The sequence below is a fragment of the Streptomyces sp. NPDC048191 genome (genome assembly GCF_040652655.1).
Classification (GTDB): Bacteria; Actinomycetota; Actinomycetes; order Streptomycetales; family Streptomycetaceae; genus Streptomyces.
Genome location: NZ_JBEZMO010000028.1, coordinates 1 through 103757 on the forward strand (window position 1 = coordinate 1; position 103757 = coordinate 103757).

Annotated in this window: 82 protein-coding genes and 27 pseudogenes; 54 read left to right on the top strand and 55 right to left on the bottom strand. The window is 67.2% G+C overall.

Going from position 1 to position 103757, the window contains the following annotated elements:
* From AB0D93_RS32360 to AB0D93_RS32375, 4 genes and pseudogenes are all read right to left on the bottom strand, one after another.
* Window positions 1-392 (bottom strand): annotated as a pseudogene (locus tag AB0D93_RS32360) (hypothetical protein); the annotation flags it as partial.
* Window positions 364-1179: an ATP-binding protein gene (locus AB0D93_RS32365; RefSeq protein WP_362127155.1), complete on the bottom strand. Its 816-nt coding sequence runs from the start codon at window positions 1177-1179 to the stop codon at window positions 364-366. The pseudogene AB0D93_RS32360 and the gene AB0D93_RS32365, both read right to left, overlap by 29 nt.
* Window positions 1179-1394, bottom strand: a pseudogene (locus AB0D93_RS32370) (IS21 family transposase); the annotation flags it as partial. The pseudogene AB0D93_RS32370 and the gene AB0D93_RS32365, both read right to left, overlap by 1 nt.
* Before the next feature lie 86 nt (window positions 1395-1480).
* Window positions 1481-2350 (bottom strand): hypothetical protein, encoded by an 870-nt coding sequence (locus AB0D93_RS32375; protein ID WP_362127158.1) that lies wholly within the window; start codon window positions 2348-2350, stop codon window positions 1481-1483.
* A 443-nt stretch (window positions 2351-2793) separates the two neighbouring features.
* Here AB0D93_RS32375 and AB0D93_RS32380 point away from each other — a divergent pair.
* Window positions 2794-2936: pseudogene (locus tag AB0D93_RS32380) on the top strand (IS5/IS1182 family transposase); the annotation flags it as partial.
* Window positions 2937-3036: 100 nt separating this feature from the next.
* Here AB0D93_RS32380 and AB0D93_RS32385 read toward each other — a convergent pair.
* From AB0D93_RS32385 to AB0D93_RS32405, 5 genes are all read right to left on the bottom strand, one after another.
* Entirely contained in the window at window positions 3037-4074 is a 1038-nt protein-coding gene (locus AB0D93_RS32385; RefSeq protein WP_362127161.1) for a YncE family protein, read from the bottom strand.
* 739 nt (window positions 4075-4813) lie between these two features.
* A complete protein-coding gene (locus tag AB0D93_RS32390; RefSeq protein WP_362127164.1) occupies window positions 4814-6754 on the bottom strand; it encodes an AAA family ATPase in 1941 nt (646 codons plus the stop codon).
* Window position 6755: 1 nt separating this feature from the next.
* Window positions 6756-7328, bottom strand: coding sequence for a hypothetical protein (locus AB0D93_RS32395; protein WP_362127167.1), 573 nt, complete (start codon window positions 7326-7328; stop codon window positions 6756-6758).
* Window positions 7325-8704, bottom strand: coding sequence for a dsDNA nuclease domain-containing protein (locus AB0D93_RS32400; protein ID WP_362127170.1), 1380 nt, complete (start codon window positions 8702-8704; stop codon window positions 7325-7327). Before AB0D93_RS32400 ends, AB0D93_RS32395 begins: the two co-directional genes overlap by 4 nt.
* 413 nt (window positions 8705-9117) lie before the next feature.
* Window positions 9118-9798, bottom strand: coding sequence for a hypothetical protein (locus AB0D93_RS32405; protein ID WP_362127173.1), 681 nt, complete (start codon window positions 9796-9798; stop codon window positions 9118-9120).
* A 611-nt stretch (window positions 9799-10409) separates the two neighbouring features.
* Between AB0D93_RS32405 and AB0D93_RS32410 the strand changes: the two genes are divergently transcribed.
* Window positions 10410-11300, top strand: a complete 891-nt coding sequence (locus AB0D93_RS32410; RefSeq protein WP_362127176.1) for a YncE family protein — start codon at window positions 10410-10412, stop codon at window positions 11298-11300.
* 15 nt (window positions 11301-11315) lie between these two features.
* Here AB0D93_RS32410 and AB0D93_RS32415 read toward each other — a convergent pair.
* Window positions 11316-11611: pseudogene (locus AB0D93_RS32415) on the bottom strand (transposase); the annotation flags it as partial.
* Window positions 11612-11790: 179 nt separating this feature from the next.
* Here AB0D93_RS32415 and AB0D93_RS32420 point away from each other — a divergent pair.
* Window positions 11791-12448, top strand: a pseudogene (locus tag AB0D93_RS32420) (transposase); the annotation flags it as partial.
* On the opposite strand, the gene AB0D93_RS32425 reads toward AB0D93_RS32420, so the two are convergent.
* Window positions 12436-12603, bottom strand: a complete 168-nt coding sequence (locus tag AB0D93_RS32425) for a hypothetical protein (protein WP_362127386.1) — start codon at window positions 12601-12603, stop codon at window positions 12436-12438. The pseudogene AB0D93_RS32420 and the gene AB0D93_RS32425 overlap by 13 nt on opposite strands.
* Before the next feature lie 249 nt (window positions 12604-12852).
* Here AB0D93_RS32425 and AB0D93_RS32430 point away from each other — a divergent pair, with 249 nt between their 5' ends.
* The gene (locus AB0D93_RS32430; RefSeq protein WP_362127178.1) at window positions 12853-13077 is read left to right on the top strand and encodes a hypothetical protein; all 225 of its coding nucleotides are present in this window, start codon (window positions 12853-12855) and stop codon (window positions 13075-13077) included.
* Window positions 13078-13087: 10 nt separating this feature from the next.
* Here the strand turns inward: AB0D93_RS32430 and AB0D93_RS32435 are convergent, their stop codons facing one another.
* From AB0D93_RS32435 to AB0D93_RS32445, 3 genes are all read right to left on the bottom strand, one after another.
* Complete coding sequence (locus AB0D93_RS32435; protein WP_362127181.1) at window positions 13088-13327, bottom strand: hypothetical protein; 240 nt, start codon at window positions 13325-13327, stop codon at window positions 13088-13090.
* An 85-nt stretch (window positions 13328-13412) separates the two neighbouring features.
* The gene (locus AB0D93_RS32440; RefSeq protein WP_362127184.1) at window positions 13413-14231 is read right to left on the bottom strand and encodes a tyrosinase family protein; all 819 of its coding nucleotides are present in this window, start codon (window positions 14229-14231) and stop codon (window positions 13413-13415) included.
* Window positions 14232-14265: 34 nt separating this feature from the next.
* Entirely contained in the window at window positions 14266-14730 is a 465-nt protein-coding gene (locus AB0D93_RS32445) for a tyrosinase family oxidase copper chaperone (RefSeq protein WP_362127187.1), read from the bottom strand.
* A 1073-nt stretch (window positions 14731-15803) separates the two neighbouring features.
* On the opposite strand from AB0D93_RS32445, the gene pqqA reads away from it, so the two are divergent.
* The 9 genes and pseudogenes from pqqA (at window position 15804) to AB0D93_RS32490 (ending at window position 23892) form a co-directional block, all read left to right on the top strand.
* Window positions 15804-15944, top strand: coding sequence for a pyrroloquinoline quinone precursor peptide PqqA (gene pqqA / locus AB0D93_RS32450; RefSeq protein WP_362127190.1), 141 nt, complete (start codon window positions 15804-15806; stop codon window positions 15942-15944).
* Window positions 15945-15952: 8 nt separating this feature from the next.
* Window positions 15953-16867 (top strand): pyrroloquinoline quinone biosynthesis protein PqqB, encoded by a 915-nt coding sequence (gene pqqB, locus AB0D93_RS32455; protein WP_362127193.1) that lies wholly within the window; start codon window positions 15953-15955, stop codon window positions 16865-16867.
* Entirely contained in the window at window positions 16864-17619 is a 756-nt protein-coding gene (pqqC, locus tag AB0D93_RS32460) for a pyrroloquinoline-quinone synthase PqqC (protein ID WP_362127196.1), read from the top strand. Before pqqB ends, pqqC begins: the two co-directional genes overlap by 4 nt.
* A complete protein-coding gene (gene pqqD, locus AB0D93_RS32465; RefSeq protein WP_362127199.1) occupies window positions 17616-17888 on the top strand; it encodes a pyrroloquinoline quinone biosynthesis peptide chaperone PqqD in 273 nt (90 codons plus the stop codon). The genes pqqC and pqqD overlap by 4 nt, the downstream gene beginning before the upstream one ends.
* Entirely contained in the window at window positions 17885-19036 is a 1152-nt protein-coding gene (gene pqqE, locus AB0D93_RS32470) for a pyrroloquinoline quinone biosynthesis protein PqqE (RefSeq protein ID WP_362127201.1), read from the top strand. The genes pqqD and pqqE overlap by 4 nt, the downstream gene beginning before the upstream one ends.
* A gap of 18 nt (window positions 19037-19054) precedes the next feature.
* Window positions 19055-19521 (top strand): annotated as a pseudogene (locus AB0D93_RS32475) (hypothetical protein).
* Between the two features lie 193 nt (window positions 19522-19714).
* A complete protein-coding gene (locus AB0D93_RS32480; protein WP_362127204.1) occupies window positions 19715-20377 on the top strand; it encodes a hypothetical protein in 663 nt (220 codons plus the stop codon).
* Between the two features lie 786 nt (window positions 20378-21163).
* Window positions 21164-22708: an MFS transporter gene (locus tag AB0D93_RS32485; protein ID WP_362127375.1), complete on the top strand. Its 1545-nt coding sequence runs from the start codon at window positions 21164-21166 to the stop codon at window positions 22706-22708.
* 107 nt (window positions 22709-22815) lie between these two features.
* Complete coding sequence (locus AB0D93_RS32490; RefSeq protein WP_362127377.1) at window positions 22816-23892, top strand: acyl-CoA desaturase; 1077 nt, start codon at window positions 22816-22818, stop codon at window positions 23890-23892.
* A gap of 232 nt (window positions 23893-24124) precedes the next feature.
* Here the strand turns inward: AB0D93_RS32490 and tnpA (AB0D93_RS32495) are convergent.
* Window positions 24125-24399, bottom strand: a pseudogene (gene tnpA, locus AB0D93_RS32495) (IS200/IS605 family transposase); the annotation flags it as partial.
* Window positions 24400-25098: 699 nt separating this feature from the next.
* Between tnpA (AB0D93_RS32495) and AB0D93_RS32500 the strand changes: the two are divergent.
* Window positions 25099-26508: a YncE family protein gene (locus AB0D93_RS32500; RefSeq protein WP_362127207.1), complete on the top strand. Its 1410-nt coding sequence runs from the start codon at window positions 25099-25101 to the stop codon at window positions 26506-26508.
* Window positions 26509-26818: 310 nt separating this feature from the next.
* On the opposite strand, the pseudogene AB0D93_RS32505 reads toward AB0D93_RS32500, so the two are convergent.
* Window positions 26819-27143, bottom strand: a pseudogene (locus AB0D93_RS32505) (ISAzo13 family transposase); the annotation flags it as partial.
* A gap of 1259 nt (window positions 27144-28402) precedes the next feature.
* Window positions 28403-28743, bottom strand: a pseudogene (locus AB0D93_RS32510) (ISL3 family transposase); the annotation flags it as partial.
* Window positions 28744-29211: 468 nt separating this feature from the next.
* On the opposite strand from AB0D93_RS32510, the gene AB0D93_RS32515 reads away from it, so the two are divergent.
* The 3 genes from AB0D93_RS32515 to AB0D93_RS32525 all read left to right on the top strand — a co-directional run bounded on the left by AB0D93_RS32515 (window position 29212) and on the right by AB0D93_RS32525 (window position 31656).
* Entirely contained in the window at window positions 29212-29490 is a 279-nt protein-coding gene (locus AB0D93_RS32515; RefSeq protein WP_362127210.1) for a hypothetical protein, read from the top strand.
* Window positions 29457-29693 carry a hypothetical protein gene (locus AB0D93_RS32520; RefSeq protein ID WP_362127213.1) on the top strand — a complete coding sequence of 79 codons (237 nt, stop codon included), beginning with the start codon at window positions 29457-29459 and terminating at the stop codon, window positions 29691-29693. The genes AB0D93_RS32515 and AB0D93_RS32520 overlap by 34 nt, the downstream gene beginning before the upstream one ends.
* A 322-nt stretch (window positions 29694-30015) precedes the next feature.
* Window positions 30016-31656 carry a M4 family metallopeptidase gene (locus AB0D93_RS32525; RefSeq protein ID WP_362127215.1) on the top strand — a complete coding sequence of 547 codons (1641 nt, stop codon included), beginning with the start codon at window positions 30016-30018 and terminating at the stop codon, window positions 31654-31656.
* Window positions 31657-32374: 718 nt separating this feature from the next.
* Here AB0D93_RS32525 and AB0D93_RS32530 read toward each other — a convergent pair.
* The 6 genes and pseudogenes from AB0D93_RS32530 to AB0D93_RS32555 form a co-directional block, all read right to left on the bottom strand.
* Window positions 32375-33535, bottom strand: a complete 1161-nt coding sequence (locus AB0D93_RS32530; protein WP_362127218.1) for a hypothetical protein — start codon at window positions 33533-33535, stop codon at window positions 32375-32377.
* 693 nt (window positions 33536-34228) lie between these two features.
* A complete protein-coding gene (locus AB0D93_RS32535; RefSeq protein WP_362127221.1) occupies window positions 34229-34672 on the bottom strand; it encodes a transposase family protein in 444 nt (147 codons plus the stop codon).
* 274 nt (window positions 34673-34946) lie between these two features.
* Window positions 34947-35363, bottom strand: coding sequence for a hypothetical protein (locus tag AB0D93_RS32540; RefSeq protein WP_362127224.1), 417 nt, complete (start codon window positions 35361-35363; stop codon window positions 34947-34949).
* Between the two features lie 801 nt (window positions 35364-36164).
* Window positions 36165-36470, bottom strand: coding sequence for a hypothetical protein (locus AB0D93_RS32545; protein WP_362127227.1), 306 nt, complete (start codon window positions 36468-36470; stop codon window positions 36165-36167).
* Window positions 36471-36499: 29 nt separating this feature from the next.
* A complete protein-coding gene (locus AB0D93_RS32550) occupies window positions 36500-36766 on the bottom strand; it encodes a DUF917 family protein (RefSeq protein WP_362127230.1) in 267 nt (88 codons plus the stop codon).
* Between the two features lie 296 nt (window positions 36767-37062).
* Window positions 37063-38146, bottom strand: a pseudogene (locus AB0D93_RS32555) (IS701 family transposase); the annotation flags it as partial.
* Between the two features lies 1 nt (window position 38147).
* Here AB0D93_RS32555 and AB0D93_RS32560 point away from each other — a divergent pair.
* Both AB0D93_RS32560 and AB0D93_RS32565 read left to right on the top strand, forming a co-directional pair.
* Window positions 38148-38222: pseudogene (locus AB0D93_RS32560) on the top strand (ATP-binding protein); the annotation flags it as partial.
* 445 nt (window positions 38223-38667) lie between these two features.
* Entirely contained in the window at window positions 38668-39420 is a 753-nt protein-coding gene (locus tag AB0D93_RS32565; RefSeq protein ID WP_362127233.1) for a glycine-rich protein, read from the top strand.
* Here the strand turns inward: AB0D93_RS32565 and AB0D93_RS32570 are convergent.
* A pseudogene (locus tag AB0D93_RS32570) lies at window positions 39384-39848 on the bottom strand (IS3 family transposase); the annotation flags it as partial. The gene AB0D93_RS32565 and the pseudogene AB0D93_RS32570 overlap by 37 nt on opposite strands.
* Window positions 39849-39995: 147 nt before the next feature.
* Window positions 39996-40280, bottom strand: a complete 285-nt coding sequence (locus AB0D93_RS32575; protein ID WP_362127236.1) for a transposase — start codon at window positions 40278-40280, stop codon at window positions 39996-39998.
* Window positions 40281-40319: 39 nt separating this feature from the next.
* Between AB0D93_RS32575 and AB0D93_RS32580 the strand changes: the two genes are divergently transcribed.
* Both AB0D93_RS32580 and AB0D93_RS32585 read left to right on the top strand, forming a co-directional pair.
* A complete protein-coding gene (locus AB0D93_RS32580) occupies window positions 40320-40973 on the top strand; it encodes a transposase (RefSeq protein WP_362127240.1) in 654 nt (217 codons plus the stop codon).
* 216 nt (window positions 40974-41189) lie between these two features.
* Entirely contained in the window at window positions 41190-41468 is a 279-nt protein-coding gene (locus tag AB0D93_RS32585) for a hypothetical protein (RefSeq protein ID WP_362127243.1), read from the top strand.
* A 144-nt stretch (window positions 41469-41612) separates the two neighbouring features.
* Here AB0D93_RS32585 and AB0D93_RS32590 read toward each other — a convergent pair.
* A pseudogene (locus AB0D93_RS32590) lies at window positions 41613-42053 on the bottom strand (transposase); the annotation flags it as partial.
* An 82-nt stretch (window positions 42054-42135) separates the two neighbouring features.
* Here AB0D93_RS32590 and AB0D93_RS32595 point away from each other — a divergent pair.
* The 9 genes and pseudogenes from AB0D93_RS32595 to AB0D93_RS32635 form a co-directional block, all read left to right on the top strand.
* Window positions 42136-42367: pseudogene (locus AB0D93_RS32595) on the top strand (IS256 family transposase); the annotation flags it as partial.
* Window positions 42368-44196: 1829 nt separating this feature from the next.
* Window positions 44197-44676, top strand: coding sequence for a hypothetical protein (locus AB0D93_RS32600; RefSeq protein WP_362127246.1), 480 nt, complete (start codon window positions 44197-44199; stop codon window positions 44674-44676).
* Window positions 44677-44905: 229 nt separating this feature from the next.
* Window positions 44906-45376 (top strand): annotated as a pseudogene (locus tag AB0D93_RS32605) (transposase family protein); the annotation flags it as partial.
* A gap of 441 nt (window positions 45377-45817) precedes the next feature.
* Window positions 45818-46660, top strand: coding sequence for a 2,3,4,5-tetrahydropyridine-2,6-dicarboxylate N-succinyltransferase (locus AB0D93_RS32610; RefSeq protein WP_362127249.1), 843 nt, complete (start codon window positions 45818-45820; stop codon window positions 46658-46660).
* A gap of 53 nt (window positions 46661-46713) precedes the next feature.
* Window positions 46714-47910 carry an acyl-CoA dehydrogenase gene (locus AB0D93_RS32615; RefSeq protein WP_362127252.1) on the top strand — a complete coding sequence of 399 codons (1197 nt, stop codon included), beginning with the start codon at window positions 46714-46716 and terminating at the stop codon, window positions 47908-47910.
* Window positions 47911-47925: 15 nt separating this feature from the next.
* Window positions 47926-49464, top strand: coding sequence for an AMP-binding protein (locus AB0D93_RS32620; protein ID WP_362127255.1), 1539 nt, complete (start codon window positions 47926-47928; stop codon window positions 49462-49464).
* 314 nt (window positions 49465-49778) lie between these two features.
* Window positions 49779-50090, top strand: coding sequence for a helix-turn-helix transcriptional regulator (locus AB0D93_RS32625; protein ID WP_362127257.1), 312 nt, complete (start codon window positions 49779-49781; stop codon window positions 50088-50090).
* Window positions 50087-51622: a helix-turn-helix domain-containing protein gene (locus AB0D93_RS32630; protein WP_362127260.1), complete on the top strand. Its 1536-nt coding sequence runs from the start codon at window positions 50087-50089 to the stop codon at window positions 51620-51622. Before AB0D93_RS32625 ends, AB0D93_RS32630 begins: the two co-directional genes overlap by 4 nt.
* An 882-nt stretch (window positions 51623-52504) precedes the next feature.
* Window positions 52505-53080, top strand: a complete 576-nt coding sequence (locus AB0D93_RS32635; RefSeq protein WP_362127380.1) for a transcriptional regulator — start codon at window positions 52505-52507, stop codon at window positions 53078-53080.
* A gap of 729 nt (window positions 53081-53809) precedes the next feature.
* Here the strand turns inward: AB0D93_RS32635 and AB0D93_RS32640 are convergent.
* A complete protein-coding gene (locus AB0D93_RS32640; protein ID WP_362127262.1) occupies window positions 53810-54472 on the bottom strand; it encodes a hypothetical protein in 663 nt (220 codons plus the stop codon).
* Between the two features lie 287 nt (window positions 54473-54759).
* Between AB0D93_RS32640 and AB0D93_RS32645 the strand changes: the two are divergent.
* A pseudogene (locus tag AB0D93_RS32645) lies at window positions 54760-55375 on the top strand (transposase family protein); the annotation flags it as partial.
* 174 nt (window positions 55376-55549) lie between these two features.
* Here the strand turns inward: AB0D93_RS32645 and AB0D93_RS32650 are convergent.
* A complete protein-coding gene (locus tag AB0D93_RS32650; protein WP_362127265.1) occupies window positions 55550-55681 on the bottom strand; it encodes a hypothetical protein in 132 nt (43 codons plus the stop codon).
* 458 nt (window positions 55682-56139) lie between these two features.
* On the opposite strand from AB0D93_RS32650, the pseudogene AB0D93_RS32655 reads away from it, so the two are divergent.
* Window positions 56140-56584 (top strand): annotated as a pseudogene (locus tag AB0D93_RS32655) (transposase); the annotation flags it as partial.
* 66 nt (window positions 56585-56650) lie between these two features.
* On the opposite strand, the gene AB0D93_RS32660 reads toward AB0D93_RS32655, so the two are convergent.
* The gene (locus tag AB0D93_RS32660) at window positions 56651-57139 is read right to left on the bottom strand and encodes an adenylyltransferase/cytidyltransferase family protein (protein ID WP_362127268.1); all 489 of its coding nucleotides are present in this window, start codon (window positions 57137-57139) and stop codon (window positions 56651-56653) included.
* Window positions 57140-57288: 149 nt separating this feature from the next.
* On the bottom strand, window positions 57289-58527 hold the full coding sequence (locus AB0D93_RS32665) for a fibronectin type III domain-containing protein (RefSeq protein WP_362127271.1): 1239 nt from the start codon (window positions 58525-58527) through the stop codon (window positions 57289-57291).
* 450 nt (window positions 58528-58977) lie between these two features.
* Here AB0D93_RS32665 and AB0D93_RS32670 point away from each other — a divergent pair, with 450 nt between their 5' ends.
* Window positions 58978-60447, top strand: a complete 1470-nt coding sequence (locus tag AB0D93_RS32670; protein WP_362127273.1) for a sugar transferase — start codon at window positions 58978-58980, stop codon at window positions 60445-60447.
* Window positions 60448-60478: 31 nt separating this feature from the next.
* On the opposite strand, the gene AB0D93_RS32675 is transcribed toward AB0D93_RS32670, so the two are convergent.
* Entirely contained in the window at window positions 60479-61450 is a 972-nt protein-coding gene (locus AB0D93_RS32675; RefSeq protein ID WP_362127276.1) for a GDP-L-fucose synthase, read from the bottom strand.
* Window positions 61451-61558: 108 nt separating this feature from the next.
* On the opposite strand from AB0D93_RS32675, the gene AB0D93_RS32680 reads away from it, so the two are divergent.
* The 4 genes and pseudogenes from AB0D93_RS32680 to AB0D93_RS32695 all read left to right on the top strand — a co-directional run.
* Window positions 61559-62080 carry a putative colanic acid biosynthesis acetyltransferase gene (locus tag AB0D93_RS32680; protein WP_362127279.1) on the top strand — a complete coding sequence of 174 codons (522 nt, stop codon included), beginning with the start codon at window positions 61559-61561 and terminating at the stop codon, window positions 62078-62080.
* Window positions 62077-63192 (top strand): glycosyltransferase, encoded by a 1116-nt coding sequence (locus tag AB0D93_RS32685; RefSeq protein ID WP_362127282.1) that lies wholly within the window; start codon window positions 62077-62079, stop codon window positions 63190-63192. Before AB0D93_RS32680 ends, AB0D93_RS32685 begins: the two co-directional genes overlap by 4 nt.
* 43 nt (window positions 63193-63235) lie before the next feature.
* Complete coding sequence (gene gmd / locus AB0D93_RS32690; RefSeq protein ID WP_362127285.1) at window positions 63236-64276, top strand: GDP-mannose 4,6-dehydratase; 1041 nt, start codon at window positions 63236-63238, stop codon at window positions 64274-64276.
* A gap of 110 nt (window positions 64277-64386) precedes the next feature.
* A pseudogene (locus tag AB0D93_RS32695) lies at window positions 64387-64683 on the top strand (zinc ribbon domain-containing protein); the annotation flags it as partial.
* Window positions 64684-64700: 17 nt separating this feature from the next.
* On the opposite strand, the gene AB0D93_RS32700 reads toward AB0D93_RS32695, so the two are convergent.
* Complete coding sequence (locus AB0D93_RS32700) at window positions 64701-65975, bottom strand: glycosyltransferase (RefSeq protein WP_362127288.1); 1275 nt, start codon at window positions 65973-65975, stop codon at window positions 64701-64703.
* 173 nt (window positions 65976-66148) lie between these two features.
* On the opposite strand from AB0D93_RS32700, the gene AB0D93_RS32705 reads away from it, so the two are divergent.
* The 4 genes from AB0D93_RS32705 to AB0D93_RS32720 all read left to right on the top strand — a co-directional run bounded on the left by AB0D93_RS32705 (window position 66149) and on the right by AB0D93_RS32720 (window position 72409).
* Window positions 66149-67603, top strand: a complete 1455-nt coding sequence (locus AB0D93_RS32705) for a hypothetical protein (protein ID WP_362127291.1) — start codon at window positions 66149-66151, stop codon at window positions 67601-67603.
* The gene (locus tag AB0D93_RS32710) at window positions 67578-69164 is read left to right on the top strand and encodes a hypothetical protein (RefSeq protein ID WP_362127294.1); all 1587 of its coding nucleotides are present in this window, start codon (window positions 67578-67580) and stop codon (window positions 69162-69164) included. Before AB0D93_RS32705 ends, AB0D93_RS32710 begins: the two co-directional genes overlap by 26 nt.
* Before the next feature lie 104 nt (window positions 69165-69268).
* Window positions 69269-70813, top strand: coding sequence for an oligosaccharide flippase family protein (locus AB0D93_RS32715; protein ID WP_362127296.1), 1545 nt, complete (start codon window positions 69269-69271; stop codon window positions 70811-70813).
* 75 nt (window positions 70814-70888) lie between these two features.
* Complete coding sequence (locus AB0D93_RS32720) at window positions 70889-72409, top strand: fibronectin type III domain-containing protein (RefSeq protein WP_362127298.1); 1521 nt, start codon at window positions 70889-70891, stop codon at window positions 72407-72409.
* Here the strand turns inward: AB0D93_RS32720 and AB0D93_RS32725 are convergent.
* Entirely contained in the window at window positions 72391-73086 is a 696-nt protein-coding gene (locus tag AB0D93_RS32725) for a CDP-alcohol phosphatidyltransferase family protein (protein ID WP_362127301.1), read from the bottom strand. The genes AB0D93_RS32720 and AB0D93_RS32725 overlap by 19 nt on opposite strands.
* Before the next feature lie 52 nt (window positions 73087-73138).
* On the opposite strand from AB0D93_RS32725, the gene AB0D93_RS32730 reads away from it, so the two are divergent.
* Window positions 73139-74518 carry a glycosyl hydrolase family 28-related protein gene (locus tag AB0D93_RS32730; RefSeq protein WP_362127304.1) on the top strand — a complete coding sequence of 460 codons (1380 nt, stop codon included), beginning with the start codon at window positions 73139-73141 and terminating at the stop codon, window positions 74516-74518.
* A gap of 441 nt (window positions 74519-74959) precedes the next feature.
* Here the strand turns inward: AB0D93_RS32730 and AB0D93_RS32735 are convergent, their stop codons facing one another.
* On the bottom strand, window positions 74960-75829 hold the full coding sequence (locus tag AB0D93_RS32735) for a hypothetical protein (RefSeq protein ID WP_362127307.1): 870 nt from the start codon (window positions 75827-75829) through the stop codon (window positions 74960-74962).
* Between the two features lie 265 nt (window positions 75830-76094).
* Window positions 76095-76364, bottom strand: a pseudogene (locus AB0D93_RS32740) (IS701 family transposase); the annotation flags it as partial.
* 38 nt (window positions 76365-76402) lie between these two features.
* Here AB0D93_RS32740 and AB0D93_RS32745 point away from each other — a divergent pair.
* Window positions 76403-76705, top strand: a pseudogene (locus AB0D93_RS32745) (IS3 family transposase); the annotation flags it as partial.
* Window positions 76706-77576: 871 nt separating this feature from the next.
* Here AB0D93_RS32745 and AB0D93_RS32750 read toward each other — a convergent pair.
* Complete coding sequence (locus AB0D93_RS32750; RefSeq protein ID WP_362127310.1) at window positions 77577-78317, bottom strand: hypothetical protein; 741 nt, start codon at window positions 78315-78317, stop codon at window positions 77577-77579.
* A gap of 112 nt (window positions 78318-78429) precedes the next feature.
* On the opposite strand from AB0D93_RS32750, the gene AB0D93_RS32755 reads away from it, so the two are divergent.
* Complete coding sequence (locus tag AB0D93_RS32755) at window positions 78430-78885, top strand: hypothetical protein (RefSeq protein WP_362127312.1); 456 nt, start codon at window positions 78430-78432, stop codon at window positions 78883-78885.
* 469 nt (window positions 78886-79354) lie between these two features.
* Here AB0D93_RS32755 and AB0D93_RS32760 read toward each other — a convergent pair.
* Window positions 79355-80125: pseudogene (locus AB0D93_RS32760) on the bottom strand (transposase); the annotation flags it as partial.
* A complete protein-coding gene (locus AB0D93_RS32765; protein WP_362127315.1) occupies window positions 80032-80292 on the bottom strand; it encodes a carboxylesterase family protein in 261 nt (86 codons plus the stop codon). The pseudogene AB0D93_RS32760 and the gene AB0D93_RS32765, both read right to left, overlap by 94 nt.
* A 932-nt stretch (window positions 80293-81224) precedes the next feature.
* On the opposite strand from AB0D93_RS32765, the gene AB0D93_RS32770 reads away from it, so the two are divergent.
* On the top strand, window positions 81225-81806 hold the full coding sequence (locus AB0D93_RS32770; protein ID WP_362127318.1) for a hypothetical protein: 582 nt from the start codon (window positions 81225-81227) through the stop codon (window positions 81804-81806).
* Between the two features lie 176 nt (window positions 81807-81982).
* Here AB0D93_RS32770 and tnpA (AB0D93_RS32775) read toward each other — a convergent pair whose 3' ends face one another.
* Window positions 81983-82414 carry an IS200/IS605 family transposase gene (gene tnpA / locus AB0D93_RS32775; RefSeq protein WP_362127321.1) on the bottom strand — a complete coding sequence of 144 codons (432 nt, stop codon included), beginning with the start codon at window positions 82412-82414 and terminating at the stop codon, window positions 81983-81985.
* A 25-nt stretch (window positions 82415-82439) separates the two neighbouring features.
* On the opposite strand from tnpA (AB0D93_RS32775), the gene AB0D93_RS32780 reads away from it, so the two are divergent.
* Together AB0D93_RS32780 and AB0D93_RS32785 are read left to right on the top strand one after the other, a co-directional pair.
* The gene (locus AB0D93_RS32780; RefSeq protein ID WP_362127324.1) at window positions 82440-83783 is read left to right on the top strand and encodes a transposase; all 1344 of its coding nucleotides are present in this window, start codon (window positions 82440-82442) and stop codon (window positions 83781-83783) included.
* 563 nt (window positions 83784-84346) lie between these two features.
* Window positions 84347-84475: a hypothetical protein gene (locus tag AB0D93_RS32785; RefSeq protein WP_362127327.1), complete on the top strand. Its 129-nt coding sequence runs from the start codon at window positions 84347-84349 to the stop codon at window positions 84473-84475.
* 71 nt (window positions 84476-84546) lie between these two features.
* On the opposite strand, the gene AB0D93_RS32790 is transcribed toward AB0D93_RS32785, so the two are convergent.
* The 3 genes from AB0D93_RS32790 to AB0D93_RS32800 form a co-directional block, all read right to left on the bottom strand.
* The gene (locus AB0D93_RS32790) at window positions 84547-84672 is read right to left on the bottom strand and encodes a hypothetical protein (RefSeq protein ID WP_362127330.1); all 126 of its coding nucleotides are present in this window, start codon (window positions 84670-84672) and stop codon (window positions 84547-84549) included.
* A gap of 351 nt (window positions 84673-85023) precedes the next feature.
* A complete protein-coding gene (locus AB0D93_RS32795) occupies window positions 85024-86442 on the bottom strand; it encodes an FAD-dependent oxidoreductase (protein WP_362127332.1) in 1419 nt (472 codons plus the stop codon).
* 591 nt (window positions 86443-87033) lie between these two features.
* The gene (locus tag AB0D93_RS32800; protein WP_362127335.1) at window positions 87034-87654 is read right to left on the bottom strand and encodes a transposase domain-containing protein; all 621 of its coding nucleotides are present in this window, start codon (window positions 87652-87654) and stop codon (window positions 87034-87036) included.
* Between the two features lie 382 nt (window positions 87655-88036).
* Between AB0D93_RS32800 and AB0D93_RS32805 the strand changes: the two genes are divergently transcribed.
* From AB0D93_RS32805 to AB0D93_RS32815, 3 genes and pseudogenes are all read left to right on the top strand, one after another.
* Window positions 88037-90193: a prolyl oligopeptidase family serine peptidase gene (locus AB0D93_RS32805; protein WP_362127338.1), complete on the top strand. Its 2157-nt coding sequence runs from the start codon at window positions 88037-88039 to the stop codon at window positions 90191-90193.
* A gap of 124 nt (window positions 90194-90317) precedes the next feature.
* Window positions 90318-90470 (top strand): annotated as a pseudogene (locus AB0D93_RS32810) (RNA-guided endonuclease TnpB family protein); the annotation flags it as partial.
* Window positions 90471-90591: 121 nt separating this feature from the next.
* Window positions 90592-90973: pseudogene (locus AB0D93_RS32815) on the top strand (IS5/IS1182 family transposase); the annotation flags it as partial.
* 46 nt (window positions 90974-91019) lie between these two features.
* On the opposite strand, the gene AB0D93_RS32820 reads toward AB0D93_RS32815, so the two are convergent.
* Both AB0D93_RS32820 and AB0D93_RS32825 read right to left on the bottom strand, forming a co-directional pair.
* Window positions 91020-92477: an MFS transporter gene (locus AB0D93_RS32820; protein ID WP_362127341.1), complete on the bottom strand. Its 1458-nt coding sequence runs from the start codon at window positions 92475-92477 to the stop codon at window positions 91020-91022.
* A 110-nt stretch (window positions 92478-92587) separates the two neighbouring features.
* Window positions 92588-92788 (bottom strand): annotated as a pseudogene (locus tag AB0D93_RS32825) (IS5/IS1182 family transposase); the annotation flags it as partial.
* A gap of 181 nt (window positions 92789-92969) precedes the next feature.
* On the opposite strand from AB0D93_RS32825, the pseudogene AB0D93_RS32830 reads away from it, so the two are divergent.
* Both AB0D93_RS32830 and AB0D93_RS32835 read left to right on the top strand, forming a co-directional pair.
* Window positions 92970-93455, top strand: a pseudogene (locus AB0D93_RS32830) (RNA-guided endonuclease TnpB family protein); the annotation flags it as partial.
* 178 nt (window positions 93456-93633) lie between these two features.
* Window positions 93634-93924, top strand: coding sequence for a transposase (locus AB0D93_RS32835; RefSeq protein WP_362127383.1), 291 nt, complete (start codon window positions 93634-93636; stop codon window positions 93922-93924).
* 254 nt (window positions 93925-94178) lie between these two features.
* Here the strand turns inward: AB0D93_RS32835 and AB0D93_RS32840 are convergent, their stop codons facing one another.
* Window positions 94179-94652 carry a hypothetical protein gene (locus tag AB0D93_RS32840; RefSeq protein WP_362127344.1) on the bottom strand — a complete coding sequence of 158 codons (474 nt, stop codon included), beginning with the start codon at window positions 94650-94652 and terminating at the stop codon, window positions 94179-94181.
* 291 nt (window positions 94653-94943) lie between these two features.
* On the opposite strand from AB0D93_RS32840, the pseudogene AB0D93_RS32845 reads away from it, so the two are divergent.
* Window positions 94944-95878, top strand: a pseudogene (locus AB0D93_RS32845) (IS256 family transposase); the annotation flags it as partial.
* Window positions 95879-95925: 47 nt separating this feature from the next.
* Here the strand turns inward: AB0D93_RS32845 and AB0D93_RS32850 are convergent.
* Genes AB0D93_RS32850 through AB0D93_RS32895 form a run of 10 tightly spaced genes read right to left on the bottom strand, consistent with a single transcriptional unit; the run spans window position 95926 to window position 102681 of the window.
* On the bottom strand, window positions 95926-96702 hold the full coding sequence (locus AB0D93_RS32850) for a tyrosine-protein phosphatase (protein ID WP_362127347.1): 777 nt from the start codon (window positions 96700-96702) through the stop codon (window positions 95926-95928).
* On the bottom strand, window positions 96699-97550 hold the full coding sequence (gene thiD, locus AB0D93_RS32855) for a bifunctional hydroxymethylpyrimidine kinase/phosphomethylpyrimidine kinase (protein ID WP_362127349.1): 852 nt from the start codon (window positions 97548-97550) through the stop codon (window positions 96699-96701). The genes AB0D93_RS32850 and thiD overlap by 4 nt, the downstream gene beginning before the upstream one ends.
* On the bottom strand, window positions 97547-98323 hold the full coding sequence (locus AB0D93_RS32860; protein WP_362127352.1) for a thiazole synthase: 777 nt from the start codon (window positions 98321-98323) through the stop codon (window positions 97547-97549). The genes thiD and AB0D93_RS32860 overlap by 4 nt, the downstream gene beginning before the upstream one ends.
* The gene (gene thiS / locus AB0D93_RS32865; RefSeq protein ID WP_362127355.1) at window positions 98316-98513 is read right to left on the bottom strand and encodes a sulfur carrier protein ThiS; all 198 of its coding nucleotides are present in this window, start codon (window positions 98511-98513) and stop codon (window positions 98316-98318) included. The genes AB0D93_RS32860 and thiS overlap by 8 nt, the downstream gene beginning before the upstream one ends.
* On the bottom strand, window positions 98510-99565 hold the full coding sequence (gene thiO / locus AB0D93_RS32870) for a glycine oxidase ThiO (RefSeq protein WP_362127358.1): 1056 nt from the start codon (window positions 99563-99565) through the stop codon (window positions 98510-98512). Before thiO ends, thiS begins: the two co-directional genes overlap by 4 nt.
* The gene (locus AB0D93_RS32875; protein ID WP_362127361.1) at window positions 99562-100041 is read right to left on the bottom strand and encodes a nucleoside 2-deoxyribosyltransferase; all 480 of its coding nucleotides are present in this window, start codon (window positions 100039-100041) and stop codon (window positions 99562-99564) included. The genes thiO and AB0D93_RS32875 overlap by 4 nt, the downstream gene beginning before the upstream one ends.
* The gene (locus AB0D93_RS32880) at window positions 100041-100784 is read right to left on the bottom strand and encodes a class I SAM-dependent methyltransferase (RefSeq protein WP_362127363.1); all 744 of its coding nucleotides are present in this window, start codon (window positions 100782-100784) and stop codon (window positions 100041-100043) included. Before AB0D93_RS32880 ends, AB0D93_RS32875 begins: the two co-directional genes overlap by 1 nt.
* 11 nt (window positions 100785-100795) lie before the next feature.
* Window positions 100796-101788, bottom strand: a complete 993-nt coding sequence (locus tag AB0D93_RS32885; protein WP_362127366.1) for a thymidylate synthase — start codon at window positions 101786-101788, stop codon at window positions 100796-100798.
* A 7-nt stretch (window positions 101789-101795) separates the two neighbouring features.
* Window positions 101796-102491, bottom strand: a complete 696-nt coding sequence (thiE, locus tag AB0D93_RS32890; RefSeq protein ID WP_362127369.1) for a thiamine phosphate synthase — start codon at window positions 102489-102491, stop codon at window positions 101796-101798.
* A gap of 4 nt (window positions 102492-102495) precedes the next feature.
* Window positions 102496-102681 carry a hypothetical protein gene (locus AB0D93_RS32895; RefSeq protein ID WP_362127372.1) on the bottom strand — a complete coding sequence of 62 codons (186 nt, stop codon included), beginning with the start codon at window positions 102679-102681 and terminating at the stop codon, window positions 102496-102498.
* Window positions 102682-103093: 412 nt separating this feature from the next.
* Here AB0D93_RS32895 and AB0D93_RS32900 point away from each other — a divergent pair.
* Window positions 103094-103420 (top strand): annotated as a pseudogene (locus AB0D93_RS32900) (transposase); the annotation flags it as partial.
* Window positions 103421-103757 lie beyond the last annotated feature (337 nt).

The window sequence follows — 103757 nt, forward strand, 5'->3', positions numbered from 1 at the left end:
TGGGTTCGCCACTTTCCCGTGTAGGCAGCCATCAATTGGGCGCGTTCAACCCAGCCAAAATAGCCGGGCGGCACGTCATAATTGTAGTTCTCGCTATATGATGCTTGCTGCAGCCACGAGTGTTCGTACTTTGTCTCGATCGCGACCTTGATGTCGCCGAACCCAACCTCTGTTGTGAACGAGACGCCGAAGGTGTCAGTTACGCCTGTGGTTTGGGTCCAGGCCACCTGCCCCCTCTGAGCACTTGTGGTGCAGTTGGGCATCACCTTTGAGACTGGCTTCCTCTCACCGAGGTAGGTCGTTTCTGTGAGGTCGCCGCCCGGGCTCTCGCCCATGACGGGACTTCCGTCTCCGAAGGTGCACTTAGCCAGGCCCGAATTGCAGTCGGCCATGATTTCGGCTGTGGTGGGCGACGTCTCCGCCGATGACGATGTCGCCAGCCCTACCACCATCGCGAACGAGGCAGTGAGCAGGGGCAGTGTGTGTCCGGCCCGCTTCCACGCCCGATTTTTTGACATGTGCGGTCCCTCCCATTCGACGGTGGACGTGGGCGAGTGACGTTTCGCCGGTGCGACTTGAAGGTGCCAGTCGCCCTGAGATGGGCATGAGGCTGACATAAACGACGGCTAAAATCGGAAGCAGATCTGCTGTGTAAAAACTTTTGACAGCTGCGCCATAGGCATTCAGCCTGGATCCGCGTGAATTCTGGTCATGGACATGATGTGGATGTCTTCGGGTGCAATGCCCGTGATCATCGCCGGGTTTGCCGGGGCGACTATGGCACAAAAGGCGGGCTCTGCCCGGAAAAGGTCGCGGACGGGCTGGCTGAGATTCACCATGAGCAGGTAATGGGCACCGAAGAGGATGACGGACTCGCCGGCGTGCAGCCAGCGCAGGGCGCCCAGGTCGCGGATCTGGGCGGCGGGCAGTTTCGAGGAGGCGGTGAAGTCGAACCCCTTCGAGGGTGGCCTGCTGCTCGAACTTCGCTCGTTTCAGACGTCGTTGGAAGGCGACGGTCTCGCGGCGGGTGATCTCGTTTTGGCAGAGGACCTGCAGGAAGTCCAGGTGCCCGAGTTCGCCGCCGTGGGCTTGCAGGAGGCGGGCGTCGAGGGTCTCGAGCATCCCGGACAGTCGCAGGGCCTTGAGTGATTCGCGCAGGGCGGTGTCCATCACGCTCATCACGCAACACTGCCCTGGCCCTGGTCAGCGTGGTCGCCGTCCGCCGTGCCGGGGGTCTCGACGGTGGCGAACAGCCCCTGAGGCCCGTGCAGGAAGGCCGCGGCGCCGGCGTCGCCGATCTCCGGCTCGGAGTCGGTCTCGGTGCCGGCGATCAGGATGCCCCTGATGGTGCGGTAGGAGGGGTCGCCGACCGCGAGGGCCTTGGCGCAGGCGGCACGACGAACTGGCCCAGCAGGTGGGTGTGGATCTTCTTGGCGGATGCCGGGCGGGGGCCGATCGCGCCGCGCCCGACAGCGGCGCTTCAGCCGGGGTCGCAGCCCGGCAGGGGCGTGGTCGAGGTGCAGTTGTTCGGCATGTTGCCGGTGACCGAGTTACCCAAGAGCACCAGGAGGTTGCTGGAGTTGTAGATCCCGCCGCCCGTCGAGTTCGCGATGTTCCCTGTGATCGTCGAGTTCAGCACCTGCGCGTTCCCGGCGACATACATGCCGCCGCCCCGGACGAATGCGCGGTTGCCGCGCACGGTGCTCGCGTTCACCGTCAGCAGGCCGCGGCCGACGTGGGACATACCCCCGCCGTCCCCGCCCGCTGAGTTGTTGAGCACCATGGAGCTGTTCAGCCTGGTGATGCCGCCGCTAGCGATACCCCCGCCGTCCCCGCCCGCGGAGTTGTTGACCACCGTGGAGCTGTGCAGGGTGGTGATGCCGCTGCTGGCGATGCCCCCGCCATCGCCACCGCCCGCGGAGTTGTTGTGCACGGTGGTGAAGCTGAGCGTCACCGTGGCGCCGTTGTTCAACAGACCGCCGCCGTTGCCGTCACCTGCTAGACCGCCGGTGAGGGTCAGGGAGGTGAGCGCCACTCTCACCGATGCCGGTCCGTTGACCGTCAGGGTCCGGCCCGCGCTGTTGCCGTTCAGGGTCGCGCCGGAGGAGCCGACGAGGCTGAGGCTCTTGCCGATCGTGAAAGTGCCGACGCAGGTTCCCCTGACCAGGAGGGTGGCCCCCGCCGACGCGCTGTTGATTGCGCTCTGCAGGTTCTGGGTCGCGCAGTTCACGGTGGTCAGGGCCGAGGCGGGGGATGCTGCCGTCAGGCCGGCGGCGGCAGCCGTGATGGCCACCGTCACGGCCGACGCCGGCCGGCGCCACCCGGCTCGGTGCGCTCGTCGTCGGGGCATGGCTAGTCTCCTGTCTGTCGGTGGGCAGTGGGCCAAACCCGCCGGACCGCTTTCGGCCGTTTGGCGTGAGGGATCGGTGCCCGAGGGACCCCATCGGGCAACCGGGGCACCGCGCCCCCACCACGAACGCACCCCGACGACCACCGGTGTGGGCTAATCCAGGGCTAATACTCATCGTCCGGGCCGAGCCCGACGGGGTGCTCGTCGGCGACGGCTGGATGGCCCACCGCCGGGATCGCCAGTCACTAGTACTCCAGCAATATTTCTCCATTTCCGCTGGTCAAGGGTCTGGGAGTGGGGAGTGTAGGCGTGTGCGGGTGGAGGTGGACGGTCTTTTCCGGGATGCCCCGGGCGCCGGGCATGGCGCCCCCGCACAGACCGATCCAGTCGCCGAACTTGTCGTGGGCCACGTCCTCGTTCCGTGGGCCCCGAAGGGGGGGGGGGGGGACATGACAGGTGCGAATCCTGTCGACCGGGGCAAGAAGGGCTCGAAGATCCACTTGATCACCGAGCGGACGGGTTCACCCTCCCGATCGGGATCTCTGAGGTGAACCTGCAGGACAGCCAGGCACTCGAGCCGCTCGTGTCGCCTGCCCTGGGACAAGGATCGTGCGAATTACTACGACCGCACCTGGGGCCACGGCGGCAGTGAGACCCGCGTCGTGCTGCCCGCCAGGTCGCCCGCATCACTGGGCACCGCACCGACAAGGCGACGGGCCAGGCAGCTGCTGCGGGATGATGCCGGTCGCCACGCCGACGGGCTCTGTGAAGCCGGGGACGTCGTTGACGAGGGCGGGCGAAGTGGGGTTGTTGGTGATCACCGACACGGTGTTCGAGCCGGTGTTGGCGACGTAGATGTGGCGGTTGGCCGGGCTGACCGCCACTCCTTGAGGATGGTGGCCCACGCGGAAGACGGCAGGGGGACTGACGGGGCCAAAGGCTGGGAACTCCGAAACGGTGCCATCGGCGAAATTGGTCACATAGATAAGAGAGTTGTCCGGGCTGACCGCCAGATCATGGGGCTGGCTGCCGACGTTGATGGTGGTGATGGTTTGTCCTTGCGCGGGGTCGATCACCGACACGTTGTTCGAGCCCGAGTTGGTGACGTAGAGGAGGGTGTCGCCGAATTGGTCGGTCACGGTTGCCACGTCCCAGGGGTTGCGGCCGACCTTGATGGGGCTGAGGACGGTGGTGTTGGTGTTGATCACTGACACGGTGTCCGAGCCGGAGTTGGCAACGTAGACACGGGAGTTGTCCGGACTGACCACCAGGTTCTTGGGGGATGGGCCGACGGGGATGGGTGTGCCGGTCACGGTGTTGGTGGCGGTATTGATCACCGACACATTGTTCGAGTCGGAGTTGGCCACATAGACACGGGAGTTGTCCGGACTGACCGCCACACCGGCCGGGGAACTGCCGACGGGCACGGTGGCGATCACGGTGTTGGTGGCGGTGTTGATCACTGACACGTTGTTCGAGCGGGAGTTGGCGACGTAGACACGCGTGCCGTTGGGGCTGACCGCCACACCGACGGGCGCGTCACCCACGCGGATCGGTTGGCCAATGACTTTGTCGGTGGCGGTGTCGACCACCGAGACGGTGTCCGCGCCGAAGTTGGTCACGTAGGCGCGGGATCGCTCCGCCTGCGCAGCAGCGGGCATGGAGCTGAACAGCGGCACCACCACTCCGGACAGGACCAGCAGCCCCGCCACCCAGCCGCGCAACAACCTCCACCATGCGCCCCCGCCCCCGCGACTTCGCCCCGCGCATCCTTGCCTGGGCTCCCTCGCCACCGTGCTCGACATCACAACCTCCTGCCACGCACCGCGAAGTGCGTCCGTGCTCCGGGTGAAGGCGGCATCCTGCCAGGGACGTCCGAGATCACGCAGAGCTGATCATCATTACTGGTGGACGTTATTCCGAGACCTGCCCATTCCTGCAGAAAAGCGAATGAGATAGGTCCGTACGGGCGGGCCGCATACCCCGAACGGCCTGCCGTCGCGGAAGCCTTCGGGCGTGTCAAACGAACGGTCTGTTCCGTAATCGCCGGTAACGCTGTGTCTTCGCATGCGATCGTGATGGATGACGTCCACGCCCTCGTAGATGTCGTAACGGGTACGCAGGCGCTGATTGCCACGGCAGCTGCCCGATCGCCATGTGCCGAGGCAGGCTTTACCTGCCGACCACCGCTTCCCCACCACAATAGGGGTAGCAAGACCCATCGACACTCGCGAAGGTGATGCCGAATCGGCTCAATGTCAGTTGGGCGCGCGAGGTCTCATCCGTCGCCGACCGCAGGCGTACGGCACGCTGCGCGCCCAACTCGCCGGAGCTCGTCACCTCCACGGGCTCGCCGGCGACCGCCAGGTCGACCAAGCCCTCCGAAGTACCATCCGCAACGCCTAAGGTGCTGGGCGCCCTGTGAGGCGGGGGAGCGTTGTGCAACCAGGACCCAGCGGGAGGTCAACTTTCCGCCTGGTTTTCGATGCGGGTGACGTGTTCGGGGCCCGGGTGGGCGACGCCGGGCACCATCGGGTGCTCGTAGTCGAACTCCACCTTGCCGAAAGACTCACTGGTGATCGGCGGAGGATCGTTATCGGCGATGATCAGTTGGAGGCGTTCGCCGTAAGCGTCCGCGAGCGTCCTGAACCGGCTGTAGATCTCGGTCGCGCGTTGGCGGTCGGAGGCGTTGTTCCCGAAGGCCTTGCGCGGCGAGTCGATCACGAGGAGGGATGGGACGAGCACGTCGGCGTGATCGAGTCCGAAGGTGAGAAGGGTGAGGCTGTAGGCAAGGTTGATGGAGGTGGCAATGCCTCCGCCGGAGGCCTGCAGGCTCTCGAAGGGCTGCCCGTCGACCACGGGCAGGTAGGTGTCGCTGTCGATGACGGCCGTGTTGACCCAGGGAAGGTTCCAGCTGGTGAGCAGTTGTCCGAATTCGGTGCTGAGGTCTGCCAGCAGTGTCTGGCGGGCTGCGAGCTGCCGGGATTTTTCCTTGATGTCCTTGTTGACCTGCCGGCGCTCGGCCTTGATGTCGCGGATGTCCTTGTCGATGGCGCGCACTCGGGCCCAGGATTCCCGCAGCTGGGTGATGGCATCGATGCTGGCTTTGAGCGCGGCGACGCGGGAGCTGGCATCGGCGATGGCGTCGAAGCGCGGCGCGACCACGTCGCGGGTCTGGGCGTCGAGCTGACGGCGCAGGCTGGTGACGGCGAAGCTGAGTTGCTGCGCTCGCTGCTGAGTGGTCTGGAAGTGTGTCTCGTCTGACTGCTGGATGCGCTGTGCGTCCTCGAGCTGCTGTTGGAGGGCTGTGCGTGTCGCTTCGATGGCGGCCGGGTCGATGTCTGCCTCGACGGGGTCAAGCTGGAGGCAGACGAGGCAGTGGCCATCTTCGACGGGGCGGGCGGTCAGGGACTGCATGCAGCGCGGGCAGACGACGAATTCGAAGGGGGAAAGCTGATCGATGGCCGTGGCTGACCTGTCGAGGCGGGAGAGGTCGAGCTGGACCTGAGCGACTACGGCTCGTCGCGCCTCCACGAGGTCAGCGGCCGCTGAGACTTCTTCCTCGGCCTGCCGAGCGGCCCGGATGGCGGTCTGCAGCTCGTCACGCAATGCTGTGTCGGCAGCGGTCTGTTCCTCGAGTTCGGTGCGGAGACTGGCCAGAGCGGCCTGGGCCCGTTCGAGGGTGTCACGAAGCTGAGTGAGTTCGGCCCGCAGTTCGTCGTCACTGCGGGGGTCGGAGGCCGCCAGGAACTGGCTGACGTTATCGTGCTCAGCGGTTCTGGCCTTGAGCCTGTCGGTGAGCTCGTTCGCAGTGCGCTTGAGCTCCAACAGCGCGCTGTCGGTGAGCGCGAACATCAACCGGAAGAGCTCTTTGCGCTTGGGCTCGAACCAGGAGTCCAAGTGGCCGACGACCTGGCGGTCGATCTCGCGCGCCTGCAGGTAGATGTAGGCGTATAGGTCGTTGAAGGTGAGGTTCTGAGGCCGCGCTGCTCCATCGCGCCGTGCGGCGACCTGTTCGCGGGGGAAGCCGAGAGCGTCGAGCAGATAGTCCGAGAGCGTTGAGCCACCTTCCTCGGTCGCCCGCAGGGGCAAGGTGCGCTCCAACGCGAGGGAGTGAGGGTCGAGGAGATCTACGGTGTCGGCGGTGTCTCCCTCGATGGTTCGTCTGAGGACGACGCGTTCGTCGCCGGCCACAACCTCGGCCTGGACGGACAGTACGTTGTCGCGGACCGCTGGAGTGAGCATGGCCTTGCCGCCGAGGGCGTGCTTGAAGAGCATCAGCAGACTGGACTTGCCGGTGCCGATGGGGCCGGTGATCACGGTGGCCGGCCGGTCGAAGCGGTAGGTCTGTTCCGTCTCGGCTGTCATGACCGTCAGTGAGACGATGCGCAGGTGGACGGCCATGTCAGATCTCCGTCCGCCAGGGCCGGTCGACCGCGTCGGGCAGACGGTCGTAGATGAGGTTCTTCAAGGCCGATCCTGATTTGTTGAAATGCCTCTTGAGCAGCTTGATCCGGCTGGCGACGACGGCCCATTCCGGTGTGGCGGCGAGGGAGGCCGCCGCGGCGGCGCCCTGTTCGGTGACGCGGAATTCGGCTCTGGCGCTGTCGCCGTAGGTGATCAGGGCGCGGGCGGCGAGGGAGCTGAGGATGCTGTAGTACCGCTGGTCCCAGGGCCCGTACTTGTAGCGAGTCATGCGGCTTTCCACGGCGAGGCGCTCCGGCGGCGTCGGGGCGGTTCCTGCCGGCCACGACGCCTGCCCGGCGGGTAGCAGGCGTTCCAGCATGGCCGGGTACCGCAGCAGGAAGTCGAGTTTGGCGACCTTGGTGAGCCCGGTAAGGCCGCCCTTGGCGGTGGTGAACTGAGAGATGAGCAAGAGGATCCGCGCCTCGTGGTAGTGGACCTCGCGCTGTTCGGCCTGCCGCCGCTGTGTCCGCATCCGGGTGGCGGCCGCTTCGAAGTCGGCGCCGGGGGTCATGACGCTTCCTCGTCCGCGTCGAAGGGCTCGGAGAAGTAGAAGTGGCACTCGTCGCACAGCTGGTAGGCCAGTCCCCGCACGTGCATGTTGTTGAGCAGGAACGGGGGCGGCGTGGACAGCGTATCGACCGTGAGCCGCTCGGCGAGCAGGTCGTTCATCTTGGCGCCGAACGTGCTGCCGTCAGCGACGGCTGCCCGCGCATGGCGACGGCACTCAAAGGCGGTCTCCAGGACGTCCATGGACAGGTTCAGCAGGTCAGTGTCGTCCCCTGCCAGACCGGAGCGCCGCTCAGACCAGGTCGTGTACCACGCGGAGCGGAGCCTTTCAGCGAACGCCGCCTCGTCCGAGGGCACCAGGCCCCGGCGAAGCTTGCGGTTGAGCTTGACGCCTCCTGGCGCCACCACGGGCGCCCGACCGCGTGGGAACGTTGGCAGCTGGACCGACGTGAACACGAATTCGCGGCGGACGATCTCACGGGTGAGTCTGCGCCGGCTGATGCGCTGCTGCATCTGCGTGCTGTAGCGGACACGGCTCGGGTCGGCTATGTAGGCGGCGAGCTGGCCGCGGTCGCTCTCGTCGCGGTTGGCCTGTTCAATCCGGTTCACGATGGCCCGGTAGGTCGCCTCAAGGTCGACGTGCACCAGCTGAAGTTGCTCGACAGCTCGTCCCAGAAGACTCTGGATGTTGACGTCGGTGATGTGCTCGCGCTGAGGAGGGTCACAGGAAATCTCCAGGACCGCGAGGAAACGAATGATCTTCTCCACGAACCCCGCCGGCACTTGGATGTCGGCAAGTTTGCGCACCTCAGGAGTGACCGGGACGTTGGGGTAAGGCTGCTTCCAGCGGACCTTGAGCATCTGCCGGGCGATCGTGTCCGCCATGTCGTTCAGCCCGTCCGTGACCTCCGGCTCCGGGCCGCACATCCGAGCCAGCGTACCGGCGTTGCCCTTGGCGGGGTTCAAGGCCGCGTTCGTCGCCAGGCGGAGACGGACATTTGTGGCGCACTCACAAGCACACCAGCGGTCGAATAGGTGCGTTAGGCCGCCGTCCTTGCACAACTGCGGAAGCGACCAGGTGCCCTGGTTCTCTTCCCGGTGCTTGACCGAGACCAGCTCGACCGCCCCGTCGGTGAATGCCACGACGAAGTCCTCGTGCCACTCGCAGACGACGAACTCGATTGCGTTCTCCGTGAGCATGGCCAGACAGTCTCGTGTAGCCACTTCCGCCTGATACCGGTAGCGGGCCAACGTGTCCGAGCCACTGTCTTCGCCTGGGGATAGACCGAAGATCGGATGCCCCGAACCGTTCGGACCTCTCAGGTCCGTGGCAGTCTCGACGCGCTCCGCCCCTGCACCCATGCCCTCCGCATCGACCATCGACGTCCCCCGCTCCGGCCCTGCATGACAGCGCTCCGCCAGTTCCGCCACGGCAGCGGATCGCCAAAGATCTCTACCCGTATCACACTGCAGCACCAACACGTAACGGTCCGTCGCGAAACGATTTCTGATCAGCGCCTAGTCCGTCCCCGCACCGCGAGACCACGAGGGCGAGGAAGGCGGGTCGGAGGAGGCGTCAGGCCATCTCGATGCAGGTACCCGCAGCCGTCAGGTCTTGTCCGCTGGAGAGGAGCACCCTTCCGCCTCACAATCTGCGCGCCATGGCCAACCACGCCCGGGCGGTGGCGGTGCTGCTCGCCAGAAAGTCCGGTGCAGGTGGCGACAAGCAGATCGTGCCCCAGCGGCAGGCGCCGTCCGCCGGGGCACATCGGTCGCTTCCAGCTACCTGCCCCTCAGCGCTTGATGCGCCCGCGCACGGCGAGGACCGCAAGGGCCAGGAGAGCGGGTTCGAGAAGGCGCGAGGTCATCTCGATGTAGGTGCCGGCCGTGGTGAGGTCTTGGCCGCTGGAACGGAAGATCACGCTGTTGAGGGTTACGTTGAGTGCTTTCTCGAAGCGCTTGCCGGTGAACCGGTCATGCGTGGGGTTTGGCGGGTCGTCCTTGTCCATGGTGAAGGTGACGCGGCCGCCATGCGCGGGCACGACCCCGGTCGCCTGCTGCCTGGGGGAGTTCTGGGGGAGGCCGAGTCCCATGAGCAGCAGAACGGTGGTGATCATGGCGGCGATGAGCCATCCCGCGGCACGGGAGGCGCGCAGGCCATAGCCGGACAAGAACCAGTAGGCATGCAGCAGGCCACGTTCGCCGGGTGGGGTGGCGTGACGGCTGTGGCGACGCATCTCCATTTCGCCGTAGTAGAAGTCGGCTGCTCCCGGCTCGTTCTTGGCGTCTTCGAAAGCCTTGCGTAGTTGTCGGTAGACGGCGCTGACATCTTCTGGGGCGGGTGCACGTGCCGGATCGCTGTGGTAGGGGCTGATCTGCCAGCGCGAGGCCCCTGAGGGCTGGGCGGGCAGGCCGGCGACACGGGCTCGCCAATGGTGCTCCTCGGCGATGGTGCGTCGCTTGGACCACTTCACTGGCCAGAGAGGTCCTCGCAGATGGAATCCCTCATTCATCCGGACAGTCCAACGAGGCGTCTCATCACCGGAAACGGGCTCCGAACTGGCGGGTTACGTGTTCCCTGGTGTCCGGGCTAGGACTCCGAGGCCGGACATGAGAGCGTCTGCGAATGTCTTGACCATCGCGCGCAGCAGATCGGAACTCGCCGCGGCGAGGTTGTCTTCCGCGAGAGCGTGCAGGGACACACTGTCGGGTGCGGTCATCGTGCTTATCTCCTTCGAGCCTTCGACAACTCGAAGATCAGCCGGTGGCCGTTCCTTTTGGCGGGTGCCACTGGGCCCGGCATACATCCCTTCGGGGATTCTCCAGACGGTTGATGCGTGCCGCGCGGCGGGCGCCGGTTTCCGGCGACCTAGGTTCAAATGCGGTGGCCCTGGTGCCGCCCTTCTCAGCTCGCCCACCTGTAGGGGAGGCATGCATGCCCGTTCTCGGACTGCCCACGGCGCTGATGTCGGCGCTTTTGGCGGGACTGGTGCCGCCCGTGCTGCCGGTGGGGACAGGCAAGCCGTCCGCGGCGGCCGCCGCGCTGATGGTTCCCGGCAGACCGCGCCCCCACGCCCTCGCCTACGTGGCCGAACTCCATTCCGACACCGTCTCGGTGCTAGACACCGGCACGGACCGCGTAATCGATTCGATTCCCGTGGGTGACGGACCGAGCAGCACCGCAGTCACACCAGACGGCTCACGGGTCTATGTCACCGACTCCGGTGCGGACACGCTCTCCGTGATCGACACCCGCCGCGGCGAGGTCGTGGCCACTGTGCCCGTCGGTGACGAACCGAGCAGAGTGACCGTCTCGCCCGACGGCCGGCGTGTTTACGTCGCCAACGTCGCCTCCGACGACGTGACGGTGATCGATGCCTGCCGTAACCGGGTCGTCGACACCATCAAGGTCGGTCACGCCCCGCTGGGCCTCGCGGTCCTACCGGAAGGCTCCCTCTACGTCGCCAACGCCGGCTCGAACGAGGTGTGGGTCGTCGACACCCGGCGCAACAGAGTCGTCGCCACCGTGCCCGTCGGGGCTGGACCGACCGCTTTGGCGGTCACACCGAGCGGCGCCCGGGTGTACGTCACCAACCTCGTCTCCGGCGATGTATCGGTCATCGACACGCGACGAACCGCGGTCGTCGACACCATCAAGGTCGGCGACGGGCCCGCAGGAGTGACAGTGTTGCCCGACGGCCGCCGTGTCTACGTCGCCAACACCGTCAGTGACGACGTATCGGTGATCGAGACCCGCCGCGGCGAGCTCGTAGACACCGTGCCCGTCGGCAAGGAGCCGAACGGTATCGCCGCCACCTCCGACGGTGCACGCGTGTACGTCACCGACTTTGCCGACGACCATGTGTCGGTCATCGCCACCCGCCGCAACAGGGTCATGGACACCATCGAGGCCGGCGACGGCCCGACCGGTGTGGCGATCGGCCCCCGGCGAGGGTCGGTCAAACGAGCCGTGTAGTTGGGGTAGTTGGGGTTACTGGCGGGCTGCGGAGAGGCGGCCGTCGAAGGTGATCTCGAAGGCGTTCAGTGCGGTCTTCCAGCGCATGGTCCAGCGGGCCTGTCCCTTGCCGGTGGGGTCGAGGGACATGATCGCCATGTAGACGCACTTCAGTGCGGCTTGCTCGTTGCGGAAGTGTCCGCGGGCCTTGCCCGGCGGATGCGGGCGTTCACCGACTCGATCGCGTTGGTGGTGCAGACGATGCGGCGGATCTCGGTGTCGAACCACAGGAAGGGCGTGAACCCCTCCCAGGCGTTCTCCCACAGCTTCACCGGGTTCCTCCGGGGATGCCCCGGCCTTCAGGCCGGGGAGGAATCGGATTCCTGCGGAGCAGGGCAGGGACAGCCGGATCGCCGTCAGGGCGATCCGGCCTCCATCCCGCACGGCGGTGATGCCGCCCACAATGATCAAGGACTCTCAACTGCCAGTCCCCTCGGGTAGGTTCGGATGCATGACGACAGAGGCGACCACGAGGGACATCGGGTATGCCCGGTACACCTTCCGTGTGCGTCTGTCGGTTACCGCGCGCCGGTCGCTTGAAGCGGAGTGGGCGTGCTGTAGGTGGGTCTGGAATGAGTGCGTCGCGAAGTCCAGGCAGGTGCATGCGCAGAGCCGGGCGCCGGTGAGAAGGTGACCTGTGGTCCGGGGCAGTTGGACAGGATGCTGACCGAGGCACGCGGGGTGACGCCGTGGCTGGCTGAGGGCGCGTCGGTGCCGCAGCAGCAGGTGATTCGGGACTTCGCGAAGTCCCGAGCGAAGGCGCTGAAGGACATCAAGGACCGATTACCGATGCACCGCCGGGCCGGGATGCCCCGCTGGAAGAAGAGGCGCCAGGCGCGGCCCAGTCTGAACTACACCAAGCGCGGTTTTTGGCCTCAAGGACGGCCGCCTGCACCTTGCGGGCCAGATCGTGCTGACGGTGGTGTGGTCGCGGGACCTTCCTGCCGACCCGTCGAGTGAGCGGGTGTACCAGGGCACGCCCCGGTTGGTATGTGTCCTTCGTCGTCCGCGCGCAGAGCGAACCTCTCGGCCCCATGGGGTGCGTGCTCGGGGTTGACTGGGGTGTGAAGCAGGCCGCGACCACCACCGACGACGCCTACGATCTGCCGGTGACGGCCAGGGCCACATAGATGGGCCGGTTGACCACCGCATCGTCGCGGATCTTGGTTCCGTCGACGATCTTGTGATCCGGATGGTTGAGCGGGCTGTTGTTTCCGTACCTGTCCGCGCTGCTGATCGAGGAGGTCGAGCGACGGCCGGACAAGGTGGTACTGCGGGCACGAGTGCGGTCTACCACGGGGGCCTGCCGCTGCGGTCATAGCTCGTCGCGGGTGCACGGCGGGTATGTACGCTGCGTGATGCCGCTGTGGGCGGTCTCGGTGTCGTGATCGAGTTACACATACGTCGCTTTCGCTGTGAGAATCCTGCCTGCACGGCAGTGACGTGAGCCGAGCAGATCGCGGGGCTGACGACTCCGCACGGCCGCTATGCCCCTTTTCTGTGCAGGCTGTTGGTGCAGGTCGGATTGGCGCTGGCCGGCCGGGCCGGGGCCCGCCTGGCGGCCGCTGTCGGCATCACCGTGGGCAGGGACACCCTGGTGCGGATGGTCCGGGCGCTGCCCGAGCCGGAGACCGGCGAGGTTGAGGTGCTTGGTGTCGACGACTTTGCCTTCCGCAAGGGCCGCCACTACGGCACGGTGCTGATCGACATGGCCACCCACCGGCCGCTGCATCTCTAGGAACGACCCATCAGTCACGGCAAGCACCGTTGCAGTAGTAGGGCCAGGCCGCTTCGGCGGGGATGTAGGTGATCTCGCCGCACCATCGGGTGCCGGCTGTGGGCGGGCTGGGCCGGAAGCCGCGCAGGTTGAGGTCGGGGCGGGTGGCCGCATGCAGCGTGTGTGTCGACAACGCCGCCGCCGAGCCGGTCAACTCACTGTCCGAGATGGAGTGCATCCACGCGTCGGAGAGGGGTTTCTTGTGTGTCATGCGGCGACGCTCGGTGTTGCCCGCCGGTAGGCCACATGCTCTCATACGCCTCACCTGACGTGGAAGGCGTGGGTACTGCGGAAAGTCACACGTATGTATAGAACTTGGTGGAGTCGAGCATGTCTTGCGGGGTGACGTCATTCCACGGCTTCATCGTGTCGTGCAGGCCGACAACGCCTGGTGGGGCCGTGACCGGCTCGTATCCCGAGGAAGGGTGCTTGACTTGCCAGTCGGCCCATAGTTTGTCGATGAAGCAATGGTGGAGCCAGAAGACCGGGTCGTTTGGTGAGGCTCCGGAGAGCATCTGGCCTCCGACCCAGACGTGGACCCGGTTGTGAAGGTTCGGGCCCTGCCAGCCCTCGATGTAGTTGCGGAAGCTCTCGGAGCCGCTGTTCCAGGGAGGCGCGTCGTAGGTTGACATCGCCAGCACGGTATCCACCTCGTCGCGGCTGGGTAGATCGGAGACGTCGGTGCCCAGGCTACGCCGCAGGAAGGTTCTTCCGTCGACCCGCACGTTCATGGGCCAGCGACCGTCCGCGAAGGCGAAGGGCCCGGAGGTGACCTGCCCGTCCTCGGTGCGCCCGTCGCCGCCGAGAAAGTCATCGGCCCACAGTGAACTGGCCGGCGTCTGGTCGGCCGTCCAGTCCCAGTACGGCAGGGTGACGGAGGAGTTGATGCTTTGCAGCGCCTGCTCGAACTGCAGCAGGAACCGGCGGTGCCAGGGTAGGAACGACGGACAGCGGTGCGCCGTCCTGTCTGCGTCATCGGTGTCACTCGTGATGAAGGCGTTGTGGGTCGTGACGAACTCGTCGTATCGCCCCTGCTGCTTCAGTTCGAGGATGGCGTCGACGAAGTCGCGCTTCTCGGCGGACGACAGGTCGGCCTGGTTTTTGCGTTCTGCCATGGTGATCGTCCTTGCGTGTGGTCGTGGCGTGGCCTCAGGCCATGAGGGGTACGAGCGAGGCGCCCTTCAGATCGCGTACGGCAGCGCGAGCGGTTTCACGTGGGGTGCGTTGACGTGTGTAGTGGTTGACGACGCTGACCCACGTACCGTCTGCGCCCTGCATGACATGGAGATCGGCGTCGTCGATGCGGACGATGAACTCCGCGGGCTCTGGCGAACCTGCCGTGCGGTGGTTCGACTGAGCCCTGGCGTCGCGGCCGGAGGGGCCTCCGGTTGCCGGCCAGCCCTTGATGTGGCGCCCCAGATAGATTTCATCAAAGGCCTCGGGCGTTGCAGCAGCGGGACCAGTGAGGTCAGTGGTCCGGCTCATGTCGCGATCCTTGCCGGTTTCTTGCGTGTGAGAGCTTGCCGTCGCTATGGCCGCCGGGGTGGCGAAAGCCGCACCAGCGAGTGCCAGTGTGGATCCGCGCAGCATGTCGCGGCGAGTGAGACGCTGCACTGCCAACTCCTGTCGTCGGGCCGCTGCAGGCAACAGCAACCTGTGGAAGAACATTTCTGAGGACGGGACGCGGCGTTTGGTGCGCCATGCTGGCAGTTGTGTACATGTCATCGGAAGAGACCACGGAGACACCTGCCTGTGAACGAGACAACCCTGGCCCAGAGGTGCGTTTTTCAACGACGGAGATCTTCCTTTGTGCTCTGCTGGAGCGGCTGCATGCGTGAAAAAAATGGCGTCCTGACGGGTCCATGACTGAAAGAGTCCCGCGTGGTGCGCCCAACAACTGGACGTACCCATTCCGCCAACTCGGCTTGAATGCAGCGCATCCTTCAGGCAGGCGGGGTAGGCGCTCCAGCTTTGGTTCACGCCCTCTTACGCCGTGTCCTACATGGTCAGTTTGAGGATGCGTTTGTAGCAGCAAGGGGCTGCAGCAAGGCCGGTGCCGGAACTGATCTGGTAGCCGTGGCGGGCAAGTTCCTCCGCCATCCACGCGCCGTGGATCTACCCCTCGGCTGCGTGGTGCAGGATGTGCAGCCGCACTGCGCCGCGCCGGGCCGGTGACGCCACCGAGGCTTGGCACAGCTGGAAACATCGCGGCGGTGCCGGCCGCACGCTGCCCGAGGTCCACCGTCTGATCGTCCGATCATCCGACACACACCGGCCGGGGCAGGCGACAGACTTAGCAGCAACAAAGAAAGAGCCCAGCCCCAGAAGCGGCGGTCCGCGACCCTCACTCCGGAACGGGTCCACGGCCCGACACTTGCGCCGGCCGAACGCCGGACCACCCGGCATCTGAGCGAGGGGCGCTGGGCAAGCCGTCCGAACGATGGTCTACGGCCATGGTCCGGCAGGACATCGATTGCCGCCGTCGATGCGGAGCACGGCGAACCATGCCGTCGCGACGCACCTCGAAGGAGACAACGATGCCGAGTGCCGTGCTGTCGAAGACCCCTCAACAGAAGCCGGGGCGACATGGCCGGTCCGGGGGATCTCCTCGAAGTGACCATCAAGTGAAGCTGCCCTCCTGGATTAGGAGGGGTGAACTCGCCCTTGCCGAAAGGAACAGACACGCCATGAACGAAACCGTCAAGCACGTCGAGCAGCAGGCCGCGACCGCCGGGCAGGAGAGTCGCGAGATCGCCTGGGAGACTCCCGGGTACGTGGTCGTCGAGACCGCGCTCGAAGTGACTGCCTACGCCCGCGCCGCCCGCTAGCCGCTGCCATGCTGGTGCAGGTGCTCGGCACCGCGGCCGGCGGCGGCATCCCCCAGTGGAACTGCGCGTGCCCCGGATGCTCCGGGGCACGCGCCCACCCCAGCCGGCGCCGCAAGCACGCCTCGCTCGCCGTCCATACCGACGACGGCCACTGCTACCTCGTCAACGCCACTCCCGACGTCGGCGATCAGATCGAGGCCCACCCGGCCCTCCACCCGGGGCCCGGCCCGCGGCAGACGCCGATCGCCGGAGTCGTCCTCACGGACGCCGAACTCGACCACACCCTCGGCCTGTGGCGGTTGCGTGAGGCAGACGCACTGGAGATCCTCGCCACCGTCCCGGTCCGCCAGGCCCTCGAGGACCACTTGCGCCTGAGCGAGGCGCTCGGCCCCTACACCGCCCTGACCTGGCGGGAGCTGGGCCGGCGTGGCGGCCAGGCGCTGCGCGACGCGCCGGACCGTCCACTTGGTCCCGGCGTGCACATCAGCGCCATCCCCGTCTCGGACAAGCGCCCGCGCTACGCCGCCGGCGCCGCCGCCCACGACTGCTGGGTCGTCGCGCTACGCCTGTACGACCGGGCCACCGGCCAAACCGTTCTGTACGCCCCGGCCGTGGCGGCCTGGTCCGACGCGCTGCACCAGGCCGCGGCCGACGCCGACTGCGTCATCGTGGACGGCACCTTCTGGGACGAGGACGAACCCCGCCGCACCGGCCTTTCTGCGCGCACCGCCACCGCCATGGGCCACCTGCCTATCGAGGGACCGGGCGGCACCGCCGGGATCCTCGCCCAGCTGTCCGCCCGCTGCCTCTACACGCACCTCAACAATACGAACCGCCTCGTCGACCCCGCCGCGCCGGAGCACAAACGGCTCGCCCGGCTGGGCATCGAGGTGGCCGACGACGGAATGGTGATCGAGCTGTGACCACGACTCTCGCTCCCTCGGTGGAGCCCTGGAGCCCGGCCGAATTCGAGGCCCGCCTGCGGGAGGTGGGCCGACTGCGTTACCACGACCAGCATCCCTTCAACCTGCGTATGCACGCGGGCGACCTGGAGCCGGACGAGGTACGCAGCTGGATCACCAACCGCTTCCACTACCAGCGCCACATCCCCGTCAAGGACGCGCTGATCATCGCGAAGCTGGACTCGCCGCGGCTGCGGCGGATGTGGCTGCGGCGGGTCGAGGACCACGACGGCCGCAGCGAGGGCGAGGGCGGCATCGAGCGCTGGCTGCGGCTCGGCGAGGCGGCCGGCGTGGACCGGCGCACCCTGTGCTCGGGCGAGTCTGTTGTGCCGGGAGTCCGGCTGGCGGTGGAGGGCTACGTCAACTTCTGCCGGCTGCGCTCGCCCCTGGAGGCCGTCGCCGCCTCGCTCACCGAGCTGACGGCTCCCGATCTGATGCGCCTGCGCATCGAGGCGTTCGAGCGCCACTACTCCTGGATCCAACCGGAAGGCCTCGCCTACTTCCGCGCGCGCGTCGACCAAGGCCGCCGCGACAGCGCCGAGGCACTGGAACTCGTCCTTGAGTGGGCCCGCACCCGCACCGACCAGGAAAGCGCCCTGGCCGCGCTCTCCTTCAAGTGCGACGTGCTGTGGACACTGCTCGACGCCGTACAGTGCGCCGGGCAGACCGGCCCCGGCCGCAACGGCCGCGACGGCGCACGGGAGCGGATGTGACACCGCAGCCCACGAACCCCTGGCGTCCTGCCCTCGCCCCCGCACTGACGCTGCGCCACGACCACATACGCGGCACGGATCTGCTGGTCCTGCCCGAACGCGTGATCGTCCTGGAGGGACACGCCGGCACTGTCGTCGGCCTGTGCGACGGCAGCCGTACCGTGCCCGGGATCGTCGGCGAGCTGACCGAGCGCTTCCCCGGTGCGCCGGTAGCGACTGACGTGCCCTCCTTTCTCGAACGCCTACGACAGGAGGGCTGGCTCCGATGACCGACCCCGTGACCCCCAACGACCCCGCACCCCCGTGGGCGCTGCTCGCCGAACTCACCCACGCCTGCCCGCTGCACTGCCCCTACTGCTCCAATCCCCTGGAGCTGACCCGCAGATCACAGGAACTGAGCACCGACCAGTGGACGGACGTACTGCGCCAGGCGGGTGAGCTGGGCGTCGTGCACACGCACCTCTCGGGCGGCGAGCCCCTCCTGCGCCACGACCTGGAGCAGATCGTCGCCGCGGCCGAGGCCGCCGGGATCTACACCCAGCTGGTCACCAGCGGAACCGGCCTTACCCGGAACCGGGTGGCGGCGCTCGCAGCCGCCGGGCTGCGCAGCGTCCAGCTCTCCGTCCAGCACGCCGAAAGGGACGCCAACGACCGCATCGCCGGGCGTACTTCAGCGTTCTCCGCGAAGGAGCAGGCCGCAGCCGTCGTCCGCCGGGCCGGGCTCCCCCTCGGCCTCAACGTCGTACTGCACCGCGACAACCTCGACGCCATCGACCTCCTCATCGATCTGGGCGAGCACTGGGGAGTCGACCGGATCGAGCTGGCCAACACGCAGTTCTACGGCTGGGGGCTGCGCAACCGCGAGGCGCTGCTGCCCACGCGCGACCAGCTCGCCCGCGCCCGAGAGATTGTCGAAAGCCGGCGGGAGCAGCTCGCCGGGCGGATCGACCTGGTCTGGGTCATGCCCGACTACTTCGACGGCGTCGCCAAGCCCTGCATGGGCGGATGGGGAGCGGTCTCCCTCACGGTCGCGCCCGACGGCACGGCCCTGCCCTGCCCGGCCGCCGCCGCCCTGGTGGACCTGCGGCCGCCCAACGTCCGGGACCACTCGCTCGCCTGGATCTGGAAGCAGTCCGAGGCGTTCGGCCGTTACCGCGGCACCGCCTGGATGACGGGCCCGTGCAGCGGCTGCCCCCGCCGCGAGGAGGACTTCGGTGGCTGCCGCTGCCAGGCATTCGCACTCACCGGCGACGCCACCCGGACCGATCCGGCGTGCGCACTCTCCCCCGACCACCACCTCGTCCGCGACCTGGCCGACACGATTCGCCCCGAACCACCGCCGTACATCTACCGCCGCCCCGGCGCGGTATCCGCACCGACCGAGACGAGGCATCCCAGGAGCGGGTCTGTCACATGACCGCCACCACCGCACCAGGTGGCGGCTGCCCGCAGGAACGCGGCGCCGTTGGGCTTCCCGTTGCCTCACGTGCCCTCCGGGCTCGCCCACGTCGTCCAGATGTCCGAGCGTGACGGCTTCGAACCACGGCCGAGCCAGAAAAATCTCCGTGAGGTCGGCGTCAGCTTGCGGGACGAAAGTGATCGGCTTCGGCTGCTCGCTCGTGTTGAACCATTTTTCGGTTTGCCGCCTCGGACGCGCAGGCCGCCGGCAGTTCGGCTACTTCCCGGGCAGTGGGTCCGATAGCAGTTGAACTACCGGTTCACCAGTGCCCTGGGAATCCGCGGCTGGTCGTACCGCTCGACACGTTCAACATCGCTTACGGCCCCGTCGACTCGGATGTTTTCATGTCGGAGCCGACCGTGATCGTCGATGAGCGCGGTTCGATAGAGCAGGTAGAGCTCGGATGCCGGCTCGCTTGGGTGCGGGTTGTGGTGAGACGGTAGGAGTCGGTGCTGGTCTCTATGATGTTGCCGCCACCCGCTCGTATCGCCCTGACGCGACAAATTCAACAACCGGGCGTATTCCAAGCGCGGCGGCATATGCGCGTCGATGCTGTACCGACTGTCACCGCCGGCAGCCACTTGCGGCCCGATTCCAGCCGACACAAGAACCCCTCCGTGGATCGGACAGACTCATATGCACAAACGTAGCGTCGCCGATTCGAGGAGAGTTTTGGTCGGGGGCCTGCTCTGGCTGTCATTGATCCAGGTATTCTTCGTGAATAATTTGATCGTGCTTCCTCATGCTTCGAGTCAGAATCTTGTGGAATACCTCATCTCCGCGCTCGGCATGACGCAATGCGATCGCATCCATGGGATGCGCTTCTGCTCTCCCTGGCACGAAGCCGCCGACATCGCCTGGATCTTCGGAGGACTCTCCCTCTCCTCAGGTGCGGTACTCAACATGGTGTTCTTCCCATCGAGCCGTCTCAGAAATCGGGCGTTCGGTGCACTGACCATCAGCGGACTGGGACTCGTCTCTGCCGGCTTCAATCCCTACAACGTCCGTACGGTTGTGCATCTGCTGTCCGCCGGAACGTGCTTCATCAGCGGGGCGGTCGGCGTAGTGCTGTTGGGAGGCATGCTCCTGCAGCGCAGTCGGCCCTACCTTGGCATGATCGGCATCGCGTGCGGTGTGACATCCCTCATCGGCACCGCGCTCGCGGCGCTGAGAGTGGACCTTGAAGTGCAAGGGGCGTTCGAGCGAGCTTCGGCATGGCCCAGCCTTCTCTGGCTCATCGGCACCGGGGGATTCCTCGCCTCCACCGCGTGGCGGACGTCCCGAAGCGGCAGCCGCTGACACGGCACCTGTTAGTTCTTGGTCACGCTCGGTTGTCGCGGCGGTGTCGTTGCTGGTGGCAGGCGTTTGTGACGGCTTGCTGATGGCGCCTTCAAGCGATCCGGCGCAGGACGTGATCACGGTCGCCAGCGGGTGGGGGCAGCTGCGCGATGGCCTGCAGGAGACGGATGAGCTCGGGGCAGGCCAGCGACGAGTTCAGGCCGGCGCTCGGATCCCTCGTGGACGGCGGTGACCCGGTACAGGGGCGATGCCGATGGTGCAGCTTTTGCCACCGACACAAGGAGCCCCCTGGAGGCCGAGGAGAGCGGGCCGACAAGAGCGGAGCGGATGGCCGTGCCGGCCGTCACCAGCCGTTCGGCCCGGGACCCTCACAGGCCAGAGCGACCGACAACAGAGGGACGGAACAGACCCCCACCGGATCCACCAACCACACGACACCGACCGGACCGCCCCACCCCAGACTGGAACTAACCCGATGCATCGCCGCCCTGCGCGGTGGGGCCGGTCCTCAGCATGCCGGTCACGCCCGACGGCGAGGCCCCGGACCCGCCCGTACCTCTCCTCGCGCAATTGGCGCACGGCGCGGCGCGTTCTCCACCGCTGAGCACAGGGCTTTCCGACGCCCCTCCCGGGGTGCGTAAGGGCTCGACGTCGGAAAGGATGAGGATTGTGAAGGGCAGAGGGGGCGCCGTCGAGGGCGTCTTCGACGGTGCTCCGAGCGGAAACGACGGGCTGGACCCGGTGGCCTCGCGGGAAACCACCTCGTGGGGGAGGGCGCCGAACCAGATGCTCGTCCTCGCAGCCATGCTCTTCGCCGTGGTGATGGTTTTCATCGACCAGACGATCGTCAGCATCGCTGCACCGAGCATCATTGAGAAACTCGGCCTCTCATCTTCTGGAATGCAGTGGGTGGTCAACGTCTATCTGCTCGCGCTCGCCGGATTTTTTGCGCTCGGTGGGCGGCTCGCCGACGTCTTCGGCAACCGCCGCGTGGCGGTAGCAGGCATGCTCGTATTCGTTGTCTCGTCCGCGCTGTGTGGCTCGGCGCCGACGGGGGAGTTCGCCCAAAGCTGGCTCGTCATCTTCCGCGCCACCCAAGGGTTGGGGGCGGCGCTGCTGTTCCCCGCTGCCCTCGCCGTCGTCATCGCCGTCTTTCCGGTCGATAGACGGGGCCGGGCGGTGGCATTGTTCTTCGTCCTCGCCGGCGCCCTCACTGCCGTCGGACCGCTTCTCGGCGGCTGGCTGACCGCCTGGAGCTGGAGAGCCATCTTCTGGGTCAATGTTCCCGTCGCCATGGTCGCGCTCGTCCTCACCGCCCTCGCCCGCATCCCCGATGCCCGGCGGCCCGAACGTCTCGATGTGCCGGGCACCGTGCTCGTCGCCGCGGGAGTGGGGCTGAATGTCATGGGATTCCAGCAGGCGTCTGCATGGGGCTGGTCCAGCCCTGCCACCTGGGCGTGCATCGTCGGGGGGTTCGTTGTTCTCGCGGTCTTCTGCCTATACGAACTGCGCACCCACGAGCCGCTCGTCAAGCTGCGCGTCTTTTGCGACCGGGCGTTCACGGCCGACCTTGTGGTGCTGTTCTTCTCGGTGCTCGCGTTCGTCCCGGTGCTGTTCTTCGCTTCGGTGTACGCCCAGATCTCGCTCAGCGCGTCGCCCGACCAGGCCGCGTTCTACCTGCTGTACTTCTTCGTCGGCTTCGGTCTCGCAGCACTGTGGGGTGGCCGAATCCTCGACAAGCGCGGGGCCCGGCCCGCTCTGAGGCTCGGCACGGCGCTCGGGTGCGTGGGATACACCCTGTGGGCGGGGAAGCTGACAGACCTGTCGGCCCACGACCAGTGGCCCTACGCCTGCCTCGCTGGAGCAGGCATCGGCTTGATGTTCTCCCCGGCCTCCACCGACGCCGTGAACCGGGCGATCGGCGCCTCGTACGGCGAGGTCACCGGCATCACCCAGACGGTGCGCAACTACGCAGCCGCCGTGGGCATGGCGGTATTCGGTACCGTCCTCACCCATGTCACGACCAGCCGGGTCGCGCAGACGCTCACCGCGAGGGGCCTGCCAGGAGGTGAAGCCCAGGGCAGGGCCCGCGCCATCGCAGAGGCGATCACCGGCCATCCGGACGACCACCAGCCCACCGGCCACGGGCCCACAGCCACGGCGATGCGCAGTGCCATCCAGGCCATCCGCATGGACTTCGCCAAAGCCAACCAATGGGTCTTCTACGGGATGGCCGTGGCGCTGGGCGTGGCGTTTCTGTGCACTGTGCTGCACCCAGGGACGCGGGTGACGGGACAGGTCGCGAAGGCGCGGGAGAACGAAGAGAGATGAACTCCTGGACGTCGGTTCTGCGGTGGTCGGCCGCCTACCCATCGCGTGCTCACACACGGGGCATGGCCCCTGTAATGGTGCAACCGTCTCAGAAGGCCTTTGGAAAGATGACATCGCCCAATCAAACCCCAACGCACCAACCTACGGGCTCTGCCGCGCTCCTGTCCGGTTCAAGCCGGGGCAGTGACTTCGCCCGGCTGTCCCGGCGCATCACCGAAGCCGGCTTGCTCGAACGGCGCCCCGGCTACTACACGATACGGCTGAGTCTGGTTACCGGACTGTTCGCCATGGGGTGGTGTGCCTTCTTCTGGTTGGGAAATACCTGGTGGCAGATGGCTGTAGCCGCCTTCCTGGCCGTCATGTTCGGACAAACCGCTCTGATCATGCACGACTTGGCCCATCGGCAGGTCTTCCGGCGACGCCGAGCCAGCGAGATCAGCGGGCAGCTGTTCGGCAACCTGGGCGTCGGTATGAGCTACGGCTGGTGGATGAACAAGCACACCCGCCACCATGCCAACCCCAACCACGAGGAACTCGACCCCGACGTCTCCCCATACATCTTTGTGTGGTCCACCGAGCAAGCCCGTAGGAGCGATGGGCTGCTCCGCAAGATCGGCGGTCACCAGGCATATCTGCTCTTCCCCCTGTTGACCCTTGAAGCGTTCAACCTGCACGTCGCAAGCCTGCGAGCACTCCGCTCGCCGTCCATGAGAAACCGAAACCGCCTACTGGAAAGCGCTCTGCTCCTGCTCCACAACGGCGCTTTCCTCTCGGCTCTGTTCCTGGTGCTCTCACCTGATAAGGCCTTTGCATTCCTTGCCGTGAACCAGTGCCTGTTCGGCGTGTACCTGGGCTGCACCTTCGCCCCCAACCACAAGGGCATGCCCACCATCACTGGCGAACAGCAGCTCGACTTCCTGCGGCGGCAGGTGCTGACCTCCCGCAACGTGCGCGGGGGCTGGTTCACCGACATCATGCTGGGAGGGCTCAACCATCAAATTGAACACCATCTCTTCCCAAGCATGCCCACTGTCCACCTGCGCCGGGCCCAGGTGATCGTACGGGACTACTGCGCCGAGATCGGTGTCCCCTACCACGAGACCGGCCTAGTCCAGTCCTATCGCGAAGCCTTGACGCACATGCACAGCGTGGGAAAACCGCTCAGACGGCAGCACAAGACATGACCGAGTCGAACAACTCACGAGCAAATCCCACGCGATGAGCTGAAAGTTCTCCCCTTCTTGTCCGACAAGGTTCTCGCTTCGGTGTCCGGGCTGTGGCGGGGCTTGAACGGGATGGTTGGGCTTGTTCCACCTTTGATCTTGGCCAGTGCGCCGCCCGCCCTTCAGGGCGGTGGTAAAGGCCGTCTCAAGTCCGCTCTGACCCGCACGTGAGCACGAGGCGGCGCTGATTACCTCAGCCCACGGGGCGCTGTTGCCGCTCGATGTACTGCTTTCGACGGTCAGCGGGGCCCCGCCGCAGCTTCCGGCGAAGTACGAGCCGGACCAGGAGCGTCCGCCCCACAGGCACCGGCGCACGTGCGCGTCGTACTCCTTGCGCAGCAGCCGGGCAGAGACGCGCTTGAGGGAGTTGACCAGCTTGGAGAGCTGGACCTTGGGAGGGTAGTGCACGAGCAGGTGGACATGGTCCTGTTCGCCGTTGAACTGCTTCAGCTCGGCTTCGAAGTCGGTACCTCCCCAGCAACGGGGAAACCTCACCTCGTGCCGGCCAACAGGCCCAGGAACTGGGCCGTTCCGTGACGTGACTGCCGCGAGGTTTCACGGCTCAGGGCGCGACATCACCGCCGCGGGAGTGGACGCCGGATGGCCCTGACGGCGATCCGGTTATCCCTGCCCTGCTCCGCAGGAGTCCGGTTCCTCCCCGGCCTGAAGGTCGGGGCATCCTCGCAGGAACCCGGTGAACTGCGAGTTGCAGAAGAACTGGGACGAGCTCGTGGGGGGCAGCTCGGGCCGAGGGCATCCCGTCCGGGCCGCCGGGCCGCAAGCGAGCCGGTATGTCGCGTTTGCATCCGATTCGAGGCGTGCCGGGCCCGCGGTGGTGGCGTCTGGTGCAGACGGGGTCGGGCAGGACCAGGGCCACAGACGGCGTTCGGGGCATTCCCCTCGTACTATTTGCCCCTGTCCATGAGTGTTGGCCTGGTATGTGCCGAACCAAGCCTCTAGCTTCGGCTGCGGCGATCATCAGCGCCGGCGATCCCGGACGGCCTACGCAGGGCACCGGCCGCCGCCCTTGATATGAGAACACTTCGGTGTCGTGCACTGCAGGAGGACTTGATGTCGGGTATCGCAGGATCGGCAGCGCCGCCGGAGCCCGTGAGTGAGGGGCGAAACCGCGGGGGCGGGGGATCGTGGTGGAGGCTGGTGCGGGCGTTGGCGGCGGCCCTGGCGGTGTTGGCCGGGATGGTCGTCCCGATCACCGTCGCCACGCCCGCTGCCGCGCAAACCGGGCCCTTCGCCTATGTCACCAACGCCAGCCTGATCACCGGCGCATCCACGTTGTCAGTGATCGACACCGCCACCGACGGCATCACCGCCGACCCCCCTGTCGGCGAGCAACCCATCGCCGTGGCGATCACCCCCAACGGCAGGCGTGCCTACGTCGCCAATGCCGGCTCGAACACCGTGACGGTGATCGACACCACCGCCAACCCCCCGGCCGTCATCGCAACCGTTCCCGTCGGCAACAGCCCCGCGGGTGTGGCGGTGACCCCGGACGGCTCCCGCGTCTACGTCGCCAACGCCGGCTCGAACAACGTGTCGGTGATCCGCACCAGCGACAACACCGTCATCGACACCGTCGGCGTCAACACGAGCCCCCAGGGTGTGGCGGTGACCCCGGACGGCTCCCGCGTCTACGTGACCAACGCCGGCTCGGGCAACGTGTCGGTGATCCTTACCGCAACCAACACCATCGGCACCACCGTTGGGGTCGGCACGGGCCCCTCGGGTGTGGCGGTCAGTCCGGACGGCTCCCGCGTCTACGTCGCCAACGGCGGCTCGAACAACGTGTCGGTGATCGCTACCGCCGGCAACTTCCTCCTCAAAAACGTCGCCGTCGACACGCGTCCCCAGGGTGTGGCCGTCACCCCGGACGGCACCCGCGTCTATGTCACCAACCGAGCCTCGGGCACCGTGTCGGTGATCCGCACCAGCGACAACACCCGCATCGCCACCATCGGCGTCGGCCGCAGCCCCCAGGGTGTGGCGGTCGCAACCACCCCGAACGGCGTCCGCGCCTACGTTGCCCTCACCACCTCGGGCACTGTGTCGGTGATCGACACCGTCGGCAATACCGTCCTCGGCACCATCAACGTCGGCGGCTTCCCCATTGCAGTGGCGATCGGAAGGGGCGTCGTCGGCGAGACTCCGAAGACTCCGACCACGCTGACACTGAAGGCGGACAAGAAGCCGGAAAAGGACACGCTGGGCGCCAGGGGCCATGACGTTGTCACCCTGAAGGCCAAACTGACCGCCGACGGCCGGCCCCTGAAGAGCAAAACCATTACGTTCACCACCGATTCCACCACGCTGTGCACCCGCACGACCAACAGCAGGGGCACGTCCACGTGCAAGGTACGGAGCAGGCAAGTCAACAAGGCCTGCTACACCGCCACCTTCGCCGGCGACGACACCTATCTGCCCTCGACCGCAACCGTCTGTGTGAAGAACCACCACGGCAAGCCCCGCACTTCGGCAGGGCTGCTCGACCAAGGCCGCGTCAACGACCTGGCGGAGGCTGTAACCTCGACGGGCCAGCCGCCCATCCGGCATGGCCGCTGAAACGGCCCGGAGCCGGCATACCGATCAGGCATGGCCTTCGGGGCCGTGCGCAAAGCGATCAGGCTAGTGCACGCTTTCTGCTGAGGAGCGGGGGGCCCGCGACGTTTCCGCGGGCCACCCCGCTCCTCAGGCCATCCCGGGCCACCCCAAGCCTTCCCGCGTCGACCACGACCCCGACGGCCTGATGGCGTCCCGCCAACCTGGTGGAGGCGGGCAAGAACCCGATCGAGGCGTGCGTGCCTCACCCCTGGTGGACGAGGAACAGATCGAATCGGTGGTCTACGCCCTGTCCCTAAGGGCTTGCAGATCATTAACACGTCGTCTTGATCTTGCTGTTGGGGCCGCCGGACTGGGTTCGAACCCGAGCTTGGAGGCTTGTGAGGGCGGCGGGCGGGGTGGCCGCCGGCGGGATGACGATGCCGTGCGCCTTGAGCAGTGTCCTGATCTTCAGCACTGTGCGGTGCATGGTGGTCCGGCTGCTGTCGAACAGCACGGCGAGGGGTTCCGCGGCCAGGGCGACCCGCAGGTGAAGGACGGCCGCCAGGACCTGGTCGGGGAAAGCGAGTCGGGGCGGGCATCCACGCTTGACGTCGCCGTGGACGGCCAAAGTGTTCGGTGAGATCGCTCAGTTGCTGCCGGGACAGGTGCGCGCAGTCCAAAAGCAACGGCGTTGCCGCCGAGTGGTGTAACAGCGATCTTCGCGTAGCCCCTGGTCATGGGGCGGCCATCGCGCAACTCTCCGAGTAGGAAGTCCCGTTGAGTGAGAGGTGACGCGATGGCCTTGTCCCAGCATGACTTACTCCGGCTGATGGAGTCACTGCGCAGACGGAAATCGAGCCGATAGGGCAGTGGCCCAGCGGGTCCTGCAAGAGCTCATCGAGGCCGAGGAACCCGCTGACATCGGGGCCGAGCCGGGTGGGCACACCGACACCCGCGAGAGTATCTACGCCGTCACCAGCCTCGACGCCCACCAAGCCGGGCCCGCCGACCTGGCCACCGCGATCCGCGGTCACTGGGGAGTGAAAAACTCCTCGCACCATCACGGACGTCACCTTCGCCGAGGACGCCTCCACCGTCCACCCCGGCGCCGCACCACGAGCCATGGCGACCCTCCGCAACCTCGCCATCGGCGTGCTGAAAACCCTCGGAGCCGGCAACGTCGCCAAGACCCGGGCGATCCGCTACCCCAACGAGCACTCCCCATCCTGGGCATCACCAACGATCCGGACACCTACGGAACTTGATCAAGCCCTGCCTACTCACCACCCACCCCGAAAGCGAAAAGGTCCGCCGACCCCGTCGACGGACCCTCACGAAAGATCGAGGTTAAGGCACAGCACTCGACGACATGCGAGCACGCGGCCATGAATGAAAGATCGAAAGAAACTGATGTGCTGAAGCTCGCGACCGCTGCCTCATAATGATGCAGCGGTGTAGGGCCACATGCAGAGTCTCGCGAACCAACCAACACATAGCCCCCACCCGGAAGTCCCTGAATATCGCTCGCACAGACGGAATGCCACTATCCTTCGGAGTCTGCCCCCACCACCGTACAGGGCGTACTACCATTGGAGAGCATCCCCATGTCGATATCTGCCGAAGAAATCTCGCCCTCCGTCGTGTACAGGTCGTATCCGTGGAAGAGTACCCGAGTGTCCATGAAGTGACTCCATTCTGCTATGCGATGTGCCCGCTGACGGTGAGGATCAGTGCTTGCTCTCATCACGAGCCATGGCGCGATCGAGAGCGTGACCGGCCGATTGCCCGGCGCTCATCCATTTCTTTGGCTTCAGCCTGTCATCTGCCCGATCGGAGCGCGTCGACCGATCGGACGAACCGGTGGTGGGACTGTAAATCGTTCGGCTCTGCACCGTAGTCGGTGGTGACGTGATGTGCTGAGCGGAATGCGGTGGCGGAGGAGTTCGAAGCCTGCACGGCCCGCGCATTTGCCGCATGATCCGTTTGGTGCGGGTGTTGACGCCCTCGGTACGGCCGTTGCTCCCAGGGCAGGGTCAGGCCGGCGTTCACGGCTGCACGGTCGAGTTCGAGGCCATTGCAGAAGCTGTGCAGGTGGGGCAGGTCGGCGCCGCGGGCCTGGGTGAGCTTGGAGTCGTTCCTGCCGTCGGGGGACAACAGGACGGTGAAGTCACGGATGAGTGCCGCAAGTTCAGTCATCTCGGAGCAGGCCGCAGTGATCAGCCCGAGCAGATCGGTGTCCTTGGTCCGTAGGTGATCGGCGGCCCAACCGCATCATCGGGGCCGACGCCCCGCTGTCCCCTGAGCAATGTCCGCCGGGAGCTCCCCCACTCAGGGGACACGGCCAACGAAGACAGTCTGCAATACAGAGGCGGAAGCAACTGCTTGAACCCGACCGACCACACGAGCGGGTAGATGACGGCCAGTTGAGTGCGCGGCATGCGTTCGGCCCGTGCGGTCTTGGTGAAGGCGTGGTGGGGGAGTTGTCGTTTCTAATCCACGCGCGTAGCGGACTGCTCGACAGCTGCGCTTGTCTGAGGCGGGCATCTCCAACCCCCCAATCCGTATGGAGAGTTCATGCGCCACGCCACTCGCGGCCTACCCGCAACCGCTCTGCTTCTGATCGGCCTATGTGCCGCTCCCGCTTTCGCGGAGCCTCCCGCGCCGCCGTCGACGGCGACCGCCCAGGCAGAGCTGGCCGCGCTCACTGTGGCCACGCCGCATTCGATGGACGGCTACGCCCGTGACAAGTTCGGCATCTGGTCCACCCAGCCGGACGGCTGCACCACCCGCCAGGACGTCCTGGCCCGCGACGGCAAGAACGTCCACGACAAGACGGACCGCTGCCAGCCCGAATCCGGATCCCGGTACTCCGTGTACGACGACACCGTGGTCACCGTGGTGGCCCAGGCGACGATCGACCACATGGTCCTCTCGCCGAGGCCTGGCGTTCGGGCGCCGACACCTGGACAGTGGATCAGCGCAAGGCGTTCGGCAACGATCTGAAGGACCCGCAGCTGCTGGTCGCCTCGGAGTCGTCGAACTCGTCGAAGTCTGACAGCGGCCCGGCCGACTGGAAGCCCACGAATCACGCGTTCTGGTGCACGTATGCCAAGGACTACACGCACATCAAGTCGGTGTGGAAGTTGACCACAACCGACAAGGAGAAGGCGGCGCTGTCTTCCATGCTCGACACCTGCACAGGCTGACTGCCCAACGGCTGCCTGCTCCATGGCCGGTTCGCCCAACCTCTCGCCAGGCTGACCACGGCTCTGAGCGCAGGGTGCACCCGGTACAGAGAGACAGTTCCGGGTGATGAACCAGCACGCATCCCGCATGACGGGGCGATGTCCGTGCGGTTCCTTCCTCGGCTTGAGGCAGGCACGTTTCGGTCAACTCACATGCCGGCGGTTTGTCATGTACGCGGCATGAACATCTCATTGGTAAGCCGCCGCACGAACACGACAGCTTCCGCAGCATTGCCGGTCGGCCCCACACCGGCCGGACTGTCCCCCCACAGAAGGAGCTTGTGTGATTCCCCGCTACATACGTCCTCGCAGCACCGTTGTGGCTGTTGCCACCGCCGTTGTCGCCGGTGCTCTCATGGGTACGGCGATGACTCCCACGGCTACGGCCAAGCCGGCTACCGGTAGCTCTCACCTGGCCGCCGCCCCGGCCGCGTTGTCCGCCGCTGCGCGTGCCTCCCTGATTCGGACGGCTCAGGCCGGCGCGGCCGAAACCGCGCGGAAGATAGGTCTCGGTGCCGGGGAGAGGCTAATCGTCAAGGACGTCGTCAGGGACCTCGACGGCACCATGCACACGCGCTACGAGCGCACCTACGCGGGCCTGCCCGTCCTCGGCGGTGACCTGGTCGTCCACGTCTCCAAGTCCGGCAAGAGCGAAGGCGTGACCAGAGTGACGATGGCGAAGTTGCAGCTCGCCTCGCTCACGCCACAGATCACGGCGGCCGCGGCCGAGAAGCAGGCACTGCGCCTGGCCAAGGCGGCCGGGTCCGCAACGACGGCCGCAGATCAGGCTCCGCGCAGGGTCATATGGGCGGCGAGTGGCAAGCCCGTCCTCGCCTACGAGACGGTCGTCGGCGGCCTGCAGGACGACGGCACCCCCAACGCCCTGCACGTCATCACCGACGCTGTCACCGGCAAGAAGCTCTTTGAGTACCAGGGCATCGAGACCGGCGTCGGCAACACCCACTACAGCGGCAAGGTCGACCTGGCCAGCACCCACTCGGGCTCGTCGTACACCCTCACCGACGGCACGCGCGGCGGCCACAAAACCAACAACCTCGACCACGGCTCCGACGGCACCGGCACCCTGTTCTCCCAGGACAACGACACCTGGGGCGACGGAAAGGTCTCCAACGCGGCCACCGCCGCAGCCGATGCCGCCTACGGCGCCCAGCAGACCTGGGACTTCTACAAGAAGACCTTCAACCGCAGCGGCATCAAGAACGACGGTGTCGGCGCCTACTCCCGCGTCCACTACGGCAACTCGTACGTGAACGCCTTCTGGGACGACAGCTGCTTCTGCATGACCTACGGCGACGGGTCCGGCAACAACGACCCGCTGACCTCGCTGGACGTGGCCGGCCACGAGATGAGCCACGGCGTCACCGCCAACACCGCGGGCCTTGAGTACACCGGTGAGTCCGGCGGCCTGAACGAGGCCACCAGCGACATCTTCGGCACCGGCGTGGAGTTCTACGCCAACAACAGCGCGGACGTCGGCGACTACCTCATCGGCGAGAAGATCAACATCAAGGGCGACGGCAAACCACTGCGTTACATGGACAAGCCCAGCAAGGACGGCGGCTCCGCCGACTACTGGTCCGCCGACGTCGGCAACAAGGACGTGCACTACTCCTCCGGCGTCGCCAACCACTTCTTCTACCTGCTGGCCGAGGGCAGTGGCGCCAAGACGATCAACGGCGTCAGCTACGACTCACCCACACACGACGGATCCAAGGTCACCGGCATCGGCCGCGACAAGGCGCTGCAGATCTGGTACAAGGCGCTGACCACGTACTTCACCTCGACGACCGACTACAGGGGCGCCCGCGCCGGCACGCTCAAGGCGGCATCCGACCTGTACGGCGCCTCCAGCACCGAGTACAAGGCGGTGGCGGCGGCCTGGTCCGCAGTCAACGTCAACTGAGCCTGTAGACACGAAGGGCGGCACCTGACCCGCGGCCGGGTGCCGCCCCATCGGTCACGCCCCACATCCGTCGGCGTCGTTGCGGCCCATGCCGCCGCCGTCGCCCGTGGCTTGTGCGGCCTTCGAAGTCGGAGCGTCTCATGGTGCCGCTCGGCGAGTTTGTCGCCCTGGTTGCCGCGCCTCTTGCCTGCTTCAGCAGGCCGATCCGGCATTCGGTCGGCGGTCAAGCGCCGCCCGGACACCGAACTGCCCGACAAGCACAAGAAGTCGAACAGGGTCCACGCCGCACTTCGTGCCCCCGTCGAGCGGACGATCTCCAGGACCAAAACAGTGGAAGGTCTTCCGCCATGCCCGCATCAGCCCAAACCGGCTCACGTCAACCGCGGCAGCCATCCTCACCCTCATGATCTACACGTGAAAACGCTTGCGGTGTCCCTGGGATGGTCATGGGTGCGGTGGGGTCATTCCTCGGTGGCTTCGGCGACGGCGGCGCGGGCGGAGGACTCGTTGACGATGGACTTCTTGTCGTGGGTGTAGGAGGACAGCAGGGCCCGGTGTCGTGGATGAGGGTGTGATTGCGTCGTCGGAGGGCAGGGTGTCGGACCGGCCCGCGAGGGCAAGGTGGTGGGCGAGGCCCCTCTCGGGGGCATCCCCGGAGCTTCCTGACGAAACCCGGTCTCCCCGCCCGGTTGCGGGCGGGGACAGGTGCGCCGAGTGGTCACTGAGCCGTAATGTTGGTGCCGGTGGCCCATAGGGCCCCGCCCTTGCCGGGGCCGCCGGTGCTCGTGTAGCCGACGAGGTTGCCGTCGTTCTGCATCACCGCGTAGGCACCGGAGTTGCCCTGGGTGTGGGTGGACCACAGGGCGACGTGTGCCGCGTCGTAGACGACGAAGTTGCCGTCCGTCTGCATCACGGCGGTTGCGCCCGGGTGGCCCTGGGTGTGGGTGGACCATATGGCGGCACCGTCACGCAGGCGGTACATCACCAGGTTGCCGTCCCCCTGCATGACCAGGCGGGTGTAGGGCCCCTGCGTCCACCAGCCCGCCCTGAGGGTGGTGCCGGAGGCGATGGTGTGCGACGAGGCGGGAGTCGTCGGCGTGCTCAACGGCGTCGTGCTCAAGTACGTCGCCGTGGACGGGGCCTTGAGCATACTCGTCTGGGCCGTTTTGCACGCGGCGGCTTCGTCGGCGGTCTGCGGCCTGGAGGTGGGCGCGTCCCGGCCGTACACGCCGTCGGTGCCGTCGGGGACGGTGACTATGTAGTCCACCCAGACTCTGACATCGGGCGATGAGGGCTTGATGTGGTGGTACCAGACCCAGCCGGTGTACTCCTGTTGAGCAAAGATGTGCATGGCGAATCCTGTTTCGCCAGGCTTCACGGGTACTTCCATGTTTATGCTGTTCATCGTCTCCTTTACGTACGTGGTCGTCTGTGTAGCTCCGAGGCTGACCTTGAAGAAGTCGGGGCCGATCTGCACGCCCCCGGTCGGGCCGCCGCCCACCTGTATGCCGTTCGAATATTGGGTCGTGTACCTGAATGAGAACGGCGAGGAGCTGCAGTTCTGCTGGACCGGGTACTGGCCGTTGACCGGGTCGAGAAGGGTGGGTTTGCCCAGGAAGGCGTGGCCTTTTGTGGGCGCGGCCCACTCGTCAGTCAGAGAGCCGGAGAGCGTACAGTTAATCCAAGCGTTGCTGTCGCAGGCATTGAGGACCGAATCGTGGAGCGCTTGGTACTCATACGGGTATGATTGCCCGAGCACGATCACGTCGTTCGCCGAGGACGGTGTCGCTGCCAGCGTCACCATTCCTGTCCCGGCCGAGAGCGCCATTGCTGCCGCCATGGTTCGCCTGAGTCGCGTCCAGCTTCGAATTTTCAGCATGCGCCATCCCTCCATTCATCAAGGAGGCGGTCGGCCGTCCTCTGCGTACGATGCGTGCGGAGCGGTTGCCGCCAGGGGATGAACGTATGCTTGCAGCAACAGCAGGGACGGCGGCGACCACGGCACAGTGCGTAAGAGTCCTTTACAATCGCCTCAAAGGTCCCGCCGAGCGCTTGACAACTCTGCCCTCCCGGGCTTGTGGGTGCGGATCTAAGGGGGCGGGAGCGTGCGCGCCCCGCGGCCCTCAACGCGTCAACCTGATCCACCCGAGGTACCGGCCTTCCTGCCACGAGTGGCCCCTCCCCCTCGCGCCTGGGTGGTGACTGCACGTGCCCCCGGCTGGTGTCTCCGCCCTCCTTGATCAGCCGCCGGATGCCCGCCTCCGTGCGTTGAACGGCCTGCTGATGTTGTCCTGGGTTGCCTTCCGCAGGGCGGCGATCCGCCGGCCCGCAGTCGGGGCGGTCGGCGGGATCGGGTCCGTCGGCCGCGTGCTCATGCTTCCTGTTTCCCTTTACGGCCGAGGGCGCCGGCACCGCGGACGGCGGTGGTGCTGTCTGCGGGCTGGGCCTCCAGGGCCACGATCTCCCGCTGCATGCCGCGGATCTCGGCATCACGCTGTTCCAGCCAGATGTTGACCCGCTCATCAGTTGGGCGCAGACCTCGGTGATGCCGTGTTCCCGGGCGGCCTTCACATCATGGGTGCCGCCGGGCAAGGCGGGTGAGCCGCAGCAGCTTCCCTTCTTCCGCGGTGATGACCTGCAGGTTCACGTCTTCGCGTCGGACCTTGCCGGAGAAGTGTCCCCCGGCGGCGACGCGGTCGGTCTTTGCGACGGTGCCGTCCAGCAGCACGCAGCCTCTCGCATGGTGACTCGTGAGCGCTTGCGTCAACGAGGGGGCGAACTCGGCGAGTTGCCCGATCGGGTCATTCACATAGCGCCAGGCCGTGGCCACGCCGATCGCGAAGCCACCGGCGATTTGTTCGAGGGTGTCGTGCTTACGCAGGTAGACCAGGGTGCACCGGGCCCGATCATATGGACGCAGCTTGCACGCACGGCCACCGTGGCACGCGACGATCACCATCGTCACCAGTTCGAGGAGGTCTTCATCGAGGTCGCATGCGGCAGGATAGGAGAACACGGGGCATCTCCGCAGGTAAGGCTATGTTTGGCGACTCTCCAAACCGGCGGATGCCCCGTTCGTCACGTCACCGTCAACATGCCACCAGTACCTCACACACCAGCCGTACACGTGGAAAAGGCTCCTAGCAGGGGGCGGCCGCATTTGCCTGTGGGCTGGCGCAGCAATCGGAAATTTTAGCCATCGCCCCGCAATGAGAGGCGAAGAGGTGGCTGACCCCGTGCGGCCGGGTGACTCCGCCCGGTACCGGGCGGAGTCAGGTGCGGCTAGGTCGTTACTTCGCTGCCGCGGTGGTGTTGGTGGCCCACAGGGCCTGCCCCCTGGTGGGCCCTCCGGTGGACTTGTAGATGACGAAGTTGCCGTCGTCCTGCAGTACGGCCCAGGCGCCGGCGTTGTCGGGGGTGCCAGCGGTGTTGGTGTTCCACAGGAAATGGTTGTTCGCGTCGTAGATGACGAAGTTGCCGTCGTTCTGCATCACGGCGTACGCGCCCGGGTGGCCCCAGGTGCCGGTGGCCCAGATGGCCTTGCCGTCACGCAGGCGGTAGATCACCAGGTTCCCGTCGTTCTGCATGACTATGCGGGTGAGGTTTGACTGGAACTGCCAGCCCGCCCTGAGAGTGGTGCCGGCGTCGATGACCCCCCGCGGGAAGGTCCAGTAGGGGCAGTTGGCAACGATCTCTGGGCGGGTCATTGGACGGCTCTGCCACGAGAACTGGCTGGTCTGCCCGTCCTGCCCTTCAGGGGCGGGACCAGTGACGGTGTCGTAGGGGGTAGCCCAGTAGTAGTGGCCCCACTTGGGGGAGTCGTAATGGGTCCGCCACCTTCCCGTGTAGCTAGCCATCAATTGGGCGCGTTCAACCCAGCCGAACCATCCGGGCCGCACGTCATTATTGTAGGTCTCGGTAACTGTCTTTTGATCCAGCCACGAGTGTTCGTACTTTGTCTCGACCGAGGTCTTGAGGATGTCGAAAAGGTCAGTCTCTACTCTGATCGATACGCCGAAGGTGTCAGTTGTGCCCGTTGTTTGGGCCCAGGACACGGTCTGTCTCTGAATGTCGGGGTCGCAGTTGGGCACCATCCTTGAGACCGGCTTCCTATTGCCGAGGTATGTTTTACTTGTGAGGTCGCCGCCGGGGCTCTGACCCATGACGGGACTTCCGTCTCCGAAGGTGCAATGAGCTACGCCCGACTGGCAGTCGGCCATGATTTCCGCTGTGGTGGGCGACGTCTCCGCCGATGCCGATGTCGCCAGCCCTACTATCAGCGCGGACGAGGCAGTTAGCAGCGTCAGTGTCCGTCCGGACCGTTTCCATGCCCGGTATCTTGACATGGCGGTACTCCTATTCGGCGGTGAGGGTGGGTGAGTGGCCTTCTCCGGTACTACGTGAAGGTGCCAGTCGTCCCAAGGTGTGCCTGAGGATTACATAAGAGGCGACTAAAGCCATGAGAATAGCTGCTGCGTAAAAAGTTTTGACAGCTGCGCAATAAGCGTTCAGTCTGGATCCGCTGCGGGAATCTTGATCATGGGCAGGCGGATCGGGGATGTTTCTTCGGACGTGGGCAGCGAGGATGGCACAAAAGGTGGGCTCTGCCCGGAAAAGGTCGTGGCGTAGTCTTGCTGGGTGCGTGTCAGCGAGCCCGGCACCACACGCGATGCCATTTCCCTACCGGAATAGACGGGGTCGACAACGGCGGCGGTCCCGCCCATGGCGACGACCGCAGCCCGGCCGATCCGCTCGCACCACTCCCCACTCATCGTGTCCAGAGTGACCACATTGCCCTGGTCGTCGGCCAGCACGGTCGGGGCCTTCCTCAGGCCCACCGGGGTCATCGACAGCTTTGGGAACGCCGCCCCATGAGATCGCCGTTCACCAGTGGCAGACCCAGCTCGGCTGCTGGGGCAATGGGCGTGATGGCATTCACACCGCCGATATAGGCAGCCAGCAGGTGAGTGACGCTGCGCCCGGCTGCAGTCCCTGCTCCCGAGATTGCGCGGCGTAGCTCAGCGCCCGCCAATAGAAGTTCCTGAAAATCGTAGGCGCCCCATGACCGATACGGGCACCACCACCGCGTCCGCTGGCACCTCGGAAACATCCACGACTGTCACCGGGCGCTGTCGGCAAGGGGTGCGCTCGGCAATCAGATTCCCCATGTAGGGGTTGCCGCCCCACCGGAGCCAAGAATTGCGGCTCCCCCGGAAAGGTCGGCGACATCAGTAACCGCGAGGTCGCGCACGACAATCCTCTCCGCTTCTGTGGAACGAGGGATCCGGCGCCGGGCGCCACCCATACCATGACAGCTTGAACTAAAGCCGCCATTCCCCGCCCGGACGGCGCCGCTCCCCATAGTCATCCGAATAGCCCTAATACTCCAGCTGTAGATCGTGATTTTCATGTCTGGGATGTGGCTTGTCGCCGGTAATGGCTGGTGCGGGACCGGGCTTGATGGCGTCGTCGCCAGTCGGACCAGCCGAGCCGGTGGGATGTGTCGTGGACCGGCCGGACGACGAGCGTGATGAACAGGCGCTGGATCTCGTTGCAGGACAGCGGGGCCAGGTCGGCCGGTCCGGGACGGCGGGTGTGTTCGTCGGCACGGACGACGTCGAGGAAGGCGTGGCCGAGCATGGCGAGGGTGACCCAGCGGGTCCAGGAGGGGTAGCGGCGGACCTGGTGCTCATCGAGCCCGGCCAGCCCTTTCTCGGTCTGTAAGGTCTCTTCCACACGCCGTCTGGATCCGGCGACCCGCACCAACTCGGTCAGCGGCACCGGCCGTGGTGAGAAGCAGCGGTAGTAGGCGAGTTCGCCTGTGACGCGGTTGCGGCGGATCAGCAGTTGATGGCCTGGGCCGGGGTCGGCCAGGTCGATGACCGCCCAGTCGTAGAAGCGGCACCACTTCGCGCCCCGTCCAGCCGAGAGCTTCTGCCAGGCCCGCTTCGGCAGCTTCGCTGCCAGGGCATCCGCGCGAAACTTCCCTGCGCCGGTGGCCACTTCGGCCGAGCAGGCCACCGCGAGGACGTAGCCGATGCCGCGCTCCTCCAAAGCCGCCCGCAGTTTCGGGTTGCCGCCGTAGACCTCGTCACCCGTGACCCAGCCGACGTGGTGCCCGGTGTCCAGGAACCGTTCGATCATCGTGCGGGGCCAGTTCCGGCTTGGTCGCGAAGACGGTGTCCTCGCCGAGTCCTGTGGCCCGGCAGCGGTGCGGGTCGCAGGTCCAGGAGCGCGGGATGTACAGCTCCCGGTACACCGCTGCGTGTCCACGCGCGCCTGCATAGACGAGGTAGACCGCGACCTGGGAGTTCTCGATCCTGCCAGCAGTGCCGGTGTACTGGCGCTGAACGGCGACGGTGTGAGTGCCCTTCTTCACGTCGCCGGTCTCGTCGATGATCAGCACCGCAGCGTCGTCGCGGAGGTGCTCGACGACGTATTCGCGCACGTCATCGCGGACGGCATCGGCGTCCCAGACGGCCCGGCACAGCGACGAGGTCCTGGCCACCGCGATCCTCGACCGCCTCCTGTACCACTGCGAGGTCGTCTCGATCAACGGCAACAGCAGTGGAAACCGGCGCGGCGCACCGGCACGGTCCTCGAGGCTCGTGCCGTCGGGCGCTGAGGCGGCGAAGAGGTCGGCCGGCGCCCGCCACATCGCCCTCCAGGGGGCGGCGGGAGCATACGGGTGCTCTACGGCCTGGGTGCGGCGTGCCTGTGGGTGAGGGTGTGCTGCCTGCTTCAGAGTGAGGCCCGGCAGCTCGCTGCCGCTGTGTACCTTTCTACCGTTTCGGGGAGTAGATGGTGTTGCGGTCGCTGTCATTCGTGGGCCGGTCGGATTCCGGTGTGGCGGGGGCTCGGAGGCGCTGGGCGGGCCGGGGCCCGGGTGGGGGTCGGGGTGGACGCCTGTGGGTGGCGGCGGGGGTGCTGTGTTCAGCTGTGCTGGTGCCGATGGCGGCGCCGGGCAGTGCTGTTGCGCAGCCCTACTGTTTCGCGTCGGGTGCGAGGACGATGACGTGCTTCTTCGTCTTCACAGGGGCGGAGCAGACGTTCCTGGTACCTGAGGATGTGTCGGAGTTGTCCGTCGTGGCGGTCGGTGGCCATGGCGGCCAAGGTGCCGACGGTACGGCCGGTGGTCGTGGTGCTGTGGTTTCGCGCAGCGCGGGGTTTATCCCCGGGCAGACGCTTTACGTAGAGGTCGGCGGCAATGCCGCCGGGGGTGGCAATTGCGTGGGCCCCGCTCAGTGTAGGGGTGGCTTTAACGGCGGCGCCGACAGCACAGTCGGCGGTGGCGGTGGCGGGGCGTCGGATGTACGTACCCGGCCGCGGACGGTTCCCCTGACAACCACGGATTCCCGGGTCATCGTGGCCGCTGGTGGAGGGGGAGGCGCTGCGTTGTTCGGATGTGCGACGGGACAGGGCGGCGATGCCGGTCAGCCGGGCGGGAGCGCGACCTGCCCCGCCGCCGGCGGTGGTGGAGCGGGGACGGCCACCGCCGGCGGCGCAGGCGGGAGCGGCGCGACTCCCGGTTCGCCCGGTGTGCGCGGTGCCGGAGGCGCTCCCGGTGCTGCTAGTCCCGGCGGTGGCGGCGGCGGATATTTTGGCGGTGGCGGCGGCGGCTTCAATGTCATGGGTGCCAACCTCAGCGCAGGTGGTGGGGGTGGTGGTTCGTCCCTGGGCCGTGCCCCGGTCCTGACCACGACTAGACCGGGAATCGTGATCTCCTATCAGCAACCCGTCGCCTCGTGTGGCTGTGAAAAATGACGCCGGCCACCTGTCCGCCGCGAGTGCGGACGGCCGCATCGAGCGCGTCGGTAACAAGCTCGGCCCGCATGTGATCGGCCATCGACCAGCCCAGCAGGCGATGGGGAGTAGACATCGATGACGGTGGCCAGATACAGAGACTTCCCGCCGACGGTGGGCAGATAGGTGATGTCACCGACCCAGGCCCGGTTGGGAGCGGATGCGGTGAAGTCGCGCCGCAGCGGATCGGGTACCGCCTGGGCGGCGGGGTCCGGAATGGTGGTTCGATGCCGCCGCCTCAACATCCATCCCTGAATTGCGTGTTGGCGTATGAGCCGCTCGACGCGCTTGCGGTTCACCATCACACCGCCGGCGCGGCACTCGGCGGTGATCCGCTTGGCCCCGTACGTCCTCCCGGACTCCGCATGGACCTTGCGTATCCGCCGGGTGAGCGCGGCGTCCGCGGCCTTCCTTCGCGGCGCGCGCCGGCGCGGTCTTCAGCCACCGGTAGAACCTGGACCTCGACAGGTCCAGCACTGTGCACAGCCGCTTCACGCCGAAGGCGCCGCGATGGTCGGCAACGAACTCCAAGCGGATCACCAGTTCGTCTCGCCCGCAAAATACTTGGCCGTCCGACGCAGGATGTCACGTTCCATCTCCAGCTCGCGCACCTGCTTGCGCAAGGCCGCGATCTCCGCATCCTTCGCCGACGCCTCGACCGCCTCGGGCCTCTCGGCCTTCTCCGCCGTCTTGATCCACTGCCACAGCGTCTCGTGCTTCACGCCGAGCTCGGCGGCGATGCGTGAGACAGGCCGGCCCGACGAACGGGCCAGTGCCACCGCGTCGGCCCGGAACTCCGCCGAGTACTTGTAGGTTCCCACCCGGGACTCCTCTCCCTGGACTCAAGATCCAGTGTCAAGGTGTCCACGATCAAGGGGGAGGGCCCTGGCGCCGTTGCGGCAACTGTTCGCGAGGGTGTGTCGTCCGGTTGCCACACCGGCACCCAGGGCGCCTTCTACCGCGACTGGCGGTTGATCGCGATCGACGGCACCACGTTTGACCTGCCTGACATGAAGGCGAACGTGGAGGCGTTCGGCCGTCCTCCCCGTTCCGGGCGCGGTGAACAGGACGTCAGCTACCGGCAGTTGCGCATGGTCGGCTTGGTGGAGTGCGGCACCCATGCCGTCTTCGATGCTGCGATCGGAGCTCTGCGCACCGGAGAGCAGGCTCTGGCCCGGGCGGTTCTGGGGTCCCTGCGGCCGGGGATGCTGCTGCTGGCCGACCGCGGCTTCTACAGCGTGGACCTGTGGCGCACAGCCGCGGCCACGGGGGCGGACCTGCTGTGGCGAGTCCGCAAAGACCTCGTGCTGCCGGTGGTCGAGCAACTGTCCCTCATGGCCGGCGATGGTGTACTCCACCGCACGTACTGGCACCCCGCGGCGGGAGTGGTGGATGTCGCTGCGGTCGAAGATCTCAGTGAGATAGGAACCGTCCGAGCCTCCACCGCGAACATGACCCGCGGTCTCACCACGCCGAGTCCCGCGTGGCGTGACTCTCTGGGACTGGCCGCGTGAACGTCGCGGAACTCCTCGCCGGCCTCCAGGTCCAGCACGACGAGGTCACCGCCGGAGCTGCAGAACTACGCGGTCAGACCGAGCACTTGACCGCTTTCCTGGCCGAGACCGAGGCGCGACTCGCGGACCTGGACACCGCCCGGAAGGTCATGCGGAGGTCGCGCCGGCAGGAGCCGAACCCGGCCGCCCGAGACGGGCACCGCCTACCAGGCCATCGTGAACGCCTTCAACCAGCACCCCAGCCGGGTATTCAGAGACCGTGAGCTGCATGAACTCCTCGACATGCCCACCGACGAGGCATCCGTCAACATCACCCGCAGCCGCCTCGGACGCCTCACCCGCCAGGGCTTCCTCACCCAACCAGGACGAGGCCGCTACCAGAAACGGACCACTCAAACGCGCCGCCCACCGGGCTGCAGACCGCCCACCCATCGCGGCATCACCCTCGTTGGCGCCACCAAACCCAAACGGGTCAAACAAACACCAAAGCCCTAAGTTGCCGGTGTTTTGAGGCTAGAGGTACTCCATACCAAGGGAACGTCGGGGGCCACCCAGTGCGCCTCGATGCGGACTACGGGCGTGGCGGTCACCGAGGTCATCTGGGCTGGTAGGGCAGAGGGCTGGGGGTGGGACGGTTGCAACGAATTTCCCGGAGGACAGTCCGTGGAGGTGGAGCAGGGGCAAGACCTCGCTGATCTTCGGGGATTTGCGGCACCACGGCGCGAGGATCTTCGAGGAGAACCGTTTGCGCTCACCGGTCTCCACATCGACGCGCCTGTTGTTGACGCGGGGCGCCTTCACCGCGACCGGCCCGGCAGCGGTGCTCACCGTCCGTTCCCGATGATGGCCGTTGCGGACCACGAGACGGCGGCCGGTCTCCTCCCGCTCACCGGCCAACTCGGCTATGGACTGGTCGGCTTCGGCTTTCAGGGCTGCGGTGAGCATCCGCCTGGCACCCGCGCGGACGATGTCGTCCATCAGGGATCCGGTCTCGGTGGTTCCGTCGTTGTGGACTACGCTGAGCTCGGGCGCGCCTCCCGACTCGTGCTGCAACGCGGCTCTGCTCGGTGACCTTGGCATCGATCATTGGGGAAGGTACGCCCTCCGCCTTTTCGCGAAGCACCCCTCCCGAGGCCGATCCGCAGGTTTTGAGCATTGCTCGCGCACGACAAAACGCATCGGGAGCACTTTCAGCACCGTGCAGTTGCGGACCGAAGTAACCCGCGGGGGCCGGTAGTCCGGCCGCGGCCCCGGCGATGGTGTTCAAGCTCGTCGAGTCCGGCCGGGCCCGCCGGCGCGCGATCACCGCGCCCCATCTGGTCTCCCTCGTCCGCAACGGCGCCCGCTTCAAGAACGGTTACCTCGTCGAACGCCCCGAAGTCACTGCAGCCTGAAAGACCCGCTGGTCCATAACTCTTGACGATTGCTCAGAGCCCCGGCCTCAGCCTCGCAATCGGCCGTATGCGAGGCGCGGAACACTTGCGTCCACCGGAGTCGACACAACCGTGTTCGCCCTGATCCCGTCAGCGACCGACACAGCGCAGGCATGCCCTCGACGAACATCTGAGAGCGTGGTGACGCTCGCCGATGTCTGATGGTCCGTTGCCAACAGCTTCGGCGTGCCCGTGCCAGGCCAGCACTGAGCACCTGGTTGACCGGGCGGATCTGACTACGCCGGCGGCTGACAGTACACGGAGGCCCGGATGAAGGTGCCCGCAGTGCTCGACGTGTTCACGCCAGTGACGGACCAACCCTCCCTGGTACCTTCCACCCTGAGGGCCGTGATCGGGATGACGAAAGGCTCTCTCTCACTGGATGCGAAACCCCAGGAGATCGCCCGGTAGCGCGCCGGACACAGTGCCGTACTGACCCCGATTGTCTCCCGACCCACATGTACCGTTGGTCCGTCGAATCGTTCAAGATCACCCTGTGCGGCGGCAACGGCAGGATTGGCCACTCCGGTCGCGAGGGCCAGCGCGACCGAGGTGATCGCTCCGCCTACTGTCCACTGGTTCTTCCGAGTCAGTGGCCCCGTCCGAACCCGTGTCATGCTGTCAGGTTTCATACGTTTACTCCCTCGTTCCCCTCGGTTTGGAGACTCCGAAACCGAAAGCCGAGTAGGAGATTGCACCGCACCGGTCCGAACTGTTCCTATTTTGGGTTGCAACACGCCACTAATCATTAACTAGGAGTAGTAGGATGATCTAGATGGACTGATCAGTCCGGCCGGATGCCCGGAACATGGTGAACTTGCGCGAGGCACGGTTTCGGCCACGTCGTCGCTGGTCACCAGTCCGGCGACTGGGTCGGGGTGAGATGATCTGGTGGGAGGGGAAGCGGTTGAGGCGGCGTGTCTCCGCGCCGGACAGCGAGCTGAGAAAGGCCTGAGTCAGGGCCTTCCGCCTTGGCAGGATGCCTGGGGTCGCGAGGATGGTGGAAGAAGTCGCGTCATTGCCGCTCGTCCACGCCGCAGTCAAGAGCGACATCGTCAAGCCGTGCCGACGTGCTGACCAACCGATCGACCAAGCATGACCGCCGCCGCTTCCCCGGCTGACAGCCCCACGTCACACGGCAGATGTGTCGGTGTGTCACCTTGACGGCCTCGTCGCCCCAGCGGCATGCCGGTGAGGTAGCAGGATGCCCCCAGGGCAGCCGGCCGCCAGGGATGCCATGCACGATCACCGCACCATGCCCAATTCGCGGCGCCGAAGCTGAGTCGTCGACCAACGACCGTTTGCGGGGGTGAGTTTCCGGTCCACGGCCTCAGGTCACCCTCGGCCGGCCGTGGTCGGGCGGTTTTGGGCGCCCCTTTCGGTTGCGATGCCGCAGGGAGGACGCCAGTCGTCTGGTCGCACCTGTTGTCGCACCGGGAACACTGACACGTCGAGCGCAACAGCACGCTGACCTCGGACAACGGTCTGAAAGTCCGTCAGCTCCCCCTCGACCTCAATCCCGTGCAGTCGCAACGCTGCCGTTCACCTTTCCGGCCCCTTAATGAGGCCTAAATGAATTAGGAAAGGCAGTCGTAAAGAATGATGGTGGCCCCATCATGTCAACACTAAGACGCCCGGACACGGTTGACATTCCAGCCTCGTACTACCGAACGAGGAGGCCCGAGAGGCCGCGGCGTCGAGGTCCGGTGCCCGAGATTCGGGTATCCAAGCCACAAGGAGGAGCGCTCGTCATGCGCGTAGCTACCCAAGTAATGACACAGTCAAGGCGAGTGAGATGGGGAGCCCGGCTCGCCAGCGCCGGGCTGGCGACCACCGTCGCACTCGCCGTCGCAACGGGCACGGCGGCAGCGCAGCAGGGGAACCCCAGACAGGTTCCGAACGGCTCGACCTGTCAGAGCCTCCTGGGGAAGGGCAGCCAACAGGTCGACGTGGAAGGGCCCAACAGCGTCACGATGTTCAAGGGTCCCGGGGGCCCCGGACAAATTCAGGCCACCGAGGAACTGGACCCGGCGGGTCAAGTGTTCAACTTCAGCATCACCGGTCCCTACGCCGCCCGTGCCGTGATCGTCCATAGCGCGTTGGCGGGCATCGCCAACGCATGGGTCTACGACAGCTCCACGGGCTTCCCCGCTGGGCTTGCGGCGGATCAGGGCCTCCACGCCACGATTGACCCGGCGACAGCGGAGTATCACAGCATCGACGGGATCGCTTTCTGCGTGATTGCCAGTCCGTACAACGGCACCGTCTGACAGGCCCCAAGGCCGGTGAGGGCACAACCGGCCCCCACCCTGAGACACCACGTGACCACCCTCGCCACCAATGCGCCGCAGCGATGCGAGGGCCCGGACGTGCCGGGTCCCATGGCGGCTGGTCCAGCCTCTGCAGTTGGTGCCTACGGGGACCCGGACATGACCCCCGAGGCAGACGCACTCCAGGTGTTGGGTGCCATTCAAGATGAGCATGGAGTTGCCGCTCGGGATGAGCATGGGGGGCGATGAGATGCCCTGCCGGACGAGTCCGGCAGGGCATCTCACCCGCGAGGGTGACCGCCGCTGCAAGCTCCCACCGCACCAGCGTGCTCTGGTCGGTCTGGTGTACCTGCGCCAGCACATCACTCTCGCGCAGCTTGCGGCCGGCTTCGGAATCTCGATCGGCACCGCCCACGCCTACACGGCCGCGGTGATCAGTCTGCTCGCCGATCGCGCGCCCGGCCTCCTGCGCGCGGTGGGCGAAGCCGACCCCGGCTACGTCCTGTTGGACGGCATGCTTGCCGAGTGCGACCGGGTCGGCGACAGCCGCGCCGACTACTCCCACAAGCACCGCCGGCACGGAGTGAACGTGCAGGTGATGACCGACCCGGCGGGGTGGCTGCTGTGGATCTCGCCTGTGCTACCCGGTCGCGCTCACGACCTGGCAGCGGCCCGCACCCACCGGATCATCCGGATCTGTGTACCACGCGCATAGTTGCAATGACGCCTTTTCCCACTTTTCCTGGCATGCGGAGGTCTGGAGGCAGGCGCAGGCGCAGGCACGTCGCAGTCGGCCGATCGGTGGACGAAGGGGATGAACGGGCCTCCTAACACTCGGGTGTTCGCAAACCCGAGCCGCCAAGGGGCCCTGTACTCATGCATCCACCTGGCCGAGACCGCCCAGCCAAGGGTGATGTCCGATCAGAACCGTCTCGTCGATAGAGGTACGGCTTCTGAAAGACCGTTTTGGCGAATGCCAAAGGGGTTCGGAGCTTGTGCGGGCGTTGGGCAGGCCGTTGGCGTGGTTGGCTTGCCGTCGCCACATGCGGTGGGCGGCGAACGGCCGCGCGGCGGGGTCCTGGAGTCCGCTCAACTCCAGGGAGAAGTTACATGAGTTCCGATCAGAACGGGGATGTGGCGCATGCGCGACCGGGATTGCGATGTGGCCTCCATACAAAGCGAGATCGAGGAGCTGTGGGGGTGCCGGGACCAGGCAGTGGTGCACTCGGCCGAGGCCGTGGCCGCGGTGGATGCGGCGATCGGTCTCCTGGACCGGGGACGCGTGCGGGTCGCCGAGCTGATGGACGACGAAATCGTTGTCAATGAGTGGCTGAAGTGCGCGATTGTGTTGCTGTACCAGCAGGCGAAGCCCAGCATGACGCGGTTCGGCCCGTTCGAGTGTGCCGACAAGATCCCGTTGAAGTCGGGGATCGAGGCCCTGAGCGTGCAGGTTTCGCCCGGTGCGGTCATCCGGCGGGGCAGTTACCAGGAACCGGGGGTGGTGGTGATGCCCAGCCATATCGGCATCGGGTCCTACGTGGGTGAGGGCACTTTGGTCGACTCGTGGGTGGGGATCGGCTCCTGCGCCCAGGTCGGAAGAAATGTGCATCTGTCGGGCGGGGTGGGCCTCGGCGGGATGATCGAACCTCCCATGGCCAAGCCGGTAGTGATCGGGGATGACGCGTTCATCGGCGCTCGGTCGATGATCTACAGCGGTGCTCGGGTCGGCGAGGGCGCGCTGCTGGGTGCGGGTGCGTTGCTGACCGACACCATTCCGGTGATCGACGCTGATACCGGCGAGGAGATCAGCCGGGGTGAGGTTCCGCCGTGGACGGTGGCCGTTCCGGCCAGCCGACCACGCGAGTTCGACGGTGGCACCTTCGGTCTGCCATGCCTGCTGGTGATCAAGCGTCTGAAAAAGGGCGAGCGGCATGACAAGGCCAGGCTCAACGACGCGGTACGCGCCCAGCCTGTGACGCTCTGATGTCCGCGCAACCCACTGATCGACTGCCTGTTATCACCAAGGAGTTCATACCTGTGCCTGTCGGCGGCATTACCACAATCCTGAATCGTCACCCCGAGCTCGCGGAACTGACGTCGCGGATCACGGCCTTTCTTGACACGCACCTGCCCGCACCGGTGTGCGAGGCGGAAGGCCGGCCGGACTGGCTCGCACTGCGTGAGCAGGCCGCTCAGGCCCGGCTCACCGATATCGACATCGAACAGGCGGAACTGGGACGGGTGGCCCAGGGGATCGCCATGTTCCTGGCCGGGCAGCGAGACTGCGACGCACGGGACGTCTTCAGCAGCGGTCATGCCGCCATGCCGCTACGCTACGGCTCCCCGGAACTTGCCGGTCATATACACGAACTGGCAGTCAAGCAGGGAAAGTTAGCCGGCGTGGCATCCAGCGAACCCCAGTCCGGATCGGATCTGCGCGGTTTTCGCACCGTCCTGGTCGATCACGGCGACCGCCTTGTGCTTTCAGGCACGAAGGGGCTGATCAGCCGGGTCGCGGAGGCATGCGGATTCGTCGTCTTCGGCAAGATCGTCGACCGAGCCGGGGCCGAGACAGCAGACCTGCGTGAAGTGCCCCTGTCCGCAGTCTGGGTGCCGACGGAGACCAAGGGCGTCCTGACCGAGACCGCCGATCCGCTGGGTATGCGGGGATGGAGCTTTGGGTACCTGCACCTCGTCGATGTCTGCCTGGACAAGGCCTTGCTGCTCGGGGCACCCGGCGACGGCCGGCGCATCTTCGATGCACACTTCTCCGCCTGGCGGCTCATGATGTCCCTGGTCTGCCTGGGCGCAGCCTCAGCAGCGATCCAGGAGTCCGCTGACCGTACCCGCAGCCGCACGGTGGGCCGGACCCCGCTGGCCGCCATTCCGTCCGTGGCCGCCCGCCTGGGAGCAGCCGCGGCCGAGGTCGAGGCTGCCACTTCCTGGTGCTTCACACTGCTGGAGCGGATAGACCAAGGCGAGACCGACACAGCCGCATGCTCGGCCGCCAAAGCACTGGGCACTGACACGGCCTACCGTGCCGTGGACCTCGCTCTGCAACTGCACGGCAGCGAGGGCTACACCAGGACCAGCCCGATGGAGAAGCGACTGCGGGACATCCGGGGACTGCGGATCGCCGACGGCCCCAACGACACCCTCTACAGCGTCCTGGCCCACTCCCTGATGAACGCCGATCAGCCAGCCAGGGACCACCGAGAGCTCACCCGCCACTGACCGAGGAGCTCGCACATGCCCACCACAGCACAGCCCTTTCGTACCGAGGCCGAGCAGATCCTCGACACCCTGACCATGAACCCCGAACGAGTCACCCTCGTCCACCAGCACCGGCGCCTCACCGCCAGCGAACTGCTCGGTCTCACCCACCGCCTGGCCTGGGCCCTTGACGCCCAGGGAATCGAGCGCGGGCACACTGTCACCCTGCTGACCGACAACCTGCCGGAAGCCATCGCCGTCCGCTACGCCGCCAGCCTGCTCGGCTGCCGGCTCACTCAGCTGTACGGCAAGCTGCCGACCAGCACCCAGGCCGCCATGGCTCGCGACGTCGAGACCCACACGTTCATCACCGACCCACGCCATGCCGAACGCGCCGCACAGATCACCGCCCAGGCCCCGGTCGAACGCGTCCTGGTCCTCGGTGCCGCGCCTGTGGGCACGGACCTGCTGGCGCTCGCCGCCCGCCAAACAGGCGCCCCCTTCCCCTGCCGGGCGCGGCCGCAGGACGTCCGCACCATCCGCCACTCCGGGGGCACCACCGGCCACTCCAAAGGGATCTGCATCAGCTACGGCCAGAGCCGGCCGTTCGGCCCCGACCTGCCCACCGAGCCGGGCAAGCCGCCGAGACTGCTGGTGTGTACCACCATCGCGCACGCCGCCGGACTGATGACCGACAAGGTCCTGCGCCGCGGCGGCAGTGCCATCCTGCTCGACGACTTCGACCCGGCCACCGTCCTTGACACCATTGAGCGCGAGCGCATCACCGACCTGTTTCTGATGCCGCCGCTGCTCTACCAGATCATCGACCATCCCCGCGCGCAGCACGCGGACACCTCCAGCCTGAACCGCCTGACCTACGGTGGCTGCCAGGCTTCCCCCAGCCGGCTTGCGGACGCCGTAGCACGCCTGGGCCCGGTGCTGGTTCAGCTCTATGGCCAGCACGAGGCAGGGATCGTCACCGTCCTGGACGCGCAGGACCACGATCCGGCCCGCCCCGAGCGGCTGCGTTCTGTCGGCAAGGCGATGCCCGGCTGCGAGCTGGCCATCCGGGACACCACTACCGGCCGGATGCTGCCGGCCGGCCAGGCCGGCGAGGTCTGCGTGCGCACCGATACCCTCATGATGGGCTACTGGAAGCAGCCCGAACTGACCGCTGAAGTCCTCCGGGACGGATGGCTGCACACCGGTGACATCGGCTACCTCGACGACGACGGCTACCTGACCATCGTCGACCGCCTGAAAGACATGATCAACACCGGCGCAGGCCACGTCTACACCTCCGAGGTGGAAGACCTCCTCAATTCCCACCCCCACGTGCGGCAGAGCGCCGTCTTCGGCGTCCCCGACACCGACGGCATCGAGCAGGTGCACGCCGTCGTCGTGCCCGCCCCCGGCAGCCGGCCCGACACCGGCCACCTACGCACCCTGGTCCGCGAACAGCGCGGCACCCTCCACGAACCCGCCCGCATCACCATCGTCGACACCCTGCCACTGACCGACGCCGGCAAACCCGACAAGAAGCTCCTGCGCCACCGGTCCCGACAGCTCCCGTGAGAGCGAGGGGCACACGGCTCCCGTGAGAGCGAGGGGCACACGGCGTCAGACCATTTGGGCAGAGGCGTTCCTCGATCGACTCGACACACTCTCCTTCGCCTGAACGTGCGCTGGATACCTGCTGAGCCGGCGGCTCTGACCGGTCCTGCTCGTCTGCTTGCTTGCCTCCGTGGTGGTTGGGCGGGGCCTTGTGGTGTGTGGATCGGGGGAGTGAGGACTCGAAGGGGTGATAGCCGGGTTCTGGTCGGGGCAGCCTCCAGGTCATGATGCGAAATACGCATAGATGATGCTTGGTTGGTGTTAGAGTCTGCGCCATGGGCATGGGTTTGGAGGAGCGGGTACGGTCGGCGGTGGCGGCGCTCTTGCATGCGGCCGGTGAGTCGCAGACCGGTCTCGCCGCTGCTCTGGGGGTGAGCCAGGCGCAGGTGAGCCGGCGTCAGTCCGGTACGGCGGCGTGGAGCCTGGCTGACTGCGACGCGGTCGCGGCGCACTACGGGATCGATGTTCTTGATCTTCTAGCGGGCCCGACCCGGGCGGCGGAGGCGTTGCCCGCCGGCCGGCGCCGCGTTCCTGGCCACCGGGGCAACACCCAACGTCCTGTAGCCGTCGAAGGAGGCGCTCGGTGACGGACTTCGGTGCGATCGACGCACTCCTGGCGGGGGCCAAGAAGGAGGTCCCACTGCCACCCGCCGGGGAACGGCGCGCCCTGCGCGAAGAGCTGAACCTCTCACGTAGCCGGCTTGCTCAGGCTCTGGGTGTCAGCCCCTCCACGGTCGGCGGCTGGGAGGCGGGACGGGACCCCACTGGCGATGTGCGGGAGAAGTACGCGTACTTCCTCAAGGAAGCGAAGTCGAAACTGGCGGCCGAAGCGACGGCGGTGTCCGAGCACGTGCCGGCCGACGAGCCGGGAGAAGAGGAGCCCGCACAGGCCGAGCACGCAGTGGACCAGGACGACGATGTCGACACGCTCACCGTGCCCAGGCCGTGCGTGCTGTGCGGGCAGCCCGCCCGCCACCAGGTCGCAGGATTCCCCCAGCACCTGGATCCCGTCGGCTGCGGCACCGCCGAGCCTGCGCCCACGATCGGGCCCGCGGCCGTGCAGGAGGAGCAGGCCCCGACGGGCAATTCCCGGCGTCGGCAACCCGCCGGCCGGCCTGGGCACCAGGGACGCGGGGTCAGGGTGGTGCCGGCCGGCCGCCGGCTGAAGAGCGCCGACACGCCGGACCTGATCGCCTCCGCCGTCGCAGCCGCGCTCACCGAGCATTCCGGTGATGTTCAGGCGGCGACCAACGCCCTGGTGAGGCGGGCGATCCCGGACGCGATGGCCTTGCTGGACCACAGCCGCAAGGGCGGCCGGTACGAGGTCATCGCGCATCCGTGGCTGCCCGAGGTCCTGCACAAGCCCTCCTCCCGGGGCGCGGACCAGATCTGGGAGGCCCGCCCCAAGTGGGCACGTCCCGAACTGCCACCCGGGGAGCATGAGGTGACTGCTCTCGACATCAACGGCGCCTATCTGAGCGCGCTCAAGACGCACCTGCCGATCGGCCAACTGGAGCACTCCACCGGCAATCACCACGACCGGCGCCGCGCCGGCGTGCATCTGATCACCCCGCCTCCCTGGGAACACGACGCCTGTCTGCCCAATCCGGTCGGCAGCCGGGACGAGCCGGGCCCGCTGTGGGTGACCGAACCGACCCTGCGCCTGCTGCTGCGGATCTCGGGCCCGAAGTACGGCCTGTGCGAGCCGCCGGTGATCCACGAGTCATGGACGTCCGGGGCCACGGAGGGCCTGCTGGAGAAGTTCCGAGTCCAGCTGAAGGACGCCCGGGACCAGGCGATCGACCAGGGTGATGAGGTGACGCTGGAGTACGTCAAGGCCATGTACTCCAAGTTCGTCTCCACGCTGGGGGAATCGAACTACAACCGGGAGCTGTACCGCACCGACTGGATGCACCTGATCCGCTCGCAGGCATTTGCGAACCTGTGGTGGAAGGCCCACCGCGCCTACGAGGAAGCTCTGATGGTCGTCCGGGCGATGGGCACTGACGAACTCCACGTCATCGGCGACTGGCGCGCGGTGTTCGTCGAGGGCCGCGGCGTGACCGAGGTGAAGGTCAAGGACATCTACACCGTCGGCACTCCCGACACGCCGAACTAGGTGGTCGGCCCTCGAAGTCCATTGAGGGGTGATCACGCGGTGAGGCGGGCGGAGGTTTCTTCGTGCCGATCGAGTGTGTCGGCCAAGCCTGGTCAGCAGATCGTCCAGGTCGCAGGTGGTAGACCTCCACTGGAATGGCTGTGCCGTGGCGTTGTGGCGCTCTTCGCATGCTCGCAGCCGAACTGCCCTGCACGGCCTTGGAGTCGTGGCTACTGTGCCAGGCCGGCGGCCAGTGCCCTGTCCAGGAGGCGCGCGGGTTCTCACCGCGTGGCGGCTGAAGCGCCCCGTTGGGGTTCTGGGACGGGACGGGGACTGCCCGCGCCGAGGCCAGGAGCGGGTGCGGTCCCAAACAGTCGTGATCCGCAAAGCGCGGCAGGCAATGGCCGGCCGCAGCCCGGGGCACCGGCCCTTCATCCGGCAGGGAGCGCGGCGGAACCGCTGCTGCCCGTGAGGGTGACGGCGTCCGCCCCTCTTTGCCATCGCTGCGATCGTCGTGGACACGGTGCCCGCCAGGAGCACCGGAGTCGAACTCTGCGCCTATTGATCTGTGGCAAGAGCTCCAGTGCGGCGACCACGACGCGATAGGGCCGGTCGCCAGGAACGCTCCGGGAATTGTCCCGTGGAGGGTGTCGGATGCCGTCGCCCGGCCGGAAGGCTCTGCGCGGGCCGGGGACGCCGCCCGCACCGGGGCCGACGATCCATACGGAGGGCGACACCTGATGAGAATCACCTCTGAGTCCGGCAGGGTGGCACCTGCCGGACTCCGGCTCGGAATTTCGAGACGGTGGGGATTTCCGCCACCGCAAATGCGGTAGGATTGCCGTGCGTTGGAAATGAGAATGGTGAGTGCCCGTCAATGAGCCGCAAAGCGAGGGGGAGAAGGTGCCGGATAGGAATATCGAGTTCGGCGCATTCGGGGCCAGCGGTATCAAGGGGCACGAAGCTGTGGCGCGTCAGCTCGATGCGCTCGCCAACTTCATCGCCACCCCCATCACGCAGCGCCGCGGCCTGCTCGCACGGCTGCACTACCTCACCCGAACCGACCATGCCCGTCAGGCGGCCCGTGAGGCCGGCCTCACCGTCACGGACCGGACCCTGACTGCCTGGCTGGCCGGCAGGCGCAGACCGTCGAAGCGAAACCTGCAGGCCATCGAGATCGCCTACCGCACCCTACGCCGTCACAACGTGGCCAGGTACCTGCTCGCCCGCTTGAACCGCCAAGGCCGTGGAACGCGCGTGGAGTTCCACCCGCTCAACCAGTCCCAGGTGCCGCGCCCACGCCAGCGCGCCGTATCGTTGCGCACACTCAACGTGCGCCACTGGGATCGGATCGTCGAGGCCTGGGCCGACGACAACGATGAGGCCCTGGATAACGCCTGGGTCAACGATGCGGCAGTGGACCTCGGCTCCCAATGGGGTCAATACGAGTACGTCACCACCATCGGATTCGCTGCCTGACGTCAGCAAACGGCCTGGGATCCTGCCGCTGCTGAACGTCCTGCGCGCGGCACGCGCCATGGAGCTGCCTGTGCTGGGCGGCTGGGCCCAGAACCTGCCGGCGGCGTTCGAAGTCGAGGGCCTGCTCGGCTGGACCGTCCACCCGGCCGGAGGCACTCTGCAGGGCTGAACCCGCCGACCGTTCCGGGCCCGGCCCTCCACCGCGACCTGTTCCACGCACTCGGCTTGCAGTGGCGCCGCCCGCCCGAGTTGACGGTGCCCGGAGCAGGGGCTTCACCCGGACGACGGAGCGGGCAGGATGAGGCGGCCATGACATACCCATACGGTGCTGACCGAAGGGAACCGTCTCGTGCTCCGTAAGCCAAGCGCGCTGCTGGCCGCCTCCGCCCTGCTCCTCCTCGGCACCGCGACGCAGGCCGCAGCCGGCAATCCTCCCCCTGCCGCACCGTCGGCCGCCTGCACCTACACGCCGGCCGTTCCCGCAGACAACTTCAAGGGGATACCGGTCTTCGACCCGGTGAAGGCCGCCAAGCCATACAGCGCGACGCTGCGCACTGGCCAGGGCGCGATCACCTTCCGGGCACTGACCGACAAGGCTCCCGGAGCTGTGGGTGGCCCCGGAGCCTCCTCATGCCCATCGCTGCATGTCAGCCCGCAGATCCGCCACCGTCGCATGCCCATCAACTGTCGAACTCGGGCATCTGAAGTCGGAGCAATGACGGACGCGGATCAACCCATCGGGAGGCCGCGGACGTCTCTGTACGCCCCACGCAAGCAGGCGATCTGCTCGCTCTCGTTCATCCAGTGCAGCCTTATGTCGAACGTGCTGTGCATGCCGTCCGTTCCTTCCTTGACGGGGTGGGTGATTGTGTCGTTGACGGACCAGAAGTAATGACCCCAGTGCGGGTCGTCGTAGTGGGTCTTCCACGTGCCGTGCACCGCCTGCATCAACTGGCTCTCCACGACGTACGCTGCCTGACCGGGCCGAAGGAGGAACGGGTAGCCCTCCTGGCGGGAGACGCTTGTGGTCCAGGCAGTGCGATCCTTCGCCGGGAGAGCGGATTTGACGATGTCCGCGCCCTGCGCGCCGAGGGTGACGCCTGTAGCGGACGTGGTGCTGGCCTTGTGTGTCCAGCTTTTGGTGTACTTGCGTAGCTCGTAGGAACAGTTGGCCGCCATGCCGGGGACTATCGTGAGCGGGGTCTTGTAGACCTTGCCCACGATATTCGGTGTGAAGGTGCATTTACCGACACCCGAGTTGCAGTCCCTCACGATGTCCTGCCGTGTGGGCGACGCCGTCGCCGGCGCGGCCACCGCCGCCACTACCGCAAACCCAGCCGCGACCAAAGGCACCACGTGTCTGGCCCGCTTCCGGGTCTGTATGCCTTGCATCAACGGCCTCCTGGGCATAAATCGGCGAGCTTCATCCGCCGCCTGGCCCACTGCCAGACCGCAGCCGCCTGAGGTTCGCGACGACAATCGCACACAGGCCGACGAATACCCGGAAGAAAGTGCACTGTGTAAAAGGCCCTTACGCGTGAACTGAACACGACAGTGAATGACCGTTGTGCAGGTGTCGGGACCCGGAGGTCCTCGCGTCCCGACAGAGGGCGAAGCAGGATGGTTCGGAGTGTCCTGAGGGTCGTTGAGTGAGGGATGTCAACGGGCTTGTACAGACGGTGTTTTCGAAGCTTTTCCTGCTGGTCGTAGTGGATGTGGCCGACGAGGGTGAGCGGATCGTGGTGCGGGCCCAGACTCCGCCGGGCACCGCGGTGTGTCCGGTGTGCCGGGTGTCGTCGGGGCGTGTGCACGGATTTCACCTGCGGACGGTGGCCGATGTGCCGGTCGACGGACGCCGGGTGGTGGTCCGGGTGCGGGTGCGCCGCTTGGTGTGTCCCACTGGCGGCCGTCGGTAGAACTTCCGCGAGCAGATGCCTGGAGTGCTGGAGTGTTACCAGCGGCGCGCGGCGCGTCTGGCCAGGCAAGTCAAGGCTGTGGTCTAGGGGTTGGGGGGTCGGGCAGGATCACGTTTGCTGGCGATACTCGTGGCGGGTCTGTCTCGCCGCACGGTCCTGCGCGCCGTGCTGCGCATCCCGTTGCCCATCGGGAGGACGCCCCGCGTGATCGGCGTCGACGACTTCGCTCTGCGCCGGCGGCGCCGTTGTGCCACCGTGGTGATCGACGCCGGGACCCATGAGCGCATGGACGTGCTGCCCGACTGCATCGCCGACACGCTGGAAGCTTGGTTGCGTGAGCATCCGGGCGTTGAGGTCGTGTTGCCGTGACGGCTTCGCGGCCTAGGTGTATTGACCTGAAGCGTTGTTCAACAAGCTGAAGACCTGGCGGGGCATCGCGACTCGACACAACAAACTCCCGAGAGCTATCTCGTCGGCCTCCACCTCCGTGCCTCGATGATCTGGATCAACGACCCCCTGAAGACAAGTGGTTGATCACAACATCACGCAGGCCCTAGTTGAGGGCGCGCACGGATTGGGTGCAGCCAGGGCTCCAGTAGCCCAGGTCGTCGGTGGGCAGGTCGGTGGTGATCTCGTCCGCGTCGACGTGGATGTCGAACCCGGCGAAGAGGTCCATGGTGATCATTGCTGGTCTCCTTTCTGTAGTGCTGTTCTCGGGGGCTGTGGCAGCAGGGGGGAGAGGGAGGTGGTGAGCGCCCCCTGGGGGGCTCACACACGCTTCGATTCGCAGGACAGGACAGGACAGGACAGGACAGGGCTCTCAAGGCCTCGACGACGCTCCGGGGCCTCAAGGTCAACCTGCCGGTAATCATCGCTGGCATCCCCGCGCCGAGCACCCACCGATCGGCCCACCCTGTGGGGGACGCCTTCCCCTCGGTTCACCGGCTGAGAAAACGATGACCGTGCCTCGAAGCGGGCGCATTCCTCGCTGGTCGCGTCCGGGCTTGCACAGACCCCGCGACCTGGTTGCCCCGGGCGGCCGCGTGTATGACGACGCCGTCACCACCGTGCGGGCTTCGGTCACGGCGCGCTGCCGGCTGCGTTCGCTGCTGACGTACTCGCGCGCCAGCCGCGTGGCAAGGCCTCCTGCACAAGTACATCAACCAGGGCCGCGCGGATGCCGAATGCAGCCATATCTCCCCCGCGCCGGCTCGCCCGGTGATCCTCACCAGGCCCGACATACTCAAGGCCGAGCAATGCGAGCTGCAGGTCCGAATCACCGCAGCCGGCCCCCGAGCCCAACTGGCCTCTGTTGTCGGCGACTTCGCCGAACTCCTGACCCCTTGCGCAGGGAATGCCGAGGGGGTCTCGCGCTGGATCATCCAGGTCCGCGCAGTCGATCTTCCTCACCTGCACGCCTTCACCCGGGGCCTCGATCGAGACGGCGACGCCGTGATCGCCGCGCTCACACTTCCGTATGGCAACGGCTCCAACCGAAGGCGTCAACAGCAAGACCAAGCGGATTGCGCGTCAGATGCACGGACGAGCAGGCTTCTCCCTTCTTCGCCACCGCATCCTCCTCGGATAGCGGCACGCTTCGTTACCACCGAATGTGAGACAGGGCCGTGGATTGGACAGACCCCGCGACAGCGCTTCAGCCGCCGCCGGCCACGTGAAGCGGCGCGGCGAGGTTGCCCTCCGGCAGCTCGGTGGGAGTGCGTGGGGAAAGGAGTCCGAGCGCACGGCGCAGCATCGTGCTTGACGTGTGTGCCGTATAGGAGAAGAAGACGACGTCCACGCCCAGTCGTGAGAACTCGCTCTCGAGGGTGCTCCACAGTTTCGTACCGCGCCAGTCGTCCCCCTTGAAAATGACGTCGAAGCCCACCTCCTTCCAGATCTCGAGCTTGTCGTCGACGGTGGCGACGAAGGTCTCGTCGACGTAGCGAACGCTGCGCACGATGTCCAGCCGCTCGGCGAGCGGCACTACGGGCGGTCTGCCCTTCAGCCGCACCACCAGCTCGTCGGAGCAGACGCCGGCGATGAGCCGGTCGCAGTGTTCCCGGGCCTGGCGCAGGATGTTGAGGTGTCCCACGTGGAAGAGGTCGAAAACCCCCGGCGCGTACCCCAGGCGTTCTCCCATCATCGTTCTCCCGTCGGTTTCTTTTCGGCGGCCGTGGTCACTGTGAGCGGCTCCGATTGGGGCGTCGTGTTCTGTTCGTCGGTGACGGCGATCGTGTGGCGATGACGAGAGCCGGGAGCGACGGAGTGCGTGTACGTCATTTCCGGACGGTGTCACTCGGCCGACCGCTGCTTCGGCGTGACCACGAGGACACCGTCCCGGTAGAGCAGATACGTCAGTTCGACGTTGTCCCTGTCCCACGCGGCACGCCAGGTGAGCGTGGCTTTGCCCGCGCGAGAGGTCTCGCCCATGAGCGGGGGAGCCGTTTGCGGCGCTGCCCGGGGGACCTTGCCGGCCATCACCAGTGCCCGGGGGCCGATTCTCTCCCCGATCCCGTCATCGGTGTCGGGGAACCAGCCCCCTGGTGTCTGACCGCAGTAGTACGCATGGGACGCGCTGTAGAGGACGCCCTTGTACACGACGACGGCCCGGGTGGCACCCAGGCATGTGTCCTTCCAGATCATCTTGCCGTCGGGCAGGCGGCCGGCGATACGACTGTCGAAGTTGCCTGTCCCCTTGCCTTGGGCTCCCAGGTGGAAGCGGTTGCCGGTGCGTGCCGGTGAGGTCACCGACGACCTCTCCGGCAGCCAGTCGGGGAAGGAGGTCACGGTCGAACCGGTCGTCGAGTTCAACCGGGCCAGTGACTGGTCCGGCTTCCCGCTGACGTGGTGGAAGTCGCCGCCGACCGTCACCCTTGCCCGGTCGGGTACGACCAGGATGACGCGTACCGGCTCGTCGATGTCCGCTCTGAACGGCAGCAGTGCGCCATTCCGGCGGAACGACGCGATGCGCTTTCTGGTCTTGCCGTCCACGACCGTGAAGTCACCACCCCCCAGGTATACGGCGGTGTCGGTGGGCTCGATGGCCCGCACGGGGCCCGCGACAGCGGGGCGGAAATCCCCGCGCAGCGAGCAGTCGGCGGTGTTGAGCGCGACCGCGCTGGCCACCCGGGTGTGTTCGACCTTGCCGAACGATCCGTCGGCGTACAGGACTCTGCCGTCGCGGGTCGCCTTCAGGGTCCGTACGGTCCCCTCGCCCTGTGTGAAGGAGTGCGCACACGGCAGCAGCTTGCCGGTAACGGCGTCGAACGCCGCGAAGTTCTTGCGGGCGACGTCCTTCTCGCCGGGCGCCGCACCAGGCGGCCGGACGTTGTCGAAGGTGCCCCTGACGTACACGACACCGTGTGCGTACGTGACCGACCAGACGATGCCGTCCGTCTGCCATGTCGCCAAGGGGACGGCGGGCAGGGTGTTTTCGTCGCGGGTTTGCGCGCCGAAGGCGGTGGTGAGCGTCGAGGTCGCGAAGAGAACCACCGCGGAAGCCGTGGTGACGATCCTCGTCGTGCTCCTCATGGCAGCTCCTCCAGAGCCCCGGGATCCGATGTCCGGCCGGCCGCGTCGTCGTGGTCGGGTCGAGCATCAGGGTCACTTAATCTGGCTAGTAGGTTATGCACCTTTTATCCGAATTAGGGCACTGTGTCACGCTGCTCCGCTTCGCCTGCCTCCCGATGCCTCCTTCTGGAGGTAACCTGTGCTCGGCGCGCCCCCAGGCGGATATATGACGACTCGTCAGGTGCACGAGCCCCGGGTTGCCTTCCCATCGTGACGGCACGCGCTTCACTCCTCCGGCCCTCGTTGAAGCCCGAATGGCCTAGGAAGAGGAGTCGTAGAGCTCGATGACAGCTCACTCATGCAAATGTGAGACGCCCGGCGGCGGACGGATGTTCACCACACGAACTGCCGAAGGAACGCGCGGGGGTCCGCGACCGCCTCGGCCCCTTCGTCCCGGTACCAGGGAGAGTCATGCAACGGTTCAGAACCGCGGCATCACGGCGGGGGGCCACGGCCCCGCTGCCCCAGCCCGTCTCACGTACGGAACCGAGGACCTGGTGGTGCGCGCTCGTCGCGGTGTGCGCCGACACCGTGGCGACGGCGCTGCCGGTGGCGACGACCCTGTGCGCGCTGGGGGAAGTCCACGCCATGCACCAGACGGCGGTAGCCACCGCCAGCTGGCTGCTTGTGGGATGGGCCGGCAAGCGTTATGCCCATTGGGTCTGGGGCGAGGGCGGGCCCATCGGGCCGGTGTTCCGGGACTGGCTGGTGCTGCTCGGCATCCTGGCGGTGGTGCGTACAGTGTGCGGCCTGGGCGGCGTGTCTGCCAGAGCGGTCGCCGCGCTGCTTCCGGCGCTCGTCGTCGCCGTCGCCGCCCGCCGGCTGATCCACCGTCACCTGCGGGCCGCCCGCCGGGCCGCCCGCGGCCTGCGGCATGTGCTCGTCGTCGGGGAGGCCGAGACGGTGGAGGGTGTCATCGGGCAGCTCGCCCGGCGTACGGACCACGAATACGTCGTCGTGGGGTCCTGCGCGGTGGGGGAGGGCGAGGTGCCGTCCGGCGTGCCGGTCTGTCTCCGGCTCGGGGTCGACGAGGGCGACGGTCCCGCCGAGGATGCGGCCGTGGCCGAGGCGGCCCGGGAGCTCGGTGCCGACCTGGTCTTCGTGGCCCCGGGCCGGCACCTGTGCGGGGACCGGCTGCGGCGCCTGTCCTGGGCGCTGCACGACCGGGGATGTCCGCTGATGGTGCTGCCCGGCATCGTCGAGGTGGCCCGTCACCGGGTCCGGCTCGCGTCGGCGGCCGGACTCACCCTGCTGCACATCGCACCGCCTCACCGCTACGGTGCGCAGACCGTCCTGAAGGCCGCCATGGACCGGTTGGGCGCTCTCCTGCTCCTCGGTGCTCTCGGTCCGTTGTTCGCCGCCCTCGCCGTGGCCGTCCGTCTGGGCTCACCCGGTCCGGTCTTCTACCGCCAGACGCGGGTGGGCAGGGACGGCGTTCCGTTCCCCATGTGGAAGTTCCGCACGATGGTGGTGGATGCGGACCGGCTGAAAAGCGCGCTGGAGGCGGCCAACGAGAACGACGGGCACATGTTCAAGTTGCGCCGCGACCCGCGCGTCACCGGCGTGGGCCGCTTCCTGCGCAGGTACTCCCTCGACGAGCTGCCGCAGCTGGTCAACGTCCTGCTCGGCCACATGTCGTTGGTCGGCCCGCGCCCGCCGCTCCCGGAGGAGGTGGCCCGCTACGACCAGGTGGAGATGCGCAGGCTGAGCGTCAAGCCGGGCCTGACCGGCTTGTGGCAGGTGAGCGGACGGTCCGACCTGTCCTGGCACGAGACCGTCTCGCTCGACCTGCGGTACGTGGACAATTGGTCGTGGACGTGGGACGTGAGCGTCATGGCCCGCACGGTGCGCGCCGTGCTGGACGGACGCGGGGCGTACTGAGCCTGAGAGCCTGTGAACAGACCTCAGGCTCTCAAGCGCGGACTGCCGGCGAGGCCGCGGTCCGCGGCTGGGCCGAGGCCAGCCATGAGGCGTAGGTGGCCGCGATGCCGTCCCGCAGGCCGATCCGCGGATGCCAGCCGAGGGCGGTCATGCGGGAGACGTCCAGCAGCTTGCGCGGTGTGCCGTCGGGCTTGGCCGGATCGAAGCCGATACGCCCCTTGAAGCCGACGACCTCCCGGACGGTTTCGGCCAGTTCACGGATCGTCAGGTCCTCGCCCCGGCCGACGTTGACCGGCTTGTCGCCGTCATAGTGCCGCAGCAACGTCACACACGCATCGGCGAGATCGTCGACGTGCAGGAACTCGCGGCGCGGTGTGCCGCTGCCCCACAGCACGACCTCGTCGAGCCGCTCCAGCTTCGCCTCGTGGAAGCGGCGGACCAGGGCCGGCAGGACGTGCGAGGAGTCCAGGTCGAAGTTGTCGCCCGCGCCGTAGAGATTGGTCGGCATCGCGCAGATGTAGGAGGCGCCGTACTGGTGCCGGTAGGACTGGACCTGGACGATGCCCGCGATCTTGGCCAGTGCGTAGGGTTGGTTGGTCTCCTCCAAGGGGCCCGTGAGCAGGGCCTCTTCACGGATGGGCTGCGGTGCGAGCCGCGGGTAGATGCAGGACGACCCCAAAAACAGCAGGCGCCGTACCCCGGCGTCATGGGCCGCGGAGATCACGTTCAACTGGATGCGCAGGTTGTCCTCGATGAACTGCACCGGATACGTGCTGTTGGCCATGATGCCGCCCACCCTGGCCGCGGCGAGGACGACCGCGTCCGGCCGGGCGTCGCGCAGAAAGGCTGCGGTGGCGGTCGGGTCGCGCAGGTCGAGTTGGGCCCGGGTCCGAGCGAGGACCTCATGCCCGTCGGCCGTCAGGCGCCGGGCCACCGCGGAGCCGACAAGACCCCGGTGGCCGGCGACGTACACCCGCGAGTGTGCGGCAAGCAGTTCTTCCATATGGCCGAGTCTGCCAGCAACACGACCTTATGTGCAGGATTGCTCCATCAATCCGTGGAAAATAACAAAAGCCGCAAATAAGCGACTTCAAGAAGGGCGCCCACTGTCATGGACCGTTCCCTGCTCGGGTTCTCCGGAGCCGGCTACGACAAGGGGCGCCCCCTGCTCGTCCAGGCGGCCTGGTTCGCCGTCCTGCATCTCGCCTTCGTCAAGTGGTGGTTCCCGGCCCGCTGGCGGCCGGCCGTGCTGCGGGTCTTCGGCGCCCGGATCGGGCGACGGGTACTGATCCGTCACCGGGTCAGAGTGCACTGGCCCTGGCGTCTGGACGTCGGCGACGACGTGTGGATCGGCGAGGACGCCTGGCTACTGAACCTCGAGCAGATCACCATCGGCAACGACGTGTGCGTCTCCCAGGGCGCGCTGTTGTGCACCGGAAGCCACCAGCACCGCAGCCGCACGTTCGAGTTCGACAACGGCCCCGTACGGCTGGAGGCCGGCGCTTGGGTCGCGGCGCGGGCCGTCGTGCTGCGCGGCGTCACCATCGGCCCCGGCGCCGTGGTGGGCGCCGCAGCCGTCGCCCACCGCGACGTCGGCCCCGGCGCGGTCCTCACGACGGGAGCCGTGGCATGAGAGTGCTGCACGTGGTGACGCTCGTCAGCGACGACGGAGCCTACGGCGGCCCCACCAGCGTGGCCACCGGGCAGCTGGAGGAGTGCGTCGCACGGGGCCACGAGGTGTCGTTGGTGTCCCTGTGGCGGGGAGGATCGCGGCCCCCGGGGCGCATCGGCTCGGTGCCGCTGCGGACCCGCCCGGCGCGCCGTCTGCTCCCTGGGCGCTTCACGGGGCTGATGCACCCGCTCCTCGTCGGGGACCTGTGGCGCGCCACGGGCAAGGCCGACGTGGTGCACATCCACGCCGGCCGCGACCTCGTCTCCCTGACCGCGCTCGCCGTGACCGTGCTGCGTCGCAAGAGGTTCCTGACCCAGACGCATGGCATGGTCGAGCCCCGGCGCGCGGCCGCCGTCCGCCTCTTCGACCGCCTCTACGTACCCCTGTTGCGCCGCGCGCGCGGCTGCCTGGTGCTCACCGAGCGGGAGCAGCGGGCCGTGGCCGAGGTCGTCGGCCCGCACGGCCCGCCGCTTCTCGTCCTGCCCAACGGAGTACGCCCACAAGGGGGCGGCGGCACGGACAGGCGCCACGGGGGCCACCCGCAGGTGATCTTCCTCGCCCGCCTCCACCCGCGCAAGCGGCCCGAGGCGTTCGTCGAGTTGGCCGCGCTGGTGCACCGCAGGTTCCCCGAGGCACGGTTCGCCCTCTACGGGGCGGACGAGGGTTCGCTGCCCCTGGTGCGGCAGCTCATCTTCGACCTCGGACTCCAGGACATCGTCACCTACGGCGGAGCGCTCCAGCACGCCGAGGCGGTGCGCGCCTACGCCACGGCGGCCGTGTACGTGCTGCCGAGCGTCGACGAGCCCTTTCCCATGACCGTCCTCGAGGCCCTCTCCAGCGGCACGCCCGTGGTCTGCACGGACACCTGCGGTATAGCGGACGAACTCGCCCGCCGCGGGGCGGCGATGGTGACCGACGGCAGTCGGCAGGCCCTCGCCGACGCGGTGTGCGAGCTGCTGGGCGACGAGAACAAGCGCCAGGCACTGGTGAAAGAGGGGCACCGGGCCGTCGCGGAGGCGTTCTCCATCCACGCGGTCGCGGACCGGCTCGAAACGTTCTATCGGCATCTCTGACGCCCCGGCTGTCGGACCAACTGTTCCAAACTAAGGAGAGCGGGTGACTGTCAAGACAGCGCTCATCACGGGTATCACGGGCCAGGACGGGTCGTACCTCGCGGAGTTGCTGCTGCAGAAGGGCTACCGGGTGCACGGCGTCGTACGTCGTGCCTCCACCTTCAACACCCAGCGCATCGAGCACCTCTACCGCGATCCGCACGACCCCGGAACGCGGCTGTTCCTGCACTACGGCGACCTCAGCGACGGCACCCGGATCGCCGGGCTGCTGGAACAGGTACAACCGGACGAGGTCTACCACCTGGCGGCCCAGTCCCATGTACGGGTCTCGTTCGACGAACCCGAGTTCACCGGTGACACGACGGGCCTCGGCACCACGCGGCTGCTGGAGGCCATCAGGAGAACGGGACTTCCCTGCCGCTTCTACCAGGCGTCCAGCTCGGAGATGTTCGGCGCGGAACCGCCACCCCAGCACGAACGCACCCCCTTCCACCCCCGCTCGCCCTACGGGGCGGCGAAGGTGTACGCGTACTGGATCACCCGTAACTACCGTGAGGCATACGGGCTGTACGCCGTCAACGGCATCCTGTTCAACCACGAGTCGCCCCGCCGCGGGCCCACGTTCGTGACCCGGAAGGTCGCCGCGGCCGCCGCCCGGATCAAGGCCGGCCTGCAGGACGTCGTCCACCTCGGCAACCTCGACGCCCGCCGGGACTGGGGCTACGCCGCCGAGTACGTGGAGGCGATGTGGCTGATGCTGCAGCAGGACGAGCCGGACGACTACGTGGTCGCCACCGGCACCAGCTACAGCGTGCGTGACTTCGTCGAACAGTGCTTCGCCCACGTGGACCTGGACTGGCGCGAGCATGTGCGCTTCGATGATCGCTATCTGCGTCCGACCGAGGTCGACGACCTGGTCGGTGACGCCGGCAAGGCCGAGCGGGTCCTGGGCTGGCGTGCGCGAGTGCACACTCCGGAACTGGCCCGCCTTATGGTCGACTCGGAACTCGGCGCCCTCCGGCACGTCCTCGGGCCCGGTGGCCAGGCCACCCCGGCCGATCTTCCCGCGCTGGCCGTGCGATGACCGGCGCGGGGTGCCTTCCGGATCAGCCCGGCGTCGCCGGGGCCCGCTGCTACCGGCATCATGCGCAGTGCCCGGGGCTTCAGCCCGAGGAGGAAGCGAATCCTTAGGCCAAGTTCGGCCGCTCCTTCCATCGCATCGGCCGGTTCGAGCCGACCTCTCAGGTCTGCTCGGCCTGCGGCGTCAAGGACGGTCCCAAGCCCCTCCACATCCGCATATGGACGTGTGGGGCCTGCGGGACCGTCCGGGACCGGGACATCAACGCGGCGGTCAACCTCGCCAAGGCGGCCGGACTGGCCGTGTCAGCCCGTGGAGCGCAGGTAAGACCGGTACTCGTACCGGCGCAGCGCGTTGAAGCAGGAACCCACCGAGACGGTCATCCGACCGTGGTAGGAATCCCCGCTTTTTAAGGGCGGTGGAGCGGAAGTCAAGGGCGGACGCCTGAGCCGCAAGACGCCCCCTGGCCCGCCGCCAGTGCCTCGGACAGCATGGCGCTGATCCGCCCCAACCCCGCCTGCGCGCTCAGCCGTGCACGGACGTAGGCGGGGCCGCGCGCTCCCAGCGTGGCCGAGCGGGCGGGATCGCGGATCAGCGCTTTGACGGCGCCGTACAGCGCCTCGGGGTCCTCCGGGCGCACCACCACGCCCGCTCCCGAGCGCCGCACCTCGTTGGCCGTGCCTCCGGTCGTGGCCACCGAGGCCACGACCGGGCGGCCGCTCATGAAGTAGGACGTCAGCTTGGAAGGCAGGCTCATGTCCAGCACGGACGCCCGCTGGGTGACCGCGAGGACGTCCGCCGCGGCCAGCACGTCGGGGAACGCCGCTTCGCTCACGGGCGGCAGCAGGTCGACGTTCGGCAACTCCTGGGCAAGGCGCGCCAGGTGCGAACGCCGGTTGCCGTCTCCCATGAGCACGACGCGGATGCGGGGGGAGTCGCGGCCCGAGAGCCGCGCGGTGTCGAGCAGCACCTCCAGCCCCTGCTTGAGTCCCATGTTCCCGGAGTGCAGCACGACGTACTCCTCGTCCTGCCAGCCGAGCCGTGCCCGCACCGTCCGGCGGTCGCCGGACGGTGGCCTCACATGCGTCCAGTTGGGTACGACCCGCACGCGCGACCTGGGCACACCCGCTGCGGTGACGCGGTCCACGAACGACTCGTGCACCACACCGACCAGGGCGGCCGAGTTCAGGATCCTCGCCTCCACGCCGGCGGCGAGGGACGCCACGCGACCGCCGCCCCTGATCCCGCTCTGAGCGGCCGCGGCCCCCATGAGGTCCTGCACCACGACCACGTGCGGTGCTCCGTGGCGCCGGGCGGTCCGGCCGCCGATGACACCTGAGGCGAGGGCGGGCATCTGGGTGAGCACCAGGTCCGGTCGTCCGGCCGGCGGCCCGACCGATCCGTGCGCGACGAAGCAGGCCTCGTAAGCGGCCCTGCGCAGCGCGGTCTGACGCGAGGGGACGTAACCGCGACGGCGATGGACCCGGACACCGCCCCGGTGCTCCACCGTGCGCCACTGTCCCCGGTAGTCGTCGTAAACGCGCCAGCCCGGATAGTGCGGCATACCGGCAAGCACGTCGACCTCGGCACCGCAGGCCGTCAGATGCTCCGCGATCCCGGTCGAGTAGGGCGCGATTCCCGTGGTCTCGGGCGCGTAGTTGACCGACACCAGAAGGACACGACGACCCACAAGGATTTCGGACATTTGCACATAGTATGGTGCGTATTCGTTGAATCCTCCAGTGAAACACCCTCCTTGTTCTGCCGAAGCGGGCATCGAGGTGGGCTATAAATAATGTGCTCAGTTTCATATATTTTGCCCGTATTAATCCGGTGTTGACGAGGGGGCCCCAGGTGCACGGCGGTCAAGCCCGATGCATGGCTGCGGTATGCGGCTGGGCCATCGTCCTCGTCGGCCTGCTACCGCTGCTGGTCCTCTCCGTCCCCGACGCCCACTTCGGTGCGGCATTCGCCCTGCAGTGCGCCGTCGTGGCGCACACGGGCGGGGCCCTCACCCGGGTACTCACCGATACCCGCGTACGGCTGGCCGCCCTCGGGTTCTGGCTCTTCTCCTACGTATGGCTCGGCCTGGCACCGCTCGCCATGCTCGCCACCGGCACCTACTCCCACGAGTACCGGGCCGACGCCGGTACCGCCTTCGCCGCCACCGCCCTGACCGAACTGGGGCTCCTCGCCTACGGCATCGGCGCCGCACTCGCCCGCCGGCGTACGGCCGGCCGGTCCGCCCTGCTCGAACCGCTGCTCTCCCGCAGACTCGCGCCCGTACCCGTGCTCCTGCTGAGCGTCCTCGCCCTGCTGCTCGGCATCGCGCTGATCCCACGACTGGGAGGGGCCGAGGCCTTCTTCACCAGTAGACAGGCGGTACAGCAGTCGGGCGCCGCGAACGACTCGGTGCGTGAGCTGGCCACCTGGTCCCTGTCGGTCCCCGCCTTCTGGGCGCTGGCGGCCCTGGTGCACCTGCCGCGTGTGACGACGGCGAACGACCGGTTGCTGCGCAACCTCCGTCTGCTGCTGATCCCGCCGCTGACCGGACTCAACCTGATCGTCAACAACCCGATCAGCAGGCCCCGCTTCTGGGCCGGAACGGTCCTGCTGGTCCTGCTCTTCGCGTCCGGCCGGTTCAGCCGCCCGCGCGCCTACCGCCTCGCGGCCGCCGCGCTCACGGTGACCGTGCTGCTCGTCTTCCCCTACAGCGACTACTTCCGCTACGACCAGCGCGGACCGGTCCATGTGGTGTCCCTGACCGCGCAGTTCACCACGAAGATGGACTACGACGCCTTCCAGCAGATGCAGACCGGGATCGACTATGTGCACCAGGCCGGCTTCACGCCGTCGGCCGCGCTCGGCCCTGCCCTGTTCATGGTTCCGCGCTCGGTGTGGCCCGGCAAACCGCAGGACACCGGAGTGGGTCTTGCCGAGTGGGCCGGCTACACCGTCAAGAACCTTTCGGCGCCCCTGTGGATCGAGAGCTACATCTGGGCCGGAGTGCCGTGCGTGGCAGCCGTCTTCTGCCTGCTGGGAGCGGCCGGACGCCGCATGGACGACCTCCGGGAACGGCTGCGGAGCCGTGGCGCGACGCTTGCGGTGCTGCTCGTGCCCGCCTTCGCCTTCTACCAGTTGATCTTCCTGCGCGGCAGCCTGATGGGCGTCGTGGGACCGCTGTCGCTGCTGCTGACGCTCCCGTTCCTCTTCACCACCTCGGCCGCCCGGTCGTCCCGGTCCGCCGCACCAGACCTGCCGACCGCGCGCCCCGACCGCACCCCGATCTTCGCAACAGGAGGCATTCGTGACCTCTCCCGTCAGCTTCGATGACTGGTACAGCGAGCCGGACCGGCTCCGCGACCAGCTGCGCCAGCTGCTGAGGTATCGCGCGACGATCGCGCTGGGTGTCGTTCTGGGGCTGCTCGGCGGCCTGCTGCTCGCGCTGTCGTGCGCGGGCAGCTACACCGCCGCCGGTGACGTCCTCGTCCGCTCGACGACCGACCCGTTCAGCCCGTTCGGCGTGTCCGTCGACAACCAGGTGAGCATGGGCACGGAGCGGCAGATGGCGGTAGGCGCCGGTGTCGCAGGCCGTGCGGCCAGGGCGTTGCACCAACCGGCCGACGCCGACACGCTGCTCAGGAACCTGGTCGTGAGCTACACACCGAACACCCAGGTCCTCCGGTTCGCGTACACGGCCGGCAGCGCACGGCGGGCGGCCCGCGTGACCAACGCCTTCCTCGACGCCTACCTCGCCGACCGCAAGGCCAGGACCGACGGCGTCGCCAAACGGATGACCAGCGGCGCGCAGGAGCAACTCACCGAGCTGGCCGAGCAGAAGAAGAAACAAAAGGACGACAACCCGGGCCTGCTGGACCAGATCAACGTCCTGCAGAAACGGATCACGGACATCAAGTCCCGCGACACCACCGGCGGTGAAATCGTCCGCAGGGCAACGCCCCCGGCACACCCCGCGGGACCGGGACCGGCCACGCCCATCGGCCTCGGTGTGCTCGGCGGTCTCCTCCTTGGCGTCGGGCTCGCCTGGCTGCGCGCCGGTCTGGAACCGCGGGCCCGCTCCATCGGCGAGGTCCAGGGCGCCCTGGGTGCCCCCGTCCTCGGAATCCTGCCGGGCGCCGGCACGCCCGGCGACCTGCTGGAGGTCGGCCGGACCGGAGGCGGCCGCGCGGAGACGTACCGTGCGCTCGCCTTCCGCCTGCGGCACGGCGGGAACCTCGCCCCGGGCGGCACCCTGCTGCTCGTGGCACCGAAACGAGACCGCAACACCGAGGCGGCCGCGGTGAACCTCGCCGCCGCGCTCGCCGAGGACCTCGACGACGTACTGCTGGTGGACGCCACCGGATGCGTTCCCGGGCTGGCACAACGGCTACCGCTGGCCGGCGCCGCAAGCGGCGACGCCACCGAAAGCTCCGCCGGCCTCCCCGAGGGCCCCGTCGTCGTCGACGCCGGCACGGCCGGGCGGTTCACGCTCGTTCCCGGGCAACCGGACACCGCCACCGGCGACATCGCGAGAGCGCCGATGGTGACGCGCGTACTGTCCGCCACTGAACAGCCGGCCCTCGTCGTCACCCGTCCGCTCCTGGAACACACCGACGGTCTCGCCGTCGCCCAACGCGTGGACGCCGTGCTCGTGGTGGCCGGCCTCGACCGGACCAGACGCGACGATCTCAGGCGGGTACGCGAGCTGCTCAGCTGTGCTGGCGGGCGTGTCGTGGGCGCGGTGGTCGCCACGGGCAGCCCACGCCGCGCGCTGCTCGGGATCCAGCGCCTGCGGCCGGTGCGACGGGAGGCGCCCGCCGCACCGGGGATGCCCTCCCAGGCGCAGCCGGACTCCTCCGTGCAGGAGAGCACGCTCACCGCCTCCCAGGGCTGAGCTCACCGCCTGGCCGTCTTCCACCTGCTCACAGTCCCCGCCCCGCTCCACAGCACGCCCACTCCTCCCCGCCCCGAAGGGCAGGGTCTTTCCGGAGGATCCAGATGAGCGCCACATCAAAAGCGGCCCTGCCCGCGGCCGGCGAGCGGGCCGCCCCGAGCGGGGTCAGCGCCACCGCGCGCGGCGGATGGTGGGGTTTCCTCGGCGCGGCGATCAACGCCCTCTTCGGCTACCTCCTCGTCGCCCTGGTCACCCGGGCACTGGGGGCACAGGGCTCGGGGGCGATCTTCACCGGCGTGGCCGTCTTCACCATCCTCGGCAACACCTGCAAGCTGGGCGCCGACACGGGACTGGTGCGCTTCGTCTCCCGCGACGTGGCCACCGGCGGCGGCCGGCAGGTGAGCGCCCTCCTGCGCACCGCCGTCCTACCGGGCGCCGTCGCAAGCACCGCCGCCGCCGCGGTGCTCTTCCTGTGGCCCCCGACCGCCATCGCGCTGCTGCCGCAACTGCCCCCCGCCGACGCCATCACCCTGGTCCGGCTCTTCGCCGTGTTCCTGCCCCTGGCCACGGTCACCCTGATCCTGCTCGGCGCGACCCAGGGCTTCGGCACGGTGCTGCCTTTCGTCGGCATCGAGCAGATCGGCAAACCGGTCCTGCGCGTGCTGATCGCCGTACCCGTCGCCCTCCTGGTCCCGGGCGTGCTGAGCCTGGCCGCCGCCTGGCTCGTCCCCACCCTCACCGGCGTCGTCGCCGCCTGGCTCGCACTGCGCCGGTGCCGAGCGGACACACCATGCGCCCGCCTGCCCGAGGCGGCCCCGGCCCAGCGGGAGTTCTGGACGTTCGCCGCGCCCCGTGCCATCTCCTCGGTCTTCGACATCAGCGCGGTATGGGTGGGCGTCATCCTGCTGTCGAGTCTGGGCACGAGCGAGGACGCCGGCATCTACACCGCCGTGGGCCGCGTCATCATCGCGGCAACGCTCCTCCAGCTCGCCGTCCGGCTGGCCTTCGCCCCGGCAATCAGCCGGCTGATCGCCATGGACGAGCTCGACCAGGCCCACCAGCTGCACCGCATCTCGACGCGCTGGATCGTGCTGTTCTCCTGTCCGCTGCTGGTGTTCCTCGCCTGCTTCCCCGCAACCGTCCTGTCCCTGTTCGGCCCGGAGTTCACACAGGGGTCGAACGCTCTGGTCGTGCTCTGTGTCGCCTCCGCCGTCAACATCGGGGTGGGCAACGCCCAGACGGTGATGCTCATGGCCGGCCGGAGCTGGTGGCACCTCCTGGTCACGGGGGCCGCGTTCGCGGTGCAGCTGACCGTCGGCGTCCTCACGGTCCCACCCCTGGGCATCCTGGGCGCCGCCCTGTCCTGGGGAGCGGCGATCGTCGTCGAGAACCTCTCGGCCGCGGCCCTGGTACGGCGTCATCCGGGCTTCACGACCATCGACCGCGCCTACTTCGCCGCGCTCGGCGCCGGCCTGTGCCCGACGGCCGCTCTGGTTCTTCCGGTCCGGCTGCTGACGGGCGACACGGCGGTGGGCCTGACCCTGGGAAGCATCTTGGCGATTTGCGTATTTGGTATAAGTCTATGGAATTTCCGAGCCACTCTGGGCATGGGCGAGCTCCTCAGTGCGCTCCGCAAGCGCACGGCATAGGTCCTGTGCAGAACCCAGAGCACCGCAACGCCGTCAGGCTCCCCCTCCATTCCATCGAACCGCCCAGGATGTTCCATGCGCCTGCGAAATCTCACAACGAGTGCTGTCACCACAGCCGCCGCCACCGCGCTTCTCGGCGCCGCTTCCCTCGCGCCCGCGGCCGGCTCGACAGCCACCGACCGACACACCCTCACCGCCACCCCCTTGACCACCTGGCAGACCGACGGAATCGTCTGGTCGGTCGCCTATGCGCGAGGAATCGTGTACGTCGGCGGTGCCTTCGACAACGTGCGCCCGCCCGGCGCGAACCCCGGCGAGAGGGAGGTCGCGCGAAAGGACTTCGCCGCCTTCGACGCCGTCACCGGCGCCCTGCTGCCGTGCGCCCACTCCTTCACCGGCGCAGAGGACTCCGTACGCGTGCTGAAGCCGTCGCCCGACGGCAGTGCGTTGTACATCGGCGGTTCCTTCGGCAGCGTCGACCGGACCGACGTGGCCAGTGCCGTCGCGCTCCGCACGGCCGACTGCTCACTGCGCAAGGACTTCCGCCCCGCCGTCTCGGCAACCGTGCGCGCCATCGACACCACCGACCGCGCGGTATACCTGGGCGGCGACTTCACCGCCGTCGACGGCCGGACGAGGAAGCACATCGCGGCGCTCACCCCCACGGGCTCACTGCTGCCGTTCGCGGCAGACATCGACAAGCCCGTCCGGGCCGTGCTGGCGGCACCCGACCACGGAAAGATCCTCGTCGGCGGCGACTTCAACGAGGTCAACGGGGACGACCAGCACGCACTGGTCGCCCTGCACCCGACCACCGGTGCGACCGTGTCCTCCTACCCCCAATGGCTCCCCAAACGCTCGGTGGTGATGTCACTGGCGCGAGACGGCGGCACCTTCTACCTGGGAGCCGAGGGCCGCGGCGGGGGCGTCTTCGACGGCCGGGTGGCGGGCCGCCTGTCCGACGACCGCATGCTGTGGAAGGACACCTGCCTTGGAGCCACCCAGGTCGTCCTCCCGTACAACGGCCTTCTGTACAGCGGATCGCACGCCCATGACTGCCACAAGACGCCGGGCGGCTTCCCCGACTCCAACAAGCGTTGGCCTCTTTTGGCCCAGTCGACCACCGACAAGACCCTTCAGCACTGGTTCCCCGACACCAACGGCGGGCTGGGAGAAGGAGTCGGGCCGCGGACGATGGTGATGGCCGACGGGATCCTCTGGGTGGGCGGCGAGTTCACGCAAGTCAACGACAAACCGCAGCAGGGCCTGACCCGCTTCGGAACGGCTTCGGGCCCAGGCCCCGAGGAGGTTCCCACCCTCTCGGTCTCCGCTTCGCGGACCGGTCGTGTCACGCTCGGCTGGGACGCCACCTGGGACAGGGACGACGCGGTGCTGACATACACCCTCTACCGGGACGGTGTCCGCCTGGCCTCGCTCAGGCAGCGGTCCGCCCCGTGGGACCGCCCGCGGATGACCTACACCGATATGGTCCCCGCCGGTTCGAGCCATTGGTACCGGATCGCCGTGAGCGACGGAACCCACACGGTCCCCAGGTCCGTGCCGGGCACGCCATTCGCTCAGGACAGTTCTCGATAGCACTTGACCAAAAACGCCGGCAGAAAGATGAGATGGGCCACCAGTAGTGCGCAGTAGACGGCGAGGAAGAGGCCGCGGTCTGCCAGGAACAGAAAGCTGAGGCAGGTCATCCCGTAGTCGACCGGCAGCAGGAGCACGGAGCGCAGGGCGGGAGCCGGCGCCGCTTGCCCCTCCCGCTGCCGCTTCAGCTTCTGCGTCAGGATCCCCACGAAGAAGACCACCACCGCCGCGAGTTCGAAGGCCATGGGCACCAGCAGAAAGGCCTCGCTCGGCAGATCGAAGAAGCGGTAGAGCGCCACCAGTACCGACAGGTGAACGCTCACGAACTTGACGCAGTCCAGAACGTGGTCGAGCCACTCCCCGCAGGCGCTTCCCGACTGCTGGCTCCGGGCCAGTTGCCCGTCCGCCGAGTCCAGGGCGAAGCCCACGGCCAAAGCCACACACACGCACACCGACATGGCCGGCCCCGGCGGCACCAGAGCCACGGCGGCCAGGGCCGGAAACGTGAACAGGGCACTGAGGAAAGTCACCTGATTCGGCGTGGCGCCGATCCTGTAGGCCATCGCCGCGAACACCCGCCCCGCCGGACGGTTGATGAACAGGCTGTAGGCGGACGCCCCCTTCGAGGGCTTCTGGGCCGTCGACAGCAGTCTGAGTACTTCTGCGAACGCAGTCATTTTGCCCCGCATGGATGGCTCTATTGAGACAACAATGGGTAGGGGAGGAATTATGGCAGATTTTGATGATGAATCAGCTGGCTTCGACCGAAGACGCCTGCTGCGCCGCGGGACCACGATGCTGGTCGGCGCAGCCCCGTTCTCGGGCCGTGACGGGCTCGGTATCGACCGCCCTCCCTTGCCGCTGCCATCCGTCGTGAACGTCGTCACCGATTTCGGGGCCAGGGGCGACGGGCGTACCGACGACACCAGGGCGTTCGAGACGGCGTACCGGTGTGCCACATCCCGCATCGAGGAGGGGGTCGGCCGTACGGTGATCGACATCCCCCCGGGCAATTTTCTCGTGAAAACACCGAACGCGCTGATGAACGGTACCGATCCGGAACGCCGGGCGAACGGCCTGCGCTTCCGCGGCGCCGGCAAGCGCATGACCACGATCACCTTTCAGCCCGAGGCCGGCCCCGGTTCCTATCTGTGCCGCAACGAGGACATGTGGGCCAACGTGTCCTTCGAGAAGATGCAGTTCCGCTCGGCCACTCCGGGAGCGTCCTTCTTCTACTCGTACTCGACCGGGCAAGCACAGGACTACCGCTTCCGGGAATGCGAGTGGATGGGGGAGTGGGAGTACGGACTCGCCCTGGACGGCACCGACACCAACTCCGAGATGCGCTGGGAGGCGTGCCGTGTCGGCGGCTCCTACCGCCGCGCGTTCCTCTACTCCGGCCTCTCCCAGCGAAGCCGGCAGCCGAAGAGCCAGGACCAGTTTCTCAACTACTGGTTCCACGACATGAAGGTCGAATACGAGTGGGGCAACTTCCTGGAATTCCCCTACGGCGGATCGATCACCTGCCAGGGCGGCTCGTACATCATCACGGGCAGACGCCCGACGGACAGTACCGAGCACGGCAGGAACAGCATGTTCTTTTGCTTCCCGGTCGGACAGCACCACGACTCCGTGCAGCGTTTCCACGCACAGGACATCCGTTTCGAGGTGCGCGACCCGGACGTACTGGTCATCGACTGCGCGTGGCAGGGCGGCACGGTCAGCTTCGACAACTGCGACGACACAGCCCTCGCCTTTAAGAACTTCTCCTCCGAGGTACGGCCCCACCGCTACGCCATCGGTCCGCGCGGACCACTCATCCGCTACGACTCCTGCCAACTGGTCGGCCGCCACGAGTACCGGCCGTCCAGACCGGCCGAGAGCATCCCCAGGACGGTGCGCTACGACATGTGCCTCCTGCGCAGCCACCGGCAGAGCGACTTCGTCGTGGCGCAGAACCTGGACCGGACGCCTTTCGTCACTTTCGTCGACTGCCTCGACAACCCAGCCGCGCCCACCCGGCCGACACCGTCACCGGCCGCAGCCCCCACGCCACCCGGCCCCGCACCGGGCGCCGCCACCGACCGGCCTGTTGGTCCCACGCCGTGAGCGCGGGCCGGCGAACGCCTGTACGCACAGAACCCCGCCCCCGAAAAACCCGAGGCCGGGGTTCTGTGCCCCGAGCGCCGGGCAGGTCTTGCACCTGCATCTCCCCGCAGAAAGCGGGACATCTTTCCTTTTGACCACCAACGCACAGAACGCAGAACCGCTCTTGGCGATGTGCTCAAGATCAATCATGCACCATCCCGAACCCGGGCCAGGTCAGCGGGAGCGTCTACTGATTCCCAATGAAGATGTCACCGACACCCGCTGACATCTTCATTGGTAATCAGTAAGTCCCCGGGCCGGTCATCGTCACCGGACTTGCCCGGACGGGGCAATGGCCGCTTTGGGCGACGAACTGCCCCAGCAGATGGGCTTAGAACTTTTGGAGGATGCCGGGCGGAGGCCGATCGCCCCGCGCCCGGCAGCGGTGCTTCAGAAGGCGCCTCAGACGGGGGTACAGCCCGCGAGGGGCGTAGTCGAGGAGCAGTTGTTCGGCGTGTTGCCGGTGACCGAGTTACCCAAGAGCACCAGGAGGTTGCTGGAGTTGTAGATCCCGCCGCCCGTCGAGTTCGCGATGTTCCCTGTGATCGTCGAGTTCAGCACCTGCGCGTTCCCGGCGACATACATGCCGCCGCCCCGGACGAATGCGCGGTTGCCGCGCACGGTGCTCGCGTTCACCGTCAGCAGGCCACGGCCGACGTGGGTCATACCCCCGCCGTCCCCGCCCGCTGAGTTGTTGAGCACCATGGAGCTGTTCAGCCTGGTGATGCCGCCGCTAGCGATACCCCCGCCGTCCCCGCCCGCTGAGTTGTTGACCACCGTGGAGCTGTGCAGTGTGGTGATGCCGCTGCTGGCGATGCCCCCGCCATCGCCCCCGCCCGCGGAGTTGTTGTGCACGGTGGTGAAGCTGAGCGTCACCGTGGCACCGTTGTTCAACAGACCGCCGCCGTTGCCGTCACCTGCTAGACCGCCGGTGAGGGTCAGGGAGGTGAGCGCCACTCTTACCGATGCCGGTCCGTTGACGGTCAGGGTCCGGCCCGCGCTGTTGCCGTTCAGGGTCGCGCCGGAGGAGCCGACGAGGCTGAGGCTCTTGCCGATCGTGAAAGTGCCGACGCAGGTTCCCCTGACCAGGAGGGTGTCCCCGGCCGACGCGCTGTTGATTGCGCTCTGCAGGTTCTGGGTCGCGCAGTTCACGGTGGTCAGGGCCGCAGCGGGGGATGCTGCCGTCAGGCCGGCGGCGGCAGCCGTGATGGCCACCGTCACGGCCGACGCCGGCCGGCGCCACCCGGCTCGGTGCGCTCGTCGTCGGGGCATGGCTGAGTCTCCTGTCTGTCGGTGGGCAGTGGGCCAAACCCGCCGGACCGCTCTCGGCCGCCGGACCATTTGGCGTGAGGGATCGGTGCCCGAGGGACCCCAGCGGGCAACCGAGGCACCGCAGCCCCCACCACGAACGCACCCCGTCGACCACCGGTGTGGGCTAATGCAGGTCTAGTAGGACTCCGTTAAGTGGGTCTTGATCTCGGTGTGGTCCTGCTGGGCAGGGGTTGGTGGCAGGTGGTGCAGGTGCCGGTCCAGCAGTTCAGCAGGTCCTGGAGGGTGTCGAGGATCTGGTAGAGGGTGAGTCCGCTGTATCGGCTTTTGGGACCAGCCGCTGCTCGGTGAGGAACGCAGGGGCGGCGCCGGCCAGGGTGGCGTGGTGGTGCCAGCCGTTCCAGGAGCGGCCTTCGAAGTGGTCCCGGCCCAGGCCGTGCTTGAGTTCGCGGTAGTCGTGCTCGATGCGCCGACACCAGCGGATCTTCGCCAGGCGGACCAGCTCGGCGATCGCAGTGTCGTCCGGCAGGTCGGACAAGCAGCGCGAGGAAGCGGGAGGCCATCGGGCCCCGGGAGCATTCCCGCGACTCGCAGTTCCAGTCCCGGAAGTTCGTCCGGGCCCTCGACCGGCATCACATGGTCGGATCGATAGGGAGGGGGGCAGCCGGCGACAACGCGGCCATGAAGTCCTGCTTCAGCCTGCTGCAGAAGAACGTCCTCGACCGCCGGAGCTGGGCCACCCGCGAGGAACTGCGGATCGCGATCGCGTCCCGGCTCGAGCGGACCTATCACCGGCGCCGCCGACAAGCTGCACTCGGCCGGCTGACACCCGTCGAATTCGAGACCGTCATGACCACCCCGGCCCTCCAGGCCGCGTGACCGAACCTCTCACCTGAACCTGCCAGACCCACGGCATTGCCTCTAGGCCGGCATAAACAGCACTGGGCAGCATCGCCACTGCCCAGGAGGACTGCTCAGGCAACGATTTCTTACCTCTCAAGCAGCCGGAGAAGACGGACTCCGAGGGCCAGATGGGCCCGTTGTTGCAGCGGAACGAGGTGTCCGCCCAGCATCCAGGACGTGGAGCACACACCCTCTCTCCAAGTCTGCGCCGGGCCTGCTCCTTCGAGGCGCTGAGTCAATCCCGAAGCGACAGGATGAAAATGGCTCACTGGGCCTCGACCCCTTCGAGGGGCTGCAAAAACCGACCCGCCGGCAGGCCGGACAGCAAAAGACCCGCACCCAACGGGGGAGAGTGCGGGTCTTCGCAGCGGCTGAGGCTCCAAGGGAGGCGTCCGCGGACAACAGCCGGAGATTCCTCGGTGGGATGCCATGGTGCGTGGCGTACGTGGAATCTCGGTCGGTGAACGCCTCAGGAGACCTGCAGGTTACGGCGTTGCGGTCACCAACCCTTCGGTACAGCTGACCGGTTGGCGGCCGCGGCCGAGAGACATGACTGCGACCGCGCCTCCTTGCACCGATGGATGGGCCGATGGCTTCTCCCGCACGTCCCGATCCCACCCCCGCCGTCCTCGGAAGCCGCATGGCCGAGATCGAGCGACTGGTATGCCGACCGGTTCCCGCTGCGCTTCGAAGCCCTGGGCTGCTGAGGCTGTAGCAGGGGGCGGGTGTGGGTCTGTGCAGCAGGGGAATCCTAGCCATCGCCCCCACAACGAGGGGCGAAAGGTAGCGGACCCGTGCGGCCGGGTGACTCCGCCCGGTACCGGGCGGAGTCAGGTGCGCGAAGTCGTCACTTCGCTGCCGCGGTGGTGTTGGTGGCCCACAGGGCCCCGCCCCTGCCGGGACCCCCGGCGAGCTTGTAGATGACGAAGTTGCCGTCGTCCTGCATTACCGCCCAGGCGCCGGGGCTGTCCTGACTCCAAGCGGTGTTGCTGTTCCACAGGAAACTGTTGTTCGCGTCGTAGATGACGAAGTTGCCGTCCTTCTGCATCACGGCGTACGCGCCCGGGTGGCCCCAGGTGCCGGTGGCCCAGATGGCCTTGCCGTCACGCAGGCGGTACATCACCAGGTTCCCGTCGTTCTGCATGACCAGGCGGGTGAGGTTTGCCTGCACCGACCAGCCCGCCTTGAGGGTGGTGCCGTCGGCGATGCTCTGCCACGGGAAGGTCCAGTTGGGGCACAGGCTGGTGAGCTGAGCGCGGGACGTCAAGCGGGTGGTGGTGGGCAGGAGCTGGCTGCGCACGCCGTCGGTGCCTTCGGGGACGGGCATTTCGTACCGCTCGTGGATCCTGTAGCTGGTGCCGCTGTCACCCGTGTACCACAGCCAGCCGGTGACGGTCCGGACGACCTGGGAGCGCAAGATCTCTCCTGTGTATGCGGGCGGCACCGGCAGGTCGGCGGTGACCGATGCCGTAGTCTGGTGCAGGATCTGGTATTCGGCCTTCGCGTCAGCGCCGATCTCGAGAACTTTGAAGAGGGTGATCCCTACCTTCGCCCCCCCACCGACGGTGTCGGTGGTGCCTTCCGTCACGGTTGCCTGGTACCTAAGAGTGCTTGTTGTTGTGTCGGAGCAGTCGGTCAGTATCGGGGAACCGAAGTCCCCACCCACCACGGGGAGATGGTGAGGCTGGCTCAGGTGCGCCGTGCTCACCGTGGGAGCGACATACGCACCGTCCGGCTGGCCAACGAACATGCACCTGTCTGGCGTGGTGTTGCAGGCATTGTTTACTGCCGTCCGGATCGCGGTTTGGTCCGGTGAGGTTGGGGACGGGAAGTCGTACCAAATCACGGACGGGCCACTTGCTGAGGATGGTATCGCCGTCAGCGCCACCACCCCGGACGCGGCCGCCATGAGCGCCAGTGCTCGTCTGTACCGCCCCCATCTGCTGCTGTTCGACATGCGTGATCCCTCCTTCGCGCGGAAAGCGGCCGACCAGATCTGCGTCGATACGACGCGAGGGGAGGCAGTTACCAGTGTCAGTTTCTTTCCGGCCCGCCTCCACGCCCGATACCTTGACATGAGCGGTCCCTCCTGTTCGACGGTGGAGGTGGGCGAGTGGCCTTTTCCCGGTGCTGATGGAAGATGCCAGTCGCCCTGAGATGTGCATGAGGTTGACATAAAAGGCGGCTAAAGCCAGAAGAAGGCCTGCCGTGTAAGAACTTTTGACGGCAGCGCCATAGGTATTCTTCCTGGATCCGCCACGTGAATTCCGATCATGGATATGAGGCGGACTGTGGGTGTTTTTTCGGGGTGCGGGTATTGAGGATGGCATAAAAGGAGGGTTCGGCCCGGGAAAGGACGAACAGGGTGCCGGTAAAGGTATTAGGGTGGCGCCGGACACCCAGGCCCAATGCCGTTGCATTACGGGCTAGCCTCGATCATTCATGAGGGTCCGTCAGCCTGCTGGCGGACCCTTTGTGGTGAGTGTTGGTGGTGACTTTCGGCGTCTGGGCAGGCTGACGGCCCGGTTGTCGCGTCGGGTGGGCGCCGGGTTCCACGGCTCCGGTGGCCCGTGCTGCTCGCGGGGACGGGAAGGTGCTGGTCAGCCGGGGTCCGGGAGGGCCGTGGAGCCGGTCCAGGGCGGCGGTGATCACGTCGGTCCAGGGCCAGTGCTTGGCGAGGCGGAGGTAGCGGCGGCGGCCGGTGGTGATGAGCTGGGCGGCGGTGGAGAACAGCCGAAGCCGCAGGCGGCGGGGCTCTCAGAGCCGGGCGGCGCCGGTGAGGGCGAGCAGGGGCATCCAGGCCGGCAGGTCCAGGGCGATCTGGATGATCTCCAGCCAGATCTGGTTCTGCGCGGCGCCGTGGAGGGGGAGGTTGCGCAGGCCGGTGACGCGGGCGGCGCGGATGTGGTCCTCGGCGCGGGCACGCCGGCGGTGCCGCAGCTCCAGATCGGCGATCGAGGTGTGCTGGGTGGTGGTGGCGAAGCAGGTCAGGCGCATGCCGTCGGCGTCGGTGAAGCGCAACTGGGCGCCGGGGTGCGGCCGTTCCTTCCGCACGATCAGCCGCATCCCCTCGGGCCGGCCCTTGAGGCAGTCGCTGCCGGCGTCGGGTTCGGCCACCCAGGCGCCGTCACGGATCTCGCCGTCGGGCTCGACGGCCGGTGTCCAGGCCGATGCCGGGACCTTCAGGACTGCCTGGTGGATTGCATCGGTGATGGTCATGCCGACCGAGTAGGACAGCCACCGGCCGCGGGCGGAAAGCCAGTCGACGAACTCGTGGGTGCCCCCGTCTGAGTCGGTGCGGATCAGCGTCCGCCGTCCGCGCCGGTACTTCTTCGGCAGCTGCGCCAGCGCGAGCCGGGCGGCTTCGATGTGGTCGGCGGCGGTGTTGCTGCCTGACCGGCCAGCGTCACCCGGTCCGGGTCGCCGCCGAACCGCCGCGCGTTCTCCCGGACCCGGCGCAGCGCCGCCTGCTGGTCGGCGAACCCGAAATCCGTAGCCTGGCCGAGCTCCGGGTGGGCGAAGAAGCCGAAGGTACCGAGCCGGTAATTGACCGTCACCACCATGACATCGCGACGGGTCGCCAGCCGCTGGGCTGGGAACTGCTACAGGGGCGCTGGTGGAAGGACTACACCGCCACGTGCGCCGCCACAGGCCCCAACGGCGGGCCGCTCACCGGAATCCCGTGCACGGTCCGAAAGAACGCCGACATCGCCGGCGAGGTTCGTGGCGCGTTCCCTCCAGCCGGGCCGTTCCGAGGGGGAGTGTCTGGCGCATCCAGCCGGATCACGGTCCGGCCGGTGGGCTGTCGGCCCCGTCTGCCCCCGCTGATCGCGCGTAGGACCCGCTGCCAAGACGTGCCGCTCGCCGGTCTTGCCACGTTGCGGGCCTGCGTGGCCAGCGCCAGAGCCTCGTGCCGTTCGTCAACGCTTCCCATGTCGTCCACCGTGGCCGGACAGCCGAAGGTCCCAACGCCAGGGCATCGGCTGGGGGTCCATGCGCGCTGTGCGGCCCGGCCTCGCATGGAACGCTTGAGAGGCCTGGACCGGTGCAGGTCGCAGTACTTGCCTTTGCCTCTTGGGGGTGGGGGCGACCCCGTGCGGACGCGTGCCGGTCGGCGGTACGGCACGCTCCGCGCGCCGTACCGGCTCGCCGCTGTCCGGGCAGCCGCTCCGCGTCCGCCCGGACCGAGCGCTGCGTGCTCTCACCCGCTGCGGGAGCCGGCAGCCGGCCCCAGTGCGCTCCGCGCCCTGGTTCCTCGCTTCGCGCTGCCGTCTCCTTTGCCTTCGGCGCGCGCGTCTCGGCACTCGCGGTCGATCGCGGGCCCGCCTGACGGTGACCAGATCACCCGTGAATGACAGGGACGCGGTGAAACCGGAGTGCATGGCGCAGCATCTTGTTGTCCGAGACCGTCAGAACGCATCCGAGTATCGCCATCTCGGGCCTATGCGGACGTATCAAGAGAGGTTGGTCCGAAATGAAACGCCGGAACCGTTCCATGTACCGCAGTGCCACGCTGGGGATGGCCGCTGCCGCAGTGGTCCTGCTCACAAGCTGCACGCAGAACAGCGGCACAACGAACAGCAGCACTTCGAACGCGACGCAAACGCCTTCTGCGTCGGCCGTAGCCTCCACGACGTCCACGACGTCCACGACGGTGGGTAGTTCGGGCGGGCACGCTACTGCCAACTCTTCGGTCAAGACCGGCGGCTGCCGGTCGCTGCTGGCGTCGTCCACTGTCAAGGCGAGCGTCACGGCGGCCTACCGCGGACAGTTTCATCCGCCCCTCACCCACATTGCCCCGGTCAAGGGCACGTTCTACTACGGCAGTTGCGACGGAGTCCTTTACGCGGGTACCCGCTTTCACCTCACTGCCGGCAGCACCGAGGCGGAGCAGGTCGCCCTGCAGGACGACGGAGCTGCGATGAAGTACTTCGTCGATCACGCCGGCGCCGGTTGGCGCTACGTGGCCAGCGACAGTCTCCCGGCCGGTCCTCGGGGGTGTGCCGCCATCACCCAGATCCCGGCCCCCCTCGCCGCCCTGTGGAACGACTGCCGGTCCACGCCAGGCAAAGAGTGACTTACTGAGGCGAAGCCGCGCCCTGCCAAGAGCGGGCTGACCTCGCGGACCGCGGCCGAGACGATGGAGCGGTCTACCTTTGATCTTGGCCAGTGCTCCGGCCTTCAGGCCGGATGGTGAAGGCCATCTCAAAATAGGTGTGACCCGCACTGAGGCACGGGTCAGTACTGTTTACCTCAGCCCGCGGGGCGTTTCTGCTGCTCGATGTACTGCTGTACGTCGGTCAGGGGCGCCCCGCCGCAGCTTCCGGCGAAGTAGGAGCCGGACCAGAAGTGTCCGCCCCACAGGTACCGGCGTACGTGCGCGTCGTACTCCTTGCGCAACAGGCGGGCGGAGACGCCCTTGAGGGAGTTGACCAACTTGGAGAGCTGGACCTTCGGCGGGTAATGCACGAGCAGGTGTACGTGATCCTCCTCGCCGTTGAACTGCTTCAGGTCGGCCTCGAAGTCCGTACAGACCTCTCGCATGATCTCTTCGCAGCGCGTCAGCATGGCTTCCGTCATGGCCTTGCGCCGGTACTTGGTGACGAACACCAAATGTACGTGCAGGTTGTAGACGACGTGACGACCGGTGCGTACGTCAGGGTTGGGATTCCAGCGTGGTGACATAAACCAACAGTGTATAGTGATCGTCATGAGCGAACTCGGCCTGGTGAAGCGGCAGTTCGGGCACCGTGCCCCGCTGGCGCTCAGCCCCGCCGAGATCCGCATCCTCGATGATCAAGCGCATGCGGCCCGCACCATGTGGAACTGCCTCCACTCCTGGTGGACGATGACACCGAAGGGCGACACGAAGCTGTCTCTCGCCGATGCGGCGATCCGGCAGGCCCGCAAGGACCTCGATTACCTCGCCGTGCTGCCCGCCCAGGCCGCGCAAGCCGTCTTGAAGACATACATGCGCGCGTGGGTCAACTGCTGGGAAGGCCGAGCCGAGGAGCCCACCTACAAGGGCCGGTTCGGCTCCGCGATGTCCGTGGACATCCCGCAGGGCCGCGACCTGAACATCACGCGGGTGCACCGCCGGTGGGGCATGGTCAACATTCCCAAGGTCGGCCGGGTCCGTTTCCGCTGGACCAAGGATCTCCCTGTCGGGAAGAGGGCGAACAAGGAGAACCGGATCACCGGCGGCCGCCTCGTCAAGGACGCGTTGGGCTGGCACATCGTCTTCCGCGTGCAGACCCTCGAACGCGCCCCTGAGCCCCACCAGGGGCCGGAGGTCGGCATCGACGCCGGAGTCAACATCCCCCTCGCCCTGTCCAACAAGGACCACCAGGACCATGGCCGCCCGCCGCGCCTGCCGAACGGTGACTCCGACCGCGACAAGTGGCTCACCCCGAAGGAGAAAGCCAAGCTCCTCCGCTTGGAGCAGCAGGCCGCACACCGCAAGGCGTTCCGCAAGCGCGCAGAGAAGACCTCCAGGCGTTTGCAGCACACCTACGACCAGATCAAGCAGCTCCGAGCAAAAGCCACGCGACGAGCCTTGGACTGGCAGCACAAGACCACCACGTATCTCGCCCGCACGTACGGCGTGCTGGTGGTCGAACAGCTCAACATCCTCGGCATGACCAAGAGCCCGGCCCCCAAGCTCGACCCTGAGCAGCAGGGCGCGTTCCTGCGCAACGGGGCCAGGGCGAAGGCCGGACTCAACCGCTCCATCGCCCAGGAGGCCTGGGGGCGGACCATGACGATGCTGACGTACAAGACCGCCCGGTACGGCGGCCAGCTCGTCAAGGTTCCCGCCCCGCACACCTCCCAGCGGTGCTCAGCCTGCGGATTCACCACCCCCGGCAGCCGAGAGAGCCAGGAACTGTTCGCCTGCAAGAACCCCGACTGCGGCTGGACGGCGAACGCCGACTGGAACGCCGCCCGGAACATCTTGCACCTGTACCGGATCGGCCACGTCATCGTGGAGGTCCCAGCCGCCGGAAGGCGCGGTCGCAGGGCGGGTAAAACCGTCAAACCTGTCGCCGCAAGGTAGACAGGAATCCCCTTCCTGAGCTTGCGAAGGGAGGGGAGAGCTTCAAGACGGGGACCGATCGGGTCGACCCGTTGCTCCTCTGTTCGGCCGACGTCGCCGGGTGTCGACCACCGGGACAGTTGACGACAAGGATCCACAGCGCCGGCCAACGGAGCATTGCGCTCGCTCGCCGGGGCACGCGCCCCCTCTTTTTCGACAAGGAGAGACTTGATGGACGTGCGGGACATCTTCAACGGATATGACATGTATACGAACGCGGAGGACCTCGCGTCCGGCCTGGAGGAATCACAGCAGTACAGCTCGACCAGCAACCCCCCCAGCTGCTGCGAGTTGCAGGCCAGGGACCTGTAGATGCGGTCGGAGGCGTGTCGACGGCATCGACTGCTCGATACGGCAGGCGCAGAGGCCACGACCCATCATCGACGAGCTGGTCCGCACCACCCCGCACGCCACGGCCTCGGTGGCGTCCCTGGACGAGCCTCACGGTGGACCCCACCGCGTCGACCAGCCGCCGAGCGACCTGCCCGAGCAGGTGGCCGAGGCGCTGACCGGGCGCCGACATCATGCGCCGCGCCACCGACGTCGACATCGTCCGCAGCGCCTACGACCCGGGCGTCTTCAACTCGCGGGACAGTGAGTTCGCGGAACTGTCCTGGTCGGAGTGCGGGCCGCAGGCGGCGGACGACGGCTGAGACGAGTATGCGCATGACGGCGGGCTGTCCATCTCTTGGGTGCTGCGCGAGATGCCGCGTCGTCCCATCGCCTACAGCGTGCTGTTGCCCCTGCTGGCCCCGGGCCGCTCCAGCGGCGCCTCACCCTCGCCTACCGGGTCCTCGATCCGCACGATGGTGAGGCGGTACTGGAGCGGGAGATCAGCAACGCCCACCATCGCGCACAGGTGAGCGCTGAGACCAAGGGCCGCGCCAAGTGGTCGCAGAAGGCCGACGCGCAGCGCGCCGAGCAGGCGCCGCGCAGATGGCCGGCGGCTCCCAGGTCGTCGACTGGAGGCTGATGGTGACCGTCACCGCCCGCAGCGCCGACGAACTGCCCACCGCCCGCCAGGAGCTGGAGCGCGCGTTCAAAGCCACCCGCGGCATCCGCATGCGCCCCGCCTACGGCGAGCAGGCCGCCGTGTTCGCGGCCGGGCTGCCGCTGGGCTACAACCCGCTGGTCAAAGCGTCCCGCCTTCTCGTTCGCGGAATTGACAAGGCTCTGGACCGTGTGGTGCAACGGTGTTGCCCTACAAGGGACATGACCCTGCCGTCCCGCGCCCATTTGTCGCTTGCTCCCAGCGAGTCCGGGTGGGACCAGCTGGTCTGCCGTCGAAGTCCGGATGTTCGCGCAGCCATGCGTGAACTCGGTCGCGAATCTGCCGTGTTGCGAGCAGTTGCTCCGGGGTCCGGATCAGGTGGCGCACTTGGGCGCCGGCACGGGCGATGTGTAGGTCATCGCGAGCACAAAAGGGTAGGGCCGCTTTCAGGAGGGCATCGCCGGTGACTTGGTGCGGCGGCGCTGTGTGAAGGCCTGCTCTGAGCCCCTGCTGGTAGGCTTGGTCAGCTGCTGTTTGTGCGTCGAACCACGGTTTCAGGTTGACGACTCTCCACTGGTGATATGTGGTCGGCAGGTCGGGATCAGCCAGGTCGTGCGCGGTGAGCCATTGGGCGGCTCGCAGAGCGAGAGGGATGCCCTGCGCGAAGGTGGGGTTGGTGTGAAGGGCACTGTCGCCCAAGTTGATCAGACCGGTGACCTGCGGGCCGTGCTCGTCCACCAGGGCTGTCCACTGGTTGTCGAGTCCCGCCATCACGTGCACCGGGGTCATCGGCCGTTGGTTCCGGGACAGCCAGTCCGCACCACCGGCGAAGGTCTTTGCCGCGGCGTCGAAGACCTGCGGGGCGCGCAGACTGCCACGTGTTGGGTCCGCAACGGACACGATGAGCGCCACGCCGAAGTAGCCGTTGTCGGACGGGAACACTACGCACTCGGCGAACGGGGCCGTTTCCCCGAGGACAGCCGGCACCATTTCTCGGGTGTCAGAGCGCAGCCGGTACCAGCGGCTGAAGTACGCGATGCCGGTGTGATGACTCTCCCGCTGCGGTGGTCTGGAGCCTTCGCAGGTCAGCCACCGAGGCACCGGCGAACGACGGCCAGCCGCGTCGATCACGAGGTCCGCGTGGATCTCACCGGTCTTCGTGCGGAGCCCGATCACGTGGGGTACCGCTCCCGGGAGAGTGATCAGACCTTTGGCGTCGACGCTCGTGCGCACTTCAACCGTGGGCTCCGCTCGGACGGCCTGCGCGAGTGCCGCTTCGAGCACGATCCGGCGTGTCCGAACCGTGACCAGATCCTCATCACCTGCCCTGGCCTGAAACGGCTCGAAGTGGGCGAGCTCGTGTAGTTCGACCGCACCGTGTTCGAGCATCGTCGCGTAGACATCCGGAGCAAGGTCGCGCAGGATCGTGCGCACCGGAGCGAGGAGGAGGTGAGGTTGGAGCGCATGCGGGCTTCTGGGGCGTTTCCAGTGGAGGAAGTCTGAATCGAGATCAGCGCTCGCACTGCGCGGTTCGCGCTCCAAGACGGTCACTCTGTGCCCCTGCCGGCCCAGAAACAGTCCCGCAGCCAGGCCGCTGATTCCGCCGCCCAGGACGGCAACATGAACCATCAGGTCTCTCCTCCATTTGGTGCGCAGGCCAGTGCGCCTTGATCAAGTCTTGGACTCCGATCGGCGGCCGGGCTGCTCCCACTGGTGAAATGATCACTTCGTGGCAGGTCGGAGCAGAGGCAGATCTATTCTGCTGCTGCGGTGGGTCTCGGTAGGCCAGTGCTTGTGAGGTCGGCAATACACCACGGCGATTCCAGAGTGTTGCGTGCTCGTTGCTCGACCGGTACTGCGCTCACCTGTTTTCTCTTGGCTCTCAGCCTGGCGCCTGCCTCTGCCAGAGGGGGTCGGTCGATCAGATGATCTGGCGGCGGACCTCGGACAGCGGCAACATCGCCGAAGACAAGGAAGTGGCCAGCCTTTCACGGATCCTGCACGAGACGGGCTGGGGCCGTGAGAGTCCCGCTCACCCAGACCTTGGCGACCCGACTGGCCGGTCAACTGGCAACGCCACTACGCCGGAGTAGCCCGGCTGCTCGCGCTCAGCTCACTGTGGGCAACTCCGAGCATGACCCTTGCGGATCGCCCGTGAGTGCAGCAGGCGGCGTCCCAGGACGGGCTCGCCGGGTTTGCGGGGGCCGAAGACCGCGTCGATCAGAACCTGCGGGTAGCCGGAGGCGGCGGTGTACTGGTTGGTCCCTTGCCCAGCCGGGCGCACACGTCTGCGTCGTCGGCGACGTCCAGGTACGTGCCGTCGATGGCAACCACCAGCAGCCCGGCCCAGCGGGCCCCGGCGGTGTGGACCGCCGAGGCCGGGTCGCGCAGCAGGTCGAACAGGGCCCGCATCGGGCGTGCGCCGAGCCTGGTGCGGGCGTGCCACAGCGCGGTCGCAGTAACCGTCGGCAGAGGCAGGGCCTCAAGGGCACCGGTCAGCTTGCGCCACACGGCCGGGTAGCCGCATTCCTCGAACGGCGTGGCCGCGAGCAGCAGGTAGACCACCACCCGGGCCGGCAGTTTCCGCAGCCGCTGCTGCACCGCCCCGCACTCGGCGAGGACCGCATCGACCATCTCGAAGGGCACGAGCTGGGTCAACTCACCCAGATGTCCCAGGGCGAAGACGCCTTCGGGTACCGCGATTTCACGCGTGATGACAGGCTGTCCGGACAGCGGAGCCTCCGGTCTTTGTGAACGACTTGTCTTGGCGGACGAGCCAGTTCTACCGGGGCCCCGCTTCTCGCGTCCGGCGTCCGAGGGCGGAGCGCTGGCCAAGATCAAAGGTAGATCCTAGCCGGGATGGGCCGGGGGAAGGGCTCAGGAGTCATGACGCTCTCCGCGAGCGCACCCTCAGACGACAGTCCGAATGAGGTTGGCCCGGTTCATCGTCCGATCGGGCGACCGCGAAGTGCTGGGCGTGAAACGAAAATGGACTCAGTTGTTCCACCCTATCGAAAAGAGAAACTCATGAACGAGATCGCTGGTCCCCACTGTTGGGCGTCTGACGAGGTCATCGTGGTTGCTGACTGGCAGGCTGCGCTTGCCGAGGGCGACGCCGAGTAAGAGCGGCCGGTGTCCCGGTAGCGGCGTTTGAAAGTGGTCCCCCTGGAAGGGGAGGACCACTTTTTTGTGCAGTGATGGAAGAGATCGAGAGGTGTTGTCGATGGTGTTGTATCCGCGGGCGGTACGCGAGCCGGTAGTGGACATGGTGGGCGGGGTGGCGGTGGCGGATCCGTACCGGTGGCTGGAGGGGGAGGGGGCCGAGGTGGAGGAGTGGCTGGCCGCGCAGGAGGAGCTGTGTGCCGCCCAGAGAGCCCGGTGGCCGTCGCATCCGTTCTTCCGCCGTGTTCTGGCGGAGGCGGCGGGCCTGGGGGGTGTGATGACTCCTGTGACCTCGACTCCGGTCCTCAGGGGAGAGCGGCGGTTCTTCCTGAGCAGGGGGGCGGGGCGGGAGTTGCCGGCGGTGATGGTTGCCGACGGCACGTCGCCGCCGCGCATGCTGGTCGACCCGCTGGCCTTCGATCCTTCCGGGGCCACGGTCCTGGACGCGTTCAGACCCTCCTGGTCGGGTCGGCTGGTGGCTTTCCAGCTGTCCGGCGGCGGGCAGGAACGGCCGACGCTCCGCGTCCGGGACGTCGAGACCGGCCGGGAGGTGGGGCATGCGGTGGATCCGGGAAGGCCCACCCCGGTGGCCTGGCTGGCGGACGACAGCGGGTTCTTCTACGTCACCGGAGGGGCGGCGGATCCGGTTCGCCGGGTACGCCTCTACCGCCTGGACACCACCCCCGGGCAGGGAGCGGACACCGCCCCCGGGGAGGACGAAGTGGTGTTCGAAACCCCGTTCCGGCAGTTGTCCGTCACGGTCAGCGCCAGCGGCCGCTGGCTGTCGCTGACCTGTGCTCCCGGGACCCAGAGCGGGAACATGGCCTATCTGGCGGACCTGAGCCGGACCGGGCCCCGGGCCCCGGACCTGAGTGTGGTGCACGACGGACGCGAAGACGGCAGCCAGGCCCTGGTGAAGTTCGGCCCTGGCGACCTCGTGTACGCGATCACCAGCCGGGCCGGGGAAGGCGCCCGGGTGTGCGTCGTCGATCCACACGCCCGGCCACAGCCGCACTGGACCACGGTGATCGACCCCCGTGCGGGGCAAGTGCTGTCCGGGTGCGTGATGCTCGCCGATCCCGCGAGCCAGGGGCCGGTGCGCTTCCTGGTCTCCCTGACCGAGGACGGGCGCGGGCGACTGTCACTGCACGACGAGGCCGGGGCACCGCTCGGCGAGGTACCGCTCCCCGCGGCGGGGCCGGGAACCATCACCCGGCTGACCACCGTCCCCGGCCGGGAAGACCGGGCGTACTTCCTGTACACCGACTTCCTCACCCCCCACACCGTCTTCCAGTACACCCTTACCGACGGGCGGCTCAGCCCCTACGACAGCACCGCTGGCGAAGCAGCACCGGTACCGGGCGACGACACGGACCCTTGGGGCGGCAACTCACCGACTGTCCACCAAGTGGCCTATACCACGGACCAGGGCATCGAGGTGCCCATGCACCTCATTCTGCCCCCTGGACACGAGCACGGGCCGAGGCCGACCATGCTGACCGCCTACGGCGGCTTCGGCGGCTCCGCTTCCCCCGGCTACAGTCCCACAATCACAGCCTGGGTACGCGCAGGCGGCATCTACGCCATCGCCGGGGTCAGAGGCGGCGGCGAGAAAGGCGCGGCCTGGCACGCTGCCGGCCGCGGCATGAACAAACCCAACACGTTCACCGACTTCGACGCAGCCGCCCGCTGGCTGTGCACCCAGGGCCTGACAACACCCGCCCAACTCGCCATCCGCGGCGCCTCCCACAGTGGCCTCGTGGTCGCCACTGCCATCACTCGAAACCCCCACCAATACGCCGCCGCTGTCTGCTCCGACGCTCTCACCGACATGATCCGCTATCCCCACCTCGGCATCGGAACCTGGTGGACCGACGAATTCGGCAACCCCGACAACCCCCGACACCTCCCCACCCTTCTCAGTTACTCCCCATACCACAACACCAACCCCAACACCTCCTACCCCGCAGTTCTCCTCACCAGCCCCCGTCACGATCCACGCGTCGGAGCCGCACACACCCGCAAACTCACCGCGGCCCTCCAACACGCGACCACCTCCCACCCCGTCCTCCTACGCACCGAACACGACACCGGCCACGGCCCCCGAGCCGCCACCCGACTCATCGACCGCCAAGCCGACGCCCTCGCCTTCTGCGCCACCCACACCCACCTCACACCCCCCAACACTGACCCACCCCACACCGACCACCCTGCGTGACAGACTCCGACCGGTGGCCGCTGCCCACACCCCCGAGTACGGCTCTGTCACACCGCTCGAAACCACAGCCCTGGTGACCCAAGATCTCGCCCCTGCAGCGTAACCACCCGCTGTCCAGACTCAGGGGGAACTTCACTCCCGCCGCTTGCAGCACACCTACGACCAGATCAAGCAGCTCCGAGCAAAAGCCACGCGACGAGCCTTGGACTGGCAGCACCAGACGACCACCTACCTCGCCCGCACCTACGGCACGGTCGTGGTCGAACAGCTCAACATCCCTTAGCAGCGAGGGCGAGTAGCAGCACCGGTCTCCCGGGGCTACCGCTCATGCCCGATCGAGCCTGCTTGAAGGGTACGGGAGTACAAAGCCGCCAGGTTCGGTCGCTCCTTCCGCCGTATCGGCCGGTTCGAGCCGACCTCTCAGGTCTGCTCGGACCGACCATCGACGCGGCGCGACGCCAGGTCGGGACCCTCCCCGCGGACGCCACCGTGCATCTCGACTCCGCCCCCGACAGCAAGCCCAGCCGCCAGGTGTTGGGTGCGCCGGCGAGATCGCCCGCAGAGGCGTGCCCGCCCCGATCCAAGTCGGCAAACGTTGGGTGGTCGAACGCACCCAGTCCTGGATGAACGGCTACGGAAAGATCGGGCGGCGCTTTGGGCGAGACGGCAAGTAGTCGACTTCTACCTCTGCCTGGCTGTCGTATTCGTCACCACTCGCGCGCTGATTCAGCGAGCAGAAACATCTGTCGATGGCTGCATCGCCCAACAGCACGCCGCCTGAGAGGATCCCTATCCTCGGTTGGTCTAAGAAAAAAATCCTGGTTCTTCATCTGCCCGTCTTTGATCGCCCTCTGCCGCGCGCAAGGACTTTCATAAAATCGTGTCGCCCACGTCTCGTTGTGTGCAACATCAGAAGAATCGTGACGATTGCACCGAATGCTGTGAGTCCTGCGCTATAGGCAAATATTTCGTTGATGGCGGAGCCATTCCTTGACGCTCCAGCGACGCCTCCGTTCAAGGACTCCAGGATCGTGGATGCCAGTGACAGCAGCAGGGAAGAGGACAACATTTTGATCGCCAAGGTGTAACTCAGTGCCGATCCCGCCTTACTCGGCTCCACATAATGTTGAGTGAGTACGTTAGATATACCTCCCGTCATGCCGATTCCCAGCCCGCAAGCAGCCAGGAATAGCACATAAGGGAGAAGCGCATTGGAGGATGCGAGGCACAGAAGTGCCACGGCCAACACCCACATGGCAGCGAAGACTGCCAGAAAAGAAAACTTGGAGTTGGAAAGATGTCCGGCCGCGTACGTTGCCAACACATCCATCACGGAAAGACAGAGGAATATCAGACCGGCTTTTACAGAAGAGAGCGAGTGAACTTCCTGTAGGGCCATAACAGAGAAGAAGGACAACAGTGTGAAAATGAAGGTGGCAACCGTACCGGCCAACGTGATCGCAGATATCCTTCGGTCTTGATACAGCGAGCGAGGGTGCAGCGAATTATCCCTCCTTCGTTCGGTCAACGCAAAAGAGAGCAGTGCGATACCCCCGCAGCAGGTGATACTCAAGATGGCTTTCGAGGTCCATCCCCACGCCGTGCCTCGATCAATCGCGAGACTGATGGCAACCACACCAATGGAGACCAGCGCACTATTGATAACCGGAGGTGGTGATGGTTTCTCTGGGGTATCACCCTCTTGATGAAACAGGGATATCGCAACGGCTGACAGCAAACAGACAGGGGCATTAATATAGAATACGGACCTCCAACCCAGCTCTTGTGCGAGCACCCCGCCGATCAGAGGGCCCAGAGCTCCACCGACTCCTGCAGAACCGAGCACAATGCCGAGGGCTACCGCCTTGCGGTGTCCCACAAAAGCAGCAGAGACAATGGAAACAGTCGCAGGAAGGATCATTGCTCCCCCGGCTCCTTGAATGACCCTGCCCAACACCAACCACCACTCGCTCTCCGCTGAAGCAGAAACAAGAGACCCCAAGGCGAAAACTCCAAGGCCGAGAAATGTCAGCTTGCGCCGGCCGTACGAGTCTGCCACTCGCCCCGTAATTGGCAAGACGGAACCGAATGCAAGCATGAACCCCGAAAGAACCCAATGCAAGTCAGTCGTCGAGGCGGAGAAGTGCTTGGAAATCAGAGGCAGTGCCAGATTGGCGGCCAGCCAATCTGCTTGCACTGCCAAAGCAGCCAGGCCAAGCCCAAGCAGGCAGAGTCGTTCTGTCGCACTGAAAAGCCCTCGGTTCTCATTGCCCTTTCGAGCCATCGCCGCTCCTACGCGTCGGGCGCGTGCTGCGAGAATTTTCTTCCTCTCGGCTCAGGATGCACGATTACTTTATGTCGCTATTATAGTTCGGAATCGCTCATTGAGCTTCTTCAGCGTTGCCGCTCCCGCGCGAGGACGGATTTGGCGATTGACGTCATGCGGTTTGGCCTGCACCGGGATTTGCGGAAGATGCGCCAAAACTTCACGCGTGCGACACCGTGTTCGGCTGGTGCTCGCGTCGCGGCCAGGGCCAGGTTGACGGTCTTCTCGGTGAGGGTGAGTTCCTGCAGGGGTTTGCGTTTGATCCTGGTAAGCGAGGCTCGGCAAGCGGGTGGATGACTACGCGGGTGCAGGCGTGGGCGGTGGACTCGCTGATCCCGAACCCGGCAGCGATCTTCGCCAGGGTGGTGTCCTCACGCGCGCTCCGGGATGTCCGTGGACATCTCGCAGGGGCGGGACCTGAACATCGTCCGCGTCCACCGCCGCTGGGGCATGGTCAACATCCCCAAGGTGGGCCGGGTTCGCTTCCCCTGGACCAAAGACCTGCCCGTGGGCAAGAAAGCGACCAAGGAGAACCAGATCACCGGCGCCCGGCTGGTGAAGGACGCTTTGGGCTGGCACATCGCAATCCGTGTGCAGAGCTTGGAGGCCAGGCCCGAGCCCCGCCAGGGACCAAAGGTCGCCATCGACGCCGGAGTGAACATCCCCCTCGCCCTGTCCAACGAGGACCACCAGGACCACGGACGTCCGCCCCGTCTTGCGGACCAAACCGCTGACCGGGACAAGTGGCTCACCGAGAAGGAGAAGGCCAAGCTCCTCACGCTTCAGCGGCAGGCCGCACACCAGAAGTCCTTCCGCAAGAAGGGGGAGAAGACCTCCCGCCGCTTGCAGCACACCTACACCTACGACCAGATCCAGCAGCTCCGAGCACAAGCCACGCGACGAGCCCTGGACTGGCAGCACCAGACGACCACCTACCTCGCCCACACCTACGGCACGGTCGTGGTCGAACAGCTCAACATCCTCGGCATGACCAAAGCGCCCCAGCCGAAGCCCGAACTGCGACAACGAAGGCAATTACCTGCGCAACGGGGCCAAGGCCAAGGCCGGTACGAACCGCTCCATCACACAAGAGGCGTGGGGGCGGACGGTCACGATGCTGACGTACAAGCTCGCCCGGTGCGGCGGCGAGCTGGTCAAGATACCGGCCCCGTACACCTCCCAGCGCTGCTCAGCGTGCGGCTTCATCACGCCAGGCAGCCGAGAGACCCAAGAGCTGTTCGCGTGCAAGAACACCGAGTGTGGATGGACCGCAAACGCCGACTGGAACGCGGCCCGGAACATCCTGCACCTGTATCGGATCGGCCACGTCATCGTGGAGGTCCCGGCCGCCGGAAGGCGCGGTCGCAGGGCGGGTAAAACCGTCAAGCCTGTCGCCGAATGGTAGACGGGAATCCCCTTCCTGAGCTTGCGAAGGGAGGGGAGAACTTCAAGTCTTTCGCCACCGCGAAACCGGGAGCTGCCTCTGGGTCCTCGGGTCGAGCCTCCTCTATGCCGGGTGGGACTCGGTGATCGGCGTCGGGATGCTCCTGCTCGGCGCACCGCTGCTGTTCCTCAAGCCCGTCCGCCCGCTATGAGGTACCGAAGGATCCAGGACAGCGGATCGTACCCGGGACGGTGGCCTCAGCCACCGTCCCACCGTCACGCCTGCACGCAGAGGGCTACCGCGCGAGCGGCCGTGGCGATGTCGGACACCTCGTGTGTGAAGACGATTTGCCAGCCCGTCGGGTTGGCGCCCGACGCGTCCGCGCCAATGGGCTGGGAGGAAATTACCCTGAAGTTCGAATCGCTCTGCGGATCGAACCCGCCTCCCGTCACCACCCAGCCGGGATCGCAGGTGACCGTGGCTGTCGCCCGCAGACCAGAGCCCGGAAGCGTGACGAACTCTCCCAGCTTCCGTCGTACGGCCGTCCCGGCACCGGGCTCCGTGACGACGCCGCCCTGTCCCGAGCCGACCACGGCATCCCGTCCCGCAACGATGTTGTTCGAACCGAACACCACGATCGGTCCGTCCGAGCCGTTGAGCGTCTCCTGCGCGTGGGCGGTCGACATATTGGCGCCGGCCATCGTGAAGGCCGCGAAAGCCATCACACCGATCCGCAACCCGCTCTTCATTCTGGTCCTCTCCATGGGTGGGCGATACGTGCCGTGGAGAACTCTCGCGGTTGCGGCTCCACGCCCACTTCATTGCCCCGATCGTGGGCGGTGCATGTTCCGCGTTTTCTGGAAGTCGCAGCAGAGCAATGCTCATGACTTGTGGATGGTCCCTCGGGAGGGCATGCGAAGGACGTACCTTCCAAATGATCCTGTGATGGTCACCAAGTCAGGGCCCGCGTTGCAGCGCGGGACTGGAAGGCACGCCCATGCTCGGCGTAGTGAATGAAGGCGGCTCCACGTCCACCGGATATCGTGCGGGAGGGGGCCCGACGGATGCTCGCCGCTGCCCTTGAAGCAGAAGTCAACCAGTGCATGGCCGAGTTGGCCGCCAAGCGGGACGAATGCGGCCGCCGCCTGGTGGTGCGCAACGGTCATCACCGTCCCCGCACCGTGACCAGCCGCTGGCTCTGTTGAGGTACGGGGCGTCACGGGTCAACGATCGTCGCGTCGACGAGGAGACCGGCGAGCGTCACCGGTTCTCCTCCAGGATCCTTCCGCCCTGGTGCCGTAAGTCTCCGGAGATCAGTGAAGTCGTCCCGCTCCTCTACCTGCACGGATTGTCCAGCGGCGACTTCGTGCCCACCCTCGAGCAGTTCCTCGGCAGCTCGGCCGGCCTGTCCGCAGCGACGGTAGCCCGGCTCACCAGGCAGTGGCAGGACGACCACGCCGCCTTCCAGAAACGCGACCTGTCCGCCTCCGATTATGTCTACGTGTGGGCCGACGGCGTGCACCCGAAGGCCCGCCTCGGCCAGGCTCACTCCTGCACCCTGGTTCTGATGAGCGTCCGCCTCAACGGCACCAAGGAACTGATCGCGCTCGCGGAGGGTCTGCGGAAATCCACCGAATCATGGGCCGACTTGCTGCGCGACTGCCGGCGGCGGGGAATGAGGAACCCGGCCCTGGGGGACGGGGCGATGGGCCAGTGGCGGGCTCTGGCAGAGGTGTTTCCGCAGGCCCGGCATCAAAGGTGCTGGGTTCACAAAACCAGGAATGTGATCAACTCCCTGTCGAAGCCCGTGCACACCAGGGCCGGCAAGGCCCTGCAGGAGATCTACAACGCCGCGGATCGGTCCCCTGCTGGGCAGGCGGCCCGCGCGTCCGCGAAGGACTGCGAAACAAAGTGGCCCAAAGCCGCCGCGAAGATCACCGGCGACCTGGACAAGCTGTTGACGTTCTACAGATACCTCACTGGCACGGCCCGAGCCTCACACCCGGCTGGGCCCTTGCGACGTCACGAATAGCCACTGAGCAACGCCTGGCGAAGCCGCTCGACGGATTCCCGGCCGATGCCGATATGGGTAGCGAATCCCTGGACTGATCCATACTCGACGTCCAGACGTTGAAGGAAGAGGAGCATATTGGCCGGTGGAGCGACTAGCATCGCTGGCGGCACGTACGCCCAAGTGGTCTGGGTGTCATCCTCATTGCCAGCCTCCAGGGACGCCTCCCACCGGGCAGTCGCCTCATCACTGAGTGCGTAATCGTCGGCGATCGTCTCGACCGGAACGCCGAGCAACCGCAGCACCAGGGCCGCCAAGACACCGGTGCGGTCCTTGCCGGCAGCGCAGTGGAACACCGCGGGCAGCGCACCTGGAGCGGCCAGGGCCTCCACCGCCGCCTTCAGCCTGGCGGCGCCGGTGACGGCGGTATGCCAGTAGTGCCGCGCGGCGAAGTCCTCCTGAGCGAGGTCCTCAGGATCCTCGGCCGCCCAGTCCGGGGGCTCCGGAAGGAGCGGGAGGAGAAGCCGCCGACCGGACCAACCGGCCGACGGGGTCCACTTCCGCGTCGCGACCTCGACCGGCGACCGCAGGTCGATGACCGTCACCACACCGAGCGCGTCGAAGGCAGCCGTGCCGCAGTGGGTGATCCGATGCAGCCCGTCGGACCGGTACAGCCGGCGCCAGGCCACCGTTCTGCCGTCCTGGGTGCGGTAGCCACCGAGGTCTCGGTAGTTGAAGCAGCCATCGACCTCGACGAAGCGGGAAGGAGATGCACCGTTCGTGATCACGACGGGATCACATCCGATCCGACCGGGTCCGTGCGGTCCGCCTCTGCACGTGAGGGCCACCAGGCGTGGAAGTGGGACGGTGGGCCGTGCCCGGTGCCGACACGCAAGGTGTCGGCATGGCGCAGTGCCTCCGCCAGATAGCCCTTGGCATCGGCGATCGCGCTGTGCCACTCCGGGCGTTGCGGGCGCAGCGCTGCGATCGCCGAGGACAGGGCGCATCCGGTGCCGTGGGTGTTCTCGGTTCTCACCCGAGGCGCGCTGAGCCTGCTGATCGAGCCCTCCTCCAGGAAGAGGTCGACGCTGTCGGCACCGGCCAGGTGCCCGCCCTTCAGTAGGACCCGCGGGCAAAGCTCGGCGAGGCGGCGCACCTGCTCGTGCATCGCCGCCTCGTCACCGGCCTCCTCCTCGCCCAGCAGCTCGGCGGCTTCCGGGAGGTTCGGGGTGACCAGGTCGACCAGCGGCAACAGCCGCGTGCGCAGCGCGGCCACGCTGTCGGCGGCGAGCAACCGGTCACCGCTCTTCGCCACCATGACGGGGTCCAGCACCACGTATCGCGGACGGTGCCGGGTCAGCCGGTCCGCGACGGCCTCCACCAGGCGGGCGTCGCCCAGCATCCCGATCTTGACGGTGTCGATGCGAACGTCGGCCAGGAGCTCGTCGAGCTGGCTCTCCAGGAACTCCGGCGGCGGGCAGTGCACGGCGCTCACGCCCCGCGTGCTCTGGGCGGTCAGGGCCGTGACGACGCTGGTCCCGTAGGCGCCGAGAGCCGAGAACACCTTGAGATCGGCTTGCAGTCCAGCGCCGCCGCTCGGATCGCTCCCGGCGATGGTAAGGGCGATGGGAATCACGACGCGTCGTCCCGGTCGGGCAGCGCGGGGGAGGACGCCTGGGCCCAGAACCGCATGGGGATACGGCCGGCGTGGCGTGCATCGAAGCCCGCCGCCACGCCGGCGGCCATGGCTTGTGCCATCCGCGCCGGATCCTTCGCCCGGGTGATGGCACTGGCGAGCAACACTGCGTCACAGCCGAGCTCCATGGCGAGCGCCGCGTCACTCGCGGTACCGATCCCGGCGTCGAGGATAACGGGCACCCCGGCTGCCTCGACGATCATTTCGATGTTCTGCGGGTTGGAGATGCCGCGTCCGGTACCGATGGGCGAGCCCAGCGGCATGACGGCCGCGCAGCCCACATCCTCCAGCCTGCGGGCCACCACAGGATCGTCGGTGGTGTACGGGAGGACGACGAACCCGGCATCGACCAACTGCTCGCAGGCCCAGACCAGTTCAGACACATCGGGCAGCAGGGTCCGCTCGTCGGCGACGACCTCCACCTTGATCCAGTCGGCCTCCAGTGCCTCACGGGCCATCTTGGCGGTGTGAACGGCCTCGGCCGCGCCGCGGCAGCCCGCGGTGTTCGGCAAAAGCGCGATGTCCAGTTTTCGCAGGAGTTCCAGGACTCCGCTGCCGCCGCCGGCGTCCACCCGGCGCAGTGCGACCGTCGTCATTTCCGTGCCCGAGGCCACCAGAGCCCGCTCGAGCACGGTCAGGTTCGCGGCTCCGCCGGTACCCGTGATGAGACGGGAGCCGAACCGGCGCCCGGCGATCGTCAGTTCCTCAGCCACCCTGCACCGCCGTGAGTATCTCGATGGTTGTGTTCTCGGCCAGCTTCACGTCCCACTGGCCACGGGGAAGGACCTCGCCGTCGACTGCGACGGCGATTCCGCGTTCCGGTACTTCCAGCTTCGCGACGACGTCGGCCGCGGTGCAGCCTTCAGCGACGGTCTGCCGTTCTCCGTTCACGATGACGTTCATGCAAATCTCCTCGGGTGGGCCGCGGCGACTTCGGGAAGCGGCCGGCCGTCGAGTTCGGCCAGTACCGCTTCGGCGGTGATCGGGGCCAGCAGTAGGCCGTTGCGCCCGTGTCCGGTCGCCAGCACGGTCCTCGCGTCCACGCGGCCGATGAGAGGCAGATTGTCCGGGGACATCGGCCTCAGACCGGCGTCCGCGGAGACGAGCTCATACTCGGCGATCGTCGGCAGGACGGTCTCGGCGTCGGCGATGAGGTCCCGGACTCCGCCGATCGTCACCTCGCGGTCGTGGCCCACCTCGTGCTGCGTGGCACCGACGACCAGACCGTCGTCGCGTGGTACGAGATACACCCGGCGCCCGTACACCAGTCCGCGGACGGTACGGCCGGGGGACGGCAGCACTCCTGCCCGTGACCGCACCCGGAGAATCTCCCCCTTGACCGCCCTCACCCGCGCCATCGCGTGCAGCGCGCTCGCTCCCACACCGGCCGAGATCACGACCTGGTCGGCTTCGAGCAGTGCGGGATCCGTCACCCGCTCGCGTACCACGCGGACTCCTGACACGGCGCAGGCGGCCTGCAGGGCGGCAAGCAGAGCCCGGTTGTCCACCGCCAGGTCATCGGGAACGTCCAGTGCGGCACGGATGCCCTGGGACAGTGCGGGCTCGTGGCGCCGAAGCTCCCTGCCGCTCAGCCTGGCGACTGGCCTGCCGTTCTCCGCCAGCCAATTTGCGAGGACGTCAAGCTCCTTGGCGTCGGCGGAGTCCATGCCGACGATCACCATGCCATCGGTGCGCAGCCCGGACGGCATCCCAGACTCGGCGACGAGGCGCTTGGCGAATTCGGGCCACCGGGCCAGCGACAGCGCGCTGAGCGCCAGCAGCTCCTCTTCACCTGGCCATCCCTCGGAGGAGGCGGCGAGCATACCGCCTGCCACCCAGGAGGCGCCCCGGGCGGGCTCCGGGTCGTACACCGTAACCACCCAGCCCGCGGCAGCCGCCCACCACGCCACCGCCAGGCCGATGGCGCCGGCTCCAACTACCGCCAGCTGCTTCACGCGGTCACCCCGGACACGGCCTCGCGTACGGCCAGCGACACCTGCTCGGCCAGTTCGAGGTCGTCGTCTTCAACCGTGATCACGGTGACATTGGCGACGGTGTGCAGGCCTCGCACGAGAAGCGCGTACTCGGCGTCCTGCTCCAGCAAGAAAACGATCGGCTTGCCCAGAGCTGAGGCCCAGCCGATCTCCACATGGGTGCCCGGCGAAGCGGGAGCTCCTGGGAAGGCGACGAAGACATCGCTGGCGGAGATCTCGTCGAAGTCGAGGCGGGTGCACTCCTCGGGCGTCAGGAAGGCGGCTCCCCAGCTCTCCCTGCGATGGGCGTTGTGCACGACGTACCCCTCGGAGTCGAGGCGGTCGATCAGTGCCTCGAAGCGACAGCGGTACCTCTTGTCCATCTCTCCCGTGGCCGGATCGACGATCCCCTTGAAGGGGCCGCCGAGAAACACCGTGCCGGTGGACTTGTTGGTCATCACTTCACTCCTGTGACGATGAGGAACGGTGGGTGGACGCGCTCCGCGGCCAGCTCGGGATGCAGTGCTGGATCCGGCTCGACATCTCCCAGCAGGGGGTCCTTGGCCCAGACCTCGGAAAATCCCGCCTCAGTCAGCGCGTCGAGGTAGACCTGCTGGGGCCAGTGGTGGTCGATGAGTTCCAGGGTCCCGCCGGCGGGAATGTCCAGCAGGACCCGGCGGAGTTCCCCGGTGGTGTAGGCCTTGCCGGGATCGCCGTTGCGGAACTTCGAGAACTGCACGCCGGTGGTGGTGGGGTTGGTGTCGAGCACCGTGTAGCGGGCGCCGGGCCGCAGGACGCGGTGGACCTCGGCGGCGATGGCCCGGATGGCGTCGCGGTCACCGATGTTGATGAAGACGTAGCAGGACATCGCCGCGTCGAAGGAATCCGACGCCAGGAAGGCCAGTCGTCCGCTCTCCACCTGACGGTACGTGATCCTGGAGTGGGAGCGCTGGGCGCGGGCGATGTCGAGCATTCCCGGGGAGATGTCCGCGCCCACAACGTGCACGTCGTCGAACGCCTCGACGACGCGACGGGCGACCTTGCCCGGCCCGCAGCCGTAGTCGAGTACCGTGCGCACCTCGGGCGTGCCCAGTCCCAGCTCAGCGAAGACCGTCGGATAGCCCACGACCCGCTCGGGCAGGTCATCGTAGGCCTCGAAGCCGGACGCGACGTCCGGAGTGTCCTTCCAGTTCGTACCCAAGGGGACCCCTCTCAATTCTGCGGACGGCCTGCGGCGACCGGCAGCGACGGCCAGCGATGTGCGACGAGCCGGCGGTGGACGGGCCAGAGCCGGCCGAGGAGGGCCTCGTCGACTGACTCCTCCCGTCGCAGCCGCCGCTGGACCTCGAACAGCAGCACCACCTGGACCCAGTAGTCGGGCAGGCCGAGCTGCTCGTCGCCCAGCCGGTGCCGGTTGTGCCGGAGGGCCTCCTCCAGGCGGAGCACCTCGCGCACATAGGGCCAGTTGTCGCCCTCCGGCATGGCGGGGAAGGTGAACTCCGGTTCCCGCTGCGATGCGGGGTCGGCCAATACCGCCGCCACCCGCTCACGGTCCGGGTCGTACACGTGCAGCGATCCCACGAAGTGCGTGTACTCGCCGAGCTGGACGGCCAACTCCCGCGCGAGCATCTCCTGCAGAAAGGTGAAGGAGAACACGTCGCTCGACATGCCGCGGTAGGCGTCGTTGGCCCGCATCATGCCGACCGCGTGGAGGGCTCCCTCCCGGAGCAGGAACTGGAGTCCCAGCGTGCACGAGACGTCGGGATTGCCGGGCGTGAGCAGTTCCTCGCTGCGGAAGATCTGCAGCACGGCCCGCTTGCTGTCCCGGTCGCCGCGCAACTCCTCCACAACACGCTGCCACTGGCTCGGGGAGCCGCCGTGCCGGCCGAACAGGGCGCGGCCGTAGGCGGTGCCGGCCAGCCGTACACCGTCGGCGGAGTACTTGCGCATGCCCGGTGCGTAGTACGCGATGAAATCGAGGTCGTCGCGCCCGGACAGGTACCACAGGGCCTCGGCGAAATTGAAGATGATGTTCAGCCGCCGCGCCTGGGCCAGCGGCACCCGCTGGGTAGGGTCCAGCAGCCTGTACCGCACCCCGACCTGTTCGACGCTGGGAAATCCCCGGGGAGAGCTGCGGTATTCGGGCTCCTCGAACACCGACTGCAGCACGGCCCGGTAGGCGTGGTGGAAGGTCTTGAAGTCCATGGGGTGCTCAGTTCTGTTGCTGGGGACGGCCGGCCGGGTACGCGGTGATCAGCGACTTGAGGTGTGCGGCGGCGCGCCGCGGATCGTCCGCCGCGGTGATCGCCCGGACGACGGCGACCCCGCGGGCCCCGGCGCCGAGTACGGCGGGCAGCCGGTCGGGGTCGATGCCGCCGATCGCGAACCAGGGGCGAGGGTCCCCGGTCGCCCCGGCGGCGCGCACCAGGTCAAGGCCCGCCACGGAACGCCCAGGCTTCGTCGGTGTCTGCCAGCAGGGCCCGACGGCGAAGTAGTCGAGGTCCGGTTCTGCCAGGGTCGCGGCCAGCTGGCCGGCGTCGTGCGTGGACCGTCCGATCGCGGTCCGGCTGCCCACGACATCGCGGGCATGGACGAGCGGCAGGTCACCCTGGCCGAGGTGGAGGACGTCGGCCTCCGCCGCCCGGGCGAGGTCAGCGCGGTCGTTCACCGCGAGCAGGGCCCGGTATCTGCGGCAGGCGGCGCGCAGAACCACGAGCGCCTTCAGGGCCTCCTTGGCTTCCAGCGGCCCGTACTTCCGTTCGCCCGCGGAGCCCTTGTCGCGGAGCTGGATGACGTCCACTCCGCCGGCGAGGGCCGCGTCGGCGAAGTCCGCCAGGTCGCCCGAGTCCCGGCGGGCGTCGGTGCAGAGGTAGAGGGTTGCCGCAGCCAGGCGTTCTCGTATGTCCACCGGGTCAGACGCCCGATCCGCGTCCGGCCGCGCCGCCGGTCTTGGCGAGCGGGCCGTCCCCGGCGTGCCACGCCATGTCGAAGGAGAACTCGCTGATGCGCCATCCCTCGGGTCCCCGTACCGTTTCGGCCTCGTAGTGACCGCCGACGGTGAAGTGCTGCTGGGCGTAACGACCCTCGATCTTCTTCATGGATATCTGCGTTCCGGTGCTTGTTAGGCCCGACCAGTTGTCGTTATGGCCGTCGAAGGAGTGGATCGTTTCCGGCAGCAGAACGCCCAGCCCTCGCCCATCGACTACGCGGGAAACCTCCGGGACGGTTTCAAGGTCAACAGGTAGGGGTGACCTGTGCGGGGCCATACGCCACTCCTTTCGCTCCGGTCCGACACTTAGGCTGCCGTCCGCCCCGGCCGGACCGCGTCCCCTGACCGGTTGACTGGGCGGTGGGCATCCACCTGCGGCCGTCCGACGGACGTTGATCGACCCACCGAGGCTGACGGCAACAGCGGCAAGCACACCCTCGATCGGGTAGGAGGGCCGATTCGCCCGGCCCTCCCCCCACACCACCGGACATGCGGGCCTCGCATCCGGCGGTTCGTTCAGGGTGGCTGGGTTCCATGCCTGGTTTGCCCACCGTTTCGGCAGGTCGGAGCCCCGTGAGCGGGCGCTGGACTACCTGACCGGGCTGCTCGCGCCGCTGGAGAGGAAGAACGTCTGGACGATGTCCGAGCAGGTCGGGCAGGCGCGGCCGGACTCGGTGCAACGCCTGCTCGATCACTCCGAGTGGGACGAGGACGCAGTCCGCGACGACGTACCCGCCTACATGGTGGAGACCATCGGCGCCAAGGACGGGATACTGATCTGCGACGACACAGGCCTTGCAAAGAAGGGCACCCGCTCCGCCGGCGTGCAGCGCCAGTGCACCGGCACGCGGCCTGCGCCTCTTCCAGGGGCCGCGCGTCGATCGCGCAGTAGCATCCACCCGAGGTGCTCGTTCCTCGTCGCGAACGGCACCTCGTCCGGGATGCCGGCCGCGCGGCAGCGCCCGCGGTCGTCCGTCCAGTGTCCGTCCAGGACTTCGGCACCTCGGGCTTTCACCGGGTTCCTCCGAGGATGCCCCGGCCTTCAGGCCGGGGAGGAATCGGACTCCTGCGGAGCAGGGCAGAGACAGCCGGATCGCCGTCAGGGCGATCCGGCGTCCATCCCGCACGGCGGTGATGCCGCCCACAATGATCAAGGACTCTCAACTGTCAGTCCCCTCGGGTAGG

Coding starts and splice junctions, on each gene's coding strand:
- AB0D93_RS32365 (WP_362127155.1), bottom strand. CDS start 1,179: ATGAGCGTGATGGACACCGCCCTGCGCGAATCACTCAAGGCCCTGCGA.
- AB0D93_RS32375 (WP_362127158.1), bottom strand. CDS start 2,350: ATGCCCCGACGACGAGCGCACCGAGCCGGGTGGCGCCGGCCGGCGTCG.
- AB0D93_RS32390 (WP_362127164.1), bottom strand. CDS start 6,754: ATGGCCGTCCACCTGCGCATCGTCTCACTGACGGTCATGACAGCCGAG.
- AB0D93_RS32395 (WP_362127167.1), bottom strand. CDS start 7,328: ATGACCCCCGGCGCCGACTTCGAAGCGGCCGCCACCCGGATGCGGACA.
- AB0D93_RS32400 (WP_362127170.1), bottom strand. CDS start 8,704: ATGGTCGATGCGGAGGGCATGGGTGCAGGGGCGGAGCGCGTCGAGACT.
- AB0D93_RS32435 (WP_362127181.1), bottom strand. CDS start 13,327: ATGACACACAAGAAACCCCTCTCCGACGCGTGGATGCACTCCATCTCG.
- AB0D93_RS32440 (WP_362127184.1), bottom strand. CDS start 14,231: ATGGCAGAACGCAAAAACCAGGCCGACCTGTCGTCCGCCGAGAAGCGC.
- pqqA (WP_362127190.1), top strand. CDS start 15,804: ATGAACGAAACCGTCAAGCACGTCGAGCAGCAGGCCGCGACCGCCGGG.
- pqqB (WP_362127193.1), top strand. CDS start 15,953: ATGCTGGTGCAGGTGCTCGGCACCGCGGCCGGCGGCGGCATCCCCCAG.
- pqqE (WP_362127201.1), top strand. CDS start 17,885: ATGACCGACCCCGTGACCCCCAACGACCCCGCACCCCCGTGGGCGCTG.
- AB0D93_RS32480 (WP_362127204.1), top strand. CDS start 19,715: ATGCACAAACGTAGCGTCGCCGATTCGAGGAGAGTTTTGGTCGGGGGC.
- AB0D93_RS32485 (WP_362127375.1), top strand. CDS start 21,164: ATGCTCGTCCTCGCAGCCATGCTCTTCGCCGTGGTGATGGTTTTCATC.
- AB0D93_RS32490 (WP_362127377.1), top strand. CDS start 22,816: ATGACATCGCCCAATCAAACCCCAACGCACCAACCTACGGGCTCTGCC.
- AB0D93_RS32515 (WP_362127210.1), top strand. CDS start 29,212: ATGGACGGCTACGCCCGTGACAAGTTCGGCATCTGGTCCACCCAGCCG.
- AB0D93_RS32530 (WP_362127218.1), bottom strand. CDS start 33,535: ATGCTGAAAATTCGAAGCTGGACGCGACTCAGGCGAACCATGGCGGCA.
- AB0D93_RS32540 (WP_362127224.1), bottom strand. CDS start 35,363: ATGACCCGCCCAGAGATCGTTGCCAACTGCCCCTACTGGACCTTCCCG.
- AB0D93_RS32550 (WP_362127230.1), bottom strand. CDS start 36,766: ATGTTTCCGAGGTGCCAGCGGACGCGGTGGTGGTGCCCGTATCGGTCA.
- AB0D93_RS32565 (WP_362127233.1), top strand. CDS start 38,668: ATGACGTGCTTCTTCGTCTTCACAGGGGCGGAGCAGACGTTCCTGGTA.
- AB0D93_RS32610 (WP_362127249.1), top strand. CDS start 45,818: ATGCGCGACCGGGATTGCGATGTGGCCTCCATACAAAGCGAGATCGAG.
- AB0D93_RS32620 (WP_362127255.1), top strand. CDS start 47,926: ATGCCCACCACAGCACAGCCCTTTCGTACCGAGGCCGAGCAGATCCTC.
- AB0D93_RS32625 (WP_362127257.1), top strand. CDS start 49,779: ATGGGCATGGGTTTGGAGGAGCGGGTACGGTCGGCGGTGGCGGCGCTC.
- AB0D93_RS32640 (WP_362127262.1), bottom strand. CDS start 54,472: ATGCAAGGCATACAGACCCGGAAGCGGGCCAGACACGTGGTGCCTTTG.
- AB0D93_RS32650 (WP_362127265.1), bottom strand. CDS start 55,681: ATGATCACCATGGACCTCTTCGCCGGGTTCGACATCCACGTCGACGCG.
- AB0D93_RS32660 (WP_362127268.1), bottom strand. CDS start 57,139: ATGATGGGAGAACGCCTGGGGTACGCGCCGGGGGTTTTCGACCTCTTC.
- AB0D93_RS32665 (WP_362127271.1), bottom strand. CDS start 58,527: ATGAGGAGCACGACGAGGATCGTCACCACGGCTTCCGCGGTGGTTCTC.
- AB0D93_RS32670 (WP_362127273.1), top strand. CDS start 58,978: ATGCAACGGTTCAGAACCGCGGCATCACGGCGGGGGGCCACGGCCCCG.
- AB0D93_RS32675 (WP_362127276.1), bottom strand. CDS start 61,450: ATGGAAGAACTGCTTGCCGCACACTCGCGGGTGTACGTCGCCGGCCAC.
- AB0D93_RS32680 (WP_362127279.1), top strand. CDS start 61,559: ATGGACCGTTCCCTGCTCGGGTTCTCCGGAGCCGGCTACGACAAGGGG.
- AB0D93_RS32685 (WP_362127282.1), top strand. CDS start 62,077: ATGAGAGTGCTGCACGTGGTGACGCTCGTCAGCGACGACGGAGCCTAC.
- AB0D93_RS32700 (WP_362127288.1), bottom strand. CDS start 65,975: ATGTCCGAAATCCTTGTGGGTCGTCGTGTCCTTCTGGTGTCGGTCAAC.
- AB0D93_RS32705 (WP_362127291.1), top strand. CDS start 66,149: ATGGCTGCGGTATGCGGCTGGGCCATCGTCCTCGTCGGCCTGCTACCG.
- AB0D93_RS32715 (WP_362127296.1), top strand. CDS start 69,269: ATGAGCGCCACATCAAAAGCGGCCCTGCCCGCGGCCGGCGAGCGGGCC.
- AB0D93_RS32720 (WP_362127298.1), top strand. CDS start 70,889: ATGCGCCTGCGAAATCTCACAACGAGTGCTGTCACCACAGCCGCCGCC.
- AB0D93_RS32725 (WP_362127301.1), bottom strand. CDS start 73,086: ATGACTGCGTTCGCAGAAGTACTCAGACTGCTGTCGACGGCCCAGAAG.
- AB0D93_RS32730 (WP_362127304.1), top strand. CDS start 73,139: ATGGCAGATTTTGATGATGAATCAGCTGGCTTCGACCGAAGACGCCTG.
- AB0D93_RS32735 (WP_362127307.1), bottom strand. CDS start 75,829: ATGCCCCGACGACGAGCGCACCGAGCCGGGTGGCGCCGGCCGGCGTCG.
- AB0D93_RS32765 (WP_362127315.1), bottom strand. CDS start 80,292: ATGGTGGTGACGGTCAATTACCGGCTCGGTACCTTCGGCTTCTTCGCC.
- AB0D93_RS32770 (WP_362127318.1), top strand. CDS start 81,225: ATGTACCGCAGTGCCACGCTGGGGATGGCCGCTGCCGCAGTGGTCCTG.
- tnpA (WP_362127321.1), bottom strand. CDS start 82,414: ATGTCACCACGCTGGAATCCCAACCCTGACGTACGCACCGGTCGTCAC.
- AB0D93_RS32780 (WP_362127324.1), top strand. CDS start 82,440: ATGAGCGAACTCGGCCTGGTGAAGCGGCAGTTCGGGCACCGTGCCCCG.
- AB0D93_RS32785 (WP_362127327.1), top strand. CDS start 84,347: ATGCGCCGCGCCACCGACGTCGACATCGTCCGCAGCGCCTACGACCCG.
- AB0D93_RS32790 (WP_362127330.1), bottom strand. CDS start 84,672: ATGGTGGGCGTTGCTGATCTCCCGCTCCAGTACCGCCTCACCATCGTG.
- AB0D93_RS32795 (WP_362127332.1), bottom strand. CDS start 86,442: ATGGTTCATGTTGCCGTCCTGGGCGGCGGAATCAGCGGCCTGGCTGCG.
- AB0D93_RS32805 (WP_362127338.1), top strand. CDS start 88,037: ATGGTGTTGTATCCGCGGGCGGTACGCGAGCCGGTAGTGGACATGGTG.
- AB0D93_RS32820 (WP_362127341.1), bottom strand. CDS start 92,477: ATGGCTCGAAAGGGCAATGAGAACCGAGGGCTTTTCAGTGCGACAGAA.
- AB0D93_RS32835 (WP_362127383.1), top strand. CDS start 93,634: ATGCTGACGTACAAGCTCGCCCGGTGCGGCGGCGAGCTGGTCAAGATA.
- AB0D93_RS32840 (WP_362127344.1), bottom strand. CDS start 94,652: ATGAAGAGCGGGTTGCGGATCGGTGTGATGGCTTTCGCGGCCTTCACG.
- thiS (WP_362127355.1), bottom strand. CDS start 98,513: ATGAACGTCATCGTGAACGGAGAACGGCAGACCGTCGCTGAAGGCTGC.
- AB0D93_RS32875 (WP_362127361.1), bottom strand. CDS start 100,041: ATGACCAACAAGTCCACCGGCACGGTGTTTCTCGGCGGCCCCTTCAAG.
- AB0D93_RS32885 (WP_362127366.1), bottom strand. CDS start 101,788: ATGGACTTCAAGACCTTCCACCACGCCTACCGGGCCGTGCTGCAGTCG.
- AB0D93_RS32895 (WP_362127372.1), bottom strand. CDS start 102,681: ATGAAGAAGATCGAGGGTCGTTACGCCCAGCAGCACTTCACCGTCGGC.